General features: G+C 68.1%; 107 protein-coding genes and 12 pseudogenes (1 of these 119 only partly in view). 58 read left to right on the top strand and 61 right to left on the bottom strand.

Going from position 1 to position 113349, the window contains the following annotated elements; all coding sequences use genetic code 11:
- Positions 1-520, top strand: the 3' portion of a protein-coding gene (locus OG574_RS50550; RefSeq protein WP_326779110.1) for a LysR family transcriptional regulator. It extends 386 nt beyond the left edge of the window; 520 of the gene's 906 nt are visible here — the last part of the coding sequence; its start codon lies beyond the left edge, outside the window; its stop codon occupies positions 518-520.
- Positions 521-756: 236 nt separating this feature from the next.
- Here the strand turns inward: OG574_RS50550 and OG574_RS50555 are convergent, their stop codons facing one another.
- Positions 757-1398: a TetR/AcrR family transcriptional regulator gene (locus OG574_RS50555; protein WP_326779111.1), complete on the bottom strand. Its 642-nt coding sequence runs from the start codon at positions 1396-1398 to the stop codon at positions 757-759.
- A gap of 84 nt (positions 1399-1482) precedes the next feature.
- On the opposite strand from OG574_RS50555, the gene OG574_RS50560 reads away from it, so the two are divergent.
- Together OG574_RS50560 and OG574_RS50565 are read left to right on the top strand one after the other, a co-directional pair.
- Positions 1483-2220, top strand: a complete 738-nt coding sequence (locus OG574_RS50560) for an SDR family NAD(P)-dependent oxidoreductase (RefSeq protein WP_326779112.1) — start codon at positions 1483-1485, stop codon at positions 2218-2220.
- A gap of 201 nt (positions 2221-2421) precedes the next feature.
- Entirely contained in the window at positions 2422-2721 is a 300-nt protein-coding gene (locus OG574_RS50565; RefSeq protein ID WP_326779468.1) for an undecaprenyl diphosphate synthase family protein, read from the top strand.
- 319 nt (positions 2722-3040) lie between these two features.
- On the opposite strand, the gene OG574_RS50570 is transcribed toward OG574_RS50565, so the two are convergent.
- The 3 genes and pseudogenes from OG574_RS50570 to tnpA all read right to left on the bottom strand — a co-directional run bounded on the left by OG574_RS50570 (position 3041) and on the right by tnpA (position 5590).
- On the bottom strand, positions 3041-4246 hold the full coding sequence (locus tag OG574_RS50570; protein ID WP_326779113.1) for a PP2C family protein-serine/threonine phosphatase: 1206 nt from the start codon (positions 4244-4246) through the stop codon (positions 3041-3043).
- A gap of 383 nt (positions 4247-4629) precedes the next feature.
- Positions 4630-4752: pseudogene (locus OG574_RS50575) on the bottom strand (IS5/IS1182 family transposase); the annotation flags it as partial.
- Between the two features lie 406 nt (positions 4753-5158).
- Positions 5159-5590, bottom strand: coding sequence for an IS200/IS605 family transposase (tnpA, locus tag OG574_RS50580; RefSeq protein WP_326779114.1), 432 nt, complete (start codon positions 5588-5590; stop codon positions 5159-5161).
- Positions 5591-5616: 26 nt separating this feature from the next.
- Here tnpA and OG574_RS50585 point away from each other — a divergent pair, with 26 nt between their 5' ends.
- Positions 5617-6936 (top strand): RNA-guided endonuclease InsQ/TnpB family protein, encoded by a 1320-nt coding sequence (locus tag OG574_RS50585; protein ID WP_326779115.1) that lies wholly within the window; start codon positions 5617-5619, stop codon positions 6934-6936.
- Positions 6937-7038: 102 nt separating this feature from the next.
- Here the strand turns inward: OG574_RS50585 and OG574_RS50590 are convergent, their stop codons facing one another.
- From OG574_RS50590 to OG574_RS50610, 5 genes are read right to left on the bottom strand one after another with little or no spacing between them, the layout of a single operon-like run.
- Complete coding sequence (locus tag OG574_RS50590) at positions 7039-7425, bottom strand: hypothetical protein (RefSeq protein ID WP_326779116.1); 387 nt, start codon at positions 7423-7425, stop codon at positions 7039-7041.
- A complete protein-coding gene (locus OG574_RS50595) occupies positions 7422-7694 on the bottom strand; it encodes a hypothetical protein (RefSeq protein WP_326779117.1) in 273 nt (90 codons plus the stop codon). Before OG574_RS50595 ends, OG574_RS50590 begins: the two co-directional genes overlap by 4 nt.
- Positions 7603-8109: a helix-turn-helix domain-containing protein gene (locus OG574_RS50600; RefSeq protein WP_326779118.1), complete on the bottom strand. Its 507-nt coding sequence runs from the start codon at positions 8107-8109 to the stop codon at positions 7603-7605. The genes OG574_RS50595 and OG574_RS50600 overlap by 92 nt, the downstream gene beginning before the upstream one ends.
- An 18-nt stretch (positions 8110-8127) precedes the next feature.
- The gene (locus OG574_RS50605) at positions 8128-8376 is read right to left on the bottom strand and encodes a type II toxin-antitoxin system RelE/ParE family toxin (protein ID WP_326779119.1); all 249 of its coding nucleotides are present in this window, start codon (positions 8374-8376) and stop codon (positions 8128-8130) included.
- A complete protein-coding gene (locus OG574_RS50610; RefSeq protein WP_326779120.1) occupies positions 8373-8642 on the bottom strand; it encodes a type II toxin-antitoxin system Phd/YefM family antitoxin in 270 nt (89 codons plus the stop codon). Before OG574_RS50610 ends, OG574_RS50605 begins: the two co-directional genes overlap by 4 nt.
- A 359-nt stretch (positions 8643-9001) precedes the next feature.
- On the opposite strand from OG574_RS50610, the gene OG574_RS50615 reads away from it, so the two are divergent.
- Positions 9002-9751: a hypothetical protein gene (locus tag OG574_RS50615; RefSeq protein ID WP_326779121.1), complete on the top strand. Its 750-nt coding sequence runs from the start codon at positions 9002-9004 to the stop codon at positions 9749-9751.
- Between the two features lie 235 nt (positions 9752-9986).
- Here the strand turns inward: OG574_RS50615 and OG574_RS50620 are convergent, their stop codons facing one another.
- Both OG574_RS50620 and OG574_RS50625 read right to left on the bottom strand, forming a co-directional pair.
- Positions 9987-10724 carry a hypothetical protein gene (locus tag OG574_RS50620; protein WP_326779122.1) on the bottom strand — a complete coding sequence of 246 codons (738 nt, stop codon included), beginning with the start codon at positions 10722-10724 and terminating at the stop codon, positions 9987-9989.
- Between the two features lie 204 nt (positions 10725-10928).
- Positions 10929-11165 (bottom strand): annotated as a pseudogene (locus tag OG574_RS50625) (zinc ribbon domain-containing protein); the annotation flags it as partial.
- Positions 11166-11643: 478 nt separating this feature from the next.
- On the opposite strand from OG574_RS50625, the gene OG574_RS50630 reads away from it, so the two are divergent.
- Positions 11644-12006: an SsgA family sporulation/cell division regulator gene (locus OG574_RS50630; protein ID WP_326779123.1), complete on the top strand. Its 363-nt coding sequence runs from the start codon at positions 11644-11646 to the stop codon at positions 12004-12006.
- A gap of 682 nt (positions 12007-12688) precedes the next feature.
- Here OG574_RS50630 and OG574_RS50635 read toward each other — a convergent pair.
- Complete coding sequence (locus OG574_RS50635) at positions 12689-13030, bottom strand: ankyrin repeat domain-containing protein (RefSeq protein ID WP_326779124.1); 342 nt, start codon at positions 13028-13030, stop codon at positions 12689-12691.
- Between the two features lie 185 nt (positions 13031-13215).
- Entirely contained in the window at positions 13216-13743 is a 528-nt protein-coding gene (locus tag OG574_RS50640; RefSeq protein ID WP_326779125.1) for a TetR/AcrR family transcriptional regulator, read from the bottom strand.
- Positions 13744-13934: 191 nt separating this feature from the next.
- Here OG574_RS50640 and OG574_RS50645 point away from each other — a divergent pair, with 191 nt between their 5' ends.
- The 6 genes and pseudogenes from OG574_RS50645 (at position 13935) to OG574_RS50670 (ending at position 19269) form a co-directional block, all read left to right on the top strand.
- Positions 13935-14357 carry an ester cyclase gene (locus OG574_RS50645; RefSeq protein ID WP_326778976.1) on the top strand — a complete coding sequence of 141 codons (423 nt, stop codon included), beginning with the start codon at positions 13935-13937 and terminating at the stop codon, positions 14355-14357.
- Positions 14358-14443: 86 nt separating this feature from the next.
- Positions 14444-15487, top strand: a pseudogene (locus OG574_RS50650) (IS701 family transposase); the annotation flags it as partial.
- Between the two features lie 382 nt (positions 15488-15869).
- On the top strand, positions 15870-17087 hold the full coding sequence (locus OG574_RS50655; protein WP_326779469.1) for an IS701 family transposase: 1218 nt from the start codon (positions 15870-15872) through the stop codon (positions 17085-17087).
- Between the two features lie 462 nt (positions 17088-17549).
- On the top strand, positions 17550-18245 hold the full coding sequence (locus tag OG574_RS50660) for a class I SAM-dependent methyltransferase (RefSeq protein WP_326779126.1): 696 nt from the start codon (positions 17550-17552) through the stop codon (positions 18243-18245).
- 337 nt (positions 18246-18582) lie between these two features.
- Positions 18583-18894 (top strand): hypothetical protein, encoded by a 312-nt coding sequence (locus OG574_RS50665; protein WP_326779127.1) that lies wholly within the window; start codon positions 18583-18585, stop codon positions 18892-18894.
- Positions 18895-18981: 87 nt separating this feature from the next.
- Positions 18982-19269 (top strand): hypothetical protein, encoded by a 288-nt coding sequence (locus OG574_RS50670; RefSeq protein WP_326779128.1) that lies wholly within the window; start codon positions 18982-18984, stop codon positions 19267-19269.
- A gap of 449 nt (positions 19270-19718) precedes the next feature.
- Here the strand turns inward: OG574_RS50670 and OG574_RS50675 are convergent, their stop codons facing one another.
- Positions 19719-20891: an RNA-guided endonuclease InsQ/TnpB family protein gene (locus tag OG574_RS50675; RefSeq protein WP_326779129.1), complete on the bottom strand. Its 1173-nt coding sequence runs from the start codon at positions 20889-20891 to the stop codon at positions 19719-19721.
- A gap of 1796 nt (positions 20892-22687) precedes the next feature.
- A complete protein-coding gene (locus OG574_RS50680) occupies positions 22688-23194 on the bottom strand; it encodes a GNAT family N-acetyltransferase (RefSeq protein WP_326779130.1) in 507 nt (168 codons plus the stop codon).
- Positions 23195-23600: 406 nt separating this feature from the next.
- On the opposite strand from OG574_RS50680, the gene OG574_RS50685 reads away from it, so the two are divergent.
- A complete protein-coding gene (locus OG574_RS50685) occupies positions 23601-24239 on the top strand; it encodes an HAD family hydrolase (protein ID WP_326779131.1) in 639 nt (212 codons plus the stop codon).
- 52 nt (positions 24240-24291) lie between these two features.
- Here OG574_RS50685 and OG574_RS50690 read toward each other — a convergent pair.
- Positions 24292-24422: pseudogene (locus OG574_RS50690) on the bottom strand (IS21-like element helper ATPase IstB); the annotation flags it as partial.
- 243 nt (positions 24423-24665) lie between these two features.
- Positions 24666-25903, bottom strand: a protein-coding gene (locus OG574_RS50695; RefSeq protein ID WP_326771418.1) for an IS3 family transposase whose coding sequence is annotated in 2 segments (ribosomal slippage) — positions 24666-25577 and positions 25580-25903 — 1236 coding nt in all. Because the reading frame shifts where the segments join, the coding sequence is not laid out codon by codon here.
- Between the two features lie 272 nt (positions 25904-26175).
- Here OG574_RS50695 and OG574_RS50700 point away from each other — a divergent pair.
- Positions 26176-26862: a hypothetical protein gene (locus tag OG574_RS50700; RefSeq protein ID WP_326779132.1), complete on the top strand. Its 687-nt coding sequence runs from the start codon at positions 26176-26178 to the stop codon at positions 26860-26862.
- A gap of 245 nt (positions 26863-27107) precedes the next feature.
- Here the strand turns inward: OG574_RS50700 and OG574_RS53005 are convergent, their stop codons facing one another.
- The gene (locus OG574_RS53005) at positions 27108-27596 is read right to left on the bottom strand and encodes a S1 family peptidase (RefSeq protein ID WP_442816974.1); all 489 of its coding nucleotides are present in this window, start codon (positions 27594-27596) and stop codon (positions 27108-27110) included.
- A 458-nt stretch (positions 27597-28054) separates the two neighbouring features.
- Between OG574_RS53005 and OG574_RS50705 the strand changes: the two genes are divergently transcribed.
- Entirely contained in the window at positions 28055-29131 is a 1077-nt protein-coding gene (locus tag OG574_RS50705; protein ID WP_326779133.1) for a glycerophosphodiester phosphodiesterase family protein, read from the top strand.
- A 77-nt stretch (positions 29132-29208) separates the two neighbouring features.
- Here the strand turns inward: OG574_RS50705 and OG574_RS50710 are convergent.
- Positions 29209-29370, bottom strand: a pseudogene (locus tag OG574_RS50710) (YhjD/YihY/BrkB family envelope integrity protein); the annotation flags it as partial.
- Between the two features lie 188 nt (positions 29371-29558).
- On the opposite strand from OG574_RS50710, the gene OG574_RS50715 reads away from it, so the two are divergent.
- Positions 29559-30119 (top strand): hypothetical protein, encoded by a 561-nt coding sequence (locus tag OG574_RS50715; RefSeq protein WP_326779134.1) that lies wholly within the window; start codon positions 29559-29561, stop codon positions 30117-30119.
- 374 nt (positions 30120-30493) lie between these two features.
- Here the strand turns inward: OG574_RS50715 and OG574_RS50720 are convergent.
- From OG574_RS50720 to OG574_RS50735, 4 genes and pseudogenes are all read right to left on the bottom strand, one after another.
- Positions 30494-30755 (bottom strand): annotated as a pseudogene (locus OG574_RS50720) (XRE family transcriptional regulator); the annotation flags it as partial.
- Entirely contained in the window at positions 30697-31443 is a 747-nt protein-coding gene (locus tag OG574_RS50725) for a class I SAM-dependent methyltransferase (protein WP_326779135.1), read from the bottom strand. The gene OG574_RS50725 and the pseudogene OG574_RS50720, both read right to left, overlap by 59 nt.
- Positions 31444-31522: 79 nt before the next feature.
- Entirely contained in the window at positions 31523-33469 is a 1947-nt protein-coding gene (locus OG574_RS50730) for an ABC transporter ATP-binding protein (RefSeq protein WP_326779136.1), read from the bottom strand.
- Positions 33466-34356, bottom strand: a complete 891-nt coding sequence (locus OG574_RS50735) for a phosphotransferase enzyme family protein (protein ID WP_326779137.1) — start codon at positions 34354-34356, stop codon at positions 33466-33468. Before OG574_RS50735 ends, OG574_RS50730 begins: the two co-directional genes overlap by 4 nt.
- Before the next feature lie 1518 nt (positions 34357-35874).
- On the opposite strand from OG574_RS50735, the gene OG574_RS50740 reads away from it, so the two are divergent.
- Both OG574_RS50740 and OG574_RS50745 read left to right on the top strand, forming a co-directional pair.
- Positions 35875-36573 carry a nucleotidyltransferase domain-containing protein gene (locus OG574_RS50740; RefSeq protein WP_326779138.1) on the top strand — a complete coding sequence of 233 codons (699 nt, stop codon included), beginning with the start codon at positions 35875-35877 and terminating at the stop codon, positions 36571-36573.
- A gap of 101 nt (positions 36574-36674) precedes the next feature.
- Positions 36675-37433 (top strand): hypothetical protein, encoded by a 759-nt coding sequence (locus OG574_RS50745; RefSeq protein ID WP_326779139.1) that lies wholly within the window; start codon positions 36675-36677, stop codon positions 37431-37433.
- A 79-nt stretch (positions 37434-37512) separates the two neighbouring features.
- On the opposite strand, the pseudogene OG574_RS50750 reads toward OG574_RS50745, so the two are convergent.
- From OG574_RS50750 to OG574_RS50760, 3 genes and pseudogenes are all read right to left on the bottom strand, one after another.
- Positions 37513-37789, bottom strand: a pseudogene (locus tag OG574_RS50750) (Mur ligase family protein); the annotation flags it as partial.
- A 13-nt stretch (positions 37790-37802) separates the two neighbouring features.
- Positions 37803-38714 carry a carbohydrate kinase family protein gene (locus OG574_RS50755; RefSeq protein WP_326779140.1) on the bottom strand — a complete coding sequence of 304 codons (912 nt, stop codon included), beginning with the start codon at positions 38712-38714 and terminating at the stop codon, positions 37803-37805.
- A complete protein-coding gene (locus OG574_RS50760) occupies positions 38711-40078 on the bottom strand; it encodes an oligosaccharide MFS transporter (RefSeq protein ID WP_326779141.1) in 1368 nt (455 codons plus the stop codon). The genes OG574_RS50755 and OG574_RS50760 overlap by 4 nt, the downstream gene beginning before the upstream one ends.
- A 322-nt stretch (positions 40079-40400) precedes the next feature.
- Between OG574_RS50760 and OG574_RS50765 the strand changes: the two genes are divergently transcribed.
- Positions 40401-41786 carry a glycoside hydrolase family 32 protein gene (locus OG574_RS50765; RefSeq protein ID WP_326779142.1) on the top strand — a complete coding sequence of 462 codons (1386 nt, stop codon included), beginning with the start codon at positions 40401-40403 and terminating at the stop codon, positions 41784-41786.
- Between the two features lie 233 nt (positions 41787-42019).
- Here OG574_RS50765 and OG574_RS50770 read toward each other — a convergent pair whose 3' ends face one another.
- Positions 42020-43054 (bottom strand): LacI family DNA-binding transcriptional regulator, encoded by a 1035-nt coding sequence (locus tag OG574_RS50770; RefSeq protein WP_326779143.1) that lies wholly within the window; start codon positions 43052-43054, stop codon positions 42020-42022.
- 112 nt (positions 43055-43166) lie between these two features.
- On the opposite strand from OG574_RS50770, the gene OG574_RS50775 reads away from it, so the two are divergent.
- Both OG574_RS50775 and OG574_RS50780 read left to right on the top strand, forming a co-directional pair.
- Positions 43167-44330, top strand: a complete 1164-nt coding sequence (locus OG574_RS50775) for a LacI family DNA-binding transcriptional regulator (protein ID WP_326779144.1) — start codon at positions 43167-43169, stop codon at positions 44328-44330.
- Between the two features lie 156 nt (positions 44331-44486).
- On the top strand, positions 44487-46094 hold the full coding sequence (locus OG574_RS50780; protein ID WP_326779145.1) for a glycoside hydrolase family 32 protein: 1608 nt from the start codon (positions 44487-44489) through the stop codon (positions 46092-46094).
- A 127-nt stretch (positions 46095-46221) separates the two neighbouring features.
- Here the strand turns inward: OG574_RS50780 and OG574_RS50785 are convergent, their stop codons facing one another.
- The 5 genes and pseudogenes from OG574_RS50785 to OG574_RS50805 form a co-directional block, all read right to left on the bottom strand.
- Positions 46222-46401, bottom strand: coding sequence for a hypothetical protein (locus OG574_RS50785; protein WP_326779470.1), 180 nt, complete (start codon positions 46399-46401; stop codon positions 46222-46224).
- A gap of 99 nt (positions 46402-46500) precedes the next feature.
- A pseudogene (locus OG574_RS50790) lies at positions 46501-46791 on the bottom strand (phosphotransferase); the annotation flags it as partial.
- Positions 46792-47024: 233 nt separating this feature from the next.
- Entirely contained in the window at positions 47025-47585 is a 561-nt protein-coding gene (locus OG574_RS50795; protein ID WP_326779146.1) for an SMI1/KNR4 family protein, read from the bottom strand.
- 210 nt (positions 47586-47795) lie between these two features.
- Positions 47796-48191 (bottom strand): hypothetical protein, encoded by a 396-nt coding sequence (locus OG574_RS50800; RefSeq protein WP_326779147.1) that lies wholly within the window; start codon positions 48189-48191, stop codon positions 47796-47798.
- A 386-nt stretch (positions 48192-48577) separates the two neighbouring features.
- Positions 48578-49621, bottom strand: a complete 1044-nt coding sequence (locus OG574_RS50805; protein ID WP_326779148.1) for a S66 family peptidase — start codon at positions 49619-49621, stop codon at positions 48578-48580.
- 395 nt (positions 49622-50016) lie between these two features.
- On the opposite strand from OG574_RS50805, the gene OG574_RS50810 reads away from it, so the two are divergent.
- Positions 50017-50718 carry an aminoglycoside phosphotransferase family protein gene (locus tag OG574_RS50810; RefSeq protein WP_326779149.1) on the top strand — a complete coding sequence of 234 codons (702 nt, stop codon included), beginning with the start codon at positions 50017-50019 and terminating at the stop codon, positions 50716-50718.
- 232 nt (positions 50719-50950) lie between these two features.
- Positions 50951-51439 (top strand): DUF6281 family protein, encoded by a 489-nt coding sequence (locus tag OG574_RS50815; protein ID WP_326779150.1) that lies wholly within the window; start codon positions 50951-50953, stop codon positions 51437-51439.
- A gap of 1178 nt (positions 51440-52617) precedes the next feature.
- Here the strand turns inward: OG574_RS50815 and OG574_RS50820 are convergent.
- Complete coding sequence (locus OG574_RS50820; protein ID WP_326779151.1) at positions 52618-53511, bottom strand: helix-turn-helix transcriptional regulator; 894 nt, start codon at positions 53509-53511, stop codon at positions 52618-52620.
- Between the two features lie 221 nt (positions 53512-53732).
- Between OG574_RS50820 and OG574_RS50825 the strand changes: the two genes are divergently transcribed.
- The 6 genes from OG574_RS50825 to OG574_RS50850 all read left to right on the top strand — a co-directional run bounded on the left by OG574_RS50825 (position 53733) and on the right by OG574_RS50850 (position 58656).
- On the top strand, positions 53733-54749 hold the full coding sequence (locus OG574_RS50825; protein ID WP_326779152.1) for a zinc-dependent alcohol dehydrogenase family protein: 1017 nt from the start codon (positions 53733-53735) through the stop codon (positions 54747-54749).
- A gap of 30 nt (positions 54750-54779) precedes the next feature.
- On the top strand, positions 54780-55190 hold the full coding sequence (locus tag OG574_RS50830) for a (R)-mandelonitrile lyase (protein WP_326779153.1): 411 nt from the start codon (positions 54780-54782) through the stop codon (positions 55188-55190).
- A gap of 126 nt (positions 55191-55316) precedes the next feature.
- Positions 55317-56000 (top strand): SDR family NAD(P)-dependent oxidoreductase, encoded by a 684-nt coding sequence (locus OG574_RS50835; protein ID WP_326779154.1) that lies wholly within the window; start codon positions 55317-55319, stop codon positions 55998-56000.
- Positions 55997-56542: a cyclophilin-like fold protein gene (locus OG574_RS50840; protein WP_326779155.1), complete on the top strand. Its 546-nt coding sequence runs from the start codon at positions 55997-55999 to the stop codon at positions 56540-56542. The genes OG574_RS50835 and OG574_RS50840 overlap by 4 nt, the downstream gene beginning before the upstream one ends.
- 49 nt (positions 56543-56591) lie before the next feature.
- Entirely contained in the window at positions 56592-57851 is a 1260-nt protein-coding gene (locus OG574_RS50845) for an MFS transporter (protein ID WP_326779156.1), read from the top strand.
- A 37-nt stretch (positions 57852-57888) separates the two neighbouring features.
- Positions 57889-58656 (top strand): SDR family NAD(P)-dependent oxidoreductase, encoded by a 768-nt coding sequence (locus tag OG574_RS50850; RefSeq protein ID WP_326779157.1) that lies wholly within the window; start codon positions 57889-57891, stop codon positions 58654-58656.
- Positions 58657-58787: 131 nt separating this feature from the next.
- Here the strand turns inward: OG574_RS50850 and OG574_RS50855 are convergent.
- Positions 58788-59129, bottom strand: a pseudogene (locus tag OG574_RS50855) (hypothetical protein); the annotation flags it as partial.
- A gap of 226 nt (positions 59130-59355) precedes the next feature.
- On the opposite strand from OG574_RS50855, the gene OG574_RS50860 reads away from it, so the two are divergent.
- The 4 genes from OG574_RS50860 (at position 59356) to OG574_RS50875 (ending at position 61382) form a co-directional block, all read left to right on the top strand.
- Complete coding sequence (locus tag OG574_RS50860) at positions 59356-59613, top strand: hypothetical protein (protein WP_326779158.1); 258 nt, start codon at positions 59356-59358, stop codon at positions 59611-59613.
- On the top strand, positions 59610-59762 hold the full coding sequence (locus tag OG574_RS50865) for a hypothetical protein (protein WP_326779159.1): 153 nt from the start codon (positions 59610-59612) through the stop codon (positions 59760-59762). The genes OG574_RS50860 and OG574_RS50865 overlap by 4 nt, the downstream gene beginning before the upstream one ends.
- 107 nt (positions 59763-59869) lie before the next feature.
- Positions 59870-60211, top strand: coding sequence for a hypothetical protein (locus OG574_RS50870; RefSeq protein WP_326779160.1), 342 nt, complete (start codon positions 59870-59872; stop codon positions 60209-60211).
- Between the two features lie 374 nt (positions 60212-60585).
- Positions 60586-61382 (top strand): IS5 family transposase gene (locus OG574_RS50875; RefSeq protein WP_398378679.1). Its coding sequence is split into 2 segments (ribosomal slippage): positions 60586-60918 and positions 60921-61382, totalling 795 coding nucleotides; the frame shifts between segments, so codons are not numbered across the junction.
- 257 nt (positions 61383-61639) lie between these two features.
- Here OG574_RS50875 and OG574_RS50880 read toward each other — a convergent pair.
- From OG574_RS50880 to OG574_RS50900, 5 genes are all read right to left on the bottom strand, one after another.
- Positions 61640-62431, bottom strand: coding sequence for a hypothetical protein (locus OG574_RS50880; protein WP_326779161.1), 792 nt, complete (start codon positions 62429-62431; stop codon positions 61640-61642).
- Positions 62432-62691: 260 nt separating this feature from the next.
- Positions 62692-63090: a hypothetical protein gene (locus tag OG574_RS50885; protein WP_326778048.1), complete on the bottom strand. Its 399-nt coding sequence runs from the start codon at positions 63088-63090 to the stop codon at positions 62692-62694.
- Positions 63087-63941 (bottom strand): IS5 family transposase, encoded by an 855-nt coding sequence (locus OG574_RS50890; RefSeq protein WP_393589693.1) that lies wholly within the window; start codon positions 63939-63941, stop codon positions 63087-63089. Before OG574_RS50890 ends, OG574_RS50885 begins: the two co-directional genes overlap by 4 nt.
- Positions 63942-64258: 317 nt before the next feature.
- Positions 64259-64561, bottom strand: coding sequence for a hypothetical protein (locus tag OG574_RS50895; protein WP_326779163.1), 303 nt, complete (start codon positions 64559-64561; stop codon positions 64259-64261).
- 567 nt (positions 64562-65128) lie between these two features.
- The gene (locus OG574_RS50900) at positions 65129-66619 is read right to left on the bottom strand and encodes an esterase/lipase family protein (protein ID WP_326779164.1); all 1491 of its coding nucleotides are present in this window, start codon (positions 66617-66619) and stop codon (positions 65129-65131) included.
- A gap of 18 nt (positions 66620-66637) precedes the next feature.
- Here OG574_RS50900 and OG574_RS50905 point away from each other — a divergent pair, with 18 nt between their 5' ends.
- The 5 genes from OG574_RS50905 (at position 66638) to OG574_RS50925 (ending at position 73612) form a co-directional block, all read left to right on the top strand.
- Complete coding sequence (locus OG574_RS50905) at positions 66638-68761, top strand: ATP-binding protein (protein ID WP_326779165.1); 2124 nt, start codon at positions 66638-66640, stop codon at positions 68759-68761.
- A complete protein-coding gene (locus tag OG574_RS50910) occupies positions 68754-71054 on the top strand; it encodes a WD40 repeat domain-containing protein (RefSeq protein WP_326779472.1) in 2301 nt (766 codons plus the stop codon). Before OG574_RS50905 ends, OG574_RS50910 begins: the two co-directional genes overlap by 8 nt.
- Positions 71055-71297: 243 nt before the next feature.
- Positions 71298-71975: an RES domain-containing protein gene (locus tag OG574_RS50915; RefSeq protein ID WP_326779166.1), complete on the top strand. Its 678-nt coding sequence runs from the start codon at positions 71298-71300 to the stop codon at positions 71973-71975.
- A gap of 489 nt (positions 71976-72464) precedes the next feature.
- The gene (locus OG574_RS50920; RefSeq protein ID WP_326779167.1) at positions 72465-72854 is read left to right on the top strand and encodes an XRE family transcriptional regulator; all 390 of its coding nucleotides are present in this window, start codon (positions 72465-72467) and stop codon (positions 72852-72854) included.
- 293 nt (positions 72855-73147) lie between these two features.
- Entirely contained in the window at positions 73148-73612 is a 465-nt protein-coding gene (locus tag OG574_RS50925) for a hypothetical protein (RefSeq protein ID WP_326779168.1), read from the top strand.
- Positions 73613-73654: 42 nt separating this feature from the next.
- Here OG574_RS50925 and OG574_RS50930 read toward each other — a convergent pair whose 3' ends face one another.
- The 5 genes and pseudogenes from OG574_RS50930 to OG574_RS50955 all read right to left on the bottom strand — a co-directional run bounded on the left by OG574_RS50930 (position 73655) and on the right by OG574_RS50955 (position 76269).
- On the bottom strand, positions 73655-74092 hold the full coding sequence (locus tag OG574_RS50930) for a cytidine deaminase family protein (RefSeq protein WP_326779169.1): 438 nt from the start codon (positions 74090-74092) through the stop codon (positions 73655-73657).
- Positions 74093-74113: 21 nt separating this feature from the next.
- Positions 74114-74473, bottom strand: a pseudogene (locus OG574_RS50935) (transposase); the annotation flags it as partial.
- 196 nt (positions 74474-74669) lie between these two features.
- Complete coding sequence (locus OG574_RS50945) at positions 74670-75068, bottom strand: hypothetical protein (protein WP_326779170.1); 399 nt, start codon at positions 75066-75068, stop codon at positions 74670-74672.
- A complete protein-coding gene (locus OG574_RS50950; RefSeq protein WP_326779171.1) occupies positions 75065-75349 on the bottom strand; it encodes a hypothetical protein in 285 nt (94 codons plus the stop codon). The genes OG574_RS50945 and OG574_RS50950 overlap by 4 nt, the downstream gene beginning before the upstream one ends.
- 158 nt (positions 75350-75507) lie before the next feature.
- Positions 75508-76269 (bottom strand): DeoR/GlpR family DNA-binding transcription regulator, encoded by a 762-nt coding sequence (locus tag OG574_RS50955; RefSeq protein ID WP_326779172.1) that lies wholly within the window; start codon positions 76267-76269, stop codon positions 75508-75510.
- A gap of 90 nt (positions 76270-76359) precedes the next feature.
- On the opposite strand from OG574_RS50955, the gene OG574_RS50960 reads away from it, so the two are divergent.
- From OG574_RS50960 to OG574_RS50975, 4 genes are all read left to right on the top strand, one after another.
- Positions 76360-77562 carry an MFS transporter gene (locus OG574_RS50960; RefSeq protein ID WP_326779173.1) on the top strand — a complete coding sequence of 401 codons (1203 nt, stop codon included), beginning with the start codon at positions 76360-76362 and terminating at the stop codon, positions 77560-77562.
- Positions 77563-77635: 73 nt separating this feature from the next.
- Positions 77636-78646, top strand: a complete 1011-nt coding sequence (locus OG574_RS50965; RefSeq protein WP_326779174.1) for an LLM class flavin-dependent oxidoreductase — start codon at positions 77636-77638, stop codon at positions 78644-78646.
- Between the two features lie 34 nt (positions 78647-78680).
- Entirely contained in the window at positions 78681-79298 is a 618-nt protein-coding gene (locus OG574_RS50970) for an HAD-IA family hydrolase (RefSeq protein ID WP_326779175.1), read from the top strand.
- A gap of 382 nt (positions 79299-79680) precedes the next feature.
- Positions 79681-80253, top strand: a complete 573-nt coding sequence (locus OG574_RS50975) for a PP2C family protein-serine/threonine phosphatase (RefSeq protein ID WP_326779176.1) — start codon at positions 79681-79683, stop codon at positions 80251-80253.
- A gap of 2 nt (positions 80254-80255) precedes the next feature.
- Here the strand turns inward: OG574_RS50975 and murJ are convergent, their stop codons facing one another.
- The gene (murJ, locus tag OG574_RS50980) at positions 80256-81938 is read right to left on the bottom strand and encodes a murein biosynthesis integral membrane protein MurJ (RefSeq protein WP_326779177.1); all 1683 of its coding nucleotides are present in this window, start codon (positions 81936-81938) and stop codon (positions 80256-80258) included.
- Positions 81939-82356: 418 nt separating this feature from the next.
- Here murJ and OG574_RS50985 point away from each other — a divergent pair, with 418 nt between their 5' ends.
- Entirely contained in the window at positions 82357-82884 is a 528-nt protein-coding gene (locus OG574_RS50985) for an SMI1/KNR4 family protein (RefSeq protein ID WP_326779178.1), read from the top strand.
- A gap of 135 nt (positions 82885-83019) precedes the next feature.
- Positions 83020-83184 (top strand): annotated as a pseudogene (locus OG574_RS50990) (ISKra4 family transposase); the annotation flags it as partial.
- Here the strand turns inward: OG574_RS50990 and OG574_RS50995 are convergent.
- Complete coding sequence (locus OG574_RS50995; RefSeq protein ID WP_326779179.1) at positions 83185-83400, bottom strand: hypothetical protein; 216 nt, start codon at positions 83398-83400, stop codon at positions 83185-83187.
- Between the two features lie 336 nt (positions 83401-83736).
- On the opposite strand from OG574_RS50995, the gene OG574_RS51000 reads away from it, so the two are divergent.
- The gene (locus OG574_RS51000) at positions 83737-84423 is read left to right on the top strand and encodes a hypothetical protein (RefSeq protein ID WP_326779180.1); all 687 of its coding nucleotides are present in this window, start codon (positions 83737-83739) and stop codon (positions 84421-84423) included.
- Positions 84424-84910: 487 nt separating this feature from the next.
- Here the strand turns inward: OG574_RS51000 and OG574_RS51005 are convergent, their stop codons facing one another.
- The 4 genes and pseudogenes from OG574_RS51005 to OG574_RS51020 all read right to left on the bottom strand — a co-directional run.
- Entirely contained in the window at positions 84911-86314 is a 1404-nt protein-coding gene (locus tag OG574_RS51005; RefSeq protein WP_442816967.1) for an IS1380 family transposase, read from the bottom strand.
- Between the two features lie 189 nt (positions 86315-86503).
- Positions 86504-87862: an outer membrane protein assembly factor BamB family protein gene (locus tag OG574_RS51010; RefSeq protein ID WP_326779181.1), complete on the bottom strand. Its 1359-nt coding sequence runs from the start codon at positions 87860-87862 to the stop codon at positions 86504-86506.
- Positions 87859-88407, bottom strand: a complete 549-nt coding sequence (locus tag OG574_RS51015; RefSeq protein WP_326779182.1) for a SigE family RNA polymerase sigma factor — start codon at positions 88405-88407, stop codon at positions 87859-87861. The genes OG574_RS51010 and OG574_RS51015 overlap by 4 nt, the downstream gene beginning before the upstream one ends.
- A gap of 450 nt (positions 88408-88857) precedes the next feature.
- Positions 88858-89961: pseudogene (locus OG574_RS51020) on the bottom strand (IS1380 family transposase); the annotation flags it as partial.
- Between the two features lie 163 nt (positions 89962-90124).
- On the opposite strand from OG574_RS51020, the gene OG574_RS51025 reads away from it, so the two are divergent.
- From OG574_RS51025 to OG574_RS51040, 4 genes are all read left to right on the top strand, one after another.
- On the top strand, positions 90125-90571 hold the full coding sequence (locus OG574_RS51025; protein ID WP_326779183.1) for a hypothetical protein: 447 nt from the start codon (positions 90125-90127) through the stop codon (positions 90569-90571).
- A 235-nt stretch (positions 90572-90806) separates the two neighbouring features.
- The gene (locus tag OG574_RS51030; protein WP_326779184.1) at positions 90807-91196 is read left to right on the top strand and encodes a hypothetical protein; all 390 of its coding nucleotides are present in this window, start codon (positions 90807-90809) and stop codon (positions 91194-91196) included.
- Between the two features lie 756 nt (positions 91197-91952).
- Positions 91953-92717: a hypothetical protein gene (locus tag OG574_RS51035; RefSeq protein WP_326779474.1), complete on the top strand. Its 765-nt coding sequence runs from the start codon at positions 91953-91955 to the stop codon at positions 92715-92717.
- Positions 92718-93317: 600 nt separating this feature from the next.
- Entirely contained in the window at positions 93318-93773 is a 456-nt protein-coding gene (locus tag OG574_RS51040) for a hypothetical protein (protein ID WP_326779185.1), read from the top strand.
- A 303-nt stretch (positions 93774-94076) separates the two neighbouring features.
- Here the strand turns inward: OG574_RS51040 and OG574_RS51045 are convergent, their stop codons facing one another.
- Together OG574_RS51045 and OG574_RS51050 are read right to left on the bottom strand one after the other, a co-directional pair.
- Positions 94077-94238: a hypothetical protein gene (locus tag OG574_RS51045; RefSeq protein ID WP_326779186.1), complete on the bottom strand. Its 162-nt coding sequence runs from the start codon at positions 94236-94238 to the stop codon at positions 94077-94079.
- 306 nt (positions 94239-94544) lie between these two features.
- A complete protein-coding gene (locus tag OG574_RS51050; RefSeq protein ID WP_326779187.1) occupies positions 94545-95084 on the bottom strand; it encodes a YrhB domain-containing protein in 540 nt (179 codons plus the stop codon).
- A 446-nt stretch (positions 95085-95530) separates the two neighbouring features.
- On the opposite strand from OG574_RS51050, the gene OG574_RS51055 reads away from it, so the two are divergent.
- Positions 95531-98065, top strand: coding sequence for a helix-turn-helix domain-containing protein (locus tag OG574_RS51055; RefSeq protein ID WP_326779188.1), 2535 nt, complete (start codon positions 95531-95533; stop codon positions 98063-98065).
- 84 nt (positions 98066-98149) lie between these two features.
- Here OG574_RS51055 and OG574_RS51060 read toward each other — a convergent pair whose 3' ends face one another.
- Both OG574_RS51060 and OG574_RS51065 read right to left on the bottom strand, forming a co-directional pair.
- Entirely contained in the window at positions 98150-99001 is an 852-nt protein-coding gene (locus OG574_RS51060) for an IS5 family transposase (RefSeq protein ID WP_326779189.1), read from the bottom strand.
- 114 nt (positions 99002-99115) lie between these two features.
- Positions 99116-99643, bottom strand: coding sequence for a DinB family protein (locus OG574_RS51065; protein ID WP_326779190.1), 528 nt, complete (start codon positions 99641-99643; stop codon positions 99116-99118).
- A gap of 1137 nt (positions 99644-100780) precedes the next feature.
- Here OG574_RS51065 and OG574_RS51070 point away from each other — a divergent pair.
- Positions 100781-101266, top strand: a complete 486-nt coding sequence (locus OG574_RS51070; RefSeq protein WP_326779191.1) for a hypothetical protein — start codon at positions 100781-100783, stop codon at positions 101264-101266.
- 125 nt (positions 101267-101391) lie between these two features.
- The gene (locus OG574_RS51075; RefSeq protein WP_326779192.1) at positions 101392-103248 is read left to right on the top strand and encodes a hypothetical protein; all 1857 of its coding nucleotides are present in this window, start codon (positions 101392-101394) and stop codon (positions 103246-103248) included.
- Between the two features lie 185 nt (positions 103249-103433).
- Here OG574_RS51075 and OG574_RS51080 read toward each other — a convergent pair whose 3' ends face one another.
- The 4 genes from OG574_RS51080 to OG574_RS51095 are packed head-to-tail and all read right to left on the bottom strand — an operon-like array spanning position 103434 to position 106762.
- Positions 103434-104663 carry an MFS transporter gene (locus OG574_RS51080; protein WP_326779193.1) on the bottom strand — a complete coding sequence of 410 codons (1230 nt, stop codon included), beginning with the start codon at positions 104661-104663 and terminating at the stop codon, positions 103434-103436.
- Positions 104660-105118: an ArsI/CadI family heavy metal resistance metalloenzyme gene (locus OG574_RS51085; RefSeq protein WP_326779194.1), complete on the bottom strand. Its 459-nt coding sequence runs from the start codon at positions 105116-105118 to the stop codon at positions 104660-104662. Before OG574_RS51085 ends, OG574_RS51080 begins: the two co-directional genes overlap by 4 nt.
- Before the next feature lie 60 nt (positions 105119-105178).
- Positions 105179-106558, bottom strand: a complete 1380-nt coding sequence (locus OG574_RS51090) for an NAD(P)-binding domain-containing protein (protein ID WP_326779195.1) — start codon at positions 106556-106558, stop codon at positions 105179-105181.
- A 33-nt stretch (positions 106559-106591) separates the two neighbouring features.
- Positions 106592-106762, bottom strand: coding sequence for a hypothetical protein (locus OG574_RS51095; RefSeq protein ID WP_326779196.1), 171 nt, complete (start codon positions 106760-106762; stop codon positions 106592-106594).
- A 73-nt stretch (positions 106763-106835) separates the two neighbouring features.
- Here OG574_RS51095 and OG574_RS51100 point away from each other — a divergent pair, with 73 nt between their 5' ends.
- Entirely contained in the window at positions 106836-107201 is a 366-nt protein-coding gene (locus OG574_RS51100; RefSeq protein WP_326779197.1) for an ArsR/SmtB family transcription factor, read from the top strand.
- Between the two features lie 38 nt (positions 107202-107239).
- The gene (locus tag OG574_RS51105) at positions 107240-107782 is read left to right on the top strand and encodes a DinB family protein (protein ID WP_326779198.1); all 543 of its coding nucleotides are present in this window, start codon (positions 107240-107242) and stop codon (positions 107780-107782) included.
- Positions 107783-107803: 21 nt separating this feature from the next.
- On the opposite strand, the gene OG574_RS51110 is transcribed toward OG574_RS51105, so the two are convergent.
- From OG574_RS51110 to OG574_RS51120, 3 genes are read right to left on the bottom strand one after another with little or no spacing between them, the layout of a single operon-like run.
- On the bottom strand, positions 107804-108877 hold the full coding sequence (locus OG574_RS51110) for an ArsO family NAD(P)H-dependent flavin-containing monooxygenase (RefSeq protein ID WP_326779199.1): 1074 nt from the start codon (positions 108875-108877) through the stop codon (positions 107804-107806).
- Positions 108874-109986, bottom strand: a complete 1113-nt coding sequence (gene arsB, locus OG574_RS51115) for an ACR3 family arsenite efflux transporter (protein ID WP_326779200.1) — start codon at positions 109984-109986, stop codon at positions 108874-108876. Before arsB ends, OG574_RS51110 begins: the two co-directional genes overlap by 4 nt.
- Positions 109986-110291: an ArsR/SmtB family transcription factor gene (locus OG574_RS51120; protein ID WP_100595489.1), complete on the bottom strand. Its 306-nt coding sequence runs from the start codon at positions 110289-110291 to the stop codon at positions 109986-109988. Before OG574_RS51120 ends, arsB begins: the two co-directional genes overlap by 1 nt.
- Before the next feature lie 76 nt (positions 110292-110367).
- Here OG574_RS51120 and OG574_RS51125 point away from each other — a divergent pair, with 76 nt between their 5' ends.
- The 4 genes from OG574_RS51125 to OG574_RS51140 all read left to right on the top strand — a co-directional run bounded on the left by OG574_RS51125 (position 110368) and on the right by OG574_RS51140 (position 113280).
- A complete protein-coding gene (locus tag OG574_RS51125; RefSeq protein ID WP_326779201.1) occupies positions 110368-111003 on the top strand; it encodes an arsenate-mycothiol transferase ArsC in 636 nt (211 codons plus the stop codon).
- Between the two features lie 58 nt (positions 111004-111061).
- Positions 111062-111481, top strand: coding sequence for an arsenate reductase ArsC (locus tag OG574_RS51130; RefSeq protein ID WP_326779202.1), 420 nt, complete (start codon positions 111062-111064; stop codon positions 111479-111481).
- Positions 111478-112467 (top strand): thioredoxin-disulfide reductase, encoded by a 990-nt coding sequence (trxB, locus tag OG574_RS51135; protein WP_326779203.1) that lies wholly within the window; start codon positions 111478-111480, stop codon positions 112465-112467. The genes OG574_RS51130 and trxB overlap by 4 nt, the downstream gene beginning before the upstream one ends.
- A 462-nt stretch (positions 112468-112929) precedes the next feature.
- Positions 112930-113280: a hypothetical protein gene (locus OG574_RS51140; protein WP_326779204.1), complete on the top strand. Its 351-nt coding sequence runs from the start codon at positions 112930-112932 to the stop codon at positions 113278-113280.
- Positions 113281-113349 lie beyond the last annotated feature (69 nt).

Below are 113349 nucleotides of genomic sequence, written 5' to 3' on the forward strand. Positions count from 1 at the left end.
GGAATCGAGCGTCGACACCCCCGAATTGCGGCGCGGCGAGGTCGACCTGGAGGCGAACGCCAACCGCCCGAGCGCACCGGACATCCGTGCCGAGAACGTGGGCGAGACCCGCCTCGTCATCGTCGTGCGGCAGGGGCACCCCCTCACCCGCGTCAAGACCGTCACCGCAAAGCGGTACGCCGCCGCTGAGCACGTGACCGTCTCGCGACGTGGCAACCTCAGCAATGCCCTCGACGACGCCCTCGCACGGCTCGGCCTCACCCGCCGCGTGGTGGCGACCGCGCCCACGGAAGCGGCCGCGTTGGAGTTCGCGCGCGGCTCCGATCTCCTGATCAGCGTCCCCGAAGCCACCACGCGGTCCGCGGTCGCCGACCTCGGCCTGGTCGTGCTCCCCCTCCCGCTCGAACTGCCGTCGGCACCGATATACCTGTCGTGGCATCAGCGCTACGACACCGACCACGCCCACGCCTGGCTGCGCGAGCTGGCGCGAACCGTGCTGGACATGTGCGGAGCGTCGTAGTCGGCGCCGTCCGGCCGCTTCACCCATACGTCCACGCGACCACCACGGCGATCTGCTTGAACGTCAGCAGCGGCTTGCCGTGCGGGTGCCGGCCGTGGGGGCGACCAGACCGACGCCTGCGGCTCAGGATCGCGGATCTGTGGGAGGGCGTCGGCATGGCCCCCCGGAGATCTGGGCGAGCCTGGCCCTGGTCCTAGGCACTGTCCGGCGGATCATGTGGCCGTGATGGCGCCAAGTTAGTTTTTGCGGGCCGGACTGCGCCCGGTTGCGAGGCGTTTCTGCCCCTCGGGCATGGGGAGGACTGCCAGTGCGGTGTCTGCAATGTTCCGTAGCGTCTCCGGGTCCAGGCCGGCCTTGCCTGCCGCCTCGATACCGCGGACCACCGTCAGCAGCAGTGCCGCCAACCGCTCCGGATCCGCAGCGCTATCGATGTCGCCGTGGCGCTGGGCGGCGCTGATCTCCGTCCGCAGCAGGGTCAGCAGTGCCGTCATGGTCTCGGCCGACCGTGCGGCGACCGTCGGATCGTGCTGGGCCAGTTCCGCCGCACCCTTGGCCAACAGGCACCCGCGGCGCTCGGTGTCGGAGGCGGTGTTCTCCGCCATTAGGTGCACGTATCCCGACAGCCGGGCCAAGGCCTCTGCGTCCGGGCCACCTGCCAGCCGCCCTTCGGCCACCTCAACGACTGCGGTGCACCAGTCGCCGAACACGCGGTGGAACAGCTTGCCCTTGTCGCCGAATGCGCCGTACAGGCTGCCCTTGCCCAGGCCGGTCGCCTGGGCGATGTCGTCCATCCGGGTTCCTGCATAGCCGGTCGCCCAGAACTGTTCCCGGGCCCGCTCCAGGACTTGGCGTTCGTCGAATGCGCGTGGTCTCGGCATGGTCTCAGCCTATCCATTCTTGACTCGATCGTCCATTACCGCTTACGTTGTGGACGATCCATTCCACAACTGAAGGGGTTCGACATGCCAGGCGTGCTGCAGGAGAAGGTGGCCGTGATCACCGGAGGGACCAGCGGGATCGGGCTGGCCATCGCCCACCGCTTCGTCCGGGAGGGCGCACGGGTCTTCGTGACCGGCCGGGACATCGACCGCCTCGAAGCGGCACTCAAGGAGATTGGTCCTGCGGCCACCGGCGTACGATCCGACGTCTCGGTCCTGGCCGACCTGGACGCGCTCTACGCGCGAGTCCGCGAGGAGGCCGGACGCATCGACGTGCTGGTGGCCAACGCGGGAATCGTCGCGGACGCCGCGCTCGGCGCCCACACCGAGGCGAACGTCGACCTGACGCTCGCCGTCAACGTCAAGGGCCCACTATTCACCGTTCAGAAGGCGCTTCCGCTGCTGGCGGAGAACGCCTCCATCCTGGTCATCGGCTCAAGCAACAGCGTGCGCCCCAATGAGCACCTCGAGGTCTACAGCGCCTCGAAGGCAGCGTTGAGCAACCTCGTGCACAACTGGGCCCGGCAGTCACGGGAGCGTCGATTCCGGGTCAACGTCCTCAGCCCGGGACCCACGCGGACCCCTGCCCTGCTGCGCGCCGCGGGGCCGGACGTCGACCGGTTCGCCGAGGCCGTCGTGCCACTGGGGCGGCTGGCCGACGCCAAGGAAATCGCCGAGGCCGCTCTCTTCCTGGCTTCGGACGCCTCGTCGTTCGTCACCGGCGCCGAACTCTTCGCCGACGGCGGCTACACCCGGGCCTGAACGACGGCCGGTGGTGCGCATCCGGTTCCCCCGCAACTACGTGCCCGAGCTGAAGGGCGGTCGCCTCGCACTCGCTGAGGCGACGAGCACGCCGGAACTGCCCCAACCCGCCAGGTCCGAGGACTGATCACCGCCGTTTGCGGCTGGTGACAGAGTTCTTACCGGCACCCCGAGTAGCCCTAGCCGATTCCAGAGATCCTCATCAACGGCCGCGCCGACGTCCGCCAGGCCGTCGCCCAGGCCATGCGCGCCAGCGACTACGACCCTCGCGCGGAGCGGGCCGTCGGCGACTACCTTTCCACCAGCGGACTGCCGGACCCCGACCTCATCATCCGTACGTCCGGTGAGCGCCGCCTGTCCGGCCTTCGGTCGACTTCTCGATCGTCTCGGCGACGGCGTCACCCGCAGTCGTGTTCTTCCGGACTCGGGATCGAGACAGCTCGTGTGTTGGCCGCTGCCGGGGCGGAAGTGACGCTCGCTGTCCGGACACTGGCGCCATGACTCACGCACTCATCTCCACGCCCTTCACTGCCTCCAGCACGGCGGACGAGGTGCTGCGAACATCCAGAGGTCCGACGATCGCCAAACGCCGCCGGAACCCATGAACAAACGCTGTCAGTTGAAGGGTTCTGGCTCAACTTCCGTGAAATCCATGCCGACCGGGCTCGTGCCAGCCTCTGGACGAGCCGCTGACCTGCCAGTTCGCCAGGGCCGCCAGCCTCGGACACCGAGGATCGGTTCGACTCCACGGAAGTTGTGCCAGAACCCCAGTTTTGACAGCACCCCTGGGGCCCGCGGAATCGAACGGGTCCGGCTCGCATCAGTCGGGGGTCCGGAGGGGATGCCATTCGGCCAGCAGGATGGTGGCGTCGTCGGTCAGGTGTCCGCTGTGGTCGAGGATGTCGCGGCTGAGACGGCGCAGGGCCTCGGGCGCGGGCTCGCCGGCGGCGGTGGCCCGCACGACGGTGTCGACCAGGCGGTCTTCGCCGAAGAACCCGCCGGCCGGTGAGCGGGCCTCGGTGACGCCATCGGTGTGAATGAGGATCCGGTCTCCGGGCTCGAGCTGGAAGCGCTCGACCGGAGGGGCAGAGTCCGGGTGGCCGAGGCCGAGGCCGAGGGGGAGGTTGGGGTGCCGGGCCAGGGCGCCGGCCACAACGCGCTGGCGGCGGATCAGCAGCGGGGGCGGGTGGCCGCAGTTGACCCACGCAAGTTCCCCGGTCACGGGGTCGAGGTCGGCGAAGACGGCGGTCAGAAGCCGGTCCGGAACCCAGCAGCGCAGGGCCTGGTCGACGACGGGGGCAATGTCAGCGAGGGTGCCGTCGGCGCGGCGGGTGGAGCGGCAGCCGGCTAGGGCGAGTGCCGCGCACAGGCCCGAGGCGGTGTCGTGGCCCATGGCGTCAACCACGGCCAGGTGCAGTTTCCGCTCGCCGAGCGCGTGGTCGAACGCGTCACCGCCGATCTCGTAGGCGGGTTCCAGCACGGCGCTGGACGTGACCGCCGTGGTGCCCAAAGTGCGGGGCGGCATGAACGCCCAGGCGAGTTCGGCCTGCAGCGTCATCGGGCGGGTGCGCACCGTAGTGAGCAGGGTGTCGCTGTACAAGGTCTTGGAGACCACCAGCAGGGCGGTCAGGGACGCCAGTGCCTTGGCGCGCTCCAGGGTGTTGGGGTCCAGGTGGGGTGCGGTGAGGCGGAGCACGCCCATGCGCTCGATGCCGTCGACCAGAGGTAGCCACAGCACCAGGTGGGGTGTGTCCGTGGCCAGGCGCTGGGAGCGGGTGCGGTAACACCAGCCGGCCAGGGTGCCGTCCACGGCCAGCGCGGCGTCCGCGCCGCCGTCCGACGGAGCCAGGGGGATGAGCTGGGTCTGCTGGACGTCGGCGAGGTAGACCGTCGCGCCGGCCAGGCCCAGGTCGCGCGCGCCATGGTCGATGAGCGCGGCGAGCTCGCCCGGTGCGGTGTCGTGCGACCGCTCCAGCAGGCGGGCCAGCACCGGGCCGAGCACGGAGTCCTCCACACCCTCCACCATCCTCTGCCGCCTTCCGGCCTGCCACCGCGTGCCTGCCCTGGGGCCCCGCTGAGCGTTCACCGGGCCGGTGGCACTGTCTGCCAGCGGGCCGCGGCGCGCTTCTGCCAGCGGGTCGGCCGCTCCAACCACCCCCACCGCCGCCCGGCAGATGACCGAGCCGAATCGAACACCACCCAGGACAGCTGCTGTCGAGACTGGTGAAAATCTGCTGCCGAAACTCGGGTTCTGGCACAACTTCCGTGGAGTCGAACCGATCCTCGGTGTCCGAGGCTGGCGGCCCTGGCGAACTGGCAGGTCAGCGGCTCGTCCAGAGGCTGGCACGAGCCCGGTCGGCATGGATTTCACGGAAGTTGAGCCAGAACCGAAACTCGCGAACAAAGTCAGCCCTGTCTGCCTCGGGCGACAGATGAGCGTCCGGCGGCTTCTCTGCCTCCGGGTGCTTTGGTGATCGAGCCGTCGATGGGGATCTGCTCCAGGACGAGGCCGCCGATTCGGTGGTATGCCTCCGCCTCCAGGGGGCACGACGCCACCCATGACTCTCAATCCGGACACCGGCAAGGAGAAGTGGCTGGTCACCCGCACACGGGAGCGTCATAGTGCGCGCGGTCGTCCAGGAAGCCCAGTGGACGCGCCTGGGCGAGCCCTCCGTGGAATGGGCCGTCGACTACACGTTCAAGACGACCCTCTGGGAGCAGTAGCTGCCGCCCCGGTCAGTCCGCCTCCGCACACCAGACATGCTCCAGAAGCTGCACGTATAGCCGCAGCCATGGTTCGGCCACCGGCGGGCACTTCGACCACGTCCGCGTCATCTACCTCTGATCTTGGCCAGTGCTCCGCCGTTTACGGCGGGGGTGAAGGCCATCTCAGGGCTGCTCTGACCCGCGCGGTTCGCACGGGTCTGCGGTGTTGTTCTCAGCCGGTGGGGCGTTGCTGGTTCTCGATGTACTGCTTGACGACGGTCAGCGGTGCGCCGCCGCAGGATCCGGCGAAGTAGGAGCCGGACCAGAAGTGTCCGCCCCACAGGTAGCGGCGCACGTGTGCGCTGTGTTCCTGGCGGAGCCTGCGGGAGGAGACGCCCTTGAGGGAGTTGACCAGTTTGGAGAGCTGGACCTTGGGCGGGTAGTGCACAAGCAGGTGGACGTGATCCTGTTCGCCGTTGAACTGCTTCAGGTCGGCTTCGAAGTCGGTGCAGACGTCGCGCATGATCTCCTCGGTGCGCGTCAGCATGGCGTCGGTGAGTGCCTTACGCCGATACTTGGTGACGAACACCAAGTGGACGTGAAGGTTGTAGACGACGTGACGGCCGGTGCGTACGTCAGGATTCGGGTCCCATCGTGGTGACATAAGCCAACTGTAGTAGGGTGATTGTCATGGGCGAACTCGTGTGGGAGAAGCGGCAGTTGGGGCATCGCGCCCGGCTGGCGCTGACGCCTGCACAGGTCCGGCTCATGGATGACCAGGCGCACGCGGCACGCGCGATGTGGAATCAGCTCCACGACCTGTGGCGGATGACGCCGAAGTGTCAGCGCGCTCTGACGCGCATGGATCAGGCGTTGCGGCAGGCCCGCAAGGAGATCGACTGGTACGCGGTGCTGCCCGCGCAGGCCGCGCAGGCGGTCCTCAAGACGTACTTCCAGGCGTGGCGGAACTGCTGGGACGGGCGTGCGGACGAGCCGAACTTCAAGGCCCGCTTCCGCACGGCATTGTCGGTGGACATCCCGCAGGGCCGGGATTTGCAGATCAAGCGGGTGCACCGCCGGTGGGGCCTGGTCAACATCCCCAAGGTGGGCCGTGTCTGCTTCCGCTGGACCAAGGACCTCCCGGTCGGCAAGCACGCCAACAAGGAGAACCGGATCACCGGGGCACGGCTGGTCAAAGACGGACTCGGCTGGCACATCGCCTTCCGCGTCCAGACTCTTGAGGTCAAGCCCGAACCGCACACCGGACTGGAGGTCGGCATCGACGCCGGGGTGAACCTGCCCCTCGCGCTGTCCGACGGCAGCCACCAAGACCACGGACGGCCGCCCCGGCTCCCGGACGGCACCGCCGACCGGGACAAGTGGCTGAACCCGGACGAGAAAGCCAGACTGCTTCGCCTGGAACAGCGGGCCGCGCACCGCAAGTCCTTCCGCAAGCCGAAAGAGCGCAGCTCGAACCGGCTACACCGCACCTACGACCAGATCAAGCAGCTCCGCGCAAGAGCCACGCGCCGAGCCATTGACTGGCAGCACCAGGCCACCACCGCTATCGCCGAGCAGTACGGCACGGTCGTGGTGGAACAGCTCAACATCACGAACATGGTCAAGTCCGCCAAGGGCACTACCGACCAGCCGGGGAAGAACGTCGCGCAGAAGTCCGGTCTGAACCGCTCCATCAGCCAGGAGGCATGGGGTCGCACCGTGACGATGCTGACGTACAAAACTGCCCGCAACGGCGGCACCCTCGCCAAGGTTCCCGCCCCGAACACCTCCCTGCGCTGCTCCGCCTGCGGTTTCATCACGCCCGGCAGCCGGGAAGACCAGGCCACGTTCGTATGCAAGAACCCCGACTGCGGATGGTCCGGCAACGCCGACTGGAACGCAGCCCGGAACATCTTGCACCTGTACCGGATGGGCCACGCGCTCGTCCCGGCTGCCGGGAGGGCAGTCGTCAGGCGCACCCGTGGCGCCAAGCCCGCCGCCGCAAGGTAGGCAGGAATCTCCTTCCTGAGCTTGCGAAGGGAGGAGAGCACTTCAAAAGGACTGAGCGTCGCGTAGTGCGCTCGCCGCGGCACCCCCACATCCTTGTCGGGCCTACGAGTTGAGGTCCATTACCGGCGCACCGAGGCCCTCGTAGTCCGAGGGGGCGATGGTGGCGACAAGCGCACCGTCGGGACGGTCCAGGGTAGGACGTGCGGCGTGCACTGCGGCTGCCACGCCGAACGGGACGTTGCGGCGGTGCAGGTCGGCGATGGCGTGGGCGGCCTCGTAGTCGGTGTCCAAGGTGTGCAGCACGTCGAGGATGCCGAGGTAGTCGACGATCCCGGTCCGTTCCCGCTCTGCTTCCAGCGCGGACACGATCGGCACCCACAGCCGCACGGTGGGATCACCGGCTGCGACATGAACGAGCCCGGAGACCTGCTTGTGTCCGCCCAGGGCGAGGAGGGTGGCACTGTCCAGGATGTAGTGCTCGACGATCACGCTGCCTTGCCCCGCACCCGCGACTGGTGGGCGGCCTGCGCCTGACGCATTCGCCCACGCAGCGCACCGGCATCATCCTCGCTGACCCGATGGCCGAACTCCGAGACCAGGAATGCGTCCGTGCGCTCGGCCCGTTCCTGCAGCTGCGCGGGCGTGAGCGCAGTCGCGGCGAACTCCTCAATCAACGCCCGCATCGACATGTTGCGGGCCTCGGCCAAGGCCGCAAGCTTGTCCCGAGTCTCGGCACCGATCTTGATCGTCGTATCCATACCGCGAGTATACCGGAGTGAATACCTCGGGGCTGGCGTGCTTCGACTCTCGGCGTGCGACGGGGCCAAGCCACGATCCGTAGGAGAGGAATGAGTTCGGCAGGCGACGGTGCGCGGCCTCGAGCATGTCCAAGCGACGCACCGTGGCCACCTGCGCAATGACGAACGGCATGGCTGGTTCGCGCCCTTGCTCGATCTTGCTGATGATCGACACGGAGAGTCCGGCCAAGTCGGCGAGCTGGGCCTGCGTCAGATGACGGGCGCGCCGCAGACGCGCTATGCGCACACCGGTGTGGTCTTGGGAATGAGCATGCACACTGGGCTCCGTTCTGGCTCGACGCCAGAACCGCACCTGCGGACCGGCTACCCAAGTACGTGAACCGGACTGGTGCGCACGGCAGGTGACTCCGTTCACACCAGTCCGCGTTGGTGCTTATGCCGTGAATCCGACGTGCTCGATGTGGAGGGCGCCGTTCGCGTCGTCGATGCGGTAGAGGAGACGCCGGCGGCCGACGCGCAGACGGCGGTGGCTGGTCCCCCACGGAGTGCTGCCCGCCGCTTTCGGGTCCTCGGCGAGCATGTCGCTTGCCGCGAACACCTCATCAAGCGTGTCGGGGCGTCCCTCCAGGAAACGCACCGTGGCGTCGACTGCAGACGGCTCCCAGGTGACAGTCCAGCTCACCGGGCGGCACCGCGCTCAGCGGCCTGCCAGAACAGAGCGCGGGCATCGGTGTCGGCGACAGGTGCGAGCTGCGCCCCGAGCGCGCGGTCGCGTTCGAGGCGGGCCACGGCCAGGGCGTCCTCCATGTCTTCCAGCTCGGCCGGGGAAATGAGGACGGCAGCGGGCTGGCCGCGGTCGGTGAGGATCACACGTTCGTGCTGGGCAGCGCGGCGGACGAGCTCTCCGAGCTGGCCCCGCGCCTCAGTGATCGGATATGAAGCCGTCATGCATCTACATTACACCTAGTGCACACTATGTGAGGGTGGCTCCGCACCGCCGGCCACGCCCGGATCATGCACAGACACCCTCCCGAACGGGCCGCTTGCGGGCTCCGCCGCGGGGCGCACGTAGACCTTCCGAGGCCGGCGGAGCCCTACAACCCGGCGGCCTGCCTCCTGGACCCCCTCATCCGTCGCCCCTTTCTCGCGGGCTCGGAAAGCCAAACACGAACCCGTGAGACCTACCGGCGGACTACTTGCGCCCCTGTGTCCCGCTCGACCTTCGCCGTTTTCGCAAGGTCGCCCGGGTGGGTGGGACTGCTGGCGTTCGGCTCCTGGATGCTGGGCATGGGCCGTAGGGTGCGGCTGTGGATGAGTTGCTTGTTGCGCGGGTGCGGCTCCTTGATCAGCAGGGTCGGTCGGTGAAAGCGATCGCCAGGGCGCTGAGGATGAGTGCCGGAGACGTTGTCGAGGTGCTGAATGACGCGGTCGCGGCCTCGGGGCCGGGTCGCGGCGAGCCTCGATGCTGGGTGAACGCCGGCTGGAGCCGCAGTGTGGATCTTGAGAGTGCGCCGCAGTGGGCGGGCCTTGATCCCGGAGCTTGCGACGCGGAGGAAGTGCGCGGCCTGGTCGCGGTACTCGTCGCCGCGGACAGCACGCGCTCCACGAAGGCGCAGGTCGGGGGGTTCCTGCTGGACGTGTGGTGTCTGGGGGTGAAGAACGCGCTCGCCCCGGAGCCGATGAGTGAGAGTCGGCTGGCCGGGCACCGGGGGCTCTACTTCAGCGCCTACGAGGGGCATGTGCAGGTTCCGGCCGACCTCGCCCGCGCTCTGGTGTTCGGGGCCGCCGCCTACGCGCGCGGCTTCGGGTTCGAACCCGAGGGGGGGCTCGCTGAGGAGTTCACGGAGGCCGCCGCGCTGCTCGGCGAACCTGCGGACCCCGGCCCGATCGGCTTTGGCCGGGACGGCAAGCCCTTCTTCGTCAACGGCCCCTATGACGATCCCGAGGCGGTGCTGCGGACGCTGCGGCGCGCGGTCGGCGACGACGGATTCCACTTCGAGGTCGCCTTTCCCGAGCAGCCGTCGCGGGGGCGTCGCTTGTTCGGGCCGCGCTGGTAGCGGTCGGTGCGCGGGAGCCGAACAGCGGTTCCCACCCGGGCGGGTGACGGGCCTGCTGTTCACGCCCGTGGGGGGGCCGAAGCGATGGCAGCATCGGCGTTGTGGCGACCGCACCCGGGGAGGGGAAGCCATGCCCGCGAGTCCGATGCTGCCGGCGTCGCTGCTGGCGGTGCCGGGGAAGCTGCGCGTGTTCACCGCGCCGGGGCTGCTGCTGTCCGTACTGCGGACGTTGCTGCTATCCGTACTGCGGAGGTTGCTGCTGTCCGTACTGCGGAGGTTGCTGCTGTCCGTACTGCGGAGGTTGCTGCTGTCCGTACTGCTGGTGCTGCGGTGCGCCGTGCGGGGGCTGGGCCTGGCCGCCGTACCCGGGCGCCTGCTGTGCGTACTGGTGCAGTGACTGGCCCACCTGCGGCTGGGAGCCCGGCGGCAGGTGGAAGACCTGGCCGGGGGCGGGCTCGTGGCGTACGAAGCCCGCAGCCTGGAGGTACGCGCCGGCCTTCTTGTGGCGCAGGAAGTTGATCCATATGCCGACGCCGGCCAGGACGGCCATGCCGCACCCATAGCCGAGGGCGAGGCCTGGAGAGCTGCCCAGGAAGGTGAGCGAGCGCAGGAACGCCAGGAGAACGATCACCCCGATGACCGGCAGCCGCTTCAGCAGCGCGGCCTTGCTGCTCAGGTCGAACAGCACGCGCTTCTTGTTGAGTTCCAACGTCTGCGGCGGGATCCCGGGCATCTGCGGCGCGTACGGCCAGCACTGCGCGGCGCGTGCCTGCGCCTGCGGGCTCGGGTCGGGGGTGAAGAGCAGTTTGATGGAGAAGATCTCCTGCCGGGCTCCGGCGTACTGATAGCCGAAGAGCTCGGCGGTGGACACCAGCGTCGCGAGCCGCTTCATCATCGACATCTTGGTCGTGAACTCGAACGGCATGCCTCTGCGCATGTGGTCGAACAACTGGACCGTCTGGCGATCTGCCATGCGTCTTCCGTCCCCGTCTTGGCGCGCCCGGCAATGCCGCACGCCGCCGCTGTGGCAAACATTCAGGAGGGGCAGCTTAGCCAGCCATGCTGTCCAGGCCACCCCCTCCCCTTCTGGAAGGGTCAACTTGACCCGGCCCTGAAGGGCCGGGCTTGGAGGTAGCGTCCAACTGGCTGCTGGGTGGGCTCCTCCGTCCAGTCACCCTTATGGGGTGGCAGGGACGCGTGACTCACGCCCCGCAGTCCACACAGCCTCGCCCTTGCGGGCGATGTTGTGGGAAGCGTTTTGGTCTGCGTGGGCAACGACCCCGCAGTTCCGGCAGGTGAAGAGGGCCTGGCTTGCCCGGTTCTTCTTGTCGATGTGGCCGCACTCGCAGCACTGCTGCGAGGTGTAGGCGGGATCGACGAAGACCACGGGGACGCCGGCCCTGCGGGCGGCATAACGGGGCCTGCCGTGAACCCCACGACCGGACTGCCGTAACCGCACCGTCCGCCACCGCCGGGTAGGCGTTGAGCGGCGCGGTGCTACGCACCGCGCCGGCAGCGCACCGCAGTTGGCATGACGCACCCTCGCCAAGGCAGAGCCAGTGCGTCGACGCGCGGCATCCACGCACCGGATCGCTCTGCCGTCGTGCCCGAGTTCACACGTCGTTGGGGATGCGACTGTGAGGTGGTGTGTGAACCTTTCCGAACACGTTGCGAAGGGTTGGCGCCCAACCCGGCCGGTGTCGAGGACATGCCCGGCTGCATGGCTAGGTTCGATCGTCGAGACGTACGTGCGATGACGCACGAGTCATCGGCGTGCAGCCGCAACAGGGAAGAGGGCGGCCAGGGTGAGTCCTGACAGTGACAGACAACTCGAGGGCATCACACCGGGGTTCGTCACCCTATCCGGCGGCGAACGCGAACGGTGCGACATCATGCTCAGGTACTCCACCGACGACCCGCTCGTCGTCGGCCTGATCGTGTCCCGGCCCGGGCACGGCAGCACCGACTGGGTCATCTCGCGGGACCTGCTGTCCGCCGGCCTCACCGGTACAGCGGGCATAGGACACATCACCGTGGAACCCGTGGCCGAACAGAGCGCGCCGCTCAGGGTCCTGCTGCGAATCCGCAACAAGGTGGGCGAGGCCCGCATCCACATCGACCACCAGGCGCTGCTGCTCTACCTGCAGCGCAGCCACGCCATGATGCCGTTCGGCAGCGAGGCACAGACGAGACAGGCCGACACGGAACTCGACCAACTCCTCGACGAGGATCAGGACCCGCCCGTCGCGCGGTAACCGAACCGCCTCAACCTTCACGCCGACCGACAGCACCGCCACGACCGCGATCACCAGAAACAGCAAACCCTCCAAACGGAGCGCACCGGGGACGAATCATTTTCAGGCAACTATCCCCAGAGCCCACTCGTCCGACAACCGTCACGCAGCATGCTGCCCACGGAACGTGAACCACGACTCGTGAACGCCGAAACCCGCCGCGACAAACTCACCCCCGAACAACGCGCCGCGCTCGCGGAGCTCGGCATGGAATGGGCGTAGGCGCGCCTGCTGGCCGCTGGAGCCGGCCGGAGACACCAACGCACAGCCAGACACGGGGCGCACGACCCGGGATCTCGTGCTGTCGCCGTCAGTGCTCCAGCGCGGGAAGGCCGACTCGACCGTGTCGGTGAGGGCGCTGTCGGCCTCGATGACGGTCTCGATGCCGTCCGAGCCCGCGTCGAGCACGTCTTCGCCCGGATGAAGACCTGGGCTCCTCCGCAACAGCCGCCTCAAAGGCGACGGAGTCCGCCATGCCATGCTCGGCATCGCCCGATGCACAACCTCGCCCTCGCCGGATAGGTCAGCCGGCTGCCACACGACGGAGCACGCCCCAGGCGACTCGGAGATCATCAACTTTGAAGACCCCCGCTACTGTTCCACAGAGCTCGCTGTGCTGGTCCGGCGAGGCGCAACTCAATCATCAAGTTCGCAGGTAACGTGCCAGCAGCCGTTGAGCCATCTCGTGGTCATAAAAGGTGGCCATCTCGAGTGGCGTATCCGTACCAGGCGTAGTCAACTCCGGATCCGCTCCGTAGGCGAGCAAAATCGCGGTCAGTGCCGAGTTCATCGGCTCCCTTGACTGCGCTGCGGAGTCTCCTTCGAGCTCAATGGCATGCGCTAGAAGGGTCTGACCGCAACAGACCTCGTTAGGGTCGACGCCTGCGTCGAGGAGCCTCGACAACTCCTCGAAATTGCTAGCTTCAACTGCCTGGTGCGCGGGCGTCCAGGGATTTTCAACCATTACGTCCTCTACCGGATTCAACAGCCGCTCCCCAGTGATCTCAATAATTCGCGGAGGAGCGATGCGCGACGTTTACCTACCGGAAGTAAACCCGAGGCTTAGTACTCCAGTCGTAGATCGTGATCTTCATGCCCGAGTGGCTCGCAGTAGGGTCCAGAGCGCGTGTTTCGAGGACGCGGCGGAAGTCGGCGTCGTGCTTGCCGCTTTCAGCGGATGCTGTCGGCCGGTGTCGAGCGAGTGTCCGTGCCCTGTCTGACCAGGACGACCAGTCGCTCTGCTTGAGTGGCGTCGGTGGTGGTCAAGGCGATCCCGTTGGCCAGGGCAAGTAGTTCCGATGCGTTGAGGTCGGCGCGGACAGCACCGGCGCTTTGCGCCCGAGTCAGCAGTGCGGACGCGGCTGTGTGCATCGACTGGTGCCAGCGGTCGAACAGCGCCGATCGCTGACCGGTGCGGTCATCAGTGATCGACAGCGCCAGTTCCCGCTTGGCTGCCACGTGTGCGATGAAATCTTGAAGCCAGGCGAAGAGGGCGTCGCCGGGAGGATCCTCGGCCAGTAGGGACTGGCTCCGGGCGCAGAGCTCGGCCACTTCCTCGGAGTAGACGGCGATGATCAGTTCGCGACGCGTCGGGAAGTGCCGATACATGGTGGCGTTGCCGACGCCGGCCCGGCGGGCGATGTCGTCAAGCGGGGCGTCGACGCCGTGGTCGTGGAAGACGTCTCTGGCCGCGGCCACGAGCAGGTCGTAGTTGCGCTGGGCGTCCGCGCGACGACGACGCTGGGGTTCCGAACGCGGCGCAGGTCCGGCGCTTTGCGATGGCATGACCCTCCTTGTTAATCGGGGACTTCCCCGGTTACGGTAGCCGAACGCGGCAAACGGGGAGCTCCCCACTTGCTGCCTCGTATTCCCACCAGAGGAGATGCCGCATGCCGCAGGGGACAAAAGACACCGCGCACCCAGGACCGGGAGAGATTCACCGGCGCATCGTCGAGAGCTACGCGCAGATCCTGGAAGGCCGGCTCGAAGACGCCCTGGAACTGATCGACCCCGAAGTCGTCGACCACCGGGGAGGCACCCAAGGCGATCACCCGGGACGCGAAGCCTGGCGACAGAAGTGGGAGCGGATGAGCGCGGGCAGCGCGTTCCACGACGTCTCCGTGACGATTGAGCAGAACGTCGTCTCCGGCGACACCTCCGTCAACCGGTACACCAGCAGGGGCACCCACACAGACTCCGGCCGACGCTACGAAGTCCTCAGCATGGACATGGTCCGCGTCCGCAACGGCCGAATCGTCGAGCACTGGGCCCTGCGCGACGCCGATGCGATGCGCGACCAGTTGGGCCTGTGAAAGAACCTCCTGTCTCTGGCGGCCAACTGGTGACCGCCGGGCCCAACGGGAACCTCGCCCGCTGGCAGGAGGCGTTCGACAACCTCATGGGCCGGGTCGCGGGTCGGTTCGCCCGGGTCGAACCCCGGCGCCGGATGAGGAAGTTGGTGCTGGGACTGCTGTCCGACCTGCCGCGCAAGAACTGCTGGACCATCGCCGAGTGGGCCGGCGACACGACCCCGGACGGCATGCAGCACCTGCTGGGCAGGGCCAAGTGGGATGCCGATCAGGTCCGCGACGACGTACGCAGCTACGCGGTGGAGCACCTGCGCGACGACCAGGCGGTACTGGTCGTGGACGAGACCGGCGACGTGAAGAAGGGCACTGGCACGGTCGGCGTCCAGCGCCAGTACACCGGTACTGCCGGCCGGATCGAAAACTCCCAAGTCGCCGTCTACCTGGTCTACGCAGGTCAGCGCGGCCACGCCGCAGTGGACCGGGAACTCTACGTGCCGCGCTCCTGGACCTCCGACCCCGACCGCTGCCGCGCCGCGGGCCTTGCCGAGGACACCACCTTCGCCACCAAGCCGGAACTGGCCACTCGTATGGTCGCCCGGTTCCTGGACGCCGGCCACCAGGCCGCATGGATTGCCGGCGACGAGGTCTACGGCGGCAACCCGAAGCTGCGAACCGCACTGGAGGAACGCGGCACCGGGTACGTCCTCGCCGTGGCCTGCTCGCACGAAGTCACCACCGGTGCAGGGAAGTTCCGTGCGGACACCCTGGTCAAGAAGGTGCCCAAACGGGCCTGGCAGAAGATCTCCGCAGGGGCCGGGGCCAAGGGCCACCGTTTCTACGACTGGGCAGTCATCGACCTCGCCGACCCTCGCCCCGGGAGTCGGCAGCTGCTGATCCGCCGCAACCGCAGCACCGGCGAACTCGCCTACTACCGCTGCTACTCGCCCGCACCTGCGCCACTGACCGTGCTGGTCAGAGTCGCTGGATCAAGATGGCGAGTGGAGGAGTTCTTCCAGTCCGGCAAGGGCCTGGCCGCACTCGACGAGCACCAGGTCCGCTGCTATGCATCCTGGTCCCGCTGGGTCACCCTCGCCATGCTCGCGCACGCCTTCCTCGCCGTCGTACGCGCAGACGAGCACACCCGCCCCGCACCCGATGCCCTCATTCCGCTCACCTGCAACGAGATCCAGCGCCTGTTCATCACCCTCATTGTCCGACCCGTCCACGATGCCGCCCACCGGCTTGGTTGATCCGACTGGCGGCGCCGCCACCAGGCCCGATCCCAGGCCAGCCACTACCGGCAACAAGCCACTCAGGCACGAAGATCACGATCTACGACTGGAGTATTAGTACTCCAGCCGGACTTCTCCATTAGCGCTGGTCAGCGGCTTGGGTGTGGGGAGTGTAGCGGGGTGGGATGGGGTGCGGGGCGGTCTTGGCGGACCGTCCCGCGATCGTGTGGCCACGCCGCATGTAGTGACAGTGGATCGAGCAGTCGTAGCCGTGATCAATGATGTGCCCACGAGTGCCTGGGGCCATGAACTCGAGAACTTGTTCCTGCGGGCCGGAGCCTGCTTCGCCCGGATCGAACCCCGACGCCGGATGCGGGACTACGTGCGCGGTCTGCTGGGTCCGGTAGGTCGCAAGAACGGCTGGCAACTCGCCGAGTACGCCGGCCATGCCACCCCGGACGGGCTCCAGCACCTCCTGTCCCACAGCCGCTGGGACGCCGACCGTCTCCGCGACGACCTGCAGTTTTATGCGGCGGAGCAACTTGGTGCATCAGACGGTGTGTTGATCATCGATGACACCGGCTTTATCAAGAAGGGCACCACCTCGGCCGGGGTGCAACGGCAATATTCCGGAACGGCGGGCCGCACCGAGAACTGCCAGATCGGTGTCTTCGCCGCCTACGCCACCACCCGCGGTCACGCGCTGGTCGACCGCGAGCTCTACCTGCCCAAGTCCTGGGCCGAGGACCGTGAGCGCTGCCGAGCGGCCCGGATCCCCGACGAGCGTGGCTTCACCACCAAGAACGACCTCGCCCGCTCCATGATCCTGCGGGCCATGGGCTCCCCTCTGGTCTTTTCCTGGGTCACCGCGGACTCCGCTTACGGACAGGACTCCCGCTTCCGCCGTTTCCTGGAAGACGCCGGCTTGTCCTATGTCGTGGCGGTGCCCGAGTCCCAGCAGGTCCACGGCCCCCGCATCGACTACCTCGTCGGCCAGGCCCCGCCCGAAGCGTGGCAACGTCTGTCCTGCGGAGACGGCGCCAAGGGACTACGGTTTTACGACTGGGCGGCGGCCCGGCTGCCGGCCGTCTGGGAGTTCGACGGCGACGAGCCCACGCGGCAACGCTGGATGCTCGCCCGCCGCAGCATCACCAGACCCGAAGAGATCGCCTACTACCTGGCCAGTGCCCCTTTGGACGCCACTGTTGCCGACCTGGTCCGCATCGCGGGCTGCCGCTGGAAGATCGAGGAGTGCTTCCAGAGCGCGAAGAACGAGTGCGGCCTGGACCAGTACGAAGTCCGTCGCTACGTCGGTTGGTACCGGCACATCACCCTCGTCATGCTCGCGCACACCTTCCTCGCGGCCATGGCCGTCCGGGAACGCGAAAAGGGGGTGACACGGCCAACACACCCGACCTCGTGGACCTCACACCGGCAGAAATCCGCCGTCTGCTGGCAGTTGAACCCCGCCGCCGTCCTGCACGACGCGATCACGCAGTGAGGTGGTCGCACTGGAGACGCCGCCACCAAGCACGCGCCCGACACTGTCACTACATGCGGCGTGGTCACACGTTCGCGGGACGGTCCGCCAAGACCGCCCCGCATCCTGCCCCACCTCACTACACTCCCCACTCCCAAGCCGTTGACCAGCGGTAATGGAGAAGTGCGGCTGGAGTATTAGGGCCGGTCTTTGGTCCGGGGTTCTGTCCCCGTCCCCCCGGGAGATTCCGGCCGTCAGGACGGGAGTCCGTTCTCCCCGAGGTCGGCGGCAGCCGCGCTCAGGAAGGCGTGGTACGCCGTGCGTGCTCGCTTCTCCAAGAGATCAAGATCGGGCTTCTCCGGGTCGAGCCCCCCGCCGCTGTCAGGAGTTGGAGACCCAAGGCCGAGGCAGCCGTTGACGGGACGGGCCCTGGTTTGCACAAATCCGCTCGCTGTTGGCAGCCACCGGCGCGATGCTGTCACGATGCCTGCAGAGCACGCTTACCACGACGAACTCGGCGACCACTTCGCGAAGAACGCCGACACCAGCCCCTACAACGCGCACACCGACCGGCCCGCGATGCTCGCCCTTGCGGGGGACGTTGCCGGGCTGAAGATTCTCGATGTCGGCTGCGGGGCCGGGCATTACGCGGCCGAACTCCTGGCGGGTGGTGCCGAGGTAGTGGGAATCGACGGCAGCGCAACTCTGCTGAGTCACGCGCGGGAGCGATTGGGCGACCGGGCCGAACTGCGCATGCACGACGCGGAGAAGCCACTGGACTTCATCGACGACGCCTCGTTCGACGGCGTCGTGTGCGCATTGATGCTCCACCACATCACCGACCGGCCGCGTCTCCTGGGCGAGCTACGACGCGTCCTGCGTCCTGGAGGGTGGCTGCTGGTCTCGACGACCCACCCGACGGCTGACTGGAGGAAATTCGGTGGTTCGTACTACGCCGACGACTGGGTTGACCTCCCGCTCGCCGGGGGGCCGTTGGCAGTCCACTACCAGCGCATGCCGCTGGAAACGTTCCTGAACGAGCTGCTGGCCGCCGGATTCATGCTTGAGAAACTCATCGAGCCTCGCCCTATGCCTGGCCTGCGAGAACTCGACGAAACGGCCTACAACAAGCTCCATCAGGCTCCGTGCTTCCTTGCGGTCAGGCTCCTGCGGCCCTGACCAACGCAGGGTCGACCGCCCCCACCACCGAGCCCCACCCCCGCCCGATGGGATGCTGACCGGCAGCCGAGCCAAGACCCGAGTCCTACTACCTCACCACTGCGAAACCCCAGGTCAAAACCACAATCTGAGGTCTCTACCGCACCCGGGGCGCTTCAGAGTGACGACTGGTCCTCTTCCGAGGCAGCCCTGGAAGACGGAGCCGGCCCCTCGTGGTCACCAGAGGGACGCTGCCTGTTCGCTGTGACAAGAACAAGGCACCGTTGCGGCTGATTCCAGGTGTGCCCTACGGTTTACGCGCGTCAACCTCTATACGGATTAGGGAAGTTGATAGAACGTGCCATCCCTCCACAGCACACTCGCCGTCGCGGCGACCGTCGCCGCCCTCACCCTCGGGCAGTCCTCGGCCCAGGCAGCGGTCCCGCCGGAACACGCGATCATCGTCTGCCAGAGCGCGAGCTTCTACGCCAACTACAACAGCTCCACCGGCCCCACCGGCTACCTCCGCACCCTCCCTTACGGCGACAAGGTGGGCCACACTCCCGGCGCACACCCCGTCTACAACGGCTGGGCTGCCACCTTCGACTACGGACCCAACGACTGGGGCTACGTCCGCTACGAGTGCATCGGTGGCTACGACTCCTGGTGAGTTCCCACAGATCCGTACGCATCCGCTCCCTCATCACGCTTCCTCCCCTCCCCCAACGGCAGCGAAAGGACGTCCATGGGAACTCTCATGTCGGCTCTCCGTCTCCGCCGCGCGGCCACCGTCATCGCCACGGCGAGTGCCGCGATACTGCTCGGCACCGGCCCCGCCCTCGCCGCGAACGGCACCATCGGCGAACGCGAAACCGTCTGCGCCAACGATCTCTATGTCCGCACCGCCCCGCTCGGCGCCTGGACGGGCACCCTCTACAAGGGCCAGACTTTCCTGGTCGAAAGCAAGCAGGGCGACTGGGTCTACGGCTTCGCCTACGGCGACATCAACCGCCGCGGCTGGGTCCAGGACGGCTGGTTCTGCTGACGGCCCCGCGGCGATCCGGGCCCACCCACCGCGGGTGACCCTCCGGCCAGCGCGTCGCCGCTCCGACGCATCAGCACCCCCCACACCGGCCAGCTCCCCACCTCCCAGGGAGTACTCATGCTCCGCCGCTCCTTCCTCCGCCGCCCCGCCCTTCCCCGCCTGCGCCACCTCGCCCCGCTCATCGCCGGCTTCGTTCTCACCGCCCTGGCCGCCGCCCCGGCGTCCGCCGGTAACGTCTGGCAGATCCAGACCGCGCCCTCCCCCAGCACCGGCGCACCCATCGCTGGCGGCGGCAGTTGGATCGTCAACAAGCCCAGCTCGGCGAGCTCGTGGTCGCGTCTGCCCAAGACCGCGGCGCGACGGGGTGGCGTCAACTACCCGGTCGTGAAACGACCGGGCTTGCTGCTCGAGTCATCACTGGCTGTGATGGGTTCGGCTGCGTCCAGGACTCACGCTATGAGGGTGAGTTCAGGGGCCGTTGACTGAGCCCCGCAGACCCACACCATCCAGCCGCGTTGGCGGATGTTGTGGGACGCGTTGTGGTCCGCGTGCTCAACGAATCCGCAGACCCGGCACGCGAAGCGGGCCTGGGCGGGCCTGTTTGCGCGTGCGGTGTGATGACACTGGGAGCATTCCTGGCTGGTGTAGGCCGGGTCGACGTGCACGACCGGCACCCCGGCCCGCTTCGCTTTGTAGGCGATGAAGGAGCCGAGTTGCGCGAAGGGCCAGGAGTGGAGCGTGGTGCGTTGGGGCTTTCTCAGCCGTGCCCGCTCGCGAATGCCCGTGAGTGTCTCCAGGGCGATCCCGCGACCGGTGCGTTCAGCCTCCGCCACGATCCGCTTGCTGATCTTGTGGTTGATGTCCTTGTTCCGCCGGGCTTCCTTGCCAGCATGCTTCTTCGCCCGCCGCTTGGCGGACTTGGTGTTCTTCTTCTGCAGCTTGGACCGCAGCTTGCGGTCGCTTTCGCGCTTGCGGTTGATCCGCCTGCCGCAGTGGCGCTCGCCGTCGGAAGTGGCCGCGATGTTCACGATCCCCAGGTCGACGCCGAGGAACCCGGCCGGATGAGAGTTCGGGGCGGCTTCGGGGATCTCGCAGGTGGCGATCAGGAACCATTTCCCGCTCTGGCACACCAGGTCGGATTCCCCCTGGCGGTGCGCGGCCAGGACCTCCAGCTGCTCGGCCTGCCCGGTGAACGCCACGCCCTTCAGGCGGCCGGCTGTGGTCCAGATCGACACCGTGCGTGCCTGGTGCTGCCAGGACAGCATCCGGTCGTCATAAGGCTGCGCCGCCTCGGGTCGGAAGACCACCGGCTTGCCCGAGGCGCGGGCGTGCCGCTTCGTGCCGGGCCGCCCGTACCGGCCGTTACGCAGGTTCGCCTTCAAGGTGGTGTAGGCATCGCAGGTCTTCTTGATCGCGTGCTGGGCGGCCTGCGCGCCAAGCCCCCACCTGACCCGAATCTCGGCATAGGTGTGCTTGCGGAGCTCCAGCGGACGTCGCGCGTTTTCCTCGAAAGCGACCCCGGCCGCCCAGGTCGCCGCTTGATTGCAGGCGTGCAGGGTCGCCTCAAGTGCCGCCGCCTGTACGGGCGTCGGCAGCAGCTTCACCCTCACCACCAGCTTCACGATCAGCGAACCTATACACCTGGACGAAGACCCACCACACGTTCGCCCCACCTCACCCGAACGAGCGATACCCGCTCCGGCCCTGCCCGCGCACACCGCCGTGGCCCGGCTCCGCCGGAACGCCCCGGGCCGCTCCGCGGCCGTCATGGCCTGCGGCACATCACGGCGACGCTCCGCGTCGCACCCCGTGGATGCGATTCCTCCCGGGCGTAAACGCCCAGGGTTCCTCGCAAGAATCCGCTGAAACGGCCGGGTCATCAGGCGTTCAGCCAGGGCAACGGATCAGGTCGCCGGTACCTACGGGTTCGCCTCGGAACATCATGGCGCCATGATGAGCGACATAGCCGCGGTCGACCACCGCTTTAGGAGCGAGGTTGGGCGATCACAGGCGTGACCTGCGGATTCTCTGCCTCGGGTAGAGGCTGGCCGTACCGCCGTGACGAACCCCGGTTCCCCGTGAGTTCCCGTGCGTTCTGGCACGAGAGTGGCACGGCCCGGGGACCGTGCCCGACCCGTCGATGCGAACTACGGGCACGATGGGTCGCTGAGGTCTCCGGACCTGATCACGGGGGTTGCAGAGGCTCGGGACGTTCGCCTGCGGTCGCCACGGTTGCTGTACTTCGCTGCTGTACTGCAACGCCTCCGGAGGCAGTTGGCTAGCCGCCTCCTGGCGATCGATGGCGGGGAGCGCTCCAGAGGCCCAGACGTTGGAGACGGCGCTGCCTGTAGCGCTCTCCCAAGTCCGTCAACCCGAAGACAGTCCCTATAGCTGCGCCGAAGCCTCCCGCGATCAACACCTCACCCCACGGTCCATGATCCCCGAGTGTGGCCGCCGCGCCGAGGATCGCGATCGGTACCCCGGTGCATACACCGATGCCGATTGGATGGCGAGCGGAGAAGCGCTGGGATCGAGTCGGTGGCTGCTGTCCGCCGAGCATCCGGTCTATGGACCAGAAGGCGCGCTTGAGATTGTCCTGGAGGGCGGGCACGGTGCGGAGTCTAGGGTCAGCTCAATGACTCAGCCAAGCGTCGAAGCAGCCGGGACTAGAGCGCCAGTCCGCCAGCCCGCACAGGTGATCATTCGTAGTACTGGTCAGGGGGAAGAGCTGTCCGCCAGCGATGACCGCAAACTGTCCGCCCATCCGGGCGGACCACTGTCCGTGGACAGGGGGCCGTCCGGATCCGCCCTCGTCCACCGCTGTTGGTGTCAGGCGTTGATGTCAGACATCAACGGCCGCTTGACAGTGACCGAATAGGAGTGGAGGCACCCTCGAAACCGCACCTATCAAGGCTCTTGCGGCTCGCCCACGGCAGTATCAACCGCGGAACTTCTGCGGCCTCGCCTGGTTGCCCGAATTCGGTCGACGATGAGTCCCGCAAGTCCAGCCAGGAAACAGATCGCCCCTATGCCCAGGCCCAACCGCAGCAGTGGCGGCCGGCCACCACCCAACGCGCGGGCGCCGGCCCAGACCGCTCCGGCCGTAAGCCCGAGACCCTGCAACCACCATCGATCTTCCTTGGTGTTCGTCATGTCCTCCCCCAGCCTCATACGCGATGATCCCACTCGCCCCCACCCACCACTCACCCCAGCTCCCATCCCGTCCGCCGTCGACCCGCACATCGTGGAGCGGGCGTGGTTCATGGCGTCCAGGTGGAGCGCGCCACTGTACGAACGAACGACCTGGACGCCACGGGCCACGCCTGCTCGGCTCTGCCTGGGGTCGATGGCGGACGGGATGCGAGCCCACCACGCTCACCACGAACCGGCCGGCAGGCTGCAGCTGGGAAACCGGGTGTCACAGTGCCCGGCGCATGCAGGCCCTCGGCCACCGGTCCAGGCCATGTGCCGCTTCGCGCTCGCGGATCTTCCACAGACCGGGAGTAAGGCTGCTGTCGTCCATTACTTGGAAACCGCAGCGTGCGTAGTAGGGAGCGTTCCACGGGACCTGGGTGAACGTGGTGAGGGTCAGGGCGGGTGCCCCCGTGCTTGTGGCGTGGGCCGCCAGATGGTCCAGCAGTAACCGTCCGATACCGCGACGCGAGCTGTCCGGGTGCACCGAGACCTGCTCGACATGGAGGTTGCCGTCGACGCGGTCGGCGATCAGGTAGGCGGTCGGCGCGTCGGCGTCGCTGGCCACGACCCAGGCCAGCCCGGCGTGGTGGTAGCGGGCGAGCTCACCGAGCGGGAGTGGCTCGTCGTCGGCGATCTCCGGCATGCCGATGTCCCGGAAGCACTGCCCGGCGGCCCTCTCGATGTCCTGGAGGAGGGGCAGTTCGTCCAGGCGTACGGCTCGGATATGCATGGCCGCATTTTCCACAGCCCACCGGATGGCGCCACCGATTAATCGTCCCGTGACGACGGTCCACCGACGGTGGCTGCGCGGCGCAGGCCCGCGTCGACAGGCCCGCGCGGTGCTCACGCCGGATGCCGACGCCTCTCACATCACAACAGGGCTGAGCTCACTTCTTGCGACAGCGTTTGTTCACGAGTTTTGGCGTCATCGTCCGGCCGAGGGCTTCGCGGATCGTCACGAGTTTTGAAGGCACCTGCTGATTGAGGCGAGTTGGGTCGGCGGGCGACAGGACCGTCACAGGCTTCGAAGATCACTTGACCTTGCCCCAGGGGGAGAGACGACGGTGTCCATGTCGATCACATGAGCGGGCGATCTGTGCTCGCTGGTCAGGCCAGGCCGAAGAGGGGGAGTTCGCGTGAGCGAGACCTGCGTCATTCTCGACATCGGCGGCGTGCTGGAAATCACGCCGGAAACGGGATGGGTGCAACGGTGGGAAGTGCGGCTGGAGCTGCCCCTGGGCACTGTCCAAGAGCGGATGCGCGACGTGTGGCGGGCTGGGAGCGTCGGGAGCGTCAGCGAGCGAGAGGTGCACGAGCAGGTAGCGGCCCGTTTGGGGCTCGACGCGCCCCAGGTTGAAGACTTCATGGCCGATCTCTGGGCGGAGTATCTGGGGACGCCGAACGAGGAACTCATCGGCTATGTGCGAGGACTGCGCGGAAGCTGCAGGCTCGGCATCCTGAGCAACAGCTTTGTCGGCGCCCGGGAGCGGGAGACGACGCTGTATCACTTCGACGAACTGGTGGAGCAGATCGTCTACTCGCACGAGATCGGCATTGAGAAGCCTGACCTGCGTGCCTTTGAGGCGGCATGCGCCAGCTTGAACGTGCGGCCGGGGAACTGCCTGTTCATCGACGATGTCGCAGACAACGTTGAAGCCGCCCGGGCGGCGGGCATGCAGACGCATCTGTTCGAGGAAAACGCCCGGACCATCACGCGCATCGCAGCTCACCTGGACGCCGGACCCTTGGTCCCAGGGCGTGTCCCGCCCGGATGACGTCGGCCTGGCCGGTCTTCAGCGGTTGCCGGCCAGGCACTGAAGCGGTTGTTCAGCCCGCTGTGGTCTGTTCGGCTCGTGCCCGTGTGCTGGCGAGGCGGCAGAAGTCGGTGCCAATCTCAATGATGGTGCCGTTGAAGTGAGGCGGTCGACGATGGGCGCGCAGAGGCGCGGGTCGGTGAATCACGGCGACGCTCCGCGTCGCACCCCGTGGATGCGATTCCTCCCGGGCGTGAACGCCCAGGGTTCCTCGCAAGAATCCGCTAAAACGCGAAACCCTCCAGCGCGCCCACCTCCACGAGGGAAGGCTCGCAGTGCCGTCTGCTGGCGCCTGCCAACCACCACCAACCTGCCGGGGCCACCCGCATGCACCCCAGCCCCCAAACAGCGGGCCTTCCCCCGTGAAGGTGGGCACGCGGTTATTGATCACGCGGCGAGCGTGAGTTTAGCGGTGTGGTGTCGGTGTTCGTATTCGTTGGGGCTGAGGTGGCCGTTGGCGGAGTGCCGGCGGCGGGTGTTGTAGCGGGTCAGCCAGGCGAAGACGGTCCTGCGGCAGGTGCCGGAGTCGCCGTAGTCGTGGGCGCCCTGGAGGGTCTCGCGTTTCAGGGAGGCGTGGAAGCTTTCGCAGGCCGCATTGTCGGCACTGGTGCCGACCGCGCCCATCGACCGGGTGACCCCGAGCTGGTCGCAGAGGCCGGCGAAGGCCCGGGAGCCGTATTGGGCCCCGTGGTCGGAGTGGAACACGGCGCCCTCCAGGCTGCCGCGGGTCGCCGCTGCCATCCGCAGTGCGTCGGCGACCAGGCTGGTGCGCATGTGGTCGGCGATGGACCAGCCGACGACCTTGCGGCTGAAGCAGTCCAGCACGGTCGCCAGATAGAGGAACTGCCCGTTTTCCAGGGGGAGATACGTGATGTCGCCCATGTATTTCAGTCCGGGTCCGGTGGCGGTGAAGTCCCGCTGGAACAGGTCCGGGACCGGTGAGGCTGCCGGGTCCGGGACGGTGGTGCGCACGTGTCTGCGCAGGCGGATACCGGTGATGGAGAACGTCCGCATGATCCGGGCGATGCGCTTCTCGTTGACCCGCCGTCCTTTCTCGCGGAGCTCGGCGGTCACTCGCGGGGAGCCGTAGGCGCCGCCGGACTCGCCGTGGACCTCGCGGATCTCCTCGGCCAGGAGCCGGTCCTGGTGCTGCCGGGTGGCCCGGGCCTCGGCGCCGGCGAGCCACTTGTAGTAGCTGGACCGGTTCACGTCCAGGACCTGGCAGAGCCGCTTCACCTCGTAGGTGTCCCGGTGGTCGTCAACGAACTGGAAGCGGCTCCTCACCAGTTCGTCTCTCCGGCGAAATACTTGGCCGCCTTGCGGAGGATGTCCCGCTCGGTGGCCAGCTTGCGCTCACTCGCCTCGAGTTCGGCCACCCGGGCCTCCAGCTGCCGGACCCGCTCGTCCGGATCAGCGGACGGCACCGCCTCCCGAGGCCGGGTGCCCGGCTTCGCAGCCGCGGCGCCGGCGCCACGGCGTTCGCGGTCCCGCAGCACCCACTCACGCAGGGTCGCCCGGTTGACGCCCAGGTCAGCGGCGATGCTCTTGTAGGTCGCCCCGGGTGTGGACTCGTACAGGGCCACGGCATCGGCCTTGAACTCGTCCGAGTAGTCCTTCATCGCCATCGGCGGTCTTCTCGCTTCCTCCGGATCAAGCAGATCCAGTATCAGCGTGTCCACCACTCAGGGGGAGGCCCCAGCTGCCCCGCACAAAGGCTCAACCCTCAATGCAGGGTGCAACCATCACTCGATGGGAACATGAGCCATCACCCATGCGTACTATCGCTACACCGCCACACCACCGTTCGCCGCCGCAATACATGAACAGGCGGCTCCCCTACCTCGGTAGCACTCACGGTGGTGCGCCATTGCTGCCGAATTGAAGAAAGGCCAACACCATGACTGACAACCCCGTCACCATCACCAGCGTGACATCTCAGTACGCCACTCAGGTCGCACAGGACCTCGAGCTCAATACCAAAGAGCAGGAACGCATCGGCGCGGAGCTCTCCGCCCTGCAGGCGCAGTTGCGCATCCTGCAGGACGACCAGAGCGTGCTGCACAGCATCCAGAAGACGCTCGGCAGCCGACCGGCATCTGCGCCGACAACCCCGGAGCCTTCGACGTCCCTCCCCCAGCAGGCATCCGGCAAGAACACGACTACCCGGCGTGCCCCGTCCAAGACTGCAGCCAAGGCCCCCAGCACGAAGAAGACCACTCCGCCGGCCAAGAAGGACAAGACCCAGGGCGCGGAGCCGAAGGCGGCTACGGCATCGGCGCAGCCCACGCTGATCGCGCTCATCCGCACCCACCTCGACCAGCAGAAAGCACCCCGTTCCGCGGCAGAGGTCACCTCAGCGCTCGCTGAGGCCCACCCTCAGCGCAACATCAAGTCGACCGTCGTGCGCACCACGCTCGAGAATCTTGTCGCCAAGAGCCAGGCTCATCGCTCGAAGCAGGGCGGCTCGGTCTTCTACACGTCAGTTGCCGTGCAGACCGCGACTGAGAAGGCCCCGGCTCCCGCGCTGCCCCAAACCGAGCAGGACAGCAACAAGCGCGAGAAGGCCGACGCGGTCAGTTCGTAGCCGTCGAGGACATCCGAAGAAGCCAGCTCTCGGCGAGCAGCCAAACGAAGTACCCGGCCATAAGCGTGCCGCCGACGGCACCGTACTTCCAGGCTGTCCCCCGCTCGTTCTGGCGCGAAAGTGGTGCTCGGACCTCTTCGTCCCGAAGCAACTCGGGGCGCTCGCTGTTCTTGGGCTGCTGTGTCTGCCACCTGGGCTGATGGTCCGCTGACGTCCACGAGTCTTCGCGTTGTGCGACGTGGTTGTCACGCAGTTAGACACTCAGTGCGCCTCGCGCGCCGAGCCGTGGCGCAAGTTCCTAGAGGCCGCGTAGCTGCCGACCCGCTGAACCCTCCCGAGATCCGCGGCCCCGGCCCCTGCGCCTCCATCTGCACCCAGCCCGAACCCTGGCCGGCCCGCAGCGTGCCCAAGGCCCACACGCCGTGATCAGCGCCTACAGGGTAGCCAAAAGCCCGGAATGTGTGGCCCCATACGCTGGTCCCGTCGACCAGCCTCACCGGCCGCGCGTCCTCGAGGGGCGCCTCGAGCCGCAGCAGGGCAACGTCCTGCCCGCCACGCCGCCACGACACCACCACCGCTCGCACCGTGGGGCGGCCCTCCAACAGCGGAAAATCGAGATCAACGGCCCCGCCGGGAGCCTCTTTCGCGCTCTCCGGCAATCCAAGCGCCTCAGCCACGACATGGGCACAGGTACACACCACATCGGCGGCAACGAGGAACCCGGCACCGACCACCTCGCCCCCGGCCGAGCGAACCCGCACCTGCGACGCCTCCAGCACGTCGCTCCCCCGTGACGCGGCCATGCACTCCCCCGGTTGTTGACTTGCCTCCCGCTATGCCTCAGGCCAGCATCCTCGGCCCAGCCGCCTCACACAACACGCCCTTTACGAGACGCAGTTGAAGATGTGTACACCTGCAGTCCCGTGGCGGGGTCCTTGTGCGAAGTGGGTCAGCCGTTCCGCCCCCACCCACTCCTCCGTCCACGGCCGTTGGCCTTGTGGGCCCAACGATCTCCTGCGCCTGCGGCACCGCGATGGCCCCCTGGCACTAGCACTCTCTGTTCTGCCCCGGAGTCCGAAGGAGCGATCGTTTCCCGGTTGTTCACGATGACCTCATGCCTGAGCTTCGTGCGATCCGGGGCTTGCGGCTTAGCTTCACAAGGTCCAGTTCGCCCGAAATAGACGAGGCATAGATGTCCCTGCGTCATGCAGTCGCCAGCCTAGCCGTCCTGCCCGTGCTCGCCGTTCCGGCGACCGCCCAGGCGGCCACGACCCAACAAAATCACCATGTACCGTCCCAGAAGACTAATTTCGACCTGCAGGCCCACCGCGGCGGCCTTGGCCTGACCACCGAGGAGTCCCTGGAGGGCTTCGGCAAAGCTCTGCGCCTCGGCGTGACAACCCTGGAGCTGGACACCCACATCACCAAGGACCAGAAGGTCGTGGTCAATCACGACCGGCAGATCAGCGCCCAGAAGTGCAAGGACACCGGTCCGGTGACGCCCGGTGACCCGATGTACCCGTATGTCGGTAAGTACATCAAGGACCTGACGCTGGCCCAGATCAAGAGCATGGACTGCGGCTACCAGCAGCTGCCCGGCTTCCCCGAGCAGGAGCAGATCAAGGGCTTCCGCATGGTGGAGCTCAAGGACGTCCTCAACCTGGTCAAGAGCTACAAGGCCAAGCAGGTCAAGCTGAACATCGAGACCAAGGTGGAGGCCGGCGCGCCCGAGCAGACCGCACCACGCGAGCTGTTCGTCCGCCGTGTCTTCGAGGAGATCCACCGTTCCGGGATCGAGAAGCAGGTCACCATCCAGTCCTTCGACTGGGGGTCGCTGAAGGAGATGCACAAGCTCGCGCCGTCTTACCCGCTGGTGGCGCTGACAAACTACGACTTCCTCCAGGTCGGCAAGCCCGGCGCCTCCCCGTGGCTCGGTGGCATCGACGCCGACGACTACGACGGCGACTTCGTCAAGGCCGCCGCTGCCATCCCCGGGGTCACCGCCCTGTCCCCGAACTACGGTTTCCCGCAGAACGGCACGATCGCGGACCCGGCTTTCCGCTTCTACCCCGACAAGAAGATGATCTCCGAGGCCCATGAGCGGGGTCTGAAGGTCATCCCGTGGACCTGTGACGACCCCGCCACTATCGAAGCGCTCATGGACATGGGCATCGACGGGATTATCACCGACTACCCCAACCGCGTGCGGAACATCATGGCCGACCGCGGCATGCGCCTGCCCAAGGCCTACCCCGCGCCGCGTCACTGACACACCACGGACGCATACGTCCCGGAGCACCCGGCTCCGGAGCGTACGCCGTCACAAAGCCGGTGCGGGTGACGCCGTCACGAGCGGCCCGACGTCACCCGCAACAGTTCGACGTTGAACTGGGCACCGGCCAGCAGAGCCAGATTGGTGAACCAGACCCGGACCAGGAAGACGACGAGCCCGGCGAGCGATCCGTACAGCCGGCTGTACGAGCCGATGTGTGTGGCGTACAGGGCGAACCGCGAGGCGCGCAGACGGGCGGGCAGAGATGGGCTCGGACTGGACGAGTACACGGCCAGCAGCAAAGGCTGCAGGCGCTCCTGTGGCGCTGGGCTGGTTCAACTCCGACCAAGCCACGGCACACGGCCGCTGGTGCGCATGCGGACTGGTAAAACACAAGGTCGCGGCTGGATCCGTTACGCCGGTCGTGGAGGACCGAGACCGCCAAGAGCCGTCCGAGTCCGGCCGCCTGGTGCTCACAGCAGTCCCGGACGAGGGAGACCTCAGCCGCGCCGTGTGCGCCGCCCGGGAGCGGGTTGCCATCCTGCGCCCGCAGTACTTCCAGCAGAATCTGCTGCTGGATCAGGCCGCACTGCGCTCGGGAACGCTGCTCACCTACATCCCGCCTGGCCGGCCGGTCGGCGCGGTCGATGCCTCCGACATTGCCGACACGGCCGCGGTCTTGCTGACCGCCGAACCACTGACAGGGCAGATCGTGGTGCCCACCGGCCCGGCCACGATTACCACCCAGGACGCGGCCGACGCCATCTCCTCAGCTCTTCGCATCGACATCGCCATCGACTACGTCGACGCCGACCGCGCCTGGACCGAGCTGCGCAAGGCGGGCCGCCCCGACTGGTGGATCGCCGACCTGCTGAACATCTGCCAGAAGGCCTCCCTCGAGGTCAACGACGACGTGCCCAGCCTCACCGGACACCCGGCACGGACCATCGCCGACACCGCCAAGGCCCAGCTGTCCGCCAACTAGCGAGTCTTCCTACTGCGCCGCACCGAAGAAGTCCTATGCCTCGTCGGTCACGTAGAGCAGGCTCTCTGCCCAGACCGGGACTTGGACGTAGGAGTGAACAGCCGCGGATCACGGAGCACTGCGTTGTAGGTTTCATGGCCGGGCTGCTGCCGTGCAGGAGAGCCGTGCCCGACCTGAGGATCTTCCATGCTCATTTGGCGGCCCCGGAGCTACCTCTCATCACTATTACGGCCAGGCATGGGGGGCCACTCCCGGCTGTGGGATTTCCATCCGGGTGATGGTCAATCCACGGCAGGCCGTCCATGTCCAGGCGCTGGCGGGTACGTGTGACGGGGCGCTTCCGGATCGTCGTAGTACTCAGTGCGTGCCATCGCTTACTCCTCCACCGGGCGGGCCGTGTCCCACACCGGCGTTGCGGCTGTCCACCTAGGCGTCGAACATGCCGCCGTCCTCGGCGCGCCGAAGATGCCACACCGGGGCACCGTAGGCGTTCACGCCCCAGACGTGCGCGTTCACGAGAGGCTGGTCATCCGCCCGGTAGAGCGAGTTGTACAACGTCGTGCCATGAGTGCGGAGCTCAACCCCCGGCGACTTCGCCAAGCTGCGGAAGTGCAGGAGGCCGAGACGGCAGCGCGCGGCTGCGGGCACGGTAGAGGCGGACGGCGACCGGGTTGTCTTCCTCGGGCGCGTCGAGCACATCGATCCCGTCGAGGAAGATGCCGTTGTCGACGCAGAGGTCCTCCCACAGTTTCGGCGTGAGCACCCACATCTCGACGATCTGGTCCTCGCCGTCGGCGAGCGGGAGCGTCTCCGTGCGCGGGGCGACACTCGACGAGGGGCCGCGGCCACGAAAGTTGGTGTGCAGCACGGAGAAGGCGAGGCGCCCGCCGGGCTTGAGGCCGTGGCGTAGGGCAGGCAGCAGGCGATGAGGGTTGATGTAGCCCAAGCCGTGGATGGAGTAGATGACGTCGTAGGGTTCCGAGCACTGCAGATGCTCGACAGCATCGGCGTGGATGAGTGTGAGCCCTGGCATATCGCCGTACCGGGCAACGGCCCGCGCGTGCTGGCTGGCGGATGCTTCCACTGCGTCGACCGTGGCGCCGTGCTCGCGTACGAGGTGGGCGGCGTGCCTGCCCAGGCCAGAGGCCAGGTCCAGAACGCGCAGTCCGGCGAGGTCGCCGAGCACCTCGGCGCCAGGCCCGGTCGGCCAGAATCCCCAGGAGATGCGGTCCACGTCCGGGATTACGGTTCCGCGTTGAAGGTGGTGGTGCCCGTACTGGACCCAGGCGCGGGCATTGGCGGCTTCAGGCTCCGTGCTGTGCATGGTGCTCCTCGATTGTCGGGGGAGAAGCGGGGCCGCGCCGACTGCGCGAACCCGCGTTGAGGTCCGATATCCGGGCTGTTCAGCGGTCCTGGGCGAGGGCGTACAGCTCGCCCAGCAAACTTCCCTCGGTGGCGACGAGTTCGTCGAAGGAGCCCTGTTCCCGGACGGTGCCCTGGTCAAGGACGATGACCCGGTCGGCCATCCTCACGTTGTCCAACCGGTGTGTCACCACCACGGTGATCCGGTCCGGGGCCGTGGCCCGCAGCTCCCGGAAGATCTGGTGCTCCCCGCGGGCATCCATCTCGCTGGTCGGCTCATCCAGAACGAGCACGGCTGGCTCCCGGTACATCGCTCTCGCGCACGCCAGTCTCTGCCACTGACCGCCGGACAGCTCGTGGCCGCCCCACACCGAGCGGGCGAGGAGCGTCTCCAACTGATCGGGCAGGTCGCGTAGGGCCTTGGTCATGCCGACCCGCTCCGCCGCGTCCCAGATTCGCTCGTCGCCGTGCTCGCGGGGCTGGCCCAAGGTGATGTTCTCCCGGGCGGCGAGCGGCCAGTGCCCGTTCTTCTGCGGGACCAGGCCGACGTGCCTCCATACCGTCTCCGCGTCCGCGGTGGCGAGATTGATGTCGTCCCACAGCACCGTTCCGTCGGTCGGCACGGTCAGCCCGGTCAGCATCCGGATCAGCGTCGACTTGCCGGCACCGTTCTCCCCGACCAGCGCAACGACTTCGCCGCGGTTCAGGGTGAGCGTGATCGGCTGCACGGCCGCCGTGTCCTTGCTCGGGTAGGTGTACGAGGCGCCTTCCAGGCGGATCTGCTGTGGGGGCTTGACCTGCGCGGTGCCGCGGGCCGTGGTCATGGCGCGGACCTCGTCGATGAAGGTGTAGTAATCGGAGAGGTAGAGGCCGTGGTGGAACATCACCGTTGAGTACCGGATGATCGAGTTCAGGGCGCGGCCAGCGGTCTGGGAGGCCACGACCGCGGTACCCGCGCTTGCGGTCGACATCGCGCCGGCGAGGACCAGTCCGGCGAGCGAGGCCCACATGCCGAGGGTGAACAGGCCACCGAGGGATGCAGCCAGCAGCGTGATCCGCAGATACGGGCGGGCTCCGGCCACCTCCCGCAACTCGACCCGGTCACACATGGATCGGTACCAAAAGTGCAGGTAGCCGCGCATCGTGTTGGCCCGCAGCTCGTCGGCGAGATCGGCCGTCGTCAGCCACCAGCGCATCATCCCGCGGACATTGCGGGCGGAGATCGTCTGGTCGTGGACGCGGTAGTCGACCCGCGCGGCAATCACGCCCCCGAGGCCGCGGGGGACGACCGACAGCAGCAGGACACCGAGGAGCAGCGGGTGCAGGGAGGTGAGCACCGCGGCCGCCGAGGCGAGCTGAACGAGGCCGTTCGTGAGGGTCTTGGCGTCGTTGGCGATGTCGACGGCGCGCAGCGCGCCGATCTCCGCCGCCTGGCTCCGGTCGCCGAACCCTTCCGCGTCGTAGGCGGCGAGTTCGGCCCGCATGTGAAGATCAACAAGCTGCAGATCCGCCGCTGAGGCGATCTTCGGGTTCAGGCGTCGGGTCGCCCAGTCCGCGAGGATCCACATGGCCGCGCCGGTGGCCATCGCGACGACGCCGACAGTCAGGGCCGGCCACGCCCGTGACAGGCCTTCGCGGGGGTCAGCGACCATCAGCTGCGGCAGGGCCTGGGCGACGGCGCTGAGCATCACGGCCGTGCCGAGGCCGGACAGCAGCTGGCACACGACGATCGTCAGCGCCATGCGCCGGTCGACCGACCAGGCCAGGCGGGCCGTCTGGATCAGGGCCGCGGGGATCCGGCGGGCCATGTCCCACAAGGTGGCGTCGTCCATCGCCCGCCGGTGCTTGCGTCCGTTGTAGTCGAGCTCCGGCGGCGCCGAGGGCTGCGGAGCGCCCTCCCGAGCCGCCGGCAGGGACACCCCCTCGCGGTACCCGCTCGCCTTGTTGAGGGCCGGGGCGGGGGCCGTCTTGTCGTGCGGTGCGGTCATGCGAACACCCCCGCCATCAGCCGGTCCAGGGTGCGCCGCCCGCGCGCGGTGACGTCGGGGTCGTCGAGCTTCGGCCCCCAGACCAAGCAGCTCACCGCGTCGAGCGCCGCCAGGCCCTTCAGGGCCAGTTGCTCCTTGGGCGTGAGGTTGCGGCCGTAGCCCTGGAGGCACGCGGCCCGTAGGTCGGGCCGATCCGTCCACGTCGAGCAGGCCATCAGCACGAAGTCCTGCACCGCGGTCGCGAACCGGGATCTCTCAAAGTCGATCCACCCGGCCTGCTGCTGAACATGCGACCACATCAGGTTGCGGTCCCATGCGTCGCCGTGGATGAACGCGAGCGGCAGCGGCGGCAGGGTACGCAGCTGCCCGGCTAGGTCGCGCACCAGCTTCTGCTCCGGCGCGGTCAGCCGGTCGCCGGCCTTCTCCAGGTGCCCCTCGGCTCCATCGGCTGCGGTCTGCAGCGCCTGCTCCGCCTCCGCACGTCGGGGCCCTGACAGGTCACCAGCCGCGTGAAGGCGGGCCAGCAGGGCGCCGGCCTGCCGATGCACTCTGGCTTCCTCCGCGGGCGCGAGCGTCAGCTGCTTGAGAGGCCGCCCCGGGACGGCGGTCAGGAGCAGCGCCAGGTACTCCGCGCTCGAGGCGCGCAGCTGTGGTGCGCCGCCGGCCCCGAGGGCTGGTGCAGCGCTGCGCAGCGCGAGGGTCTCGCGCTCGTACATCACGGCCTTGGGAGAGATCTTCAGGTAGAAGCGGACGGACCCGGGCAGGTCGAGCTGCCAGACGCGCGAGTTCTCGCGCGGGTGGGAGACGTCCTTCGCAGAAGGGCGGGCGCCGAGGGCCCGGCTGGCCCACGCGAGCAGGGCGGGCGACGGCGTGCTCGGGTTGGTCATACCCCCCACCCCGATGACGGTCGTGATGCCAAGGCGAACAGCGTGCGACGGGCGTCGACCGGGCACCGGAACGCGATGGCCTGGGCGACCTGGGCAGGGGGGTTCTCGAACACAGGGAGGGCGGCAAGCACGCGGACGGGATTCACGGAGTTCTCCTCAAGAGCGGCAAACGGGCAGAGCACCCGGACAACGGTCCTGATCACAGGGCCGACACGGTCAACCTCAGGCGACGAGTCGAGTAAAGGTTCGACTCCGGGCGCCGCGGGCAAGTGCTGTCGGCGTACGCGTATGGCACGGGCTGTTCGATTCAGCCTCACGGGGGACAGGACGCGGCCGTAGCCCGAGCGGCGGATTGCATAACGGTGTCGAGGGCACCGGACTCCTTCGGCGAGGGGTGGATGTGCTCTGCGGCGCACCCTCGCCTCCGCCACTGACAATCGACGGCGGACGGCACCGTGATCCGGTCATTTCGAGCGGGCCGGGCAGCGACCAGACGATCACCTTGCCGGGGCCGGTGACCTGGAGCGAAGCCGGAAGAAAGGATTCTCGAACCCACCGGCTACGGCCCGGAATTCGGCGCCCGACAATGTGGCTGGATCTGACTTCAGGCCGGATGACCTTCCGGAGCGCCAGCCCGGTGAGCGGGCACGACGACGGCTAGCATCAGCACCTTCGACGCGGTCGCCACACGCCCGAAAGGCCAGCGCGCGCCCCGTGCCTGCACCCGCAGAGCCGCCGCTGCGTACAACGAACTTCCTCCAGCGACGCCCCTGCCCGCGCGGCGCGCAGCCGCCCCTGCGCAGAGGTCACGAGGAGAGACATGACCATTCCCCGCCCCGTACCTCCACGACGTCGTGACGGCCTACCTCCGCCAGCATCCAGAGGAGCAACCGCTCCTTGACCGCACCGCCGCCGGGCACAACGTGACCGACCGCCGACAGTTCGACGGGCACGTGACGACCTCGGGCATCGTCACCAACGACGCCGACGAGGTGCTGCTCATCTGCCACCTCGCCTCCGGTGGCCGCTCAGGGGGTGACCGGACGTGCTGGCTGAGCTCCGAGACTGCCCCCTCTGCTGGACACAGTTCCAGGTCAGCCCCAAAGCAGCCGCACGGCACACCCCGCTGCAAAGCGGAAGCAGCCCGCCGCCGCAAACGCGAACGCACGGACGCCGACGAGGACGTTCAGACAGAACCAGCCGAGCCGACATTGCCCGTGACACCGCTGACGCCGACCGCTGTTCGCAGCTGTCCTCACTGCGACAAGCCGGTCACCATCGTCGCTCTCCTGGCTACCCCAGAAGCAGCCCGGCCCACCCTTCCTGCAGCAAGTCCGGACGTGATTCCGATGCGAAGAGGCTGATCTCCTCCGCAGGAAAACGCGAGCGAGCTACCAGCCACAAGTCGATACTCTTCCCCGGGAAAGGACGTGACAATGGCATTGGTGAAGAAGGGGTCCCGACACATCACAGTCGACGGCATCCCCTACCGCTAAATTGCTGGCATACCCTGCGGTCATGGACGACCCCGTGCTCACCGCCCGCGAACTGGTGCGGGATCGGTTTCCTGCCGCCCGGGCCGCCTTTCTGGCCGGCAGTGTGCTGACCGACCGGCGTACGCCGACCTCCGATCTGGACATCGTGGTCCTCCTGGACGGGCCGCCGGCGCCCAACCGGGAGAACCTGCTGTACCGCGGCTGGCCGGTGGAGCTGTTCGTGCAAACCGAGGCCGTCTGGCATAGCTTCGCCGACCAGGAGACCGCGAAGCGGAATTCGCCGTTGCTCGCCATGTGCTCCGAGGGCATGCTCCTCGTGGACGCGAACGGGCTGGGCGCTTCGCTCCAGGCTGAGGCGCGCGAACGGTGGGCTGCAGGCCCGCCGCCGCTCTCGGACCGTGAGCGGGACTACCAGCGGTACATCCTGACCGACCTGCTCGACGACCTGCGTGGCTGCGCGGACCCCGCCGAGCGGGTGCACGTGGTCTCGCACATGCTCCAGCGTGCCTCGGAGCTGGCCCTGCTGGTCGGCGGACACTGGCTTGGCGGAGGCAAGTGGTTGTCGCGGCGACTGGCTGCGGCCGACCCCAGGCTGCACCGCGCGTTGACCGAGGCCGCCGCGCAAGCAATCGCCGGGCACACGAGCGCCTTCGCCGCAGCCGTGGCGGAGGTGCTGGACGAAGCCGGCGGCCCGTTGTGGGACGGGTACGCCATCCGATGAGTCGGTGGTGTGGGGACTAGCCACGCAACAGGCAACGTTCGCCCTCACCAGGGAGAGCTAGCCTGGCCCACCCGTCGCAGGGAGCGTCAGTAGGCAGTGCGATGCTGACGCCAACAACTCCGCTCACGGTGATCAATGGGGGGCCGATGCCTGGTGAACGATCAAGGGCTGACTTGTCCTCGGTCTGCTTCGACTCTGCTTGGTGTGCCACCGACCTGGGTGAATACCGACCCTGCCGCTACACCTACGAGTACTACCCCTACGAGAGCCTGCCGCCGCTCGACTCCACCAAGTTCACGGGCGTCTTTCAATGGCTCGGTGGTACCGGCGAACCGGTTCTCGAACAGGTCACGGCGCTCAATCGCTTGGCAGAGAACCTTGCGGCCAAGGGCTTGACGCTGCCTCGGGACTTCGTCACCTTCCAGGCCGACTCGAAGCTGCACTGCTCGCTGGATGAGGTCTCGGTGACCTGCTGCTGGACCGATATCTCAGAGCCCCTGCCCAGTCCGGTCGAGCCTGGCGCCTTCCTCGTGCGATTCCTGCGGGATCAACAGGACTGCGTCATCTGGTACCTCTATCTCCGTCCTTCGGGTGAGGTGTTCGTGGTGCACTCCCATCTCGACTACGAGTACGAGTACGAGGCGCGGCGCGACGGGGAAGACACGGAGACCGATCTCGACGATCCGGAGGAGCAAGGGGCCGCAATCCTCTGGTGTGCACCTTCGTTCGAGGAGTTCGCCGCTCGGTTCTGGATCGAGAACCGTCTCTGGCATGCCCTCAACGGCAATGACCTGTCCCAACTCGAGCCTCCGCTGCGTGACTACGTGCGTCACTACGCGCCGCCCGGGATGCCCGCATGACCGTGCAGTGGACGAGATCGTGTGCGCATGACGGAGCGAGTACGCGTTCGCGAGATCGATGGCGACGAGGGGCAGCGCCTGTCACGTTGATGCCGGTGGCGCGGATGTCGGCGCTTTCACCGGTTCCGTGCGTCATGACCGCGGCCGTGGTCCGGGTGGCCAGCCATCGCAGCCACGAGTTCGTCGTCGGCGTTGATGACCGCGACCCCGCCCTGGTCCGCCGGCGGAAGGGATTCGACGAGCTCGCCCTTGGCCGTCGCGACCGCCTCCCGGCTGCCGAATTCTCCGACGTGGGCGGAGCCGACGTTGAGGACGACGCCGATCTGCGGCGGGGTCAGCGATGCCAGGTAGGCGATGTCCACCAACTCGTTACAGTTCCACGCCGTACGGCGGTTCCGCCCCGGCCCGCGAGCAGGTGACGGCCGCCGCTCGCGCCGCGAACCTCAGGACATCGCTCCAGTCGGCGGGCCCGAGCCCTGCGAGCCCGTCACGGGACAGACGGTCGCGGGAGTCCAGGGTGTGCAGCAGCGCCGCGTTCACTGTGTCGCCGGCCCCGATCGTGTCGACGACCTCGACGTCCACGCCGGGCACCGCGTGCGGGCCGTCGCCCTTGGCGGTGAAGGCCGTCAGACCCGCACCGCCGCGGGTCACGACGACGGCCGACGGCCCGGCTGCGAGCCAGCCCTCGATGCCGCCGCCGAGCCACTCCGCATCCTCCTCACTGAGCTTGAGCAGGGAGACGTACGGCAGCCAGCTCTCGAAGCGTGCCCGGTAGGCGTCCGCGTCCGGGATCAGGCCGGCGCGGATGTTCGGGTCGAGGGCGACGAAGACGCCCCGCGCGGACTCGCGCCGCATCAGGTGCTCATACGCGCTCGCACCCGGTTCGAGGACGAGCGAGCACGTACCGACGGACAACGCCCTTACTCCCGACGGGAATTGAGCAGGGGCCGTGAACAGGCGGTCCGCGCTGCCCTCCGTATAGAAGGTGTACGTCGCCGAGCCGCCCTCGGCGACGGACGCGACCGCGAGGGTGGTGGGTTCGGCGCCGCGCTGGACGAGGTCGACCGCCACTCCTTCCTTCTCCAGGTGCGAGACGAGTGCCGTACCGAACGCGTCGGTCGAGACGCGGGAGCAGAACGCGACGTCCGCGCCGAGCCGCCCGAGCGCGACGGCCGTGTTGTACGGTCCGCCGCCGCGCGCGGGCAGCAAGGGGGCAAGCGGGTCGCCGGTGCCGCTCTGCGGCACCAGGTCGATCAGGGCTTCACCGGCGACGACGATCATGCCAGGGCTTCCTTTCCGGTCAGGGTGATCCCCTTGGAGTCGGGGCGCAGGGTGAGTACGGAGACGGCGGTGACAGCGGCGACGCAACAGCCCATGACCGCATAGGTGCCGCGGTAGCCGATGCTGTCGTAGCCGAGGCCGGCGAGCGGGGAGATGACGGCGGCGCCGAGCTGGGTGGCCAGCTGGAAGCCGACCAGATAGATCGTGGACGACAGCCGGGGCTCGAAGTGGCGGTTGATGTACTTGAAGATCGCGATCAGCATGATCGGCAGCTCGACGGAGTGCAGCAGTTTCACCGCGGAGATCGCGAGGGCGCCGGTGACCAGGCCGGACAGCAGGATCCGGGCCGCCATGACGCAGCCGGAGATGAGCAGCGACTTCTTCGGCCCGATGCGGTTGACCAGGAACGGCGCGAGCGCCATGCCGCCCGCTTCGAGGAAGACCTGCACGGAGTTCAGGTCGGAGAACATCCGGTTGCCCTCGGCCTCGGTGGAGAAGAGCGAGGTGAAGTAGGAGGGGAACATCGCGTCGTACGTGTTGTAGGTAGCTGTCACCGCGACCACGAAGAGGAGCAGGCCCCAGAAGGCGGGGTAGGCGAAGAGGGACTTCACGTCCGAGAGCGAGACTGAGGAGGCCGCTTCGTCGACGGCCTCGGCGCGGCGGCCGTCCGCGACCCGGATCGCGACGATCAGGCCGACGAAGACGGCGGCGGCGACGGACGCGGCCCAGAAGTTCAGATTCGGGTTGATGTTGAACAGGCGGCCCGCGAAGAAGGTGGCGGCGGCCCAGCCGAGCGAGCCGAACATCCGGGCCCGCCCGAACTCGAAGCCGTGGAAGCGGCCGAGGCGCTCGGTGTAGCTCTCCAAGGTCGCGACGGCGACGGCGAAGGCCGTGGCCAGGTAGACAGAGCCGACGACCAGGCCGAGGGCGAAGTGGTGCTTGAGCAGCGGCCCGTACACGTAGATGTACATCGGGCCGACCAGCAGCATCAGGCCGCCGATCCAGTACAGGAGGTTCTTGCGCAGGCCGAGGCGGTCCTGGAGGTAGCCGTAGACCGGCATCGTGATCAGACAGCCGATGGCGTTGGCGCTGATCACGAGCGAGCTGCGGCCGGCGCTCAGACCGATGTCCTGGGTCAGCCAGATCGAGAACAGCGACCAGGACAGCGACCACGTCACGAAGAACATGAAGAGCGCGGCGCTGGCCAGGGTGAAGTTCACCTTGCGCCGGCTGTGCCCGGGAGCGGGCGCGGCCCCGGACGCACCGGTGGGCCGATCTCCGCCGGGGTCCGCGCCCGTCTCCTGCCGGCCGGGGCCGCCCGCGGCGGGGGACGTGGCCGTCACCGCTTCCTTCTGCATGGTCATGTGTGCGCTCCCTCGCGCCAGGCACCGCGTCGTACGCGCGGAGCCGCCTCATCATGCCGGAATGATTCATTCCGAATCTAGTCCCTAACACGTGCTAGGGCGGGATTACTATCACGTGTTAGGTTCCGTTTGGCAAGAGGCAGGACACGCACCGGCAACACGCCCGACACCGTGCGCCGGGCGGAACCACACACCGACGGCGGCGCGCCCCCGCCTCGACGCACCGCCGACACGGCGCACCCGAAACGGCGCGCCCGCGACGGCCCGACCTCCGGGCCCTACGGCAGTACCCGTGGGCCCTACGACAGAAAGTGACGCCGCCATGGCCGACCGGAACACACCCCGCCTCCACGTACGGCCCGCCGCCGGTCAGTGGTGCAACGACCCCAACGGCCCGCTCTTCCACGACGGCCGCTACCACCTCTTCTTCCAGCACAACCCGGGCGCGCCCGTCTGGGGCGACATTCACTGGGGCCACGCCTCCAGCCCCGACCTCGTGACCTGGACCGACCAGGGCATCGCGCTCACCCCGACGCCCGGAACCCGCGACGAGCTGGGCGCCTGGTCCGGCTGCGCGGTCGTCGACGACGGTGTGCCCACCGCCGTCTACACCGCAATGGACCGCACCGACGGCATCGGCTCGGTCATGCTCGCGCGCGCCGCCGACGAGGCGATATCGACGCTGAAGGCCGAGCCGGAAGCCGTCGTCCCCGGCCCGCCGACGGGCCTCGACCTGCTCGCCTTCCGCGACCCGTTCCTCTTCTCGTACGAGGGCCGGCGCTGGGCCGTGATCGGCGCCGGGCACCGACGCGCGCCGGAGGCGGGCGGCCGCCCCGACGTGCTGCTCTACCGCGTCGACTCGCTCAACGAGTGGACCTACGCCGGCTCGCTCCTGGACGCGGCCCACCCGCTCGCGGCCCGCCACGCCGCGCCCGCCGACGCCTGGGAGTGCCCCGCGCTGCTGCCCACCGGTGACGGCCGCTGGATCCTGCTCCTGTCGCTGTGGGCCGCCGACATCACGTACTCGACCACGTATCTGATCGGTGATCTCGCGCCGTCCGGCACCGGGTTGACCTTCGTGCCGTCCTCGGGCGGCATGCTCGATCACGGCCGCGACTTCTACGCTCCCACCGCCCTCGTCGAGGACGGCCGAACCCTGCTGTGGGGCTGGAGCTGGGAGTCGCGTACCGAGGAGGAGTCCGTGACCGTCGGCTGGGCGGGCTGTCTGACGCACCCGCGCGAGATCGGCGTGCACGAGGACGGCACGTTGCGGCTCGCGCCCGCCCGGGAGTTGACGGGGCTGCGGGGCGCCGAACTGGCCGTGGGAGACGTGCTTCCCGCCGCGTACGAGATCGAGCTGGACGTGGCCGTCGGCCACCCCGACTCCGAGGTCGAACTGCACCTCGGGGACACCATCGCGCTGCGTCTGAACCCGACGCGCGGGCTCGCCACCCTCGACCGGACGGGCGCGCCCGCCAGCTCGCACCATCCGCTGCCCAGGACCGCGCAGGTCACCGCCGTCGTGCCGGGCGGGTCCCGGGCGCGGCTGCGGGCTCTGGTCGACGGGCCGCTGGTCGAGGTGTTCGTCGACGAGCGGGCCATGCTGACGGAGAAGGTCTACCCCGCGCCCGAGGGCAGGCTCGGCGTCGCGGTCGTGCGCGGTGCGGCCGAGGTCCGGGTGACGGCCTGGGAGCTGACCGGTCGCTGAGCCCGCGGGCGGGCGGCGAGAGCGCTACGGGGCGACGGCCCGGTCGCCCTTCCGACACCTGGGCGAGGCCCTTCCCACCCCCGGCTCGTCGCCCCACCCCGTCGTGGTCGCCGCGGGTCCCGCCATGGCGCTCGGCACGTGCATCGGCGGCCTGCGCACCAGCAGGACGACGGGTCACGGCATCACGGAGCTGTCCGGCGCCCTGTGCGCTTGCGCCGCCGCCGGTTCGCGGTTCAGCTCGGGCTGCCCACCGACTCCCGTTCCACCACCGGGCAGTCGAGCAGCAGGCCCGCCGACCGGTCGACGTCGTGCCCCGCGTCCGCCGCGTCGAGCAGAGCACGGACCGCCTCCGCGCCCATCTCGTAGTGCGGCAGCGCGACCGTGGTGAGTGCCGGGACCAGATGGGCCGCCATCTGGTCCTGGTCGTCGTAGCCGACGAGGGACAGCTCGCCGGGGACGTCGATCCCGAGCCGGGCCGCCGCCAGCATCGCGCCCGCCGCGACGCGGTCGTTGGCGCAGACGATGCCCGTCGGGCGGGTCTCACCGGGCCGGTCGAGGATCCGCAGGGCCGCCGCGTAGCCCTCGTCGATCTGCCAGCCCGCGCGCACCGTCCATCCCTCGCGCGCCGTGAGTCCGGCGGCGCGCAGGCCGTCGGTGAATCCGCGGGCACGATCGGACGCCGCGATGTTGCCGGCCTCGCCCGCGAGCAACGCGATGTCGCGGTGGCCCGCCGCGATCAGCACGTCCACGGCCGAACGGCCGCCGCCCCGCTCGTCCGCCACCACGTACGCGTATGAATTCAGCTGCTGCGGGAGGCAGTTGGCGAGCACCGTGCGGGCCGGATCCAGGCCGTCCGGGACCTGGGTACGGCGCATCGACATCGCCGCGTAGACCACGCCGTCGACCCGGCGGGCCCGCAGTTCGGCGATGGCCTCCGTTTCGGCGGCCGGATCGTTTCGTGACTCCAGGAGCAGGACCTGGTGCCCGCGTTCGCGGGCCGCGTCCATCGCGCCGAGCACCATCCGCCCGGCGAACGGGCTCGTCGCGATCTCGTCGCTGAGCAACCCGATGACCGCGCTCCGCTTGCGCCGAAGGGAACGGGCCACCTCGTCGGGCCGGTAGCCGAGTTCGTCGGCCGCCTTCTTGATCCGTTCCTGCGTCCCGGCGGAGAGGTTGCCCGCCGCGCGGCCGCTGAAGACGAAGGAGACGGCGGCCCGTGACACCCCGGCGAGTTCGGCTACGTCGCGGGCGGTGGGGCGGCGGTTCACGGTGTCGTCCTCGATTCATGGGGCCCTGGGTCGCGCCCGTTCCTGTACGCGGCCCGTGCATGCGTCCAGTATCTCCGTACGAGGTCACGAGTGCCGTCGGTAGGGTGCTCTCATGGTGGGCAGAGGCGGTTCGGGCGGCAAAGCGGTCGGTGCGCGGGGGCAGGACGCCGCCGGTGCCGGTGGCACTTCGGGCGCCGGCGCCCGGGGTGATGCGGGGGCAGCCGAGCCGGGTGCCGTCGCGCGGCCCACCTCCCGTGACGTGGCACGGCTCGCGGGCGTCTCGCACACCGCCGTGTCGTTCGTGTTCAACGGCCGCGCCGACGGCAATCTCTCCGCCGAGACCCAGCGCCGGATCCGCGAGGCCGCGACGGAGCTCGACTACCGGCCGAACGCCGTGGCACGCGGTCTGCGCAGTCGGCGTACCGCCGTGATCGGCCTGGTCACCGACCACATCGCGTCGTCGCCGTTCGCGGGCGCGCTGCTGCGCGGCGCGATGGAGACGGCCTGGGAGCATGAGCATCTGCTGTTGACCGTCGACTCCTCGGGCGACGCGGCAAAGGAGGACGCCGCCGTCGCCGAGCTGCTCGACCGGCGGGTCGACGGCATCGTGTACGCGGCGATGTCGCTGCGCCGCGCGGACCGGCTGCCGAAGGGGCTCGACCGCACGCCGTTCGTGCTGGCCAACTGCCTTCCCCCGGAGGGGAGTCCGCACGCCGCCGTGGTGCCCGCCGAACGGGCCGGCGGGCGGGCCGCGGCACGGCTGCTGCTCGACGCGGGGCACCGGCGGCTCGCTCTCGTCGGCGGGCTCGACGACATCGCGACCGCCGAGCGGCTGCGCGGCTTCCGTGACGCGCTGCGCGGGGCCGGGCTGCGCGCTGCGGCCGAGGACGTGGTGCGCACGGGCGGCGAGATCTCGGCGGGGTACGAGGGGGGCCTGGGCGTCCTCGACCGGCCGCGCCCGGACCGTCCGACAGGCATCGTCTGCTACAACGACCGCGTCGCGGCGGGGGTGCTGCATGCCGCCGCCCGGCTCGGGATCGACGTACCGGGCGAGGTGTCGCTGGTGGGGTACGACGACCAGGAGCACATGGCGGCGTTCCTGAATCCGCCGTTGACCAGCGTCGCGCTCCCTCATCGCGCGATGGGCGAGGAGGCGGTGCGACTGCTGCTCGACGCCATCGGCGCGCGGCGCGCGCCCGAGGCGCGGGTGCTGAAGCTGGAGTGCCCGGTGGTCGTGCGGGAGTCGGTGGGAAACGGGCCGGGCGCGCGACGGTAACCGGGCGCCCAGAGAACCGGTTGCCGGGAACGGTTCGTTTCGGGCAGCGACCTAAATCGTGTCAGGAAAGTGAACCCGGCCCCTTTCCACCTTTAACGAGTTAGGTCTACAGTCCTGGTCGCCCCCCGTCAGTGAAGCTGGGAGAACCGAGGACCGATGACGCCCCCTGAGCCGCGCCTGAACCGCAGGACCCTTTTCCGTACGGCCACCGCCCTCGGCGCCGCCGCGGCGCTGCTGCCCGTCGCCGCGCCCGCGCAGGCCGCCGCCCCAGCGGCGCACAGGGTGAAGGCGAAGCCGAAGGCGAAGTCCACGTCGACGGCCACCGGCTACCGCAACACGTACCACTTCACGGTCCCCGACCAGTGGAAGAACGACCCGCAGCGGCCGATCTGGATCGAGGGCGAGTACCACTACTACTACCTCTACAACCCGGACTACCTCACGGGCGGGACGGAGGCCGGTACCACCTGGCGCCTGGCCACCAGCACCGATCTGGTGTCCTTCCGTGACCGGGGTGTCGCCGTGCCCAAGGACACGACTGCGAACGGGGACGTGTGGTCGGGGTGCGCGGTGGTCGACCCCGGCAACACGGCCGGGTTCGGCGCGGGCGCCGTCATCGTCGTCGTCACGATGGAGCCTGACAGCACCGCCAACTCCCAGGCGCAGTACCTGTACTACTCCACAGACGGCGGCCACACCTTCACCAACCACGGCACCGACCCGGTCCTGGCCAACCCGGGCGTCAAGGACTTCCGCGACCCGAAGGTGATCCGCGACGAGGAGCGGGGCCGCTGGGTGATGGCCCTCGCCGAGAAGACCAAGGTCGGCATCTACCACTCCGACGACCTCAAGTCCTGGACATACGCGAGCGGCTTCACCCACGAGGGCCTCGGCACGCTGGAGTGCCCGGACCTGTTCCACATCACCGGCACCGGAGGCACGGCCACCTGGGTGCTCGGTGTGAGCGCCAACGGCAAGGCGTCCGGCCTGCCCAACACATACGCGTACTGGACCGGTTCCTTCGACGGCACCACCTTCACTCCGGACGCCGCCGCCCCCCAGTGGCTCGACCACGGCTTCGACTTCTACGGCGCCGTCACCTTCGACAAGCACCGCGCCGACGGCTCCGTCGACCCGGCCATGCGGTACGCGATCGGCTGGATGAACAACTGGGACTACCCCAACACCACGCCCACCATCGACTCCGACGGCTTCAACGGCACCGACTCGATCGTCCGCGAGGTGACCCTGCGCAAGGACCCCTCCGGCACGCTGTATCTCGCCACCAGCCCGGTCACCGCGCTCGACGACCACGTCTCCAAGACCGTGGACCTCGGCGATCTCACGGTCGACGGGGAGCTCGCGCTGTCGTACACCGGCATCTCGTACGAGCTGACCTGCGAGATCACCTGGGACGGCGCGCTCACCGGAGCGGGCGTCCAGCTGCGCAAGTCGGTCGACGGAGGGCGGCACATCGACGCGGGCGTCTATGACGACTTCGCCTTCGTCAACCGTCGTGGCGTGCCGAATCCGGACTCCTCCGGGAACTACCAGGAGAGCCATACGCCCTTCGACACGGCCACGCGGTCGGTGCGGCTGCGCGCGCTCGTGGACCGGACGACCGTCGAAGTGTTCTTCGACGACGGGCGGTACGTGCACTCGATGGAGGCGTTCCCCTACCTGGTCGACATCGGGGTCTCGCTGTTCACCACCGGGGGCGCCGCGGTGTTCCGCGACACCATGATCCGGGAGTTCACCGTCTGAGGCACGTCACACAGGGGTGAACCACTTTCCTGCTGCCCGTCACTCGGTGTCCGAGTGACGGGCAGCAGGAAAGCCGCGGAACGCGAGCGCCGCGCGAACCGGCCATCGCTCCCCGACCGCGCGCCGGCTACGGCGTGGGTCTGATGGCGCAGTTCTGCGTATCGGCCTTGATCTCTCCGGCCGGGCCGCTGTCCAGCACCTTCGTTCCGGTAGTCGTCGAGTCGAGCACCACATGGTTGCATGCGACGTTGCTGACCATGTGGTTGTTGGAGACGAAGTTGCCGTCCCCTGCCGCGACACGGACCAGGGCGGGCGGGCGTGGCCCCCGGCGGGCCGGATCGAGGCGGCGGGCACCTCGTAGGTGACGAGGTTGGTTGAGACCATGTTGTTGTCACCGCGGAGGTGGAGTCCAGTGCTTGGGGAAGCGCTCGGACGGTTCGCCGAACCGCACCGGGGTCGGCACCGGCAGCGGCAGGCGCGGAGCCAGCACGGGTAGCCACCGCCGCTCCTTGAACTGGAGCTCCGGAGTGGGGTCCATGCGCTGCATGCGCACGGCCAACTCATCCCCGAGGCACCACATCTGGTTGCCCCAACCGCCCGCCACCTCGCGGATGGCCAGCCCTGCAAGGTCTGGATGTTGCTCCTGCAGCAGGTCACGGACCAGGTCTGCGGTGATCTCGATCTCGGAGTTGGTCATGCGAAGCCACAGTATCGGGGCAGGCGGGGCAGCTCTCACTCTCCGGAAGATCTCGCCACTCAACCTTCCTGGCGAGAGATCAGTCACTGGCCACACGTTCGCAAGCTGTCGTGCTCCCCTCGCAAACTGTCGTGCTGTGACTGAGTGCGGTACTTGGCCGGTCTGGCCAAGTACCGCACTCAGTCACGTGTGCCAGCGGCGAGCCAGGTCGTCGAGAGCGGGCGAGGGCGTCACTACCCGGCCGTTCCAAGGATCTGGTCGGCCGTCGCGAAGCGGTGCACCGTCGGCTTCAGCACTTCGTAGAGGTAGCCGAAGTACTCCGTTTCCGCCGTACCGGTCAGCACCGCCAGCAGAAACGCGAGGCACCCCATGTCGTGGTGTTCCCACAGGGGGCCGCGCCCCTCGTTGTAGAGCACGGTCCACTCTTCGGGGCGCTGACCGGGCCGCGCCAACCAGTACAGGAACGCCCCCGTGCCCTCCTCGAATGCCCACGGCAGGACCCTGGCCCCCGCCTCCTGCAGGCCGGCGGGCTTGTCCTCGAACTCCCAGAGGTCGGCCAGGACCTCGTCCCGTTCCGTCATCTGCGCGTGCAGGTCGCAGTCGTCGTAGGCGGAGTCGGGGACGAGCAGCCAGATCGTCTCGTCGAAGATGCCGTCGCCGTATATCTCGACGAGCTGCTTGTAGTCGGCAGGCAGAGCCGCACCGAGGGCGCGCTCGGCTTGCGCCCAGTCGACCGCGGGTGGCGGATTGACGGGCGGAGGGCAGAGGCGGACGAGCGCATCGACGGCGATCATGGAACGGACGCTACCGGGACGCGGACGCGCCCAGTACCCGTGGGTGGCGGAAGGCCAGGCGAAGATCCGCAGCGGAACCCGGCCCCGGTACCCGCTCGCCGGGGCGAAGACCTCGGCACGCCGAGGGCTGCGTCTGTCGGGTGGTCGATGAGTGCGCACTTGGCCGGTGAGGCCACCTACAGCGCCGAGTCCCGGCTGTGACTGAGCGCTTCACTTGGCCAGTTGGTTCGCGGAAACCAGCCACCGCCAGCGCCGACGCTCCGTGACAAGAGTGCCGGCGGCCAGCAGGGTCACGGGGATCGCCGCCCAGGCGGGCCAGGCCAGCCACGAGGAGATCACAGCTGCGGCGAGTTGGAGCAGCACCAGCAGGATCGTGGCCCAGCCCGGTACCGCGATGATCACGTTGGCCTTGTCCCTCCGGGTGGAGAAAAGCGTCGGAAGGCCGATCAGGGCCACTACGGACACGGCGGCAAGCATCCATGAGTGGCCGGCCAAGGCCCAGGGGGTGGCCACCCACGCGACGAGCTCCGTCGCGAAGCGCAGGGCGGACGCGGCTCGGTCGTCCGGTCGTCCCGAGGTCGTTTCTCCACCAGCAACGTCGGTCACCTGCGGACGATCTCACGGCGCGCGGCCGACTGCCAGGGGGTGGGGGCGCCACCGTCGCACCATGGCTTCCCGTATGCCCCGCAGCCGGGGACGCACGGGACGCTGAGTGCTTCAGTTGGCGAAACTCGCCAGCTGAAGCTGTCCTGTCTCAAATAAGTCTGGGTAGGCCAACGCCCTGACCTGCAGTGCCCGAACTTGGCTGAGACAGCCAGTTGCATGTCGTCTCAAGTGAGTCCAGATAGTCAACCTGCGGCATATGCCAGAGGTGCCGCTTCGCGGCTCGCTTCGATGACGATCAACGTTAGAGCCAGGTCGTCCAGGAGACGGAAACCCCGGGACGACGCGGCGGCCGCCCCAGGCTGACACCGCATGGATGTGGAGCTGCCTCAATAGGTGACCGTGATCCGACGCGCCGGGCCGTCCACCCGGATCCGTCCACCGACGGGAATGACGAGTTGGGGGTCGGTGTGGCCCAGGTCGACGTCGAACACCACCATCGCGTCGGGGGCATACTGCTGGAAGGCCCGGAGGACGGCCTCCTTCTGTTGCCGGCGGAAGTGCGCCTTCTCCTGTGGGCCGAGCTGGTTCTCGAACGACCAGCTCCTGGCCCTACCCATCAGTAGCGCGGGGAACTGCTGGAGGAGACCGCGTTCGCCCATGTTCCGAAGGATCCTGTAGACCTCTTCGGCGCGCGGCATCTCCTCGGACGTCTCAAGGAAGAGCACGTTCCCGGCGTAGGCCCCGACCGGCAGTACGGCACGGTCGGCCATCAGCAGCCAGGAGATGATCTCCAGGTTGCCGCCCCAGCTGATCCCTTCAACTACCCGGTCGCCGTTGTGCCAGGACCACCCGCCAGCGGGTTCCATCTCGGGCTCGGACTCGAAGGTGCGCGGGTCTTGCCAGGGACGGCCGACGTCCCCGTACGTGCTTGCCGCAGTGAGCTCGTACTCGCCAGAGGTGAACAACGCCGCCCTGAGAGAATCCGCCGTCATCGGGTGCATCGCACCTGGACGCCCGAACTCGACCATCACTGTGCCGCCGTGGTACCCGACGATGCCCAGGTTCCGCAGGAACAACAACAGGTTGGTGTTGTCGCTGTAGCCGAAGAAGGGCTTGGGGTTGGTGCGAAGTAGCGTGCGGTCGAGGTGGGGCAGGACGGCCATCTGATCGTCACCGCCGATGCTGGCGATCACTGCCTTGATGTCAGGGTCCGCGAAGGCCGCGTGGATGTCCGCAGCCCGCTCCTCGGGCGTCGAGCCCATCTTCCGGGTAGTCGGATACTCCACGGGCTTCAACCTGAAGTCGTCCTGAAGCCTGGACAACCCCAACTCGTAGGGCAGGGGTAGGGCACCGGGCAGACCGGACGAGGGGGACAGCACCGCGACCAGGTCTCCGGGGCGGGGCTTACTGGGGTAGAGAGGGTCCGTCATCCGGTGATCATAGGAGTCCGTGGACCTGTGGACGCATCGGTTATTCCCGTCTCAGCGAGGTACTCCAGCAACTCCAAACGGCGTCATCCGCGGTCGGGGGGCCCATTGCTCATCTCGACGCTCTGCTATTTCCGTCGAAGCGCTGCTGGGCGTCCTGATACGTTCTGTGACCTGCGGCGACGAACGGGGATTCGGTGGACGGGATAGCTTTTGTACCGCCGGAGGTTCGTAGCCGGCTTGTCGTGCGCTTCGGATCGGAAGTTTTGGGCTGGTGTGATCAACTGCCAGCTCTGGTAGATCAGCTGGCGGCTCGCTGGAACCTGACTGTGCTCGCGGGGGGCGGAGGCGGCACCTCACGGGTGTTCCGCTGCACACAGCAGGGTGACGGGGCAACCGTGTGGCTGAAGCTCACCCCCGACCTCGAGATCGCCTCCGCGGAATCAGAGGCACTGCGCGCCTGGGCCGGCACGCCGTCGGTTGTCCAACTGCTGGCGGAGGATCCTGCTGTCGGGGCCCTGCTGTTGAAGGACGTGAAGCCGGGAGTCCCGGTGAGGCAGCTCAGCTGGAGTCTTCCGGAGGTCGCAGCCCTGCTGCGGGAACTGCGCATTCCTTCCCCTGCTCGCGGTCAAGGTTCTGTGCTGCAGCCGCTTGCGCACCGAGTGGACTTCCTCTTCGAGCTGACCGACCGCCGGCTGGCGGGTGCCGGTCTGAGCGAAGTGTTTGACCCGGCGGTGCTCAACCGGGCTCGCGCAGCCGCCCTGGATCTCGCCAGCGGCGGCACGGTGGGACTCGTGCACGGTGATCTTCATCCGGCCAACGTGCTGTCCGGGCCCGGGCAGAAGATGGTCGCGATCGATCCCCGGCCTGCGCTCGGTGACCCTGATTTCGACGCTGTGGACTGGGTGATGGCGGGAGTGGAGGAACTCGCCGAGCTGGAGCGGAGGGTCGAGGAATTGGCGGCGCTGGTTCCCGGCCAGTCTTCCGGTCGCGTACTGGCCTGGTGCCGCGCTGTTGCTGTCATGGATGCGGCCTCCAGGCTCTGCGCGGGTCGGAACGACGCCGAGACCAAATTCCTCGTGGCGCTGGCTCGCGGCTGAGCGATGGGCGATTGAGTCAGGCAGCCGGGTTCGCGACCGCCCTCTCAATCGAACAACATCGTCAGTTTCCGCGACCGCTCCTCAATCTCAGAGCCTGTGAATGAACTGTTATGGCCGGGCGCTGACGGCTCCCGGGCGGTGCCATCACGTACCAGAGAGCGAACCTTTCGCGGCCCTCTGGCGTCCAAGGTCCGGCATGCCGGAGGTGCCGGCGGCCGGGGGAGGTTGGTACATGGCGGGCAAGCGGACGGCCGATAGAACGGCGAGCGCGGGGGCGGCTGGATTGGCGAGCGTACGGGCGGTGCTCGCGGCCACCCTGATTAGCCTGTCCGTGGCCTGCGCGGGGACGGGCACCACGCAAAGCGGGGCGGATGGTTCCTGCGCGGCCCTGCTCGTGTACCGGGGCCACACCTACCTGGGGCACGGGCTTTATCCCGATGACGAAGGCGACGGCGTCGGCGTCACGGCGGGCAGACGGCTCGGCACGGGCACCACACCCGGGTGCGACGACACTCCGAACGATGAGGACCAGGAAGTGCCTTCGAGGCCGGTACCCGTGTACGCGATCGAAGGCGTGGACCCCGTCCACGCCGTAACCGTGGACCATCCGGCCGGCGGCACTCTCTACATCGAGCGGAACTCGGAGAAGACCCTGCCGGAGCTGAGGAAACTGATCGAGGCGCGGGAGCTGGACCCGTCGCCGAAGGCGGCTACCAAGTGACGCGCGCCCGCAGGGGCAGGTGGTGGCCTCCCATCGATGACTGTGTGCGCAGGGCGTGACCCGCGCGCCCCGGCCGAGGAGCTGATCGATACGGTCCACTGGGAATGAGATCGGCCAGGGGAACGCAAACGACGTGTCCGGCTCGTCCGTCCCCATGGTCACCAGAGCCGACCGAAGCCTCCTGTGTCCGGACCGGACGTTCAGCGTTCCTCGTTCGACCGCTTTCCCTTGCGACGCCCAATGACCGGAACTGCTCGGCAGCCGCAGGAGCCGTCTGTGGGGGGTTCGTTCACAGCTTCTCAGCTCAGGGGGGTGTGGAATCCGGAAACGGGGAGGTTATCCGGGACGGACGGCGCGGGCCGGGCAGGGACGGTGTCGGACTCCACGGAAGACCTCAGTAGCGCTCGATTCATCTCCGACGCTCTTCAGTGCCAGAGTGAAGACTTCGGTCTTGCGGCCTCGGAGGCGGGGCATGCAACTATCCGGCCGTGCTCGATCGTCCTTCGGGCATGCCACACCCGAACCCCGAACCGCCCTCAACTGCGCCTGCATGGCCGCACTGTGGCCACGGCACCACTGCCGTGGACCCGCTCGGCTGCCGCGGCATCCATGTCCCTGATCACAACGCATGCCTCGCTCACCTGGCCGACACCGACCGCGACGCGTACATGGCTGGCCTGACCCCCGACACCGATATCGACCACCGCGGCACCCTCTTCACCGAACCCCTGCTCGGTGCCCTCCACGACCCAACCACCGGACACCCACGCCTCGGCGTCGAGGTTCGGGACTGTCCAAGACGCCCTTACAGGCATACAAATCCGCGTGCTCGCAAAGCGCTACAACCTCCGCTCCTGGGACGTCCGCTTCGCCTTGGAGATCCCACGCCTGACCACCACAGAGACGGGTCCGCTGACCCATCCCATCACAGGTGAACTCGCCGACCTGATCGAGAGCATGATTAGCAGAAGGCTCAACGGCAGGCAGATCTGGACCGAACTCCTGGACCACCACGACTACTTGGTCACCTACGACAGCATCCGCCACTACCTGAGATACACACGACCCCGAACGGCGTCACCACAAGCAGCCTCTCTGACATCCAACCTAGTCGTCCCAGGTCAGCAGGCTGCACACCCGACAGTGCCGAGCCCCATGGGGGCCAGCCCTGTTGACGGTCAGCTGGTCGCCGACCGTTCCGTGTCCGGGTCGGCTTCCTGGGTGGCGGCCCAGGTGGCGAGCAGGCACAGTCCCTCTTCGGAGGGTGAGCCAGGCTCGGTGGTGTAGATGGTGAGGGTGAGGCCGGGTGCGGCGGCCATCTCCAGGCCCTCGAATGCGAGGGAGAGGTCGCCGACGGCGTGGTGGTGGAAGTGCTTGGTGCCGGTGCCGTGGTGGCGGACGTTGTGCGCACCCCAACGGGTACGGAACTCGTCACTGCGGGTGCACAGCTCCCCGACCAGATCGTGCAGCTCCTTGTCGTGCGGATTGCGGCCGGCTTCCGCACGCACAATGGCGACGGTGATGTCGGCGAAGGCATCCCAGTCCGGGTAGAAGTGGCGGGCGGCGGGGTCGAGGAAGGTGAAGCGGGCCAGGTTCTGCTGGTTGCCTGGCGCGGTGTAGAGGTCGGTGTAGAAGGCGCGGAAGAGCTGGTTGGCGGCAAGGATGTCCATGCGCCCGTTGCGGACGAACGCCGGTCCGGCGGTGATCGCGTCCAGGGTCCATTGCAGGCTGCGGTGCGGGGTCCACTGCCGGGTGGCGGCACGGCGGCGGGGGCGGGTGAGGGCGTCGGAGCCGTCGGCGGCCTGGGCCAGGTGCAGCAGGTGGGCGCGTTCGGCGTCATCGAGCTGCAGGGCGCGGGCGAGGGCTTCGAGGACGGCCGGGGAGACTCCGGCGAGGTTGCCGCGCTCCAGTTTGGAGTAGTACTCGACGCTCATGTCGGCGAGGGCCGCGACCTCGCTGCGACGCAGGCCCGGCACACGGCGGCGGGATCCGGTGGGTAGTCCGGCCTGGTCGGGGGTGATCTTTGCGCGCCGCGAGGTGAGGAACTCGCGGACCTCCTCACGGTTGTCCATGCCTTCGACGGTACGTCCGGCACGCGGCCATAGGGATGTACTGCTGGTACACCCCTTATCAGTGTCTCGCTACGCGTGTGAAGAGGTCGTTTCCTGGAAGGCGTGGTGCTTCTCCTTCCGGCCACGAAGGCAGAAGGCGGAGCCCCGCACCCGGCCCGGGCGGTCCGCCGTCCGAGGCTCCGGGTTCCGCACCCTGTACCCGGTACGCAAAGGAACCTCTCATGCGCGGCGCAGTGATCCACGCCCCCGGCGACATCCGCTTCGAGACTCTGGATGACCCGAAGATCGAATACCCGACCGACGCGATCATCCGCACGGCCGTGACCTGTGTGTGCGGGTCGGACCTGTGGCCCTACCGCGGTGCGGAGCCGACCGAGCACGCCCATCCGATGGGCCACGAGTACGTCGGCTTCGTGGAAGTGGTCGGGTCCGAGGTCACCTCGGTCAAGCCCGGCCAGTTCGTCATCGGCTCGTTCGCAACCTCGGACAACGTCTGCGCGAACTGCCGCAACGGGTTCCAGTCGAGCTGTCTGAACGTCGAGTTCATGTCCACCTGCCAGGCCGAGTACGTGCGCATCCCGAACGCGCAGGGCACCCTCGTCGCCACCGACGGCGTGCCGGAGGAACGGCTCTGGCCCGGTTTGCTGGCCGTCTCGGACGTGATGGGCACCGGCTGGTGGGCCGCGGAGGCCGCCGAGGTCAAGCCCGGCTCGACCGCCGTCGTTGTCGGAGACGGTGCGGTCGGCCTGTGCGCGGTGATCGCCGCCAAGGAACTCGGCGCGGAGCGGATCATCGCCATGTCCCGCCACGAGAGCCGGCAGAGGCTCGCTCGCGAGTTCGGCGCGACCGACATCGTCGCCGAGCGCGGCGAGGACGGTGTCGCCCGGATCAAGGAGATGACCGGCGGGATCGGCGCGGACAGTGTCCTGGAGTGCGTGGGCACCGCCCAGGCCATGAGCCAGTCCCTGCACTCCGCCCGCCCCGGGGGGAGCGTCGGCTTCGTCGGCGTCCCGCACGAGGTCGCCGTCGACGGCCAGGAACTGTTCTTCTCCCACGTCGGCCTGCGCGGCGGCCCCGCCCCTGTACGCCGCTACCTGCCCGACCTCATCGGCCGCGTCCTGACCGGCGCGATCGACCCGGGCAAGGTCTTCGACCTCACCCTCCCCCTCGACCAGGTCGCCGAAGGCTACAAGGCCATGGACGAACGCCGCGCCATCAAGACCCTCCTCACTCCCTGACCGGCCCCGTCAACCGCACGAGGAGCAGCCGTGCAGATCACCCGCAGCTCGATCGAGACCGCCAAGGGTCCGGCGGACTGGTTCACCGGCGGCGTCTACATCGACGCCGTCGCCGCAGCCCCCGCCCCGTCCCGGGTGACCGCCAACCTGGTGCACTTCATGCCCGGCGCCCGCACCCACTGGCGCCGCCACCCGCTGGGCCAGACCGTCTTCGTCACCGAAGGGATCGGACTGTGCCAGCGCCGGGGCGGACCGGTGGAAGTCATCCGGCCCGGCGACCGCGTCCTGTTCGAGGCCGATGAGGAGCACTGGCACGGTGCCGCACCGAACCGGCTGATGGTCCACCTGGCCATCAACGAGGGCGACGACGATCACGACGTCGTGCACTGGCTGAACCCCGTCACCGACGAGGAGTACGCCACCGCCCCGGCCACCGGCTGACCCTGACCCTCGCCCTGTCCCGGCCTACGTCGCCGCGGACTACCAGACCAGGACGAGCCGCACCTGAACCACCACCTTCCTCGGGCGGCGCTGATGCCGCCCGCCCACACACCACGAGGAGAAACCGTGACCACCTTCGCCCTCGTCGGCGCCGGCCCCGGCCTGGGGCTGGCTGCCGCCCGCCGCTTCGGGAAAGCGGGCCACCGCGTCGCCCTCCTCTCGCGCAGCGTCGAGCACCGGGACAACCTGGCAGCCGAGCTGGCGAGGGAGGACATCCACGCCCGTGGCTTCACGGCCGACGTCCTCGATCCCGCCTCCCTCACCGCAGCCCTGCAAGAGGCCGCGGACACGCTAGGGCCCGTCGAGATCCTGCAGTTCAGCCCGGTGCCCCGCGGCGACTTCATGAAGCCGGTCCTGGACACCACCGCGGCCGACCTGGACGACCCGCTGGCGTTCTCCGTCAAGGGGCCGCTCACCTGCGTGAACACCGTTCTGCCCGGGATGCGGGAGCTGGGCCGGGGCACGTTGCTGTTCGTCAACGGCGGCAGCGCGGTACGCCCGAAGGCCAGCGTGGCCGGGACCTCGATCGCGTTCGCCGCAGAGAGCGCCTACGCGGCGATGCTCCACACTGCGCTCGCCGACGAGAACATCCACGCAGCCCAGCTCATCGTGCCCGGGGCGATCAGCCCCGACTCCGAGTACTCCAGCCCCGAGGCGCTGGCCGAGCTGCTGTACGGCCTGCACACCGACCGCAAGGGTTTTCGCCACTACGCCGAGCCCATGCCCGACCCGCCGGACTGCACCCCATGACCTTCACCCTGCGCCGGGCCCTGACCGCCACCGCCACCACCGGTCTACTGCTGGTGGCCGCGACTGCCTGCTCCGACGATTCACCCGCCGAGCAGGCACCCTCCACCGCCTCCCCCTCGTCCTCCGCCGCGGCGTCCGGGCAGCCGCCGGCCTCGGCTTCGGCGAGCCCGTCCGGATCAGACAGGAGCACTCCGATGGACATCCGCGTCACCATCGACGGGCAGCCCGAGGATGCGACCTTGAACGACAGCCCCGCCGCCCGGGACCTTGCCTCCCTGCTTCCGCTCACGCTGGAACTGGAGGACTTCCACGGAACCGAGCGGATCGCCGACCCGCCGAGGAAGCTGACCACCGAGGACGCCCCCGAACCGCAAGCGCCGAAGACCGGGGACCTCACCTACTACGCCCCGTGGGGCAACCTCGCCATCTTCTGCAAGGACGGCCCCTCCGCCTCCGAAGATCTGCTGGTCCTCGGCCACATCGACGCCGACGCCGACCTGCTGTCCGGAGCCGACCGGATCACCATCGAGGCCGCCTCCTGACCTCGCCCACCCCACCTCCTCACCTCCTCGTACGGGAAGAAGTTTTCGCATGTCCTCCGCCACCGGGTCCGCCCGCGGCAAGCTGCCCTTCGTCGTCTGGGTGCTAGCCGCCGGCACGTTCCTGATGGGCACCACCGAGTTCGTCATCGCCGGACTGCTGCCCGAGATGGCCGCCGACCTGAACGTGAGCGTGTCCCACGCCGGTCTCCTGATCACCGCGTTCGCCGTCGGGATGATCGTCGGCGGGCCCACGATGGCCATGGCCACCCTGCGCCTGCCACAGCGCCACACCCTCATCGGCGCACTCGCCGTCTTCGCCCTCGGGCACGCCGTTGCCGCGCTCAGCACCTCCTTCAACGTCGTACTGACCGCCCGGGTGGTGACCGCCCTGGCCACCGGAGCGTTCTGGGCCGTCGGCTTCGTGATCGCCACCACCGCCGCCGAGCCCGCGAGCGCAACGCGGGCGGTAGGCGTCATGATGGGCGGCCTCACGCTGGCCAACGTCGTCGGCGTGCCGATCGGCTCGTTCGTCGGCCACTACACCGGCTGGCGCGGCCCGTTCTGGGCACTGGCCGTCCTCGCCGCGCTGGCCGCCGCGTTCGTCGGCCGGTTCATCCCCCGAACGGAGCAGCGGGCCGAGGTGTCGGTGCGCGCCGAGGTACGGGCCCTCAAGCAGGGCCGACTGTGGCTGGCGCTCGGCGCCGCGGTGCTGATCATGGGCGGGGTCCTGGCGACGTACACCTACGTCACGCCGCTGCTGACCGACCGGGCGGGCATCCCGGCCGGTGCCGTGCCGCTGGTGCTGATCGCCTTCGGTATCGGTGCGCTGGGCGGCACCGCGATCGGCGGCCGTCTCGGGGACCGCCGCCCGATGGTCACGACGATCACCGCGTCGGCGGCCACCTCCCTCATCCTGCTGGCCCTGATCCCGGCCTCCAACAGTCCAGTGGCCGCCGTGGTCCTGGTCTTCGGCATGGCCCTGGCCGGGTTCACTGTCAACCCGGTCGTCACCTCCCTCGCCGTCCGCTTCGCCGGCGACGCTCCCACCCTGACCTCGGCGCTGACCACCTCCGGCTACAACACCGGCATCGCCGCAGGCTCGCTCGTCGCGGGCCGGGCCCTGGACTCCTCGCTCGGGCTGACCGGTCCGGCCCTGGTCGGCGCGGTCTTCGCCGCGCTCACCCTGCTGCCGCTGATCGCCCTCGCGCTGCGCGGCACCCCCGGCCCCTCGCGGATCCTCGCCCGCCACACCACCGACACCGACGAACCGCAGCAGGCAGCCGACGCCACCGTCACGAGCGCACGCTGAACTCCACCTCCGTACAACTTCGTTGGGAGCTACCGTCATGAACCCCGCTTACGACTTCAGCGGCCAGGTCGCCTTCGTCACCGGCGCGTCCTCCGGCATGGGCCTGGCCACCGCCCGCGCCTTCGCCGCCTCGGGGGCCGCCGTCGCCCTCGCCGACATCAACGAGGACGCCGTCAACGCCGCCGCCAAGCAGCTCGCCGACGACGGCCACCAGGTCCTCGCTCTGGTCTGTGACGTCACCGACGAGGACCAGGTCGCCGCCGCCGTCGACCGCACCGTCGAAGCGTTCGGGCGGCTCGACATGGCCTACAACAACGCCGGGATCATGCCCCCGCCCACCGACGCCGCCGACGAGAGCGCCGAGCAGTTCGACCGCGTCCAGGGCATCAACCTGCGCGGCATCTGGGCAAGCGTGAAGCACGAACTGCGCCACATGCGGGAGCAGGGCAGCGGCGCGATCGTCAACTGCTCCTCGCTCGGTGGTCTGGTCGGCAACCCCGGCCGCGCCGCCTACCACGCCACCAAACACGGCGTGATCGGCCTGACCAAGAGCGCCGCCCTCGAGTACGGCTCCCGCGGTGTCCGGATCAACGCCGTGTGTCCCGGCACGATCAGCACGCCGATGGTCGACGCCATGGTCGAGGGCGGAGAACTCGACCGCAGCCAGGCCGAAGCGGGCCAGGCCATCGACCGGCTCGGCACCGCCGAGGAGATCGCCCAGGCCGTCCTGTGGCTGTGCAGCGACGGCGCCAGCTACGTCACCGGCATCGCCCTCCCGGTCGACGGCGGCTACACCGCCCAGTAATCGCCCACCCCCGGGGCGGGTCCGTCACGACGACGCCCGGACCCCGCTCTCGGTCAGCAGTTCTTAAGGGCTAAAGGGCTGTCCCGCAATGATCACTGGGACGTGTGCGGAGTCTGGTGGATACGACGACCTCAGCTGGCGGCTTGTGAGGCGTCCAGTGACCGGGCGAACCCGGCGAGCCTGTGGAAGTCGTCCTCGCGCAGGCCTACTCGCGGGTTGACGTGGTGGAGAAACCCAGGCCCCCGGTGGTGTCCGGCTACGTGTAGCTCGTCGAGCCTGCTCTGCTCGTCGTCTACCCAGGCGAACGGACGGCCGCTGGCATAGTCCACGAGGGGACCAGTCTTCCAGTGGACCCCGTCGGGGCGCTCTTGGAGCAGAGCGTCGCCGAAGTCAACGAAGGGAAGTTCGGGAAGGCCGAGCACCGGAGCGATCCACCGATTGGCGTTGCCCATCCATGTGGTGGCCCAGCACAGCGACCCGGTCCCGCCTGTCGCCGCACCTCAGGTTTCGCTCAACCGTGCGAACGGAGGTGGGAGTCGGCGCTAGGGTCTCTCCTCGGCGGCTGTAGAGGCCGTTGTCGACCAAGGAAAACCGAGGGGAACGCGTGCGCCGAATTTCGCGATGTCGGCAGGCTGTGTCGCAGCGGCACTGGCCGTCATCAGCTCCACACCTGCGTCCGCTGTGCCCATGAGTTGCCCGATGACCAAGGGCCACGATTTTTCCGGCAGTCACAATTACTACCGGGATCTGGAACCCCGTTCCGGCGGCGACAGCGGTACGACAATCAGCATCACCTTCCACAAGGGAAAGACGACGACGTCCACCGTGGGCGGATCGATCTCGGGCGAAGCGAAGGTGGTCTTCGTCAAGGCGTTGGCGTCGTTCGACTACCACTTCGCATGGCAGTGGACGAACAGCTCGACCTACACGTGGTCTGGAAGGTGCCGAACAACATGAGGCACGGCTACCTGCACGCGGGTGTGAAGGTCAAGTACACGAAGTGGAACTACAACCAGACGCAGCCCAACTGCACCACCAAGGTGCTGCGCAGTGGATCAGCGCGGCTGGTCTACAAGGGTCGCGAAACCTGGCACGGAAAGAGCTGATGCGCAGAAGACATCTGGCCGTACTGCCAGTCATCGTCATCCTGGCCGCCGGGTGTGGGGGAGGGGGAAATCGGGCTCCTGTGGGCAGCCCGTCGAAATCAGTGCTGGTGTCTGATCCGGACCGTCCTGACAGCGGAAAGGAGACGCCGGGCCATCTCGGACCCGGGACGGTCAAACTTCCTGTTTCTGCTGACCGGATCGCCGAACTAGGCGTCCGCTACGACTGTCTCGGACCTGGCGGTCTCACTGTCACTAGCGGAACCGGCCTCAGCGCCGAGGTCGGTGGCTGCGACGACAGCGCCACGTTCGGCGCCCGCATCAAGGCGAAGGATTTGCACGGCAGAAGATTCGCGGACACGGTCACCGTCACGGTCGGCAAGCGTACGAGGTGGCGTATGTCCGTGGACATCACCACCAAGGACGGTGTGAAGCAGACCGTCCACGGCTGATCGCGTGACGAGACCCCCGCTGATGCTGATCTCTGACTACGGGCTGACGCGGGGGCGACAAGTTCCAGGCCTGTTCCGGCCAGGAAACCGATGAGGAGTTCGGGGTGGCCGCACGACCCCGGAACTTGCAACCGCCCTGCGTGGATTGAGCGCGCTGTGAGCCATGTGTGGGCCAGGCCCTGAGCGCAAGCGGAACACGGCCAGGTTTGTGCAGGTCGAACCAGGGTTCTTCTCTGGGGCCGCGGCGGTCTTGAAAACCGTCGTGGCGCGAGTCGCCGTGGGTTCAAATCCCACACCCACCGCGCAGGTTGAAGGCCTCTGACCAGATAAGAGATCATCTCAATTGGAGATGCCGGTAGCCTGGTGACGTGTTGCTGACTGAGCGTCTGGTCCCTGACGGGTTGTGGGAGTTGTTCCAGCGGGTGGTGCCAGAGGCGCCGACGCGTCCGCAAGGAGGTGGTCGGCGCCGTCATGGGGACCGTGAGGTGTTGGCGGCCATTGTCTTCGTGGCCACGACCGGTTGTACGTGGTCGCAGGTCCCGCCGGTGTTCGGGCCGTCGGGGGCCACGGCTCACCGCCGGTTCATGGAGTGGAGCCGACAACGGGTCTGGGCGAAACTGCATCGTCTGGTCCTGGACGAGCTGGGGGCTCGAGGCGACCTGGACTGGTCGCGATGCGCGATCGACTCGGTGAACATGCGCGCCCTGAAAAAGGGGACCTGACGGGTCCGAATCCTGTAGATCGGGGCAAGTATGGCTCGAAGATCCACTTGATCACTGAGCGGACTGGGCTTCCGCTTTCCGTCGGCATCTCCGGCGCCAACCTCCACGACAGCCAGGCCCTCGAACCACTCGTGCGCGGCATCCCACCGATCAGATCCCGGCGCGGTCCACGCCGCCGACGCCCCGCGAAGCTTCACGCCGACAAGGCCTACGACAACCGTCACCTGCGGCAATGGCTCCGCCTCCGCCACATCACACCCCGCATCGCCCGCAAGGGAGTTGAGACGTCACAGAGGCTGGGGCGCCACCGGTGGACCATCGAACGCACCATGGCCTGGCTCGCCGGCTGCCGACGTCTCCACCGACGCTACGAGCGGCAAGCCATCCACTTCCTGGCCTTCACCAGCATCGCCTGCACCCTCATCTGCTACCGCAGACTCACCAATTGAGATGATCTCTAAGTCGGTCGGAGGCCTTCAGCGTTGTCCTGTCCGGTGGTGACCGTGATTCCCCGTGGTTCCCCGACCGATCGGGCACGGGTGGGGCACGGCTAGACGACGGCTACCGCTTCAGCGCCCGGTAGCGCTTCAGGAGTTCATGGCCAGGGGCTGTGAGCCAGGTCCTGTGCAGGTTTCCGGTTCCACGAGGGGGTGTCCAAGTCTGTCGCTGTACGTCGTCGTTGATGTCAGCTCTGGATGTCAGGTCCCTAGTGACCCTCAGGGGAGGCCAGAATCTCCATGATGTGGGTGGCGAGCGCCCACGCAGCCTCCTCCTGAAAGCCGTCCGTGGCGGTTGCATTGGCAGCCATCAAGCGGTCGGCTATCTCGTGCCCGATGGCTTCTGCCTGCGCGAGAGAAATATGGCTGGCCAGTCCACGCAGCCACTCTGCTACCAGGCAGACGTAGTACGGGCGCGGCCAGGGACCGTCCTCGATCGGCGCCGCTAGGACTTTGATTGCTGCCGCCAGGCGGGCGAGCGGTGAGTCATGACCGTCCAAGATCAGACCGAGTTCCGTTGGCCGGGAGAGTGCGCTATCCGAGGCGGCGATGATGGGCGGCAGCGGGTGACGCGCGACTGAGGTCAGCTCAAGTACTTGATCACCCAGGCCGAAGCCGACATGCACGCGTGAGGCGCGGCCGGGATCGTCAGCGCACACCACGACGCGCTGCGGACCGGGCCTTACCAGTCGGGTGATCCACCGGGTGAGGTTTTCCAGGTCGGCCACGCACACGCGGGACTCCTCCACGTTCAGCACTCCGTCGAAGACGATGTCGCCGATGAGGGGCATTGCACGGCTCCAGACCGATACCCGCGTAAGCGCAGTCTGCCCCCGAGTCTGGACAACGATGTGCTTGCCGTCCCCACACGCCGGAGCATCATCCCACTCCAGCTCCGGTGGATCAGTGGACCCGATGAAAACCACTGCGTGATTCGCGTAGATGTCTACCGCTCCGACCAGCACAAAGGTCTCCGATTCTCTGCAGAACTCGTATGCCACAGAAGGGGTGGTAGGCACGGTAGCGGAGGTCGGTGCAGCGGCGGTCTGGAGATCCCCGCTTTAGGAGCGAGGTTGGGCGATCACAGGTGCGACCTGGGAATCCCTGCCTTGGGCAGCGTCGGGTGGTACGCACCCTGACGAACTCCGATTCCCCGTGAGTCCCCGTCCGTTCTGGCACGGGAGTGGCACGCCCTGGGGCCGTTGACGTGCTCCGGCATCATCGCGTGTATGACGTAGAGCTAACACGTACTGAGTGGACGTTAAGTCCGTTTCTGGTAGCGGCCTCGTCCGGGTTGGGTGAGGAAGCCTTGGCGGACGAGGCGTCCGAGACGAGCACGGGTGACGTTGACCGATGCCTCGTCGGTGGGCATGCCGAGGAGTTCGTGCAGCTCACGGGCCCGGAACTCCTGGTCGGGGTGCTGGTTGAAGGCGTTCACGATGGCCTGGTAGGCGGTGTTCGTCGCGGGCGGTTCGGGTTCGTCTCCTGCCGGTGCGAGGTCGGCGATGACCTTCTGGGTAGTGGTCAGCTCCGCGAGCCGCGCTTCGGTCTCGGCCAGGGCAGCGGTCAAGTGCTCGATCTGGCCGCGTAGTTCACCGGCCCGGGCCGTGGTCTCGTCGTGCTGGACCTGGAGGTTGGCCAGGAGCTCGGTGATGTTCATGCGGCCAGCTCGAGGGTGTCGCGCCAGGCCGGACTCGGTGTGGTGAGGCGGCGGGTCATGTTCGCGATGGAGGCCCAGTAGACGCGCGAGGTGGAGGTGTCGGTGCGGTGGTCGTACTCGCGGGCCAGGCGCCGGTGCAGCATCAACGTGCCGTTGACCTGCTCCACAATCCACCGCTTCGGCTGTGGAACGAAGCCTTTGCCCTGATCGTCGGGATTGCGGCGGACGACCTCGACGTCGATGTCCAACAGGGCCCCGTGGATGATGACCTGGTCCTTGAAGCCCTGGTCCACCAGGGCCTTCTCCAACCGGTTCCCGCACCGCTCGGCGGCCTGGTCAAGCAGGGCGGTGCCGGCGGCGTTGTCGTGGGCGGACGCGGCCAGCACCACGACGCCGATGACCAGCCCCAGCACATCCACGGCCAGCCCCCGCTTGCGCCCCGACACCTTCTTGTTCGCGTCCAGCCCCGTCGTGGTCTTCGGGACACCCGCGGCCGCGCGCACGGACTGGGTGTCGATGATCACGAGGGACGGGTCCTCTAACCGGCGGGCCTTCTCCCGTACCTGGCAGCGCAGGAGTTCCTGAATCCGCTGGTCGAGCCCGCCCTCGCGCCACAGCGTGAAGTAGTACAACACCGCTGACCAGGCCGGGAAGTCATGCGGAAGGAGGCGCCACTGGCAGCCCGTCCGGTTCTGATAGAAGATCGCGTTCACGACCTCCCTCAGGTCACAAGACCCGGGATCTCCGGTCGCCGACCGGGCCACCCGGTCCCGCTTCCAGGCCGTGATCATCGGTTCGATCAACGCCCACTGCTCGTCCGATAAGTCGCTGAGGTACGGCTCTCTCTTCACGCCTCGCATCTCAACATGGACATGCCCAGCAGGCGGCCTGCGCAGCGATCAGTACCACGATCGAGCGATCACGAACCGAGGAAGATCGGACTTAACGTCCACTGAGGATGCCCGATCTCCGGCGCGCCTGTTCCGTACTCCTGGACGAGGCGCAACGCCGGTTCAGTCATGAGGTGCCACGAGTACGTACTCCTGCCGCCCCCGCACCGAACTAATCCGAACTTTGGTTGCTTAACGGGGTGTTGGCAGACCGTCAGCGGCTGAAAGACTGGCCGCGTGGCCGAACTAAACGGCAACCCCGTCGCCCTCGACGACCTTCAATCAGTGACCTTGCAGTGAACGGCCTGCTCTCCAGTCGCATCACCAAGTTGCTGTGCGATCTCAGCGGCGATCAGATCCGCCGACCCGGACGACTCGCAGCCTTCGATGTCGACGTACCAGGTACCGGCGAGCTCCCAAGAAACACTGACAGTGGCCTTACCAGCGCGAAAGACCAGCACATCGCTGTCGTCCAAGATCTTGCATTGCAGAGATTTCGGTAGGAGGTAACTGGAGAGGCCGCCAGCGGGCATGTCGGGCCAGTCGCTGCCGCTCTGGGTGCTGATCGTGTACTCGGGCATAGCCGCATCCTGCCAGCTTGGCGTTGCTGACAACTCACCCCAACCCACCACCCTCCCCAGCTCCCATCCCGTCCGCCGTCGACCCACACACCGTGGAACGGGCGTGGTTCAGGGCGTCAAGGTGGAGCGCGCCACTGTACGAACGACCTTGACGCCCTGGGCCGCGACTGCTCGGCTCTGCCTGGGTCGGCGGTGGACGGGATGGGAGCCCACAACGCTCACCACGAACCGGCCGGCACTCGCGCACGGCGCCCCGCCCACCCCAGAGCCTGAGTGCCCCCGCCGGAGGCACGTCTTTGGCCCGCGGATGACGTTCTCGCTTCCGCCCGCATGCACGCAGCGCGCCGCCGGGCGCGGCCAGCCGGGGCGAAGACAGACGTGGGCGCCTGACGGCCCAGAGACGGCCCAGCACACTGTGACGGGCTTCCTACCGGTATCAAAGACGCAGTTAGGAGGCCAATTCGCGTCTGACGCCTGCCAGTTCCCCGGGAACTGTCGTGGGCTCTCACCGTTGCCCACTCCGCGCAGCGGTCGTTCACGACCGGGTAGTTGACCAGAACGGTGCGGCTACTCGTCGTCCACCTGGTCAGGGCCGGCGAAGACGAGCTGTGTCACTTCGGGCCCGTAGTCGGCCCTTGCGGTGATCCGGTACAAGCCCGCGTCGGGCAGGCTGATGCGGGCACTGAGGCGGTCGTCGCCGGCGATGTCGAAGGAGAAGTCCTCGCTGCTCCAGGTCCCGTCGACGGCGGCGATGCTGCATTCGATGTCGGCGGGCTCGTCGGTGCCGGTGACGACGCATTCCCAGCCGGCATCGGGGGTGACGTAGTCGGGGACGTTGAGGCCGATGCCGTCGTCTCCTTGTTCCGGGCCGCGGATGAGCGCGTCGTGGTCGAGGAGGAAGTCCTCGATGAGCGGCAGCGCCTTCCTGTTGCTGGCGAGTGTTCCGTGCTGGGCGGCGATGGGGATTGTTGGCGTGGTCACGGCGGCGGAGCCGCGGTGGACGGTGCCGTCTCCCCAGATCGGGATGCGTCGTGGGGCGCCGTTGGGATCACGGCTCAGTTCACCGCCCGCGGTGGGAATGAAGCAGTAGTCGGACGCCCGGACGATGCCTTGGGCGAGGGTCAGGGACTGGACGGTGTCCTGGCGGATGCCGACGACGGGCTGTTGCTGGGGCAGGGGCCGGGCGTAGAGGGTGGTGAAGAAGCCGTCTGCCTGGGCGAACAGTTCCTTGTCCCCGCCGAGTTCGTCGACATCGGCCACGGTGAGGCGGCGCACGTCCATGCCGTCTTCCAGGCACCGGAAGCGGGGCAGGAGTTCGTGGACGGCGGGCATGGTCGCGGCAGCGGCCGCTAGGCGGCTGTGAGGCAGTGGCAGGGGTGCGCCCTGCAGTGCGTTGAGGATGTTGGCGGCGACCACGGATCCCTGGAAGGGGGTGCCGAGAGTGAGGATGCCGCGGGTGTCGGCTGTCAGATCGCTGTCGCCGCCGAGGGTGAGAGCGGCGTTGGTGACCAGTCCGCCCATGGAATGGGCGATGAAGACGAGGCGAGCGGGCCGGTCCTCGAGCGCCTGGCGGCGGGCGTCGGTATGGGCCGGGTGCGCAAGCCAGTTCTGCAGGTGGTCGCGTGCTTCGCGCGCGAGGCGTCGGGCATTGACGGCGATGGGCAGGCGCCAGTCGTAGGGGAAGGTCATCACGGCGTCGGGGTGTGCGGCGCGGTCCTCGGCGAGGTTCACGAGTTTGGTGTAGGGCTCGATGCCTCTGAGGAAGGGGCTCCAGGCGGGGGTCTGGAGCAGTCGGCGAGCCTTGACCCGGCTGTAGTCGCCGATGCGTTCTTCGGGGGTGAGGTGAAGCGGGGCGAGGCCCTTCGGGCTCAGCCAGGCCCGGGTGAGCCAGCGGGGGTTCGCGATCCCCCAGATCACCTGGTGTGTGGTGGTGTCGTAGAGCTCGCTGCCCATGATTCCGGGGACGACGACGATCGCGTCGTGGGTGACGCGGTGGGTCAGACCGGGCTGGGTGTGCGGAGCTGGAGCGGGTCGGACTTGCCCCCGAGGCTGGTTCATGGCTGTCACACTAATGACATGCAACACACGGGGGGCGAAGTCCGGCAAAACCCTGTACCGGCACAGAGTGATGGCACGTCAACACAGCGCGTGCTGCTATCTCTTGCCGTACGCGACTACCCACAGGACGCGACACGGGAGCAGTTCGCACAGGGCATCGACCAGCAGATGGAGGTGGTCGGTGACTGGTGGTGGCGCACCCCTGATCCGGAGCTGGCGTTCCGGCCGGTGGAGCCGAAGAATGAGCTGAAAAACCGGGACGCGGTCGAGGAGTTCCTGCGCGAGGAGAAGGTGCGGGACATAGAGGGCGAGGCGCTGGTGGTGTTCATCACCGGTCATGGCCTCGCGGGTTCCTCCGACACGCATTTCCTGCGGCTTCCGGAGACCAATCCAAAGCGCCCCCTGGCGACGGCAGTGCGGACGGTCGATATCGTGGCCGCGGCGCTGGACTCGCACGCCAGGAACGTTCTGGTGATCGTCAATACGTGCTTCGCGGGCAATATGAACTCGGACCTGGCCGCCGCGCACAAGGAGATCCGGCCCGACCGGCGGGACAACTGTCAGTTAGATGTCCTGGTGACCTGCGGCCTGAAGTCCAAGATCGAGGTCACCAAGTTCCCCACCCTGTTACGGGCCGCGCTGGAGCGCTTGCGTCACACCGCCGGCATCACCACCCCGTATCTGAGTGTCCCCGATTTCATGGCTCAGTACGCGTTGGGGCTGAGCCCTGAGGACGAGAAGAAGTTCAAGCTGCACCACCTGGTTGAGGGAGGCACCCTTCAGCCCTCGGTCTGCCTGCCCAATCCGGGGTACGTCCGTCTGCCGGAACTAGCTGGTTCATTGACGGGGCACACGCCCTGGGCAGCGGAATACTGGCTGGACCGGGCGAGCGGCCGCCCGCGGGAGAAGGACACGGGCTGGTACTTCCGCGGGCGCGAGACCATGAACGAGACCGTCGCCCGCTTCCTGGGCCCGGACTCCAAACGCGGTGTACTCGTGATCACGGGATGTGCGGGCAGCGGGAAGTCGGCAGTTCTGGCCCGGGCCGTGATGCTCAGCGACCCGGAGTTTCGCCGTGATCCGCTGTACAAGCAGGCCGAGGACACCTCGGCACCGGGCACCATTCCCGAGGAGAACCCACGCTGCGCGGCTCTGCTGGCCCGCAACCTGGATGCGGCACAGGTCGCCGCAGGTCTGGTCAAGGCTCTTGGCTTACCCCTGCGTCCGGTTGACCCCACGGACGACAAGGTGGCCGTATGGTCGCGTCAGATCCTCGAGCACGTGCAAGGGTCTGACGGCGCCGTGACGATCGTGCTGGATGCACTGGATGAGGCGCAGGAGCAGGCAAGGATCATGAGTGACGTGCTGGGCCCTTTGGTGCCGCTGTGCGGTCAGCCGGTTCCGGTCCAGCGACAGGACCAGGGTGATCACGACACAGATCCCGGGGTGCGGCTCCTGATCGGTGTGCGTTCGAGCCAGCCTGCGGACGACACCTCTCCTGCTGCCGCCGAGGATGACGCGGGGTTGCTGCATGCTCTGCGACGCCTCTTTCCGGCCTCGCGCGTTGAACGCACAGACGGTGCTTCCAGCAGGGAAGACATGGAGCTGTACCTGCGTGCGCTGGTCGCCGATGCGGTCGCTGAGGAGAGTCTCGCCGAAGTGATCCCGCCCGTGGTGGAAGCCGTGTGGCCTTCTTTCATCGACGCCCGGCTGGCCGGGTACCAACTGCGGAACGCCGCAGACCCGTTGGAGCTGGCGCGGAATGAGGATTGGCATCGCACCACGCTGACGCAGGGAATCCGCGGACTGCTGCGCCGCGATCTGCGCATGGTGCAGGACGACGGTCTTCCACCGCGGGTCGCGCTGGCCCTGATGAAGGCTTCGGCCTATGCCAAAGGGCAGGGCGTGCCCTGGGGCGAAGTGTGGCCAGCTATCGCCGGCGTCTTCCTGCATCCCGAACAGTTGGAGCCGCAGGAGTGGGACACCATGATCGGGAAGCTCCTCAGCGGCCGGCTCAGCGGGTACCTGGCCCAGGCCATCGAGGACGACCGCCGCGTGTACCGTCCCGCGCACGAGGAGCTGGCCGCCGAACTCCTGCGCCCGGATACAGACTTGCACGATCTCGGTGGTTTCCATGACTGAATCCTCTGAGGCGTACCAGCGCGACATCCACCGTCAGATCGCCGAGCGGTTGAAGGATCTGGTCCCCAGAGATCCCGCACTGCCACCGCATCCGTATCTGCGGAGGCACCTGGCCGAGCACGCTGCGCTGGGGGAGGTTCTCGACGACGATCACGTGACACCCGCGCTGCTGGCCTGGGAGAGCAGCTCGCAGGTACGCAGGCTGCTGGCAGCCCAGGACACTGCGAGCGATCGCCGGCAATGGCTGCGGGCCTGGGCGGTGCTGGAGCCCTTCGCCCTGAACGCCGGACCGCTCTCACGACTGTGCAGCCTGCAGGTGGCCCGGCACGCGGCCACCACCCGCCTGCCGTCCCAGGGCGCAGCACCTGCACCAGCGCCGTCGTTGAATTCCCCGGTCCCGATCAGTCCACTGTGGAGCGACCGCGTCGCTCCCACGCCCGCGTGGACCACCAGCCCTACCCAGGTGACCTCGCTCGCCATACTGCGCCCCCCGGCCGGCAAAGCCGCGAAGATCGCCACCGGGGACGATGCGGGGACCTTACGTCTGCTGCGCACGGACGGTCGGCTCACTCACATCCCGCTGCATCTGCATTCGGGGGCCATCACCCACCTGCTGGCCCTGCACGGCGGGCTGCTCATCACCGCCGGCACCGACGGCCGTGTCATGGCGGTCAAGGAAGAGGATGGCCAGCTCACCCACCGCCTGATCACTCACCGGGAACAGACCTGGGTCAGCTCACTGACCACCTACCAACCCGACGGGCACCCACGCCTGCTGCTCGCAGCGTTCAGCGACGGCGAAGTCGAGGCCGTCAGCCTCGGCCGCTTCCATCCACAGCCGCTGTCAATGAGCCGGCTGGAGGACTCATCGGCATTGCTGTGCGGCATCCGGACGGCCGAAGGCGGGCACCGGCTGCTGTTCAGTGTGCACGACACCGTGTACTGCTTTGACGGGGATACGACCAAGGTCCACTCCCGTCATAGGGGACGGGTCCGCGCCCTGGTCGCTCTGCCGCAGCCCGGTCAATACGCTGTGGGTGACGAGCGCGGAAGGGTCACGTTGTGCGATCTGGGCGCGGAGGATTTTGTCAGCGTCGGGAGGCATGACGCTGTGCCGGCAGGTGCGACGCCTGCCGCGGTGACGTCCCTGCAGCTGGTGTCCTTCGAACACCGGCCGGCCCTCGTGTCAGCAGCCGGCGACGGCACCCTGCAGTTGTGGCGCCTGCCGACTCTGCGACCCATCGCCGGTGTACTGACCGCTCACACCGCACCGGTGAACGCCATGACCTACCTGCCCGGCTCGAACCGTCTTCTGTCGGGCGGCGCCGACCGCATCGTGCGCAGCTGGGCCGTCGATGAAGCAACGTTCGGACAAGAACCCAAGACCTGGAACCGCGTCACGGCCAGCGCCGTGTCCCCCTCCGCGCCCCATCGGCTGGCCATCGCCCGCGCATCACGAGTGATCCTCAGGGACCTGGCAACCGGGGCAGAGACCACCCGTCTCAAAGGACGCCGCATCACCGCACTTGCGTGGCCGCAGGTCACGGGGCGCCGGCTGCTGGCCGCCGCACTCGACGACCTCAGCATCATCTGCGTGGACCCGGACAGCAGTCTCGAGATCGGTCCGCCGATGGCCGGCCACATCCTGCCGATCAGAGCGCTCGTGACGGTTCCTTCCGCAGCCGGTGAGCGACTGGCCAGCGCCGGGGCCGACGGACGCGTCTGTGTCTGGCAGCCGTCGACGGGCGAACGCCTGGCACTCTTCGGCGACCACGACCTCACCGTGCGCGCTCTGGCCACACACCAGGACACCGAGCACCGCTTCCTGGCATCCGGCGGCGGCGACGGCAACATCAGGATCTGGAACTCCGACACGCTCGAGCAGCACGCCCGTACCATCAAGTGCGACCAGGGCCTCATCAATGACCTGGCTTTCGTCACCCCGGACGGCGGCGGGCCGCTCATCGCCGCGGCCGGCCGGGACGGGACGCTGAAACTGTGGGACCCGGACACCGGGCAGTCCGTGCGCGCACTGACCTGCAGTGACGGCGAGCTGAGCGCAGTCACCTCCGTACGGCTTCCGCTCGGGCGCACCGTACTAGCCGCTGCGGGCAAGACCAGCATCCATCTATGGGACGCAAGCACGGCACAGCCACTGCTGCAGATAGTGACGGGCTCCCCCATCGCATCGCTCAAGACGGTCCAGGACACCGATGAGGCCACCTCGTCGATCCTGCTGGCCTCCGGCGTAGCAGGACCGATGGCCGTCCGGCTGCATCACAACCTGCTGTGACCGCTGTGCGCCCCGCCCGTGCTGCAACGCCACGCATCATGCGCCCCACAAGTTGCGTGTGGCACATGCCAAAGCAGACGCAGGACGAGAGAATCCAAAGCTCCACCCAATCGCCCCCTTCGGGGCCCCATACCCGCCAGATACGAAAAGAGGATCAATGACCGCTGCGTTAGGACGCCCCTGCCCCACGCGCCTGCACTGCGCGCCTGCACACCAGGCCGCACCACAGGGAGGGCTGCAGCGATGACTACTCAACCCGTCCTGATGCGCGCACCCTCGCAGGGAGTCTGGCGCCTGGGCTGGGCACACGCCCCCCTCAAGTACAACCAGGTGGAACCCGAAACGTTCGACGGTTCGTCCGCAGGCCGATTCAGCCTGTTCGCCTACGAAACGCTCTACTGCGCCTCGAGTCCCGAAGGCTGCTACGCCGAGGCCCTCGCCCTCTACCGCGTCTCACCCCGCATGCGGGCCCTAATGCAGGACGCCCCGACCAACAACGACCAGATGGCCCTAGGGGCCATCCCCTCCAGCTGGCGCGATCTGCGGATCCTGGTCCGCCTCACTGCTTCTGCGCATGCCCAGTTCCTCGACCTCGAGGCCGACCAGACGCGCACCGCACTCACCGAGGAACTCGGGGACGAGCTCGAGGCATTCGGCGTACAGGGGCTTTTGACCGACAAGGACATCCAGGGCAAGGACCGGACGGTGACCCGGCAGATCGCGGCCTGGGCCGTGGCCCAGCGCAACGCGGCAGGGCACCAGCTGATGCAGGGCATTACGTACCGGTCCAGCTACGGCGGACACCGCTGCTGGGCAATCTTGCGCGATGCCGAACTCGAGGAACAGGAGCGCCGGCCCATCAAGCAGGAGGACGTCGCGCTACGCGAGGTGGCCGACGAGTACGGGCTCACCGTCTGGTGAGGCGATTGCATCGTCCAGCCGTACAGTCTGTCGCCCGTTCAGGTTCCCCGCCTCAAAAGCCGTCACAGTTGCGCAACTTGCCTCGCACTGGAGAACTCGCAGCTCAGGGCCGTTCACTGCCGCCAGACGGTGGGATTTAGGTGTGTTTTGAACTGGCAAAGCCGTGGAGTAAGGAATCCCTAAGCGGGTAGGCTGCAATCAACTCACCTGAGGAGAACCCATGTTGACGAACAGTCCGCGCATAGCCCGACTGTTACCGGCGCCGCCACTGCGGTCACAACTGGCCGCACTGCTGACGTACACGAACGTGAACGTCTCCTCCCAGCCGACGTGGTGTGCTGCCCTGGCCAGCGAGCCAGCCCCGGGCGCGCGCGGCATTCCTTCCAGCCGCAGCCCTCGCTCTTCCCACACCACCATCCCGGCCTTAGCGCGCTAAGCGCCATGCATCCTTCGCTGACACCTACGGGCAGGCGAGGAATCGAGGAGACCATGCAGACTCAGCGAGAGACCGCCGCCGAGGCAGAGGCACGCGCATTGCGCGCGACCACAGAACTTAAGCCCGACGAGATGGCCCGCCTGCTCCAAGACACCTTCAGCCAGAGAGTCGCCGCCCACATCGCAGGCGTTGACGACCCCAAGCAGGTCGGACGATGGGCCCGTCAGCAGAACGCACCACGCATCGACTCCGAGAGTCGGATGCGTGCCGCCTGCCAAGTTTTCACCTTCATCTCCAACTGCGAGAACCGCCACATCGCCCGGGCCTGGATGCTGGGCATGAACCCGCAACTCGACGACGACTCCCCCATCGAGGCCATCGCCGAGGGCAGGTTCAAGGAAGTTATGGCCGCGGCTCGTTCCTTCCAACGGGGCGACCTCTGACCCCTGCCCGGTACGGCAATCAGCACCTGGTTAGAGCCGATCTTCAGGGCTGACACCAAGGAACACAGCGGCCTGTGGCTGAGGCGGCCGATGTCCTCTGCTGGTCGTCGCCAAGGTAGACGCCAGCGGACAGGGCCGGTTGTTGTGGTGGCTGTACCTCGGTGCAGTACAGCCGGAGTCCGGCAGCTCGGTCGATGCGATCGAGGCGCCGCGTTGAGGTTCTGCGATCAGTAGCATCGTCTCCCCGAACGCTAGGACATCGGGACGCAGGGGGCGTAGTGCTGGAGAGTTTGGTGACGACGGTCGCTGGTGCCCTTCTCGCCACCCTGGGGGTGGTGGTTGGCGGTGCCGTTACCCGCCGCGCCCAGGACCAGCAATGGATACGAGACCAGCAACTCGCTGCCTATCAGGAACTGTTCAGCCATTACGCCAAGTTCACAATGGAACTTAGGCGAGCGCACGGTGATGGCCGGGGCTGGAACTATGACTGGGGCGAGTGGAGCGCGGCTTTGATGCGTGTGAGCCTGGTCGCCCCTCGGGAAGTCGCCACAGAGATCGACAACTTCGGACGTGCCATCAACTCCTTCTTGGACCGAGTGGAACGAGGGGAACGCACCCCACTGCGCAACCCGCTCAGTCCAGAGGAGTTCGAACTGGCCCGACAGGAACCTGCCTTGGCGCAAGTGAGGTTGGTCAACGCCATACGTCGTTCACTCAGTGGTGATCACAAGGGACTGTCGTTCGGGATCGGAGGCTAGTGCCGGATCAGGCAACGTTCGCCCCGTTTATGTCTGACGGTGTCAGCTCGTGCTGAGTGGCTCGGTCTCCCCAGTGTCGAGCTGGTGGTCGGCCCAGACGTAGCTTTCGGGAAGCAGATCGGTGATGGAGACGGTCCGGAGCCGCTCGCCTGCCCCGACGATGACTTGCAGGTTCGGGAAGTAGTCGAGAAGGACCTGGCGGCACCGTCCGCATGGGGGCACGACCCCTCGGTCGCGGTCGCCCACGGACACGATCGTGTCCAGTTCGTAGATGCCCTGGGCGGCCGCGGTGCCGACGAGAACCGGCTCTGCGCAGGGACCGCCGGTGAAGTGGTAGGCGTTCACTGCGGTGACAATCCGGCCGTCCTGAGCACGGGCTGCGGCCGCCATGGTGTGGTTGTCGCCCCGGCATCGAGTGCGTGCGACGTGGGCCGCGGCCTCGATGAGTTCGTGGTCGACTTGATGGGTCTGCGTGGTCATCGTCTCCGCCTTCGTGACGTGTCAGGCGATGTTGATCCGCGTGACGATGGTGCGCAAGCGAATATCGGCGGTGTGCTTGTTCCGCCAGATGATGTAGCGGCGGATCATGCTGCCCTGCTCTTCGTGGTCGGCATGGTCGGTGCCGTCGAGAGTGAAGTAGCGCAGCGCGGTGAATTGGGCCTCGATGCGGTTCAGCCACGAGGAGTTGGTGGGGGTGTAGGCGAATTCGACGTTGTTCGCTGCCGCCCAGCTGCCGACGCGCTGGCGCTTCTTCGTGGTCAGGTGGGGTGAGAAGTTGTCGCAGACGATCGCGATCCGCACCTCTCGCGGGTAGAGCGAGCGTAGGTAGCGGCAGAACTCCAGGAACTGGGTGCGCCGCTTGATGGGCATCGAGACATCAACACGGCGGTCAACGTCGCCAAGGCCGCAGGACTTGCGGTGTCAGCCTGTCGAGCGCGGGTAAGACGGGGACTTGTCCCGGCACAGCGCGAAGAAGCAGGAACCCACCCGAAGGCGAGCCGGGCATCCGGCAGCCAGGCGGGAATCACGCTCCTCTAGGTGGGCGAGGATTTCAAGGTCAGTGGAAGCCGAGCATGCCGGGCGAGTTGATGTCGACGGTGACGACGCCGGGCGGATATCGGTTCTCGTCCTCGGTGAGCAGGATCGACATGCCGGTGAACTCCGCGCGGGGCAGTGCGCAGTACAGGGCGTGGCAGGTGTCGGGGCCGCCGTATCCGTCGCGGATCATCGTTCCGACGGTGGCGGCGGCCATGGTGTCGAGCGGGTCGACGACGACGGAGGAGAACGCCAGTACGCGGTGGGGCAGGTGTTCCTCGTCGGCTTCGGCCTGCATCAGGCTCAGGGCGGGGATGCGGAGCTGGTCGCCTGGCGTGGTGGCCATGTTGCCGGCGAGCAGGTTCAGCGCCTTGTGCCCGGTTGCGAGGGCCTTGACCGCGCCGGTGTCGAGGATGATCACGCGGCGGTGTCGCGGGTGGCGCGGGCCTTCTCGGCGGCAATCTTGTAGATGTTGCCGAGGACATCGGGGGCCTGGTCGAACTCCTCGTCAGTCAGGTCGATCCCGATCTGGCGCCGTACGACCTCGCGGTCCGCGGCCAGCCTCTCGGCGCGCTGCGCCGCGGTTGGCTGCTCGGCTGCGAGCGCCTCTACCAGCTGCCCCAGGCTCAGGCCCCGCTCCTGGGCGAGCTCGGCCAGATGATCACGGACTTCGCGCGGCACCTGAATCGTCGTCGTTGCCATAGGGTAACTATAGACCAGCTACGGCCGGAGCGCGTCGGGGCTGGACGCCTCACAGCCGGTGCCGCTTCGAATGAGTTCCTCAAGTCAGTCATGGACCCGGTCCTCACCGGCACGCAGCCGGTTACGTGCCGGCGCGGTGCGTCCGAGCAGCGGGGTGTTCAGGCGGTTTTAACGATGGTGCCGGCGCTTTCTAGTGCAGTCACCTCGTTGGCGGGTGCAGTGGTGTCGGTGACGAGGGTGTGTAGGAGGGTGGCGGGGCCGACGTGGGCGTAGGCGGTGTGGCCGAGCTTGCTGCCGTCGGCCGCGACGACGGTGCGGCGCGAGGAAGCGATCGCGGCCTTCTTCACAGCCGCGTCGTCGAGGTCGTAGGCGGTCAGGCCCTCGGCCGCGCTCAGGCCGCAGCAGCCGATGATCGCGGTGTCGAAGCGCAAGGCTGCCAGGGAGGCGAGAGCGAGGGGGCCGGTCAGAGCCCCTTCCGCGCTACGGGGGCGCCCGCCGGGGACCATCAGCGCGGCCGTTCCCGGCGGGTCGCTGAGCGCGTGGATCGCCTGCAGCGACAGCGGCATCACGGTGACGGGCCGCTCGCGCAGCAGGCGGGCGACCTCCAGGCATGTGGTGCCGCTGTCGAGCAGGATGCTCTCGCCGTCGGCGATGAGTGCGGAGGTCTCGGCGGCGATACGGCGCTTGGCGTCGACCGCCTCGTGGGCGCGCAGCGCGAAGGGCGGCTCCTCTCCGCGTAGCAGCAGGGAGCGCGCCCCGCCTCGTACGCGTACGAGGACGCCTTGCGCGGCCAGGGTGTCGAGGTCGCGCCGGATGGTCATCTCGGAGGTCCCGGTCAGCTCCGCGAGCTGCTGGACGGTGGCGCTGCCTTTGTCCCTCACGGCCTGGGCGATCAGTCCGTGCCGGTCTGCGTTGCTCATGCCGAGATTGAACACCACCTCGAAACGAACATTCAAGTTGTTCAGTAGCAAGCTTTTCAAACATTGATAATGTTCGTTACGGTGGTTGGCATGGAACATTCGCTGCGAGCCGCCCGAGTGGCGACCTTCGTCTATTTCGTCCTGTGCGGCACTCTGATGGGCACCTGGGTGGTGCACATTCCCGCCATCGAGGACCGCGTGGGCATCAGCCACGCCACGCTCGGCGGCCTGCTGGTACTGCTGGGGCTCGGGGCCTTCATCGGCATGCAGGTGGCCGGGCGACTTACCGACCGCCTCGGCGCGCGCGTCGTGGTGCCCGCCGGTGGCGTCCTGTGCGGCGCTGCGCTGGTGCTGCCCGGCCTTGCCCGGGATCCGTGGACACTGGCGGGCGCCTTGCTGATCTTCGGCTTCTGCAACGGCTGCCTGGACGTCAGCATGAACGCCCACGCCGTGCACGTGGAGAAGTCGTACGGCCGGCCCGTCATGTCCGGGTTCCACGCCACGTTCTCCGTCGGCGGTGTCCTCGCCGCACTCGTCGGAGCGGGCGCCGCGAGCGCCGGGCTGAGCTCGGCCGCGGGCATGGCCGCCATAGGAGCCATAGGCATCGTGATCGCTCTCGTATCGGCGCGTGCACTGCTGCCGGCCGCACCCACCGCCGCCGGCACCGACGTGATCGAGGAGGGCGAGTCCGCGCCGACCGCCAAGGGCCGCAGCGCACGCGGGCGCATCTGGCTCCTCTCCGCCCTGGCTTTGATGATCATGTTGTGTGAGGGAGCCGCCAACGACTGGAGCGCCTTGCATCTCAAGGACGTCCTCGGTGCCCCCACGAGCGTCGCCGCCTTCGCCTACGGCACCTTCGCGGCGACGATGACCATCGGGCGGCTGCTGGCCGACCGGCTCGTCGCCCGGTTCGGGCCTATGGCGATCCTCCGGTACGGAGCGGCGACGGCTGCCGTCGGTATCACGGTCGTCGCGTTCTCTCCGTGGATGTGGGCCGCCTTCTTGGGCTGGGCGCTGTTCGGACTCGGCCTGTCGGGCTGCGTCCCCCAGCTGTTCAGCGCTGCCGGGCATGCCGACCCCGCAGCCGCCGGCGCGAATGTCTCGCGCGTCGCCGGGCTCGGCTACGTCGGCATGCTCGCCGGCCCCGCCGTCATCGGCTGGCTGACCCACTTGGTCGCCCTGAACCACGCCTTCGTCCTGCTGACCCTGCTCTGCCTGACCGCCGCGGTAGCCGCCGGAGTTCTGCGCACCGGATCCGGCCGCACACGCGAGTTGACGTCGAGCAGCCACTGACCGCCTGTGCGGCACGGCCCCTGACCCCGCGCCGCGCAGGCTCCCCTCACCCCCGACCCGCAAGGAGCCTTCGATGTCCGAGATCTCCGAGATGACCCAGGTGCATGCCGCCCCCGCCCAGGGCCGTGTCGGTGTCATGCTGCCCCGCGACCTTCCCGCTCGTGACGTGCTGCCCTACGCGCGGCGGGCCGAAGAGCTGGGGTTCGATCAGATCTGGGTGGTGGAGGACCTCGGCTGGCGCGGCGGCGTCGCCCAGGCCGCCTCCGTCCTGGCGAGCACCACCGGCATCACCGTGGGGATCGGTATCCTGCCCGCGGGCGCCCGCAACGTGTGCTTCGCCGCGATGGAACTGGCCACCCTCGCTCAGCTCCACCCCGGCCGCCTCCTCGCCGGCATCGGCCACGGCATGCCCGACTGGATGCGCCAGGCCGGATCGTGGCCCGCCAGTCCACTGACTCTGATCAAGGAGTACGCGACCGCGCTGCGCCTGCTCCTGCGCGGTGATCCCGGCCCGGCCGCCGGCCGCTACGTAGGCTGCGATGGCGTCGTCCTCACGGAAGTCCCCGATGCCGTGCCGCCGGTCGTCCTGGGCGTTCGCGGCCCCAAGTCGCAGGCCGCTGCGGGCGAAGTGGCCGACGGGCTGCTACTGGCCGAGCCCGCCGCTCCCGCCTACATCGCCGCCTCCCTCGAGCACCTGAGCCCCGTCACCGCATCGAGCCAGCCGGAGATCGTCACCTACGACGCCGCAGCCGTCGACGAGGACGAAGAAGCCGCCCTCGCGCGCGTGCGCACCGCCCTGGACTCGGTCGGCGAGAAGGACTGGGCCGCGCACATCGACCCCTTGCCCTTCGCCGCCGCGCTGCGCGCCCATCGCGTCGCCTCCCCGAACGCCCGGCATTTCGCCCGGACCATGCCCGCCGCCTGGGTCCGCGAACTGAGCATTGCCGGCACCTCAGACCAGGCTCGCGAAGCGATCGAGGCCCGCCACGCGGCCGGTGCGACCAGCGTCGTCCTTGCCCCCGCCGGCCCCGACGCCCTGGCCGCCCTCGACTCGCTCGCCCGCGCCCTGCCGCCCCGCCCTTGAACCAGAAACGCGGGATCCGGAGGAGACCATCACTATGACCACCGACCGCCGCATCGTGCTCTTCGACCTCTTCGGAGTCATCGCCCGCCACCAACGTCCGGGCGCACTGGAAAAGATGGCCGCGCGCTGCCACGTATCCGTTGACGCCTTCACCACGGCCTACTGGACGTACCGCCCGCCCTACGACGCCGCACAGCAGTCCGCCTCGGCGTACTGGACGGACGTACTGCGGGGGCTGTCCCGGTCCGTCGACGCCGAAACGATCGAGGAGTTGCGGCTCACCGACATCGACAGCTGGTCCCGCGTCGACGCCCTCATGGTCACCTACGTGCAGTCCCTGCGGCACCGTGCCGAGGTCGCCCTGCTGTCCAACATCCCCGCCGACCACGCGGATGCCTTCCTCGCCGCACAGCCCTGGCTGCACCACCTCGACCACATCGCCTTCTCCGGAAAGATCAAAGCGGCCAAGCCCGACCCGGCGGCCTTCCAGCACTGCGTCGTCGCCCTGCGGGCCGCTCCCGCCGACTTCCTTTTCGTCGACGACCGGGAGGAGAACGTCCGCGCGGCGCAGGCGATCGGCATGAACGGGCATATCTTCACCGGACAGGACGGACTGGCAACCGTCGTCGACACCTGGCTGCCGACCCGATAACCAGCGCGAGGGTGGTGCCATTCCGTGGTGAGGCGACCTTCCCTTTGATCTGCGGCGGGCGTGGCAGCGGTCATGCTCGCTCCGACTCATCGCGTACATCGTTGGCGGCCTCTTCGTCGTGGACTTCGCCCTCTATTTGCCCGCAGAGACCGGATGCGCTGGAGGTCCTCCCGCCCTGCGACTTCCCGGACTGTGCAGCGTTGCGCCCATCGCTGCACGGTGTGTGTCTTTCGATCACTGGCTGGGATCGCCCATTCTGCCGTTAACGCAGAGCCGACCCATCGAAGCGGTCTGGGCCGCCCACGGCCGCCACCCGATGCAATCCGGGCGACCTAATGCTCGGTAGCCGCGGGGACAGCTAGGGGCGGAGCTCCTGCCCGCTGTGACCACCGCCGCCCGCTATCAGCCCGCCGGTGAAGGCACGGCTGTCGGCGGCGACTGGGACGACGTCATCCCGCTGTCGGCCGAGCAGGTCGCTCTGGTGATCGGGGACGTGATGGGAAACGGTCTGTCAGAGGCCGTCACGATGGGTCGGCTGCGCACAGCGGGCCGTACGCTCCTCGATCTCGAGCAGCCCTTGGATGAGCTCTTCTTCCACCTCAACGAAATCGTCAGCGGGCTGGGGGACGGCTTCCACGCCACCTGCCTCTGCATCGTCTACGACCCGGTGAGCCGCATGCGCCAGGCCAATACTGCCGGCCATCCTCCGCCCGTCATACTCCCGCCCGGCGGAATCAGCTACGTGCTCGGCCTTCCCGTCAACCCCCACTTGGCGCCGCCACTCCCCCTTCGATACAGCCGAATTCAGCCTGCCGCACAGCACTATCGTGGCGCCGTACCAGAAGGGCTGGCCACGCGGCGAGAGCTGCGGGGCATGGGCCTGAGTCCGGGCGGCAACGAAGGCCCGGTAGCGATCCTGCGCTGCAAGCTGTGCGCCACCCGCCGAGACCGCTGAACTCAACGCATTCCGGGCGGGCGACGCAACTCGTTGACTTTCATCAGCCGGGCAAGAAGCAAGTAGCCCAAGGCTGTTGCGAGCGCCCCGGCAGCCAGTGCGACGGCCGTAGCCCACGTTCCACGTCCCAGGTCCGCGCACGCACGCGCTACGACCCAGCCCAGCCCAGCAGCCGGGCCCGCGGCGCAGAACAGTTTCACGTAGGTGCGACGCAGGCCGCCGACGTCCATGCGACCCCCAAGCCGCCTGCGCAGCAAATGCGCGGTGAGGGCGAGACCGGCCACGTAGGAGAGGGTGTAGGCGCCGGCCATGCCGACGACCGCCCAGCGGGCGGGCAGGAGCAAATGACAGGCGGTGGCCAGGGCGATGTTCACGCCCGCGATCCAGGCCGCCATGAAGAACGGAGTGCGGGTGTCCTCGAGGGCGTAGAAGCCACGCAACAGCAGGTACTGGGTGGAGAACGGGATGAGCCCGAGTCCGAACGCCTGCAGCATGTACCCCAGCGGGCGTGCCGAGGCGGCGTCCGCCGCCCCATGGGCGAACAGCAGCGAGGAGATCTGCGGCCCCAGAGCGAGGAAGAGGAACGCGGCGGGCACGATGACCACGCCACTGATCCGCAGCACCCGGGACAGGTCCGCGCGTAGATCCGGGATGCGCCCCTCAGCGACGGCTCGGCTCATTCGCGGCAGCAGCGCCGTCACCAGGGACACCGTCACGATCGACTGCGGCAGCATCCAGATGGTCTGCGCGTAGGTGTAGGCCGAGTAGCCGGCGCCGGCCTGCGGCAGCTCCTGGTCTGCGGCATTGGCGTAGTTCGTGACCACTGTCAGGGCGACCTGGTTGGCCAGGACGAACAGCAGTGTCCACTTCGCCGCGTGGACGCTCTTGCCCAAACCGGTGCCCCGCCAGTCGAACCGCGGGCGGAAACGGAAACCGGCCGCCCGCGCGAACGGGATCAGCGCCAGGGCCTGCACGGCGATACCCACCGTCGTCCCGATCCCCAGCAACCACACCTGGTCGGCGGTTATGTCCTCCACCTGATCGGGCACCGCCATCAGCCCCAGGTAGGCGGCGAACATGCCGACCAGCACAACATTGTTCAGCACCGGGGTCCACATCATCGCGCCGAACTTCTCACGCGCGTTCAACACCTGCCCGTAGATGCTGAACAGCCCGTAGAAGAAGATCTGCGGCAACAGGAACCGCGCGAACGTCACCGTCAGCTGAAACGCCTCATGGCTGTCCGGGGTGTCCCGCATGTACAGGCCCACGATCTGCGGCGCCGCCCACACCGCCAGCGCCGTCCCCACACCCAGTACACAGACCACGAGCGTGACCAGACGCTGCTCGTAGGCACGTCCGCCATCAGGCTGCGTCGTCCTGGCCCGCACCAGCTGCGGCACCAGCACGGCGTTGAGGGCGCCACCGATCAGCAGCGTGTACAAGCTCGTTGGCACGGTGTTCGCTGTGTTGTACGTACTGGCCAGCAAGCCCGTGCCAAGCGCTGCGGCCTGCAGCACCTGGCGGATCAGTCCCGTCGCCCGGGACACCACCGTGCCAACAGCCATCAGCAAGGACGAACGAGTCAGCCCGCCCTTGTCCTTTTTCTGCCGGGCGGCATGCCGCCCCCTTGCCTGCTGCTCCTGCGGCATGGTCTGCGCCGCGGAGTCCGCCCCCTGCACCATGCCGTCAATCTATGTTCTCAAAGCCCCACGGCCCCAATCTGCCCTCGTCACCCAGCAGGCCGCATCCCTGATGCCGCAGGACTCTCTCGGCAGCCGATCGTGCTGACGAACCTTCGCAGCTCGTTGCGGCCACCCCAGGAATACGACAGCCGCAGAACAAGTGCTCTGCGCCAGTACCGCTCAAAATGCGCGGGATGTGCCTTCTCCGAACTACCGAGGGTGTCCCGTGATCGGGTATCGGGACGATCAGTCTCAAGGAGAAGTGTCTCGTCGCAGTGAGGTCAACTCTGTGGCCAGCAATGGCTCATGTGCACTGAGACAGGGCTGGCGGCTTCGTCTCAGTCAACCTGGTCCCGGTGCAGTTCCTTCTGGAGGAAGGCGCTGAGCAGGAACTTCGCCCATCGACAAGCAGTCCGGCGTGGTCGAAGATCTGTCTGTGACTGATGACGAACTCATCGTGGCCGTGCGGGAGCAGATAGCCAGCCGGGAGCTGCCGGAGCCGGCCTTGGCGGACGATGTACGGGCGGTGGAGCAGATGGTGGGGCACCCGATGCCCCAACTACTGCGAAGGTTGTATCGCGAAGTGGCCAACGGTGGCTTTGGGCCTTGGGACGTGGTGTCTTTGACGGATACCGGCGACTGGTTCAGCGACTGCGCCGACATCACGGAGGCGTACCGCGACTTCGCCGACCCGGAGAAAGGTCTCCCGCCAGGGATCGTTGCGCTCATGGACCGGGGCTGTGCGATGTGGGCGCTGATCGACTTCAGGACGGCGGACGGTCAGATGTGGGACTGGGACCCCAACTTCTGCTGCACGGAGCATGCGCTGGCCCCGCTGGGGCAGTCGCTGGCCGAGTGGCTCACCGACTGGTTGAACGGCACCATCCCGGACGGTTCCTATCCGCATCGTGAGGTTTCCAGCAAGGACTGTTCTTCACGTCGATGAGGCGTGGGTGGATGGGCTGAGCTCTCGCCTCTACCGTGACGGTGGAGGAGGCGACACCAATGGGCTCACTGCTCGAGGAGCTGGAGGCCCGGGAGACGGCGGCCCGGGAGCGGGTGGACGACCTGGAAGACCGCCGACATGACCGGCGCCCGCTGGGGACTCACCGGCGCCGAAGCCGTTCTCCGACTCCGCACCCTGATCGACAACGGAGATCTTGACGCGTACTGGCGATTCCACGCACACCGCGAGCACCAGCGCCTCTACCCAGTGGAGCAGCAGGACTACGACCTCACCGCTTGATCACGAGATTCCCCGCAGAGGAACTGCACCTACCTGGTCCCTGGCAGCCCTCTTCGAGACTTCCTGTTCGGCGGCGAACTCGTCCAGGAGCTGGAAGAGCATAGGAGGCAGGGAGGAGCGCAGCGAGCTCCCGCGTGCAGTCCTCGTTGCAGTCCTCGTTGCAGTCCTCGAAGTAGCGGCCGGTGACGCCGCGCCTTCCTCGATCTCGGGCGTCATGTTGCCCTCCTGGTGGCGCTGGAGGCCGGTCCGGATGCGGCCCGGCATGACCGCGCTGCCCTCAGCGTCGTCTGCTGGCGCCTGCCAACAACCACCAACCTGCCGGGGCCACCCGCATGCACCCCAGCCCCCAAACAGCTGCCCCGCACAAAGGTTCAACCCTCAATGCAGGGTGCAACCATCACTCGATGGGAACATGAGCCATCACCCATGCGTACTATCGCTACACCGCCACACCACCGTTCGCCGCCGCAATACATGAACAGGCGGCTCCCCTACCTCAGTAGCACTCACGGTGATGCGCCATTACTCCCGAATTGAAGAAAGGCCAACACCATGACTGACAACCCCGTCACCATCACCAGCGTGACATCTCAGTACGCCACTCAGGTCGCACAGGACCTCGAGCTCAATACCAAAGAGCAGGAACGCATCGGCGCGGAGCTCTCCGCCCTGCAGGCGCAGTTGCGCATCCTGCAAGACGACCAGAGCGTGCTGCACAGCATCCAGAAGACGCTCGGCAGCCGACCGGCATCTGCGCCGACAACCCCGGAGCCTTCGACGCCCCTCCCCCAGCAGGCATCCGGCAAGAACACCACCACCCGGCGTACCCCGTCCAAGACCGCAGCCAAGACCCCCAGCGCAAAAAAGACCACTGTGCAGGCCAAGAAGGACAAGACCCAGGGCGCAGAGCCGAAGGCAGCTACGGCATCGGCGCAGCCCACGCTGATCGCGCTCATCCGCACCCACCTCGACCAGCAGAAAGCACCCCGTTCCGCGGCAGAGGTCACCTCGGCGCTCGCTAAGGCCCACCCCCAGCGCAACATCAAGTCGACCGTCGTGCGCACCACGCTCGAGAATCTTGTCGCCAAGAGCCAGACTCATCGATCGAAGCAGGGCGGCTCGGTCTTCTACACGTCAGTTGCCGTGCAGACCGCGACTGAAAAGGCCCCGGCTCCCGCGCTGCCCCAAACCGAGCAGGACAGCAACAAGCGCGAGAAGGCCGACGCGGTCAGTTCGTAGCCGTCGAGGACATCCGAAGAAGGCAGCTCTCGGCGAGCAGCCAAACGAAGTACCCGGCCATAAGCGTGCCGCCGACGGCACCGTACTTCCAGGCTGTCCCCCGCTCGTTCTGGCGCGAAAGTGGTGCTCGGACCTCTTCGTCCCGAAGCAACTTGGGTGAGGGCTCCGCCTTGGGCCGTTGTGCTGCGCTCGCCTGTGCTGATGGTCCGCAGGTGTCCGTACTTGTCCGCCGTTGTGCGTCGGCGTTGTCACGCAGTTAGACACTCACCGTATGCCTGCACGATGCGGCACAGCCGCGGCATGGTCGGCCTGGGCCGGGTGGAACGATGGCTTAGCCTCGCTCTTTCACTTGGAGAGCCTGGCGATGGTGTTGATCGTCAACTGGGCGGTGGATAGAGCGGTTTCGTGCCGTGGGCATGGCTGGGTCCCGACGCGGTGGCCGGGTCTCCGAGGTCCTTCAGGTCGTGGGCGGTCAGGGACGCGATGCTCAGCCGGCCGGTCGAGGCAGGGCTTGGAGGCGGCGGAAGGCGGCGGCGAGTTCGTGTTTCCAGGGCCAGGTGGCGGAGATCCACAGGTGGAGACGGCGGCCGCCGCGGGTGAGGCGGGCAGCGACATGCAGGAGCCGGTAGCGCAGTCGCTTCGGCTCGGCGGCGGCCAGGTCGCCGTCCAGCAGCAGGAGCTGTGTCCAGGCGATCAGGTCGCCTGCGGTCAAAGCGAGCTCGAGCCAGGCGGTGTTGATGGCGAACTGGCGGGAGGGGAAGCGTCCGAAGCCGGTGTCCTTGCCGCAGCGGATGCGGTCCTCGACGGTCGCGTGCCCGCGGTGGCGGACTTCCAGGGACTGGGCACTGCCCTCGCTGACGGGGGTGTCGGTGAGGAACACCTGGTGGCGCAGGCCCTCGACGGTGTCGAACAGGGAGAGCTGGGCGCCGGGGTGCGGGCGTTCACGGCGCACTATGATCCGGGTGCCGGCCGGATAGCCGGTCAGGTTGAGCATGCCGGTCAGCTCGGCCACCTCGGCGCCCTCACGCAGGCTGCCGTCCTGGTCGAGGGCCGGATGCCACAGCCGGTCGGGGATGGCGCGGACGGCCCTGCGGATGGGTTCGGTGACCGCATGGCCGGCCGAGAAGAACGTCCGGATCCCGCGCTGGCGCAGGCTTCGGACGTGGGCGAGGAACACTTTCGAGCATCCGGCGCTGTCGGTGCGGACAAGGACGCCGGTGCCGTGACGGTGGGCGTCGGGGCGTTGGGCGAGCGCGTCGTCGAGCACGGTGATGTGATCGCTGGCGGTGTTCGCTCCGGCGTTGCCGGGCCTCAGCCGTCCGGCCAGGGCTTCGCCGGTGTTGGCCAGGAAGCACAGCAGCGGGTGATAGCCGAAGCCGCCCTTGTAGGTCGGTGCCGCGTCCTGCATTTCGGAGTGGCAGGTCACCAAAGTGGCGTCGAGGTCCAGGACCAGGCCCGACAGTTCGCGTCCGCCGGCCCTCACCGCGAGTATGCCCTCGCTCTTCTCTGCGGCCTGCAGCCAGGCGATCTCGCGGGCCCGGGCGCGAGCTGACCGCAGCCGGGAGAGCACCTCATCGTCGATGCCGGCGAGCATCCGCCAGGCGGTGGCCGTGGATGCCACCGGCCCGAACACCTCGCCCTGGTCCCGCAGCACCGCGAGATCGGTGATCGTCTCTCCGCCGTCGGCGATCATCACCGCGAGGTCCACGGCGATCCGGCCCGGATCGTGACCGGTCCCGCGTGGCCGCAGCGGCTGGAGCACCTCCGCGTACGCGGACGTCAGCCCGGTCGCGTCGGCGAGATCCGCCAGCAGCCGGGCCCCGGCATGCCCCACCACCCCCGAACCGTCGGTAGAGACATGAACCCGAGAACGTGAACGGATAGCCTGCACGCAGAAAGTGCCTTCCAGTAGCGACGACCGAGACCCTCGACAAGTCTCATCGTCTTTGCCCAGAAGGCACTTTCGCGTTCACGGCACCGTGACTGCCCTCACCCCAAGTGAAGAGCGAGGCTAGGGCCCGGTGGGCCATCGGCCGGGCGGGAGTGCCGAGCGGGACCACCCGGCCGATGGCCCTTCGGATCAGTCGCCGATCCTCGGCAGCAGGGAGACAAACTTGCTGCCGCCGTTCCGGGCGATCAGCACGTCCTCGTAGAGCAGGAGTTGGGGCGGGTTCCTGATGCCCGGCCCCGGCCCCGGCCTGCTGATGTCGACGTGACCGCGCCAGACCCGCTCACCCGTGCGCAGATCGAGGCCGGAAAGATCTCCGGTCGGGCTGAGGAAGTACACGACCCCCTGCCCCACCGACACCACGGGAGACGCGATGCCCGACATCATGTTCTTGTCGGGCATCTTGACGCCGACCGGGCCCGTCCACAGGGTCTTTCCCGTGGTCAGCGAATAGGCGGAGGCCTTGCCCTGCCAGGATACGGAGATCAAAAGATCACCGACGACATCCGAATTGGCCGGCGCCCCCTTGATCCGATAGGGGTGTGAGGTCTGCTGCCCGGAGCTGCTGACGATGGTCAACTGCCTGTCCGTGCCGACCGCATCCTTCATTTCGGCCAGGACCATCCGGTCCCCCGAGGTCCCGGTGAGCTGCTGCCTGCCGGGGACGGTCGTGACCTTCTTGGCGGTTCCGGTGGCGGGGTCGAGACGGAAGACGTCGGTGTCGTGCGGTTCCTCGGTGTCCCGCGTGCACAGGAGATAGGGCACACCGCTCAGCACCGCTCGTTGGCACACGATGCCCTTGTCCCAGGTGTGGCGCCACTTCTCCTTGCCGGTCAGCGGATCGAGGGCCGACATCGTGCGGAGCGACGGGGTGTTCGCAAGGACCGCGCCGTCGATGAGCATGGCGGCCTGGCCGCTGCGGTCGTCCTGCGGCATCTCGACCGCCCACAGCACGTCCCCGGTGCCGGCGTCCACCGCCATCAGATCGGTACCGCCCATGTAGTCCCCGTTCGGCAGCTTCTTCGCGGTGTGGTTGCGGTACGCATAGACCACGCCGTCGCGCACGGCGAACGGGTGGTCGATCCCGTCGCCTTCGCGATTGACCCTGACGGTCCACAGTCGTTCGCCAGTGTTGGCGTCGAACTTCGCGACGTCGTACTTGGACCCGCTGCAGTACAGCGCGGAACCGTTCACCAGGCAGCCCCGCTCGCCGGCCCCCGGGGCATCGCTCTTCCACGGCTTCCAGCCCTCCGGCGACGCCGCCGTCCTGACAGGCCGGTCCCGCTCGGCCGCACCGCCGCCCCCAATGCCGAACACCGCCCCCACGGTGATCGCGGCGACGGCCACCGCCGCCCCCGCGGCCTGCGAGAAACGGCGCCGGCCGCGTCGCCGCACCACCTTCTCGGCCAGGTCCACGGGCGCCCGCACCCCATCCAGGGCGACCGCGTGCAGCGTCTCCCGGACCTTCTCCTCCACCCGCTCCGTCGTCATCCCTGGATCCCCTTCGCCTGATAGCCGAGCGGCTTCTCCTGTTCCGTGGGCCCTTCGGGCCCGAGCTCCGGTACGAGCGACCGGAGCTTGGCGAGCGACCGGTACGCCGTACTGCGCACCGTGCCGACCGGGCACCCCAGCAGCGCCGCCACCTCGGCCTCCGGCAGATCCTCGAAGTAGCGCAGCACGACCACGGCGCGCTGCCGCATCGTCAGACGACCGAGCGCCGCCCACAGGGCGATCCGCAGCTCGGGGTCCGACCCGGCGTCGGCGTCCGTACCCTCGGGCAGTACGGGCACTGTCGTCTCCGCGCGATGTCTGCGCAGCCGCCAGCGGTTGACCTGCTGGCGGTACAGGACCTGGCGGACATACGCCTCGGGCTGCTCGATATGCGCCCAGCGCCCGTAGGCCTTCATCAGCGCGATCTGCAGCAGATCCTCCGCGGCATGCCGGTCCCCTCCGGTGAGCAGCACCGCGAGCCGCAGCAGCGCGGTGGAGCGCATCGCTACGAACTCCCGGAACTCGTCGTGACTTGAGGCCTCCATCGGCCCTCCCCTTCTGGCAGCCATCACGACGCGATGAGACGCCGGCTGCTATCCATCAGCGGGCCAGAAAAATAAGAACGATCAACTCGGAGCGGCTGCCGGGTGCTGTCCGATCTCGGGTTCTGGCTCAACTTCCGTGAAAACCATGCCGACCGGGCTCGTGCCAGCCTCTGGACGAGCCGCTGACCTACCGGTTCGCCAGGGCCGCCAGCCTCGGACACCGAGGATCGGTTCGACTTCACGGAAGTTGTGCCAGAACCCGATCTCGTGAGCATCGCCCCGGCCCAAAACGAGCGACTCCCATCGAGCTGAACATCTGCTGTCGAGAGTCGTGGATAAAGCCACAAGGTCGCCCCGCTACGCACCGGGGCGACAGTGCACTTGTGGGACCGGCAACCGGATACCGACTGAAGCAAGGCCTGCCCCGACGTCGGGCAGGCGCTGCGCGCTCAGCCGACGGGCTTGACGCGCCCGGCCTCGACCTTCGCCAGGCAGACGTTGCACAGCGGGCTGGCCGGAGTAGGGGGTGTCGGTGAGGAACACCTGGTGTCGCAGGCCCTCGACGGTGTCGAACAGGGAGAGCTGGGCGCCGGGGTGCGGGCGTTCACGGCGCACTATGATCCGGGTGCCGGCCGGATAGCCGGCAAGGTCGGTCATGCCGGTCAGTTCGGCGACCTCGGCGAACTCGCGGAGCGTGCCGTCCTGGTCCAGGGCGGGATGCCAGACCTGCTCGGGCAGGGCCCGGATCGCGCGGCGGATCAGCTCAGTGACCGCGTATCCAACGGAGAAGAAGGTCCGGATTCCGCGCATCCGCAGGTCTCGGACGTGGGCGAGGAAGGCTTTCGCGGATCCGGCGCTGTCGGTGCGGACGAGGATGTCGGTGCCGTGCCGGTGTGCGTCGGGGATCCGCGCGAGCGCGTCGTCCAGCACCGTGATGTGATCCGCGGCGGTATTGGCTCCCGCGTTCCCGGGCCGAAGGCGCCCGGACATGCCCTCGCCGGTATTGGCCAGGAAACACACCAGAGGGTGGAAGCCGAAACCGCCTCTATAGGTGGGTGCGGTCGCCTCCTTCTCGGAGTGGCAGGTCACCAGCGTGGCGTCGATGTCCAGGACCAGGCCGGGCACCTCCCGTTCGCCGGCCTTCACCGCCGGTATGCCGCAGCGGGTCTCGGATGCCTGCAGCCAGGCCACTTCCCGGGCCTGAGCTCGGGCCAACCGCAGGCGGTCCAGCACATGTTCGTCGACGGCGGCCAGCAGCCGCCAGGCCGTCGGTGTCGAGGCGATAGGGCCGAACACCTCGCCTTGGTCCCGCAACACGGCCAGATCCGTGATGGCCTCCCCGCCATCGGCGAGCATCACCGCGAGATCGGTCGCGATCCGGCCCGGGTCGTGGCCGGTGCCGCGTGGCCGAAGTGGTCCCAATGCGGTGGAGTACGCGCTGGTCAGTCCGGTGGCATCGGCCAGATCAGCCAGCAGCCGTGCCCCGGCGTGACCCACCACCCCCGAACCGTCAGCGGAGACATGAAGCCTGGGACGAGAACCGATACCCTGCACGCAGAAAGTGCCTTCCGCTAGGACCGACAGAACCCCTCGACAAGGTTCATCGTCCCAGCTCAGAAGGCACTTTCGCGTTGCCGCTCATGATCCGGACCAAAGCCCAAGTGAAACGCGCAGGTTAGTGGAAATAGATTCGGAACTGCACGCCCTAATCGGCTCTTTGTCGCGGGAAGAAGGGCTCTTCGGCCTCGCGGTCGACAACGCCAACGGATCTGTTCCGAAAGTTGTCCACCAAGTGGCCACCAAGGCGGAACAGGTATGGAAGGACTATGCCGTAGAGGGGGCGGTGGGCCCGGACACGCCCTCTGAGGTCGAGGCTGTGCTCTCGCCGATTGACGCTCAACGCGCCGTAGAACTCTTGACCTACCTGGCGACCGATGACCTCGTGTTCCCGACTACACGACGCCGCGACCGTACCCACGCCCATCGAGCGGCGGAACGTGTGGTACGCCTGCTGGGCTACCAGTCTGTCTGGTACACAAACATCAGCGACCTTTCGCCGGGGGCACGGGTATGGGAGCCGGTCACTCGGCATACCTTCGATGGGGTCGTTGCGGGGACCGGCGGCAACTTCACCGTGGTGTTGTTGCAGGTGGGTGAGGACTGATCCCCGTGGAGAGAAACACCCCATCTTGCCTGACCGCCACCCCAAGGGGGAAACCAGAATGGTCAGGGGTCCATGACCTGGCCGTTCTTGGTTCGTCTCGGTTGCTGACCTGTCACTGGTTGTCGACGTCGGTCGCCATTGAGCCCCTTCGCACGGCCCACAGACGGCCCAGGGACCAGGAAGGGAGCAGGCCCGTCTCGGCAGCTTGTCAGTGCCGAGTGAGAGCCTCCCGGCCATGAGCTACGACTTGGCTGTCTGGGACGGAGAGAGACCCGCGGACGACGAAACCGCTCTCCGGGTTTTCCGTGACCTCTGCGAGCAGTACATCGACACGGATGCCAACCACCCGCCGACTGAGCGCATTGCGGCGTACGTCACCGCTCTCCTTGAGCGATGGTGTGACCTGACCGACGACGACCATGACACTTCGCCCTGGTCGACCGGCCCGCTGATCGGCGAGGCCAGAGGCCCACTGATCTACTTTCCTATGCGCTACAGCATGGCCGAGGAGGCTTCCGCCTTCGCTGCCTCCCTGGCGCACTCCATGGGGCTGGTCTGCTTCGACCCACAGGTCGGCGCGCTTAGCCCCTGTGACGCCCGGTCATCCCTGGCCCGCCACTGTTGAGGCCCGCCCTGGACGTCATAAGGCACCTACTCATTTCAGTAAGCGCCCTTTCCCTTGCACTTCGGCAGGATTCGACCCTGCGACACCCGCTTTAGGAGTTCGATCTCCTCTCGAACAGGGTGGGGCCTGCCTCGTGCGCCGGTGCCGCTCAGGGCTGTTGCAGGTCGCAGTTGTTCGGGGCCGTTGATGTCAGCGTTGGATGTCAGCGGAATAGTTCCGGTGCAGGGCAGACCTCCAGAGGCTCATCCGGCCGGTCGACCCAGCGCCACCAGACATGGCGACTGGCACACCGCCAGAGCGTCCGGCAGACCCGCCGGCCGTCGTCCTCTCGCTTCGAGAGAAGGAGGCCACCGGAATGCATGGGCTTGCTGCAGTTGGGGCAGGCCGGGGCGTCGTCGGTCATGCAGCGCACACTAACGGAGTGACCGCTTTGTCCCGAAGCAACTGGGGATGCTCGCCGCCCTTGGGTTGCTGTGCCTGTCACCGGCGCTGATGGTCCGCTGACGTCCACGGTTGTTCGTGGTTGTGCGTCGCGGTTGTCACGCAGTTAGACGCTCACCGCTACTACTGTCCGTGTGAGGCCCGAAAGGTTCTCGTAAATGATCTTCGACCGGTGTCGACCGCCTCGTGCGAGGCGAAGATCGCCTGATGCCCGATCGTGATCCAAGGGTGTACAACCCCGTGCGGATCCCAACTGTCTGAAGGGCGCCGGAGGATGATCCTCCGGTGCTCTTCCGTACGGAGATCGGGGATCAGGTGGGGAAGAAGATCTGGAGAGCTGTCGCGGCCGGTGGCGCGGCGGCGGTGTTCACGGCCATGGCCGCGGGACCGGCCGGGGCGGCCGAGGGCGGGGTCTCGTTCACCCGTGTCCAGGTGAACGGCGGCAAGGCGATCGTGATTGGGGTGTCGAACGAGGTCGCGGTGCCCACATCCTTCCGGATGGCGACCACACACCAGTGGAAGTGGCCGGCGGTGTTCCTGTACCGCGGCAAGACGAGTGAGCGGCTGTGGCACGCGATCGAGACGAGCGACTGCATCAAGGTGAGCTCGGGCGTCTGTGACTTCAACGAGACGATGTACTTCGACCCGAGCGAGTGGGAGATGCGCAACAGCGAGGCCGGAGCGTGGAAGGTCGCGGCCGAGGTCTACTTCCAGGGCGGCGGCGGTGACACCGATGACGAGGGCCTCACGGCCTACGTCAAGCGCAACTCCCGCCTGACCGTGAACGCCTCGCCCGAACCGGTGGCCAAGGGCAAGACCATCACCGTGACCGGCAAGGTCACGCGGGCCAACTGGGAGACCAGGAAGTACGCCTCCTACGAAGGCCGCCTGGTGACCCTGCAGTTCAAGCCCACCGGAACCACCTCCTACACCACGGTGAAGAAGGTGTACGCGAACGGCTCGGGCAACCTCAAGACGACCGTGAAGGCATCCAGCACGGGCACATGGCGCTGGGTGTACTACGGCAACACCACTACCGGGCCGTCGACTTCGGCCGGCGACAACGTCGTAGTGAAGTGAGTTCCCTGGACTGCCTCTCGACCTACTCGGCACAGCTACAGGGCAACCTTTAGGGTCGGTTTCGCGCGGTCGGCGGCGAGGTATCCAGCTCTGAAGTGCAGCTGCATCCCTGGTTCTGTCTAGGGGTGGTCCGGTATCCAATCCGTGGCCCAACCGACCTCCAGGCCTAGTTGATGGCTAAGAGGGGGACCTGTCAGCGCCGACCCCGCACAAGCCCTGAACGGTCTTGAAAACCGTCGTGGCGCGAGTCACCGTGAGTTCAAATCCCACACCCACCGCCAGGAGAAACGGCCCCTGACCAGGCATTTTCGGTCAAGGGCCGTTCTGTTGTCCGCTCCCCGCCAGTGAGTGCCATTCCCCGTGGTTCCCCGGGTGATCGGGCACGGGAGGGGCACGACTACCTTCTGACCTGTAGCTCTAGATAAATCGGTCAGCGACAGTCATTCCGGTCGGTTAGCGGTCCCGGGGAGGCGCTACAGGACGGGGTCGGTTGCTGTGGTTGCGGTACCCCGCTGCTGTACCGCTGGCCGGACTGCCAGTCACTCCTGGCCTACCCCTCGACTTCCTTGAACGCGTTCAAAAAAGGTGTCACTATGCGCTATGCCCATCGTGGTCACCTCTCCTTGGCACCGACTCGGCCGTGTCGGCTTGTGCATCGCTGATGCCGTCGGTCGCTACCTGCTGATCTGGGTGGCGGCATGGCTCGTCTATGCCCTGACAGCTCCCCGCCAGCACGAGCTTGTGTCCTACCTGCCTCGCACCCGCTCGTACTGGGAGGACACCGCCTACTACCTGTGGGATGACTCCATTGCCTGGGTGGGGCTCATGGTGGGCATCCCCTCGCTGCTGGTAATCCTGTTGTTCGGGCTGCTCAACAAGCGCAAGGGGGCGGCATTCCGTATCCGTCTGGCGGGGCTCCTCCTCCTGCCCACATGGTTCTTGCTCTTCCAGAACTTCGTGGCGCTCCTCTTCGTCCCAGTCCTGGCGCAGGTGGCCTTCGCGCTCTGCCTGATGCCGGTTCCCCTGGTTCGCTTCCCAGCGAAGGCCGAGGACTGATTGCCCGGGCGGGCGCGCGCCGAGTGGTGGCGGATGGACAAGGCCTTGCGGATCGACATGCATAACCCCGGCTTCCCTGCACAAGTGCGGATGCGGGTCGCCCACAGCACCTGAGGAATCTTGAAAACCGTCGTGGCAGCGATGTCACCGTGGGTTCAAATCCCACACCCACCGCAGGTGAATGGCCCCTGACCAGGTAACTCGGTCAGGGGCCGTGCTCGTGAGCGTTGTCCGCCAGCGACCGCTGTTCCCCGCTGTTTCCCGACCGAACGGGCACGGGAGGGGCACGCCGACTGGCCATCTCTAGACGGCGAGCAGCCCGGCGATCATCAAAGCGATCACCGCAGCGAAGACCCGCAGCTTCCTCCAGCCCGGTCCCGAAGCCTGGCGGGTCAGCTCCCAGACGCCTACCAGACCTCCACCTAGGCCCAGCGCATCCCGCAGCAGGAAGACGGCGGTCTGCACAGAGAGCCTCCAGTAGCCTTCGAACGGACTGGAAGGCTATCCCTGGTGGCTGCATCTCCGGAAGAAGTCCATGGTCCGGCTAACGTACGCCCCGGCTGGTGGGGCTAACAGGATTTGAACCTGTGGCCTCATCCTTATCAGGTCGATCACCGGGGACCGTCGACGTCGGCCAACCGGTCCTGCCCCTCGGCAGATCGTCCACTGAGGTCCGGCGCCGAACGCTGCTGTTCGTGCTTGTTGGTGTCAGCCGCTGGTGTCAGCCGCCGCACGTGGTCTTGACAAGGCTGCCCCGCCGTTGCCGGACCGCTACCAGGCCGGGCCCGCCAGCGTCGTGATGGGCAATGGAGGACACTTCTCCGGCTTCCGGGTGACGCTGACCAGTTCCTCCGGAGGTTCGTTTCCGTCCCGGACGGCCATTACATAGGCCTTCGCCTGCTGTGGTCCCAACAGGGGGGCCTGCTTCCGTAGGTGGCGTATCGCGGCCATCGTCCCGTCAGAGTGCACGAGTGCCCGGACAGCCGTGTTCAGCGGATCGGGCGGTCGGACCCCCCTGACCTGCTGGAGATAGAGCTCCTCCCAGCTCTCGCCGACGTATGTGATGACAGGAATATGGTGAATGCTCCCATCCTGGCGGTCCACCAGATAGGGCCCGCTGCCCACCAACATCTTCTTGATATCGCGGCTGCGGATGTACTCAACCGACTGCCAGGTGACCAGCCAGCCGAGCGCGTGCTCCTTCACGTCGAGGACAGCGACCTCGGGCAGCCGTGCCATCCATGGCGACTCCTGCTGCTCTCTCAAAAGCAGGGCCTCGACCAGTTCCACGGCGCGTTCCTTGGTGACCACGCCCTTCATCTTTCACCACGGCGCAACCGGTTTTCGATCCCCAACCGGACCCGTTGCACATGCTTGGACCGAGATTCAAGCGCGGTCTTGCACCGCTGCCTCAGCCCACTGTCCACCCCAGCTCCCATCCCGTCTGCCGTCGACCCACACACCATCGACCTGCACGACGTACGCCGTCGCGTCCGGACGCAGGTACACGGCCTGATCGCCGAGTTCGCCGAGCGAGGGCAGGCGGATCTGCTGTCCGAATACGCCGAGCCACTGGTCGCCCGCACTCTCGCTGACCTGATCGGCTGCCCGCCCGAGCAGGCCGGACGCCTGGAGCGCGCCGCCCTGGCCCTGGGGGCTCCGGCCCGGACGCCGCGCAGGCCTGGGAGGACCTCGCCGACCTCGCCGCGGACGTGGTCGCAGCGAAGCGGCGTCGGCCCGGCCATGACCTGGCCTCCATGCTGCTGGCGCATCCGGCCGCGCTCGATGACGACGAGAGCTTCCAACAGCTCCTGTCCGTCGTTCTGTACGCCGCCGCGCCCACCACCGCCTGGATCGCGTTCACCCTGCACACCCTGCTGACCACACCGGCCTACGCCAGTGAGCTGGTGGGCGGCTCGGGCACCATCCGACAGGCGATGAACGAGACGTTGTCCGGGGCCGGGCGCTGCCCGGTGGCGCACTACTCGCGCGGGGATACCCGCCTGCACGGGGTGCCGGTCCCGGCTGGAACGCCGGTGCTGGTCAGCTACGCGGCTGCCGCCCAGGACCCGCACCGGCCGGGGCCGGGCGGCCCGCACGACCGCAGTCATCTGGCCTGGTCCGCAGGAGCGCACTCCTGCCCGGCCCGGAGCCTGGCCATGTCTCTCGCCGAAGCCGCCGTCGAAAGCGCGGTGGACACGCTGTGGGACCTGACCACCCTCACGCCCTATATCGCCGGAAAATACGGGTTCACTAATCAATGTCCGGTGCATTTGGGTGTGCTGTTTTCGAGTCGGGGCCAGGAAGTGGAATCCCCGAACCTCCCCCAGAGGAATACGCAGGGGCACGATAAGGTCACGCTGAGCACCTCCCTCCGCGGATTGAAGGGCACGCCCCCCCATATGTTCGACATCCGGCAACTCGAGCAACTCCCGGAATACGGCCTGAAGCTCTATACGGACCGCCTCGGAGACCGGGAAGTTCATACCGTCCAGCTCCTCTCTGAGTCGGACTGGATAGGCAGAAGTGTCGAGAACGCGCTGATAGTCACCTCCAGTAATTTCCTGGACGATTACGAGCGCTTCTTTCGAACGCTCGCCGCGGGGCGGGCTGCGGGTGTCGTTGTCACCGATGCGCCCGTCGAGGCCTCCATGCACACGCTGCACCACTCCGCGCTGCGCTACGGACTGCCGCTGCTGACCTCCCGTCACGGCCTGCCGCAGTGGAAGTCAGGCCTGGCCGCTCAGGTCGGCGAGCTCAGCGTCGCGGCGGCCCGCCAGCATTCCGCGCGGCGGGGGATGCTGCTGGACCGGTTCTGCGCGGCGCCCGCCGACGTACCCGCCCGGATCGCCGAGCTGATAGCCACCGAGTTCGACGCCGACGTCGTCATCAGTGCGCGCGGGCAGATCCTCGCCTGTGCGCCGCCGGCCGCTGCGGTCACGCTCGGGCTGGTCCTGCAGAACCCGGACCGGCGTCAGCAGACCACGCCCGGCGGGCACTTCGCCCGCATTGAGCCGCTGGCCGCCACGCCGGACGGCGTCCTCGCCGTCGCCCAGCGCGATCCGTTCACCCCTGGCGCGCGCGATCTCATCGCCCATGCGGCGAACGCACTCGGGAAGACGCTGACCTCCAGCGGGGCGCATCACGCAGACGGCGAGGCGCAGGCGCTCACGCAGATCCGCCTGGCCGTGTTCCAGATGCTGATGACCGGTCACACCACGGACGCGCAGCGGGTGATGGCCGGAGTCGAGGCCGGGCTCCTGGACAGCGACGAGGCCCGGATCGTCATCACCGACTGTGCGCAGGCCCCGCGGGACACGGTCCTGGCCGAGATGGAGAAGCACCTCGACGGTTGGGCCCTGTCGGTGCGCTGCCCGGCCTATCCGCAGCACATCATCAGCGTCCTGCCGGTCCAACCCGGGCGCAAGGACTCGTGCGAGCGTGTCCGCCAGCTCCTGGAGAGCTTCCAGAACAGCCGGGTCTCCGCCGGGGGCAGCCTGCCCCATCCGCTCCGGGACATCGCCGCCGCCTACGGCGAAGCTCTCGACGCTCTTCTGCACGCCGCACAGCGCGCCGAGCCCATGGTCGTCACCGCCACCCGCACGCCGGCGCTCGCCGAGATCCTGCCCGCCGCTCCCGCACGCGCCTGGGCCAGCAACCTCCTACGGCCGATCCTGACCATGCAGGGCGGACAGGAAGTCCTGCACTCGCTCGGCGTTGCCCTGGAGTTCAAGACGACCGCGGCGGCCCGCATCATCGGCGTCCACCGCAACACGCTGCACCGCCGCATCAGCAAGGCCTTTGCCGGCATCGGCTGCCGCCCGGACCGGACCCTCGACCGCGTTGTCGTCTCCCTGGCTTTGCAGATCATCGGCGCCCACGGTCCCGACCTGTCCGGCCAGCACACCGCCACCCTGCACGACGTCCTGTCCGGACAGGCAGTGTCCGCCTGGGCAGCCAAGTTCCTGCGCCCTCTGGCCGCCGACCCCAAAGATCTGCTGCACACCTTGCGCACCTGGGTGCTGACCGAGTTCGACCCCGACGCCGCGGGCGCTCAACTTCATGTCAGCGGGCGCACCGTGCGGTGGCGGGTCCAGGAGGCCGAGCCGCTGATGGAGAAGGACTTGATCACCGGCTGGCCCGCGAGTGACGAGGACCCCGGCGAGCAGCGCCTGAGCGGCATCCGCCCCCTCGCGATCGCGCTCTACGCCACCACCCCGCCCGGCGCCGCCCGGCCGCCGCTGCCCGACCCGACCACCCGCCTGTCGATGGCCTTCGGGACGCTGTCTTAGCCCCAGATCGCCCCGGCCGCCGAAGCGAGGGCGAGACGCCAACTCGCCCAAAAAGCACACCTCTTAGACCGACCGGCAAATGGATCACTTGAGGCGGCGTGTGGTGGGACGCTGATCCCAGCGGTAATGAATGGTGGCGTGGCGGATCAACATGCGGAGAGTGACGGGTGCTGCGGCCAGGTGGAGGTAGAACTTGACGACGGTGCTGCTCTTCTCGGTGCAGCGTCGTAGCTTGCCGTAGCTGTTCATCCACGAGTGCGTTCGTTCCACGACCCACCGCTTGCCGGCCTGGTTCGGGGCGGGCATGCCCTTGCGGGCGATCTCACCGGTGAAGCACAACTCCCGGAGCAGAGCGCGGGACATGTTGCTGTCATAGCCCCGGTCGAGGTTGACGTTCACGTCGTCCGGCAGTGGCCCGACCTGGTCCATGGCTGCGTGGAGAATCGGTCCGAGCAGGGGCGAGTCGTGGCGGTTGGCTCCCGCCGCGACCAGACCGAGGGGGACGCCGCGGGCATCAGTGGCGACCGAGCGTTTCAGGCCCTGCTTCCCGCGGTCCACCGGGGACCGGCCCGCACTCTGGCCGCCACACGGGGCCTTGGTGATGCAACCATCCACGGATATCTCAGACAGTTCCAGGCCGATCATCCGGTCGTACGCTTCCAGGGCGAGAACGTGCACCACTTCGGATATCCCCTGCTCAGCCCACTCTTTGACGCGTCGACGGATGGTCCGGTCAGAGCATCCGGGGCTGGAGACCCGTTCGTAGCCCGAGCCGTGGACCCAAGCGAGCATCACGTGCTCGAACACAGTCCGGTCGGGGACACGGCGCCGGTGGCAGCCAAGCGGGTGGCCCGCGGCGAACTCCTCCCGAGTGGGCAGGAGCGCCATGAACTGGTTCCAGAGGGGTTCGAGCAGGCAAGGTTGCAGTGCGGGCACGGCTGTCCTTCGTGATCACTGAGCGCAGAGAACTCCATGATCATGGGCGCCCGCGTCCGTTCTGATGCTCATCCCATCTCCTGGGCACCTGCTGCCGGGCCGGTCTGAGAAAGCTCAGTCGCCCGTTGCCCCGTCGGTCCGCTCCCGCAGGAAGTCGGCGTGGCCGTTGTGGCGGGCGTACTCCTGGATCATCAACACGTAGACCCAGCGCAGGCTGAGGGAATCTCCGCGAGAGGACATGAAGGTCTCGTCGAGGTCGTGCCCGGCCGCCGCCGCGTCACACGCTTTGACCTCGGTCTGGAACAATCCGAAGTCTCTCTCCGCATCGGCTGCGTGAACTCCGTCGAGTCCCTCATTGCCATCTGACGGGCCGGTGAAGACATCGCCGATAGCCTCACCTGCGAAGCTTCGCCGGAACCACCATCGCTCTACTTCCGCCATGTGCCGGACCAAGCCAAGGAGGGTGAGGTTCGACGGCTCTACGGTCCTCCGCGCCAATTGGGCCGGCTCAAGCCCGGCGCACTTGGCCAGCAACGTTTCCCGGTGCCAGCTCAGCCAACCCTCCAACATCTGACGCTCAGTTACGGTACCCAGGTCGCCTAGCTGCTTGGCGCGCTCGACCGGCGGTGCTGTCCATGTCATAGATCCACCCTGCACCGCCATCTTGGAGGGTTCAAGCAGGCGAAATGGCAGGTCCGTGGACCGTGGCCGTTCTGCTGCCCCCGTCGCCTCCTGGGCGCCTATTGCCGGTCGGTCTTAAGAGGCGCGCTTTCGTCTTTGCGGGACGGCCGGTTGGTCACCCGGCAGGCGCGGCTACCTTAGCTGTGAACCTACGAGGGGCGTGTTGCATGCCGCCAGGTCCGCGGTGCACCAATTCCCGGTTCGAGTGGTGCACAATTACAATCTCGGGTGTAATTCATTGCCGCCGTGCACCATTTGCAGACCGGGTGATTGCCGCCGTGCACCATAGCGAGTGCCGCGCACTCAATGCGCCCGCCGTGACGGCAACCTTCGGGTGGCTCGCGGGAATCTGAGGCGCGGGTGACTATGTCGAGTTGGCGTAGTCCTGGCGCAGTCACCGCGGGAGGCTCCTCCCTCAAGTTACGGCAAAAGCCGCACGTCAGCGGCGAGTTCCAGGGCGAGCGGGGACCCTTGCAGGTTGCAGCTGAGGCGTCAGGTGCCCATGGACTATCGCACCCCGCCCTAGAGATTTATTGTTGAACTTCTTGGTTTTGCATGGACTTGGAACTCTATTGTTAATGCTGTGAACGGTGGTGATAATGTGACTCGTCGCCGAACGGGCAACTGAACCTCGGCGATGCGTGCGCTATCCCAACAGGGGCCGCAGGGCGTTCGGGGAGCTGATCGACCACCTCCCTGGCACCCCGCAGTCAGGCGCCAGTTGAAGGACCAAAGACCGATACGGGGAGGGCGCTCCCACCCCAGGGGCCATACGGACGACCGTTGCAGCGGATCGCCCGGCGACCGTGGCCGCTTCATTGGCACCACATGAAAAGGGCCGCCCCCTGCAGGGGGCGGCCCTCTCAGAGTCACCCGACTCAATGCACGACCAGCCACCAACTCAGACAGCCGGACGTGCTACGGCGCGGCGGGGTAGTTACAGCTACCCCGCACACCCCGGTCCAGATGTGCCTGCCCTTACGGGGCAGGCCCTTCTGGGCGGGGTCGTAGCACCCCTGACCCAACCCCGAAAGGGTGCCCATGACTGCCTCCGCGCGACGGACGCGTCACACCGTTCTTGCCTCCACCCTGGCCGCCGTGACACTGACCGGCCTGGCCGTCACCACCGCCTCCCCGGCGTCGGCGCTGAGTTATCACTGCACTAAGCAGACTCGGACCTTCGACACCCCGCAGTACAGCGGTCCCTGGGCGGACAACTGGGACTTCACCGTCACGAACTGCGCCGCGCGCAGCGGCTCGTACGTCTACGCCCGCTCCACCGTGTCCTGGGACGGCCCTGTCGGCGGCGGCGGCTCCGACTTCTTCGACAGCGCCTCGCTGCGCGTGTACGTGAAGAAGTCGGTCAGTGGCTCTGACCCGGTCAAGACGTACAAGACGTACGGCTTCACCTCCAAGGCCAACTACAGCTCCTCGGGCAACTACAACGGCTCGTTCACGACGGGCACGATCCGCTACAAGATCGGCTCGGCCAAGGGGCTGGGCGACGGCGCGCTGCGGCTGAACTGGAACAACGACGGCAAGGGCGTCTACAGCTACGGGTACAAGGCCTCGCCGCGCGTCTGACGGTCCGTCCTGCCGGGCGCGCTCGCGGGTGCTGATGGCCGGTTCGCAGCCTGCCGCCACCGGCTGCGGGCCCGGCCCTGCACCCGCTGACCAAAAGCCCCGAGCGGTACGCCGCGAGGTTGGGCGTGAGCGTGCCGCCCCGGGTGGCCGGCTGGTCCCTCGCGCACGGCGGCAACCACATGGCCACTGCCGCCACCGCCCGCGCCGGGCTGCTCGGTGCCGCCCTGTGCCTGCCGCTGGCCGCGCTTGTCCGCCGCCCCGCACCCGCCGTCTCGTCTTCTTCACACGCCCGCAGCAGCGCTCATGTCTGCCGCCGACACCCTGGCCACGCCCCTCGTCCCCACTGCACCGCCCGGTCCTGCTACGGACGCTGCTCCCTGTGCGGCAGGCCTCGCTCCGGCCCGGGATTCGGCGCTGTCGGCGGCCGCCTGCCACGTCACGGCGTGCGTGCGATGAGCGCGCACAACAGCCCCTTCAAGGCGCTCTATCCGCCCTTCGCCTGGCCGCGCCTGGCCGGCCCGCGGCGGCGGCACCTGAGCGTCGCACCGGCCGCCGCGGAAGAGACGCCGACGCGGGCACCGGGGTACGTGCCGTGGGTGGCCGCCGTCGTCGCTCCGTACCAGGACGCGGGCCACGCCACCGAGTTCGCCCGGCTCGGCTGGCGGCGGATCGCCGTCGAGCTCGGGCCCGGCCTCCTCCCGGCGGGCACCGCGCCGCAGGTGCACCGCGCATTCACACCCACCGTGGTGCACGACGGCCTACGCCACACCGTTCGACAACTGAGCTTGCTCCGCGTTCAGACCGTCGTCGCCGGCAGCCCGCAGGCCGTGCCGCTGGCCGAACAGCTCGCCCACGAACTGGGCGTACCGGGCAACGATCCCTCCTCGACCGCGGCCCGCTGCGACCTGGCTGCGCAGGCCCGGGCACTGACCCGATCACGGCATCACCACGCCCCGGACGCTGCGCACCACCAGCTTGACCGAGGCCCCCAGTTGGACGCGGATTTGCGCTCTGCCCGCCAACTCCTCACTGCCGCTGACACCGCGCTGGCGGCCCCGTCCCGGGTGTGCCGCACCGAGCAGGAGTCAGCGACGCCTGGCAGAGCGTGCGCGCATCCCTGCCCCGGCGCGGGGGCCGCCCGGACCTCGCGCTGCGCGAGCACATACCCGGGCGCCCCTACGTGGTGCACTCCGTCAGCGGGCAGGGCAACGACGACACCCCCCGAGCACTCTGATACCGATGTGTGGGGCGCGACGCAGACCAGGGCGGGAGCCCTGGACCGCATGGACCTGATGCCCCGACAGGAACTTCTCTGGCGGGCGCTGTCGCTCTACACGCCGCGGGCGCTGCGCGCACTGCAGGTGTCCATCGGCCCGGTGCCCTGCGAGGTCGCCTATACGCCCGGGCACGGCCCGGTCCTGCTCGGGGCCTGCGCCTACCCGGAGGTGTCGGCCGCGGCGCGCGCCGTACGAGAGGCCTTGGGCAGCGACCCGTACCGCGATGCCGTCCATGGCGCGATCGTCGGCCGCCGCCGTCAGCCGGTGGGCTCTGCCGAGCCGATGCATCTGGCCCGGGTGCCGCTGCGGCCCACCGAGGACGGCCACCTGGACCGCTGGCTGCTGCGCACGCTCACGCAGCTGGAGACCGTCACCCATGTCGACGACGCGCTGATGCCGCGGGTCGCGGTGCACGGCGGCGTCTCGCCGGGCGAGCTCGTGTTGCGCCATACCTGCGAGCGGGCCATCGAGGCCGATACCGGGTCATCCGCGCCGTGGAAAGTTGGGCCTGTATGCGGGGGCCCGGTCGTGACCTCGTCGACCAACTCGCCGCCCCCGCTCAGGGGTCGGGGCGCGCCAGGCAACGGATTCAGGGGCTGGGCCGCACCACCAGGACCACCTCACAGCAGGCCTACAAGAGCCAGTACGCGCCTGCCTGGACACCTACCCTCACAAGTCACCACCCGATCTGTTGAACAGCGATGAAGAGTTCAGCAGCGTACGAAAGAGTTCAGTGGGTAGTTCAGCAGCGCAGTGAACTGTTCAGCACCTCACCCTGCTGGAGCCGCCGAGGGATCTCGTCAGTCCCTCCGCTCGACGGATCGGCTGATGGCCCAAGATGACTTGCGCTGCGGGCATGTCGCTCTTGGCAGGCCTGCCACCCGTACCGATCAGCGATCAGCCGCGTGCGCGTTGGTCGGTGTTGACCTGGCGGCGATCAGGGCCGCGATGCCAGAGAGGAGGGCCAGCATCGCGAACAGAGCCGGGTAGCCGTCCAGCGGTGCGGCGAGTGCCGCACCGGCGAACGGTGCAAGAGCGGAAGCCGCCGTTGCGGGGGCGGCGAGGAGTCCGGAGAGGCGTCCGTAGTGGGTGGTGCCCCAGCGGTCGGCGATGGCGGTGGCTTGCAGCAGGGTGAGGTTGCCGCGGACCATCCCTGCAGCGACGGACAGCGTGAGCAGGAGGGTATACGGACCGGGGACGATCGCGAGCGCGGCGGTGGTGGCACCGCCAAGTGCGATGAGTGCCACGGTGCGGGCGGTTACTGCGGTGCGGCGGGCGAGGGCGGTGTAGAGGGTGCGGCCGAGAGTCTGTCCGGCGCCGCCCAGGCCAAGGGCCCAGGCTGCTTGGCCGGTGGTGAGACCGCGCTCCAGCAGGAGCGGGACGAGGGCGACGACGACGGCGTACACGGCGAACGCAGACAGAGTGAGGGCTGTGGCCAGCATCCAGAACGGCCGGCTCCTGGCCACTTGTACCGCCCCTCCGTTGGCGTGGGCAGGCGCGGAGGCCGCCTTCGGCCACGGCGCCTTGAGGGCGAGGGCGTGGGCCGGAATGGTGACCGCGGCGAGGATCAGGGCCAGAACCAGGTAGGTGGCCCGCCAGGTGAGGTGGTCGGCGAGTACCGCGGTCAGAGGTGCAAAGACCGTCGAGGCCAGGCCGCCGGCCAGGGTGACGATGGTGAGGGCGCGGACGTGGTCGGGGGCCCGCCAGCGGGTGAGTGCGGCGAACGCAGGCTGATAGAAGGTCCCCGCCATCGCGAACCCGGCCACAGCCCAACCGGTGAAGAATACAAGCAGGTTGGGGGCGGCGGCGATGATGAGGATGGAGAGGACGCCGAGGGCGGACCCTGCGGTCATGACGGTGCGGGGGCCGCGGTGGTCGATGATCCGGCCGACGCGTATCCCGGCGATAGCAGAGATCAGCAGGGCGGCGGAGAACGCAGCTGTGGTCGCCCCGACGGGCCAGCCGGTCGTCGCCGTGATCTGCGGATTGAGGACGGGAAAGGCGTAGTAGACGATGCCCCAGCTGGTGATCTGGGTGACGCACAGCGCGGGCAGCACGGTGCGCGGCCGCGACCGGTCCCCAGTTCCGGTCGCGGCCGAGCGGGCGTCCAGGTCGGTCACGGGCAGCAGCCTGTGGCCTGGGCCGGGGCTGCCTCGCTCTCGGCCAGGTCCGCGCAGCACCGGTCGGCGTTCTGCTTGGTCATTGCTTCGGCGTCTGCCTTGACGACGTAGACCTCCCAGGGCTCCTGACCGGGGCCGTGGACCCACACCTTGTCCTGCAGGGCGTAGCAGCAGGTGGTGTCGTTCTCGACGTCGGTGGCCAGACCCGCGTCGGCGAGGCGGGTGGTGGCGGCGTGGACGGCTTCGGTGGTCTCGACTTCGACGCCGAGGTGGTCCATGCGGGTCTCCTCGCCCGGGACGCCCTGGACCAGGACGAGCTTTAGCGGGGGCTCGGCGATGGTGAAGTTGGCGTATCCGTCGCGGAGTTTGGCCGGCTCCGTGCCAAACAGCTTGCTGTAGAAGGCGATAGAGGCGTTCAGGTCAGGGACGCGCAGGGCGAGCTGTACTCGGGACATGAGAATCCTCCTGACGCGGGGACTGGTGCTCCGGCCGGGTGGCCGGGGCACTGGAGCGAGTCAGCAGCAGCCGCCCGGGGACGACTCCTCAACGGTGAGGGCAGCTGCAGCACCGACGCCGATCTGCACAACGGCGGGCGCGGGAGCACAGCAGCCGCCGCTCTCGCTCTGCTGTGCGGTGGGGTCGTCGAAGAGTCCGGCGCCGCCGCACACCCCGGTCTCGGGCAGGGTGAGTTCGACGCGGTCTGCGGACTCGGTGTCCCCGGCGATGGCGGCGACGACGGAGCGGACCTGCTCGTAGCCGGTCATGGCCAGGAAGGTGGGGGCACGGCCGTAGGACTTCATGCCGACCAGGTAGATGTCCTGCTCGGGGTGGGAGAGCTCGCGGTGCCCGTGGGGGTAGACGGTGCCGCAGGAGTGCTGGTTGGGGTCGATCAGCGGTGCCAGCTCGACCGGGGCCTGAAGGCGCTCGTCCAGTCCTAGGCGCAGCTCGGACAGGAAGGAAAGGTCCGGGCGCAGGCCTGTCAGGACGATGACCTCGTCGACCGGGTCCAGGCGGCGGCCGTCCTCACCGACGAGGATCAGCCGGCCGTCCGCATCGCGCTCGACCGAGTCGGTGCGGAAGCCGGTGACCGCGTCCGCGTAGCCGTTGTCCACGGCGGCCTTCGCCGCCAGGCCGAGTGCGCCGCGGGCGGGGAGCTGGTCGGCGCTACCGCCCCCGAACGTGGAGCCGCTGATGCCGCGCCGCAGGATCCACACCGCGTGCGTGCCGGTCTCATCCGTCGCGAGGTCGGCGAGGGAGGCCAGGGCGGTGAACGCGGAAGCGCCGGAGCCGATCACGGCGGTGCGCTTGCCCGCATAGCGGGCACGGACGGCCGGGTCCTTGAGATCGGGAACGCGGTAGGTGATCCGGTCGGCGGCAGTCTTCTCGCCGAGGGCGGGAAGGCCGCTCGCGCCGGCGGGGCTGGGTGTGGTCCAAGTGCCGGAGGCGTCGATGACGGCGCGGGCGAAGACACGCTCCTCGCCTGCGGGGGTGGTGAAGTGGACGACGAACGGCTGGCTCTCACGGTCAGCGTCGACGATACGGTCACGGCCTACACGGGAGACCCCGGTGACCGTGGCCTGGTAGCGGACTCGCTCGCCCAGAGCGTCGGCCAGCGGCTGGAGGTACTCGTCGGCCCAGTCGCCTCCCGTGGGACAGGTGGCAGCATCAGGCTTGGTCCAGCCGGTCGGCGCGAGGAGCTTCTCGGCCGCCGGATCGACGAGTTCGCCCCAGGTGGAGAACAGCCGCACGTGCGACCACTCGCGCACAGCGGACGCGGCGGCCGGACCGGATTCCAGCACCTGGTGCCCGATACCGCGCTCGTTGAGATGGGCTGCGGCGGCAAGCCCGGCGGGTCCGGCTCCGATGACGACGACGGGGAGCTGCTGCTCACTCATGACGGTCGGTCTCCTCAAAGTTGGTGGGACGAATCAGCGGGCGAAGGAGAGCGCGGACATCTGGTTGCGCCGCTGATGGGCCGTGGCCCGGCAGGAGCTGTCGCAGACCTGCGCACGGCTGTCGCAGAAGCTGACGCCGGCCAGGTGACGAGCCGTGCGGCGGGCCCGGGCGGCGGTGAGAGCGGTGCGGATCAGTGCGGTCACGACAACCCCTTGTTTCGATGTCTGTCTATGTCTGGAGCTTGCCACTCGTATCGACGAGTGTCAACATAGACGCATGTCGAATTCAAAGGTTGTCGAGCTGGCGGTACTGGACGCCGAGACTGTGGCGCCGTGCTGCCCGCCGCTGACAGAGCGCCCCCTCACTGCCGAAGAGGCGGTTCGGACGGCCGCGATGTTCAAGGCGCTCGGTGACCCGGTCCGGCTGCGGCTGTTCTCGCTGGTTGCCTCGCACGAAGGCGGCGAAGCCTGCGTGTGCGACATCTCCGATGTCGGCGTCTCCCAGCCGACGGTCTCCCACCACCTGAAGAAGCTCAAGGACGCCGGGCTGCTCACGTCCGAGCGCCGCGGCACCTGGGTCTACTACCGGGTGGAGCCGTCGGTGGTCGCCGCCATGGGGCAGATGCTCGGCACCCGGGACTGAGCCGATCGGACAACTTGCTCGGAAGGCGGGTGAGGGTGATGGGCACGTCGTCGTCGCTGGATCGTCAGGCGGTCCACGAGGAGCTGGAGCGGGCCCGCGCGGTGTTCCACCGGCTCCTCGACGGCGCCAGTACGGCCGACTTGCGCCGGCGCACCGAGGGCACCCGGTGGACCAACGAGCAGCTGATGTTCCACATGCTGTTCGGCTACATCCTGATGCGGCCGCTTCTGGTCCTGTTCCGGATCTTCGGACGGTTGCCGCGAGGCGTCGGACGGGTCTTTGCCCGGCTCCTCGACGCCGGGACCAAGCCGTTCGACGTCGTGAATTACCTGGGCCCGGTGGTCGGAGCGAGGGTCTTGGGGCGCCGCCGCATGGGGACCGCCTTCGACCGCGTGATCGCCTTCCTGCATCAGCGGCTCGACGCCGAGCGGGAGGCCGACTTCGCGCTCGCCATGCCCTATCCCACGCGCTGGGATCCGTTCTTCCGTGACGTCATGACCGTCGCGGACCTCTACCGCTATCCGACCCAGCACTTCGATTTCCATCGCGCGCAGCTCACCCTGACCGACAGGGACCGTTGACCGAGGGCTTCAATCCCGAGGTTACGGCGTCCCGTTGGCCAGGAGCATGCTGATCTCGCGGGCCGCGTCGCGGGCGGGGCGACCGGCGCCGACGAGGGTCGCGGAGGCCGGGCCGGTCCAGTCGCCGTATCCGAGCAGATGCAGACGGGGCTCGTCCACGGCTCGCGTCCCGACCGTTGGGATGTGGCCGCGCGGCCCGCGCAGGCACAGCGGGGCGAGGTGGGAGAGCACGGGGCGAAAGCCAGTGCACCAGATGACCGCGTCCGCCTCCGCGCGCGAGCCGTCGGACCATTCCACGCCGTCGGCCGTGAGGCGGGCGAACATCGGTGACGCCTTGAGTAGTCCCGCGTCCCGGGCCTCGCGCACGGGCGCAACGGCGACGATGTCGCCGAGGGACGCGACCCCGCCGGTGTCGCTCGTGCCGGCATCCAGCGCGCGGCGCCGGGCGGTGGCGGCGTCGAACAGGGCACGGCCGTCGATGTCGTCGGCCAGGAAGCGCGGCGGGCGCTGGGTGACCCAGGTCAGGTCGATGCCGGGGTGGGTGGCTAGGTCGGCGGCGATCTGCGCACCGGAATTCCCCCCGCCGACCACGACGACCCGCTGGCCGGTGAAGTCCGCGGGCCGCCGGTAGTTCACGGTGTGCAGCTGTCGGCCCGAGAAGAGTTCCTGACCGGGCAGGGCCGGTAGGAACGGGCGCCACCAGGTGCCCGTCGCCGAGACAACTGCTCGCGCCGACCAGGCACCCGAGTCCGTCTCGACCCGCAACGGTCCGCCGTCGCGGCGTACCGCCTGCACGCGGACCGGTCGTTGCACGGGCAGCTGGTAGCGCTGTTCGTACTGGCTGAGGTACTCCACGACGTGGCCGGCGGCCGGGTACTCCTCGCCGCTCTGGGCGGGCATGAGCCATCCGGGCAGCGAGGAGAACGCCGCCGGGGAGAACAAATGCAGCGAATCCCAGGTGTGCTGCCAGGCACCGCCGGGCGTGGGCTGTGCGTCGAGGATGACGAAGTCCAGGCCCTGGCGGCGCAGGTGGTAACCGGCGGCGAGCCCTGCCTGGCCGCCGCCGATCACCACCACGTCCGCGGTGTGTGTCACGAGGACGTCGTCACCGCACGGGCGTCGAACTTCTTGCGCCAGGCGAGCGCGACGTAGACCAGGCCGATCAGCACGGGCACCTCGATCAGCGGGCCGACGACGCCGGACAGGGCCTGGCCGGAGGTGACGCCGAAGGTGGCGATGGCGACTGCGATGGCCAGTTCGAAGTTGTTGCCGGACGCCGTGAACGCGAGGGTCGCGGTGCGGTCGTAGGCCAGGCCGAGGCCCTTGCCCAGGAGGAAAGTGCCGAAGAACATGACGGCGAAGTAGACCAGCAGCGGCAGGGCGATCCGCACGACATCCACCGGCTGCGAAGTGATCGTCTTCCCCTGCAGGGCGAAGAGGATGACGATCGTGAAGAGCAGGCCGTACAGCGCCCACGGGCCGATCTTCGGAAGGAAGTTGGACTCGTACTTCGCGCGGCCGAGCTTCTTCTCACCGACGCGGCGCGTGAGGAAGCCGGCGACCAGCGGGATGCCGAGGAAGATGACCACGTTCAACGCGATCTTCCACATGGAGATGTCCAGGCTCTGCCCGTCGCCCAGGCCCAGCCACTTCGGCAACAGATCGAGGTAGAACCAGCCCAGCAGGCCGAACGCGATGACCTGGAAGACCGAGTTCAGGGCGACCAGGACGGCCGCCGCCTCGCGGTCCCCGCAGGCGAGGTCGTTCCAGATGATGACCATGGCGATACAGCGGGCCAGGCCGACGATGATCAGGCCGGTGCGGTACTCGGGCAGGTCCGGCAGGAAGATCCACGCCAGGGCGAACATCACCGCGGGGCCGACGATCCAGTTGATGACCAGCGACGACACCATCAACTTCTTGTCGCCGGTGACCGTGTCGAGCTTGTCGTAGCGGACCTTTGCCAGGACCGGGTACATCATCACGAGCAGGCCGAGCGCGATCGGCAGCGAGACGCCGCCGATCTCGACCTTCGCCAGGGCGTCGTTCAGACCGGGGATCAGACGCCCGAGCCCGAGGCCCACGCCCATGGCGATGAGGATCCACACCGCGAGGTAGCGGTCGAGGGTGGAGAGCTTGGCGACGATGCCGGCGCCGGCCGCCGCACCCTGGCCGGTCTGCGGGGACGCGTCGGTGCGGCTCATCAGCAGGCCCTCTTGTTCTCGGCGGCGGTACGGGCCGACGCGGCGAGCTCGGCGAACTGTTCGGACAAGCCGGCCAGGACCTCGGGGCACAGCTTGTAATAGGTGAAGCGGCCGCACGGCTCCGTCTCCACCAGACCGGCTTCGCGCAGCACCTTCAGGTGGTTGGAGAGGTTGGTCTGCTTGGCTCCGGTCTCCTCCACCAGGTGCGTCGTACAGAGCGTCTCTTGGGCAAGCAGAGTGACGATTTTCAGGCGGAGCGGGTCGCCCAGGACCCGGATCACATCAGTGTCGACTGAAGTCAGCATGGACTGATACTCTCACATCACTCGGCGCTGATACCAGTCGGTGCTGATCTCCTGGGACCCACCGAAGGGGGTTCTCGTGTCCCCCTCCCCCGTCCTGCCCGATGGGCGTCTCGCCGCAGGCGCCGCCCGCCTGGCCACCGCGCACCGCGGCCGCTTCTGCGCGGAGACCGTGCAGAGGGTGATCACCGACTCCTACGAGCGCTTGGCCGCGACCGCCCGCGTCACCACGCACCTGGTCGTCCTGGCCGAGCGCCTGGCGGCCGAACGCCTGGACGCCCTGGCACACATCAAGGGGGCGCCGGGCAGCGGACTGCCCCGGGTGCTGTTCGTCTGCAGCCACAACGCCGGGCGTTCACAGCTGGCCGCGGCCCTGCTTGCCCACCGCGCCCAGGGACATGTGACGGTGTCGTCCGCCGGCACCCATCCCGCCGCAGCCATCGAGCCGGCGGTGGCCCAGGTCCTCACCGAAGCAGGCGTCCCGTCCGCGGAGGCCGCCTTCCCGAAGCCGCTGACCAACGAGGTCGTCCAGGCCGCCGACATCGTGATCACAATGGGCTGCGGCGACGCCTGCCCCGTCGTGGCCGGCCGTCGCTACCTGGACTGGCCCGTCGCCGACCCCGAAGGCGCCCCGATCGCCGTCGTGCGCACCATTCGCGACGCGATCGACGCGCACATCACCGAGCTGCTCGACTCGCTGCCGAGCATCGCCTGAAATCCCCTGTCATCACCGCCTGTTGAACTACTCGCTCCACGTTACGAAGGAAGAACCGATGCCCTCCTCCCCGCTCGCCTCCGTGCTGTTCGTCTGCGTCCACAACGCCGGGCGCTCGCAGATGGCCGCCGGATTCCTCACCCACCTCGCGGGCGACCGGATCGAGGTCCGCTCCGCCGGCTCGATCCCCGGCGACCAGGTCAACCCCGCCGCGGTCGAGGCCATGAGGGAGGTCGGCGTCGACATCTCCGACCAGAAGCCGAAGATTCTCACCACCGAGGCCGTCCAGGCGTCTGACTACGTCATCACCATGGGCTGCGGCGACGCCTGCCCGATCTTCCCCGGCAAGAAGTACCTCGACTGGGCCCTCGAGGACCCGGCGGGCAAGGGCGTCGACTCCGTGCGCCCGATCCGCGAAGAGATCAAGACCCGCATCGAGGCCCTGATCGCCGAGATCGACGCGAAGACGGAGGCATGAGCGGCGTGACTGACTCCGGCGTACGCGAGGTCGTCATCATCGGCTCCGGCCCCGCCGGATACACCGCCGCGCTCTACACCGCGCGCGCCCAGCTCAAGCCCCTGCTGTTCGGCAGCTCGATCTTCGTGGGCGGCTCACTGACCACCACGACCGAGGTGGAGAACTTCCCGGGCTTCCCCGACGGCGTCGACGGTCCGGGCCTGATGGAGAACATGCGGGCCCAGGCCGAGAAGTTCGGTGCCGAGATGGTCGACGACGACATCGTCGAGGTCGACCTCACCGGCGACATCAAGCTGCTCACCGACTCGTCCGGCACCGTGCACCGGGCGAAGACTGTGATCGTCGCGACGGGCTCCGGCTACCGCAAGCTTGGCCTGGACAAGGAGGACGCGCTCTCCGGACGCGGCGTCTCCTGGTGCGCGACCTGCGACGGCTTCTTCTTCCGCGACCGCGACATCGTGGTCGTCGGCGGCGGCGACACCGCGATGGAAGAGGCCACGTTCCTCACCCGCTTCGCCAAGTCCGTGACCGTCGTCCACCGGCGCGGCACACTGCGCGCCTCTCAGGTCATGCAGAACCGCGCCTTCGCCGACGACAAGATCTCCTTCGCCTTCGACAGCGAGATCGCCGAACTCCACGAGGAGAACGGCATGCTCGCCGGCCTGACCCTGCGCGACACCTTCACCGGCAAGACCCGCGAACTGGACGCGACGGGCCTGTTCATCGCGATCGGCCACGACCCGCGCACCGCGCTGTTCACCAGCCAACTCGACCTCGACGACGAGGGCTACATCCAAGTCGCGGCACCCTCAACCCGCACCAGCCTCGCCGGCGTCTTCGCCGCCGGAGACGTCGTCGACCACACCTACCGCCAGGCCATCACCGCGGCCGGCACCGGCGCAGCCGCCGCCCTCGACGCGGAGCGCTACATCGCTGCCAGCACAGCCGATCCGGCCAATGGCAGGCGGCCCACCGTCGCGGTCTGACACGCCAGCAGGCGCACCGGGGTGAAATAGCCAGGGATCTTCTTGGGTGGGAAGTTGGGGAAGGTCTCTCGGGCGTACTGGTGCACGAGCCGGTGCCGGGCCGCATGCTGATCCGCGAACGCTCCAGGCACAACGTGTGACGGGGTTGTTGATCGTCCAGGCGAGCTTCATCGGCTAGGGCCTGTCCGGCGGATCATGTGACCAGCAGCGGAGGGATGTCTGTTCCTCTGGTGGGCGGGGTGACCAGGCAGGGCATCGGTCCACCCGCCAACGGATCACAGGACCGACTTCGAGGTCGGGCAGCGGCTGGTCGGTGGATCGCGGGCGGTATGACGGTGTGTCTGTACGGCCGCACAGGGCGCGTGTGACTTGATCGTCGGGCGGTCCCGGCAGGGGCCTGAACACCAACCGACGTCCGTGGCACGTGCTGAGTGCCGCGCTCTGTGTCGAGGAGTCCCCATCGTGAGACCGACCCTGCACCATGCCATGTTCCCTCGACGTGGCGCGGGAGCCGCGGGTGAGCGGCGGCGCCCGGCCAGGCGTTCTGCCGTCCTGCCCGCCACGGTGGCGCTGCCGGCGGCACTGGTGGTACCCACGGCCACGCCTGCCGCGGCGGCGCCCGCGACGGTCACCTTCAACGCGGGCGCCGACCAGCCCTTCACCGTCCCGGCCGGCGTCACCCAACTGACCATCACCACCACAGGCGCCGCGGGCCAAAACGGGCCTATCGGCGGCGCAGGCGGCAACGGCGCCACCGTCACCGGCACCGTCACCGCCACCCCGGGCGCCACCCTGTCCATCCGAGGCGAGTAAGTCTGCTCTCACGCGGAGCCGTCCCCCGGGACAGGCGTACAGCAGTGAAGTACCGCAACCCAGCAGCCG

This window comes from Streptomyces sp. NBC_01445 (assembly GCF_035918235.1).
GTDB lineage: Bacteria > Actinomycetota > Actinomycetes > Streptomycetales > Streptomycetaceae > Streptomyces.

What these genes read in the sequence shown, in the direction of transcription:
- OG574_RS50555 (WP_326779111.1), bottom strand. Translation starts at nt 1,398, where the DNA reads ATGCCGAGACCACGCGCATTCGACGAACGCCAAGTCCTGGAGCGGGCC.
- OG574_RS50560 (WP_326779112.1), top strand. Translation starts at nt 1,483, where the DNA reads ATGCCAGGCGTGCTGCAGGAGAAGGTGGCCGTGATCACCGGAGGGACC.
- OG574_RS50570 (WP_326779113.1), bottom strand. Translation starts at nt 4,246, where the DNA reads ATGGTGGAGGGTGTGGAGGACTCCGTGCTCGGCCCGGTGCTGGCCCGC.
- tnpA (WP_326779114.1), bottom strand. Translation starts at nt 5,590, where the DNA reads ATGTCACCACGATGGGACCCGAATCCTGACGTACGCACCGGCCGTCAC.
- OG574_RS50585 (WP_326779115.1), top strand. Translation starts at nt 5,617, where the DNA reads ATGGGCGAACTCGTGTGGGAGAAGCGGCAGTTGGGGCATCGCGCCCGG.
- OG574_RS50595 (WP_326779117.1), bottom strand. Translation starts at nt 7,694, where the DNA reads ATGGATACGACGATCAAGATCGGTGCCGAGACTCGGGACAAGCTTGCG.
- OG574_RS50610 (WP_326779120.1), bottom strand. Translation starts at nt 8,642, where the DNA reads ATGACGGCTTCATATCCGATCACTGAGGCGCGGGGCCAGCTCGGAGAG.
- OG574_RS50620 (WP_326779122.1), bottom strand. Translation starts at nt 10,724, where the DNA reads ATGGCAGATCGCCAGACGGTCCAGTTGTTCGACCACATGCGCAGAGGC.
- OG574_RS50630 (WP_326779123.1), top strand. Translation starts at nt 11,644, where the DNA reads ATGCTCAGGTACTCCACCGACGACCCGCTCGTCGTCGGCCTGATCGTG.
- OG574_RS50645 (WP_326778976.1), top strand. Translation starts at nt 13,935, where the DNA reads ATGCCGCAGGGGACAAAAGACACCGCGCACCCAGGACCGGGAGAGATT.
- OG574_RS50660 (WP_326779126.1), top strand. Translation starts at nt 17,550, where the DNA reads ATGCCTGCAGAGCACGCTTACCACGACGAACTCGGCGACCACTTCGCG.
- OG574_RS50670 (WP_326779128.1), top strand. Translation starts at nt 18,982, where the DNA reads ATGTCGGCTCTCCGTCTCCGCCGCGCGGCCACCGTCATCGCCACGGCG.
- OG574_RS50680 (WP_326779130.1), bottom strand. Translation starts at nt 23,194, where the DNA reads ATGCATATCCGAGCCGTACGCCTGGACGAACTGCCCCTCCTCCAGGAC.
- OG574_RS50700 (WP_326779132.1), top strand. Translation starts at nt 26,176, where the DNA reads ATGACTGACAACCCCGTCACCATCACCAGCGTGACATCTCAGTACGCC.
- OG574_RS50705 (WP_326779133.1), top strand. Translation starts at nt 28,055, where the DNA reads ATGTCCCTGCGTCATGCAGTCGCCAGCCTAGCCGTCCTGCCCGTGCTC.
- OG574_RS50725 (WP_326779135.1), bottom strand. Translation starts at nt 31,443, where the DNA reads ATGCACAGCACGGAGCCTGAAGCCGCCAATGCCCGCGCCTGGGTCCAG.
- OG574_RS50730 (WP_326779136.1), bottom strand. Translation starts at nt 33,469, where the DNA reads ATGACCGCACCGCACGACAAGACGGCCCCCGCCCCGGCCCTCAACAAG.
- OG574_RS50735 (WP_326779137.1), bottom strand. Translation starts at nt 34,356, where the DNA reads ATGACCAACCCGAGCACGCCGTCGCCCGCCCTGCTCGCGTGGGCCAGC.
- OG574_RS50740 (WP_326779138.1), top strand. Translation starts at nt 35,875, where the DNA reads ATGGACGACCCCGTGCTCACCGCCCGCGAACTGGTGCGGGATCGGTTT.
- OG574_RS50745 (WP_326779139.1), top strand. Translation starts at nt 36,675, where the DNA reads ATGCTGACGCCAACAACTCCGCTCACGGTGATCAATGGGGGGCCGATG.
- OG574_RS50755 (WP_326779140.1), bottom strand. Translation starts at nt 38,714, where the DNA reads ATGATCGTCGTCGCCGGTGAAGCCCTGATCGACCTGGTGCCGCAGAGC.
- OG574_RS50760 (WP_326779141.1), bottom strand. Translation starts at nt 40,078, where the DNA reads ATGACCATGCAGAAGGAAGCGGTGACGGCCACGTCCCCCGCCGCGGGC.
- OG574_RS50765 (WP_326779142.1), top strand. Translation starts at nt 40,401, where the DNA reads ATGGCCGACCGGAACACACCCCGCCTCCACGTACGGCCCGCCGCCGGT.
- OG574_RS50775 (WP_326779144.1), top strand. Translation starts at nt 43,167, where the DNA reads ATGGTGGGCAGAGGCGGTTCGGGCGGCAAAGCGGTCGGTGCGCGGGGG.
- OG574_RS50780 (WP_326779145.1), top strand. Translation starts at nt 44,487, where the DNA reads ATGACGCCCCCTGAGCCGCGCCTGAACCGCAGGACCCTTTTCCGTACG.
- OG574_RS50795 (WP_326779146.1), bottom strand. Translation starts at nt 47,585, where the DNA reads ATGATCGCCGTCGATGCGCTCGTCCGCCTCTGCCCTCCGCCCGTCAAT.
- OG574_RS50805 (WP_326779148.1), bottom strand. Translation starts at nt 49,621, where the DNA reads ATGACGGACCCTCTCTACCCCAGTAAGCCCCGCCCCGGAGACCTGGTC.
- OG574_RS50815 (WP_326779150.1), top strand. Translation starts at nt 50,951, where the DNA reads ATGGCGGGCAAGCGGACGGCCGATAGAACGGCGAGCGCGGGGGCGGCT.
- OG574_RS50820 (WP_326779151.1), bottom strand. Translation starts at nt 53,511, where the DNA reads ATGGACAACCGTGAGGAGGTCCGCGAGTTCCTCACCTCGCGGCGCGCA.
- OG574_RS50825 (WP_326779152.1), top strand. Translation starts at nt 53,733, where the DNA reads ATGCGCGGCGCAGTGATCCACGCCCCCGGCGACATCCGCTTCGAGACT.
- OG574_RS50840 (WP_326779155.1), top strand. Translation starts at nt 55,997, where the DNA reads ATGACCTTCACCCTGCGCCGGGCCCTGACCGCCACCGCCACCACCGGT.
- OG574_RS50845 (WP_326779156.1), top strand. Translation starts at nt 56,592, where the DNA reads ATGTCCTCCGCCACCGGGTCCGCCCGCGGCAAGCTGCCCTTCGTCGTC.
- OG574_RS50850 (WP_326779157.1), top strand. Translation starts at nt 57,889, where the DNA reads ATGAACCCCGCTTACGACTTCAGCGGCCAGGTCGCCTTCGTCACCGGC.
- OG574_RS50860 (WP_326779158.1), top strand. Translation starts at nt 59,356, where the DNA reads ATGACCAAGGGCCACGATTTTTCCGGCAGTCACAATTACTACCGGGAT.
- OG574_RS50865 (WP_326779159.1), top strand. Translation starts at nt 59,610, where the DNA reads ATGAGGCACGGCTACCTGCACGCGGGTGTGAAGGTCAAGTACACGAAG.
- OG574_RS50885 (WP_326778048.1), bottom strand. Translation starts at nt 63,090, where the DNA reads ATGAACATCACCGAGCTCCTGGCCAACCTCCAGGTCCAGCACGACGAG.
- OG574_RS50895 (WP_326779163.1), bottom strand. Translation starts at nt 64,561, where the DNA reads ATGCCCGAGTACACGATCAGCACCCAGAGCGGCAGCGACTGGCCCGAC.
- OG574_RS50900 (WP_326779164.1), bottom strand. Translation starts at nt 66,619, where the DNA reads ATGAACCAGCCTCGGGGGCAAGTCCGACCCGCTCCAGCTCCGCACACC.
- OG574_RS50905 (WP_326779165.1), top strand. Translation starts at nt 66,638, where the DNA reads ATGCAACACACGGGGGGCGAAGTCCGGCAAAACCCTGTACCGGCACAG.
- OG574_RS50910 (WP_326779472.1), top strand. Translation starts at nt 68,754, where the DNA reads ATGACTGAATCCTCTGAGGCGTACCAGCGCGACATCCACCGTCAGATC.
- OG574_RS50915 (WP_326779166.1), top strand. Translation starts at nt 71,298, where the DNA reads ATGACTACTCAACCCGTCCTGATGCGCGCACCCTCGCAGGGAGTCTGG.
- OG574_RS50920 (WP_326779167.1), top strand. Translation starts at nt 72,465, where the DNA reads ATGCAGACTCAGCGAGAGACCGCCGCCGAGGCAGAGGCACGCGCATTG.
- OG574_RS50930 (WP_326779169.1), bottom strand. Translation starts at nt 74,092, where the DNA reads ATGACCACGCAGACCCATCAAGTCGACCACGAACTCATCGAGGCCGCG.
- OG574_RS50950 (WP_326779171.1), bottom strand. Translation starts at nt 75,349, where the DNA reads ATGGCAACGACGACGATTCAGGTGCCGCGCGAAGTCCGTGATCATCTG.
- OG574_RS50955 (WP_326779172.1), bottom strand. Translation starts at nt 76,269, where the DNA reads ATGAGCAACGCAGACCGGCACGGACTGATCGCCCAGGCCGTGAGGGAC.
- OG574_RS50960 (WP_326779173.1), top strand. Translation starts at nt 76,360, where the DNA reads ATGGAACATTCGCTGCGAGCCGCCCGAGTGGCGACCTTCGTCTATTTC.
- OG574_RS50965 (WP_326779174.1), top strand. Translation starts at nt 77,636, where the DNA reads ATGTCCGAGATCTCCGAGATGACCCAGGTGCATGCCGCCCCCGCCCAG.
- OG574_RS50970 (WP_326779175.1), top strand. Translation starts at nt 78,681, where the DNA reads ATGACCACCGACCGCCGCATCGTGCTCTTCGACCTCTTCGGAGTCATC.
- murJ (WP_326779177.1), bottom strand. Translation starts at nt 81,938, where the DNA reads ATGGTGCAGGGGGCGGACTCCGCGGCGCAGACCATGCCGCAGGAGCAG.
- OG574_RS50995 (WP_326779179.1), bottom strand. Translation starts at nt 83,400, where the DNA reads ATGACGCCCGAGATCGAGGAAGGCGCGGCGTCACCGGCCGCTACTTCG.
- OG574_RS51000 (WP_326779180.1), top strand. Translation starts at nt 83,737, where the DNA reads ATGACTGACAACCCCGTCACCATCACCAGCGTGACATCTCAGTACGCC.
- OG574_RS51010 (WP_326779181.1), bottom strand. Translation starts at nt 87,862, where the DNA reads ATGACGACGGAGCGGGTGGAGGAGAAGGTCCGGGAGACGCTGCACGCG.
- OG574_RS51015 (WP_326779182.1), bottom strand. Translation starts at nt 88,407, where the DNA reads ATGGAGGCCTCAAGTCACGACGAGTTCCGGGAGTTCGTAGCGATGCGC.
- OG574_RS51030 (WP_326779184.1), top strand. Translation starts at nt 90,807, where the DNA reads ATGAGCTACGACTTGGCTGTCTGGGACGGAGAGAGACCCGCGGACGAC.
- OG574_RS51040 (WP_326779185.1), top strand. Translation starts at nt 93,318, where the DNA reads ATGCCCATCGTGGTCACCTCTCCTTGGCACCGACTCGGCCGTGTCGGC.
- OG574_RS51055 (WP_326779188.1), top strand. Translation starts at nt 95,531, where the DNA reads ATGCTGCTGGCGCATCCGGCCGCGCTCGATGACGACGAGAGCTTCCAA.
- OG574_RS51065 (WP_326779190.1), bottom strand. Translation starts at nt 99,643, where the DNA reads ATGACATGGACAGCACCGCCGGTCGAGCGCGCCAAGCAGCTAGGCGAC.
- OG574_RS51085 (WP_326779194.1), bottom strand. Translation starts at nt 105,118, where the DNA reads ATGTCCCGAGTACAGCTCGCCCTGCGCGTCCCTGACCTGAACGCCTCT.
- OG574_RS51090 (WP_326779195.1), bottom strand. Translation starts at nt 106,558, where the DNA reads ATGAGTGAGCAGCAGCTCCCCGTCGTCGTCATCGGAGCCGGACCCGCC.
- OG574_RS51100 (WP_326779197.1), top strand. Translation starts at nt 106,836, where the DNA reads ATGTCGAATTCAAAGGTTGTCGAGCTGGCGGTACTGGACGCCGAGACT.
- OG574_RS51105 (WP_326779198.1), top strand. Translation starts at nt 107,240, where the DNA reads ATGGGCACGTCGTCGTCGCTGGATCGTCAGGCGGTCCACGAGGAGCTG.
- arsB (WP_326779200.1), bottom strand. Translation starts at nt 109,986, where the DNA reads ATGAGCCGCACCGACGCGTCCCCGCAGACCGGCCAGGGTGCGGCGGCC.
- OG574_RS51120 (WP_100595489.1), bottom strand. Translation starts at nt 110,291, where the DNA reads ATGCTGACTTCAGTCGACACTGATGTGATCCGGGTCCTGGGCGACCCG.
- OG574_RS51130 (WP_326779202.1), top strand. Translation starts at nt 111,062, where the DNA reads ATGCCCTCCTCCCCGCTCGCCTCCGTGCTGTTCGTCTGCGTCCACAAC.
- trxB (WP_326779203.1), top strand. Translation starts at nt 111,478, where the DNA reads ATGAGCGGCGTGACTGACTCCGGCGTACGCGAGGTCGTCATCATCGGC.